Origin of the sequence: Bradyrhizobium sp. JR4.3 (assembly GCF_040547695.1) — a bacterium.
In the GTDB taxonomy this organism is placed as follows: Bacteria; Pseudomonadota; Alphaproteobacteria; order Rhizobiales; family Xanthobacteraceae; genus Bradyrhizobium; species Bradyrhizobium canariense.
On the sequence record NZ_JBEPQF010000017.1, the window covers coordinates 1 to 113,657 of the forward strand.

General features: G+C 61.9%; 105 protein-coding genes and 1 pseudogene (1 of these 106 running past the window's edge). 55 read left to right on the forward strand and 51 right to left on the reverse strand.

Translation table 11 applies throughout. The annotated features are described in order from the left end of the window. Positions 1–344 precede the first annotated feature (344 nt). Together ABIB91_RS24750 and gmd are read left to right on the forward strand one after the other, a co-directional pair. Positions 345–911, forward strand: a complete 567-nt coding sequence (locus tag ABIB91_RS24750) for a transglutaminase-like cysteine peptidase (protein WP_007595489.1) — start codon at positions 345–347, stop codon at positions 909–911. A 205-nt stretch (positions 912–1,116) separates the two neighbouring features. Continuing rightward, the gene (gmd, locus tag ABIB91_RS24755; protein ID WP_007595490.1) at positions 1,117–2,208 is read left to right on the forward strand and encodes a GDP-mannose 4,6-dehydratase; all 1,092 of its coding nucleotides are present in this window, start codon (positions 1,117–1,119) and stop codon (positions 2,206–2,208) included. Positions 2,209–2,329: 121 nt separating this feature from the next. On the opposite strand, the gene ABIB91_RS24760 is transcribed toward gmd, so the two are convergent. The 3 genes from ABIB91_RS24760 to ABIB91_RS24770 form a co-directional block, all read right to left on the reverse strand. Then, on the reverse strand, positions 2,330–3,637 hold the full coding sequence (locus ABIB91_RS24760; protein WP_354168099.1) for a WcaI family glycosyltransferase: 1,308 nt from the start codon (positions 3,635–3,637) through the stop codon (positions 2,330–2,332). 59 nt (positions 3,638–3,696) lie between these two features. Next, positions 3,697–4,671 carry a GDP-L-fucose synthase family protein gene (locus ABIB91_RS24765; RefSeq protein WP_354168101.1) on the reverse strand — a complete coding sequence of 325 codons (975 nt, stop codon included), beginning with the start codon at positions 4,669–4,671 and terminating at the stop codon, positions 3,697–3,699. Between the two features lie 762 nt (positions 4,672–5,433). Beyond that, positions 5,434–6,462 carry an ABC transporter substrate-binding protein gene (locus ABIB91_RS24770; protein ID WP_354168103.1) on the reverse strand — a complete coding sequence of 343 codons (1,029 nt, stop codon included), beginning with the start codon at positions 6,460–6,462 and terminating at the stop codon, positions 5,434–5,436. A 279-nt stretch (positions 6,463–6,741) separates the two neighbouring features. On the opposite strand from ABIB91_RS24770, the gene ABIB91_RS24775 reads away from it, so the two are divergent. The 7 genes from ABIB91_RS24775 to ABIB91_RS24805 all read left to right on the forward strand — a co-directional run bounded on the left by ABIB91_RS24775 (position 6,742) and on the right by ABIB91_RS24805 (position 14,747). Next, positions 6,742–8,184 (forward strand): undecaprenyl-phosphate glucose phosphotransferase, encoded by a 1,443-nt coding sequence (locus ABIB91_RS24775; RefSeq protein ID WP_354168105.1) that lies wholly within the window; start codon positions 6,742–6,744, stop codon positions 8,182–8,184. 42 nt (positions 8,185–8,226) lie between these two features. Beyond that, the gene (locus ABIB91_RS24780; RefSeq protein WP_354168107.1) at positions 8,227–9,285 is read left to right on the forward strand and encodes a glycosyltransferase; all 1,059 of its coding nucleotides are present in this window, start codon (positions 8,227–8,229) and stop codon (positions 9,283–9,285) included. A gap of 45 nt (positions 9,286–9,330) precedes the next feature. Next, the gene (locus ABIB91_RS24785; RefSeq protein WP_354168109.1) at positions 9,331–10,476 is read left to right on the forward strand and encodes a glycosyltransferase; all 1,146 of its coding nucleotides are present in this window, start codon (positions 9,331–9,333) and stop codon (positions 10,474–10,476) included. Between the two features lie 343 nt (positions 10,477–10,819). Continuing rightward, entirely contained in the window at positions 10,820–11,977 is a 1,158-nt protein-coding gene (locus tag ABIB91_RS24790) for a polysaccharide biosynthesis protein (protein WP_354253290.1), read from the forward strand. Between the two features lie 35 nt (positions 11,978–12,012). Continuing rightward, the gene (locus tag ABIB91_RS24795) at positions 12,013–12,675 is read left to right on the forward strand and encodes a class I SAM-dependent methyltransferase (protein ID WP_354168113.1); all 663 of its coding nucleotides are present in this window, start codon (positions 12,013–12,015) and stop codon (positions 12,673–12,675) included. 55 nt (positions 12,676–12,730) lie between these two features. Beyond that, on the forward strand, positions 12,731–13,510 hold the full coding sequence (locus tag ABIB91_RS24800; RefSeq protein ID WP_354168115.1) for a glycoside hydrolase family 16 protein: 780 nt from the start codon (positions 12,731–12,733) through the stop codon (positions 13,508–13,510). Positions 13,511–13,637: 127 nt separating this feature from the next. Next, complete coding sequence (locus tag ABIB91_RS24805; RefSeq protein ID WP_354168117.1) at positions 13,638–14,747, forward strand: O-antigen ligase family protein; 1,110 nt, start codon at positions 13,638–13,640, stop codon at positions 14,745–14,747. Here ABIB91_RS24805 and ABIB91_RS24810 read toward each other — a convergent pair. From ABIB91_RS24810 to ABIB91_RS24840, 7 genes are all read right to left on the reverse strand, one after another. Then, complete coding sequence (locus tag ABIB91_RS24810) at positions 14,731–15,447, reverse strand: O-fucosyltransferase family protein (protein WP_354168119.1); 717 nt, start codon at positions 15,445–15,447, stop codon at positions 14,731–14,733. The genes ABIB91_RS24805 and ABIB91_RS24810 overlap by 17 nt on opposite strands. A 644-nt stretch (positions 15,448–16,091) precedes the next feature. Beyond that, positions 16,092–16,694 carry a hypothetical protein gene (locus ABIB91_RS24815; RefSeq protein ID WP_354168121.1) on the reverse strand — a complete coding sequence of 201 codons (603 nt, stop codon included), beginning with the start codon at positions 16,692–16,694 and terminating at the stop codon, positions 16,092–16,094. 183 nt (positions 16,695–16,877) lie between these two features. Beyond that, a complete protein-coding gene (locus tag ABIB91_RS24820; protein ID WP_354168123.1) occupies positions 16,878–19,130 on the reverse strand; it encodes a polysaccharide biosynthesis tyrosine autokinase in 2,253 nt (750 codons plus the stop codon). 262 nt (positions 19,131–19,392) lie between these two features. Continuing rightward, on the reverse strand, positions 19,393–20,016 hold the full coding sequence (locus tag ABIB91_RS24825) for a hypothetical protein (RefSeq protein ID WP_354168125.1): 624 nt from the start codon (positions 20,014–20,016) through the stop codon (positions 19,393–19,395). Between the two features lie 138 nt (positions 20,017–20,154). Beyond that, positions 20,155–21,639 carry an O-antigen ligase family protein gene (locus ABIB91_RS24830; RefSeq protein WP_354168127.1) on the reverse strand — a complete coding sequence of 495 codons (1,485 nt, stop codon included), beginning with the start codon at positions 21,637–21,639 and terminating at the stop codon, positions 20,155–20,157. 28 nt (positions 21,640–21,667) lie between these two features. Then, the gene (locus ABIB91_RS24835; RefSeq protein ID WP_354168129.1) at positions 21,668–22,249 is read right to left on the reverse strand and encodes a hypothetical protein; all 582 of its coding nucleotides are present in this window, start codon (positions 22,247–22,249) and stop codon (positions 21,668–21,670) included. A 151-nt stretch (positions 22,250–22,400) separates the two neighbouring features. Beyond that, entirely contained in the window at positions 22,401–23,603 is a 1,203-nt protein-coding gene (locus ABIB91_RS24840) for a polysaccharide biosynthesis/export family protein (protein ID WP_354168131.1), read from the reverse strand. Between the two features lie 276 nt (positions 23,604–23,879). On the opposite strand from ABIB91_RS24840, the gene ABIB91_RS24845 reads away from it, so the two are divergent. The 3 genes from ABIB91_RS24845 (at position 23,880) to ABIB91_RS24855 (ending at position 26,197) form a co-directional block, all read left to right on the forward strand. Next, the gene (locus ABIB91_RS24845; RefSeq protein ID WP_354213131.1) at positions 23,880–24,398 is read left to right on the forward strand and encodes a hypothetical protein; all 519 of its coding nucleotides are present in this window, start codon (positions 23,880–23,882) and stop codon (positions 24,396–24,398) included. Positions 24,399–24,472: 74 nt separating this feature from the next. Beyond that, a complete protein-coding gene (locus ABIB91_RS24850; RefSeq protein WP_007595516.1) occupies positions 24,473–24,748 on the forward strand; it encodes a hypothetical protein in 276 nt (91 codons plus the stop codon). Between the two features lie 168 nt (positions 24,749–24,916). Further along, positions 24,917–26,197, forward strand: a complete 1,281-nt coding sequence (locus ABIB91_RS24855; protein ID WP_354168135.1) for a hypothetical protein — start codon at positions 24,917–24,919, stop codon at positions 26,195–26,197. A gap of 10 nt (positions 26,198–26,207) precedes the next feature. On the opposite strand, the gene ABIB91_RS24860 is transcribed toward ABIB91_RS24855, so the two are convergent. Continuing rightward, positions 26,208–26,831, reverse strand: coding sequence for a transglutaminase-like cysteine peptidase (locus ABIB91_RS24860; protein ID WP_219684220.1), 624 nt, complete (start codon positions 26,829–26,831; stop codon positions 26,208–26,210). A gap of 191 nt (positions 26,832–27,022) precedes the next feature. Here ABIB91_RS24860 and ABIB91_RS24865 point away from each other — a divergent pair, with 191 nt between their 5' ends. After that, positions 27,023–27,760, forward strand: a complete 738-nt coding sequence (locus ABIB91_RS24865) for a metallophosphoesterase family protein (protein WP_354168138.1) — start codon at positions 27,023–27,025, stop codon at positions 27,758–27,760. Between the two features lie 177 nt (positions 27,761–27,937). Further along, positions 27,938–28,483 (forward strand): hypothetical protein, encoded by a 546-nt coding sequence (locus ABIB91_RS24870; protein WP_354168140.1) that lies wholly within the window; start codon positions 27,938–27,940, stop codon positions 28,481–28,483. A 39-nt stretch (positions 28,484–28,522) separates the two neighbouring features. On the opposite strand, the gene ABIB91_RS24875 is transcribed toward ABIB91_RS24870, so the two are convergent. Then, entirely contained in the window at positions 28,523–28,918 is a 396-nt protein-coding gene (locus ABIB91_RS24875; protein ID WP_354168142.1) for a hypothetical protein, read from the reverse strand. 196 nt (positions 28,919–29,114) lie between these two features. Here ABIB91_RS24875 and ABIB91_RS24880 point away from each other — a divergent pair, with 196 nt between their 5' ends. Together ABIB91_RS24880 and ABIB91_RS24885 are read left to right on the forward strand one after the other, a co-directional pair. Beyond that, complete coding sequence (locus ABIB91_RS24880) at positions 29,115–29,507, forward strand: hypothetical protein (RefSeq protein ID WP_354168144.1); 393 nt, start codon at positions 29,115–29,117, stop codon at positions 29,505–29,507. A gap of 1,325 nt (positions 29,508–30,832) precedes the next feature. Continuing rightward, on the forward strand, positions 30,833–31,486 hold the full coding sequence (locus ABIB91_RS24885; RefSeq protein ID WP_354168146.1) for a hypothetical protein: 654 nt from the start codon (positions 30,833–30,835) through the stop codon (positions 31,484–31,486). A gap of 20 nt (positions 31,487–31,506) precedes the next feature. On the opposite strand, the gene ABIB91_RS24890 is transcribed toward ABIB91_RS24885, so the two are convergent. The 3 genes from ABIB91_RS24890 to ABIB91_RS24900 all read right to left on the reverse strand — a co-directional run bounded on the left by ABIB91_RS24890 (position 31,507) and on the right by ABIB91_RS24900 (position 32,731). Beyond that, positions 31,507–31,782, reverse strand: a complete 276-nt coding sequence (locus tag ABIB91_RS24890) for a hypothetical protein (RefSeq protein ID WP_219684228.1) — start codon at positions 31,780–31,782, stop codon at positions 31,507–31,509. 200 nt (positions 31,783–31,982) lie between these two features. After that, on the reverse strand, positions 31,983–32,399 hold the full coding sequence (locus ABIB91_RS24895; protein ID WP_007595535.1) for a hypothetical protein: 417 nt from the start codon (positions 32,397–32,399) through the stop codon (positions 31,983–31,985). A 41-nt stretch (positions 32,400–32,440) separates the two neighbouring features. Next, positions 32,441–32,731, reverse strand: a complete 291-nt coding sequence (locus ABIB91_RS24900; RefSeq protein ID WP_354168149.1) for a hypothetical protein — start codon at positions 32,729–32,731, stop codon at positions 32,441–32,443. A gap of 1,011 nt (positions 32,732–33,742) precedes the next feature. On the opposite strand from ABIB91_RS24900, the gene ABIB91_RS24905 reads away from it, so the two are divergent. The 3 genes from ABIB91_RS24905 (at position 33,743) to ABIB91_RS24915 (ending at position 36,589) form a co-directional block, all read left to right on the forward strand. After that, on the forward strand, positions 33,743–33,916 hold the full coding sequence (locus ABIB91_RS24905; RefSeq protein WP_162847250.1) for a hypothetical protein: 174 nt from the start codon (positions 33,743–33,745) through the stop codon (positions 33,914–33,916). Between the two features lie 596 nt (positions 33,917–34,512). After that, on the forward strand, positions 34,513–36,102 hold the full coding sequence (locus tag ABIB91_RS24910; protein WP_502917015.1) for an EAL domain-containing protein: 1,590 nt from the start codon (positions 34,513–34,515) through the stop codon (positions 36,100–36,102). 121 nt (positions 36,103–36,223) lie between these two features. Continuing rightward, positions 36,224–36,589 (forward strand): VanZ family protein, encoded by a 366-nt coding sequence (locus tag ABIB91_RS24915; protein ID WP_219684233.1) that lies wholly within the window; start codon positions 36,224–36,226, stop codon positions 36,587–36,589. 43 nt (positions 36,590–36,632) lie between these two features. Here the strand turns inward: ABIB91_RS24915 and ABIB91_RS24920 are convergent, their stop codons facing one another. After that, positions 36,633–37,079, reverse strand: coding sequence for a CHRD domain-containing protein (locus ABIB91_RS24920; RefSeq protein ID WP_354168154.1), 447 nt, complete (start codon positions 37,077–37,079; stop codon positions 36,633–36,635). A gap of 145 nt (positions 37,080–37,224) precedes the next feature. Continuing rightward, a complete protein-coding gene (locus ABIB91_RS24925) occupies positions 37,225–37,509 on the reverse strand; it encodes a hypothetical protein (RefSeq protein WP_354168156.1) in 285 nt (94 codons plus the stop codon). Between the two features lie 209 nt (positions 37,510–37,718). Between ABIB91_RS24925 and ABIB91_RS24930 the strand changes: the two genes are divergently transcribed. Together ABIB91_RS24930 and galE are read left to right on the forward strand one after the other, a co-directional pair. Continuing rightward, positions 37,719–37,898, forward strand: a complete 180-nt coding sequence (locus ABIB91_RS24930; RefSeq protein ID WP_354236355.1) for a hypothetical protein — start codon at positions 37,719–37,721, stop codon at positions 37,896–37,898. 6 nt (positions 37,899–37,904) lie between these two features. Continuing rightward, positions 37,905–38,897, forward strand: coding sequence for a UDP-glucose 4-epimerase GalE (gene galE, locus ABIB91_RS24935; RefSeq protein ID WP_354168160.1), 993 nt, complete (start codon positions 37,905–37,907; stop codon positions 38,895–38,897). Positions 38,898–38,937: 40 nt separating this feature from the next. On the opposite strand, the gene ABIB91_RS24940 is transcribed toward galE, so the two are convergent. Then, positions 38,938–39,396, reverse strand: coding sequence for a hypothetical protein (locus ABIB91_RS24940; RefSeq protein WP_007595548.1), 459 nt, complete (start codon positions 39,394–39,396; stop codon positions 38,938–38,940). 300 nt (positions 39,397–39,696) lie between these two features. Here ABIB91_RS24940 and ABIB91_RS24945 point away from each other — a divergent pair, with 300 nt between their 5' ends. The 3 genes from ABIB91_RS24945 (at position 39,697) to ABIB91_RS24955 (ending at position 42,818) form a co-directional block, all read left to right on the forward strand. Continuing rightward, entirely contained in the window at positions 39,697–39,822 is a 126-nt protein-coding gene (locus tag ABIB91_RS24945) for a hypothetical protein (protein ID WP_256375805.1), read from the forward strand. 155 nt (positions 39,823–39,977) lie between these two features. Further along, on the forward strand, positions 39,978–40,649 hold the full coding sequence (locus ABIB91_RS24950) for a hypothetical protein (RefSeq protein ID WP_007595550.1): 672 nt from the start codon (positions 39,978–39,980) through the stop codon (positions 40,647–40,649). An 18-nt stretch (positions 40,650–40,667) separates the two neighbouring features. Next, positions 40,668–42,818, forward strand: a complete 2,151-nt coding sequence (locus ABIB91_RS24955) for a CHASE2 domain-containing protein (RefSeq protein ID WP_354168163.1) — start codon at positions 40,668–40,670, stop codon at positions 42,816–42,818. A 34-nt stretch (positions 42,819–42,852) separates the two neighbouring features. On the opposite strand, the gene pobA is transcribed toward ABIB91_RS24955, so the two are convergent. After that, positions 42,853–44,025 carry a 4-hydroxybenzoate 3-monooxygenase gene (pobA, locus tag ABIB91_RS24960; RefSeq protein WP_007595554.1) on the reverse strand — a complete coding sequence of 391 codons (1,173 nt, stop codon included), beginning with the start codon at positions 44,023–44,025 and terminating at the stop codon, positions 42,853–42,855. Positions 44,026–44,073: 48 nt separating this feature from the next. On the opposite strand from pobA, the gene ABIB91_RS24965 reads away from it, so the two are divergent. Both ABIB91_RS24965 and ABIB91_RS24970 read left to right on the forward strand, forming a co-directional pair. Further along, positions 44,074–44,979: a helix-turn-helix domain-containing protein gene (locus tag ABIB91_RS24965; RefSeq protein WP_007595556.1), complete on the forward strand. Its 906-nt coding sequence runs from the start codon at positions 44,074–44,076 to the stop codon at positions 44,977–44,979. A gap of 361 nt (positions 44,980–45,340) precedes the next feature. Further along, positions 45,341–45,952: a LabA-like NYN domain-containing protein gene (locus tag ABIB91_RS24970; protein ID WP_007595558.1), complete on the forward strand. Its 612-nt coding sequence runs from the start codon at positions 45,341–45,343 to the stop codon at positions 45,950–45,952. Between the two features lie 18 nt (positions 45,953–45,970). Here the strand turns inward: ABIB91_RS24970 and pcaG are convergent, their stop codons facing one another. Together pcaG and pcaH are read right to left on the reverse strand one after the other, a co-directional pair. After that, positions 45,971–46,597, reverse strand: a complete 627-nt coding sequence (gene pcaG, locus ABIB91_RS24975) for a protocatechuate 3,4-dioxygenase subunit alpha (protein ID WP_007595560.1) — start codon at positions 46,595–46,597, stop codon at positions 45,971–45,973. A 4-nt stretch (positions 46,598–46,601) separates the two neighbouring features. Further along, positions 46,602–47,390, reverse strand: coding sequence for a protocatechuate 3,4-dioxygenase subunit beta (gene pcaH / locus ABIB91_RS24980; RefSeq protein WP_007595562.1), 789 nt, complete (start codon positions 47,388–47,390; stop codon positions 46,602–46,604). Positions 47,391–47,483: 93 nt separating this feature from the next. Here pcaH and ABIB91_RS24985 point away from each other — a divergent pair, with 93 nt between their 5' ends. Then, positions 47,484–48,413: a LysR family transcriptional regulator gene (locus ABIB91_RS24985; RefSeq protein WP_035993424.1), complete on the forward strand. Its 930-nt coding sequence runs from the start codon at positions 47,484–47,486 to the stop codon at positions 48,411–48,413. Positions 48,414–48,800: 387 nt separating this feature from the next. Here ABIB91_RS24985 and ABIB91_RS24990 read toward each other — a convergent pair whose 3' ends face one another. The 5 genes and pseudogenes from ABIB91_RS24990 to ABIB91_RS25010 form a co-directional block, all read right to left on the reverse strand. After that, the gene (locus tag ABIB91_RS24990) at positions 48,801–49,139 is read right to left on the reverse strand and encodes an immunity 53 family protein (protein WP_035995229.1); all 339 of its coding nucleotides are present in this window, start codon (positions 49,137–49,139) and stop codon (positions 48,801–48,803) included. A 120-nt stretch (positions 49,140–49,259) separates the two neighbouring features. Next, the gene (locus tag ABIB91_RS24995) at positions 49,260–50,906 is read right to left on the reverse strand and encodes a GMC family oxidoreductase (protein WP_007595566.1); all 1,647 of its coding nucleotides are present in this window, start codon (positions 50,904–50,906) and stop codon (positions 49,260–49,262) included. A gap of 15 nt (positions 50,907–50,921) precedes the next feature. After that, positions 50,922–51,515, reverse strand: a complete 594-nt coding sequence (locus ABIB91_RS25000; protein ID WP_354168168.1) for a GNAT family N-acetyltransferase — start codon at positions 51,513–51,515, stop codon at positions 50,922–50,924. Positions 51,516–51,656: 141 nt separating this feature from the next. Next, the gene (locus tag ABIB91_RS25005) at positions 51,657–52,583 is read right to left on the reverse strand and encodes an SMP-30/gluconolactonase/LRE family protein (protein ID WP_354168170.1); all 927 of its coding nucleotides are present in this window, start codon (positions 52,581–52,583) and stop codon (positions 51,657–51,659) included. Positions 52,584–52,717: 134 nt separating this feature from the next. Next, positions 52,718–53,546: pseudogene (locus ABIB91_RS25010) on the reverse strand (GyrI-like domain-containing protein). Between the two features lie 179 nt (positions 53,547–53,725). On the opposite strand from ABIB91_RS25010, the gene ABIB91_RS25015 reads away from it, so the two are divergent. Further along, positions 53,726–54,829 (forward strand): mandelate racemase/muconate lactonizing enzyme family protein, encoded by a 1,104-nt coding sequence (locus ABIB91_RS25015; protein WP_354168172.1) that lies wholly within the window; start codon positions 53,726–53,728, stop codon positions 54,827–54,829. 9 nt (positions 54,830–54,838) lie between these two features. On the opposite strand, the gene ABIB91_RS25020 is transcribed toward ABIB91_RS25015, so the two are convergent. Beyond that, positions 54,839–55,192 carry a hypothetical protein gene (locus tag ABIB91_RS25020; RefSeq protein WP_007595592.1) on the reverse strand — a complete coding sequence of 118 codons (354 nt, stop codon included), beginning with the start codon at positions 55,190–55,192 and terminating at the stop codon, positions 54,839–54,841. Positions 55,193–55,373: 181 nt separating this feature from the next. On the opposite strand from ABIB91_RS25020, the gene ABIB91_RS25025 reads away from it, so the two are divergent. Next, positions 55,374–55,598, forward strand: a complete 225-nt coding sequence (locus tag ABIB91_RS25025; protein WP_007595594.1) for a hypothetical protein — start codon at positions 55,374–55,376, stop codon at positions 55,596–55,598. A 278-nt stretch (positions 55,599–55,876) separates the two neighbouring features. Here the strand turns inward: ABIB91_RS25025 and ABIB91_RS25030 are convergent, their stop codons facing one another. Beyond that, positions 55,877–56,533 carry a glutathione S-transferase family protein gene (locus tag ABIB91_RS25030; protein WP_007595595.1) on the reverse strand — a complete coding sequence of 219 codons (657 nt, stop codon included), beginning with the start codon at positions 56,531–56,533 and terminating at the stop codon, positions 55,877–55,879. Between the two features lie 182 nt (positions 56,534–56,715). Here ABIB91_RS25030 and ABIB91_RS25035 point away from each other — a divergent pair, with 182 nt between their 5' ends. Beyond that, entirely contained in the window at positions 56,716–57,939 is a 1,224-nt protein-coding gene (locus ABIB91_RS25035) for a polyhydroxyalkanoate depolymerase (protein WP_354168175.1), read from the forward strand. 129 nt (positions 57,940–58,068) lie between these two features. Here ABIB91_RS25035 and ABIB91_RS25040 read toward each other — a convergent pair whose 3' ends face one another. Together ABIB91_RS25040 and ABIB91_RS25045 are read right to left on the reverse strand one after the other, a co-directional pair. Further along, positions 58,069–61,398: an adenylate/guanylate cyclase domain-containing protein gene (locus ABIB91_RS25040; protein WP_354168177.1), complete on the reverse strand. Its 3,330-nt coding sequence runs from the start codon at positions 61,396–61,398 to the stop codon at positions 58,069–58,071. Positions 61,399–61,715: 317 nt separating this feature from the next. Further along, positions 61,716–62,231, reverse strand: a complete 516-nt coding sequence (locus ABIB91_RS25045; RefSeq protein ID WP_354168179.1) for a hypothetical protein — start codon at positions 62,229–62,231, stop codon at positions 61,716–61,718. 570 nt (positions 62,232–62,801) lie between these two features. Between ABIB91_RS25045 and ABIB91_RS25050 the strand changes: the two genes are divergently transcribed. Then, complete coding sequence (locus tag ABIB91_RS25050; RefSeq protein ID WP_354168181.1) at positions 62,802–63,728, forward strand: catalase family peroxidase; 927 nt, start codon at positions 62,802–62,804, stop codon at positions 63,726–63,728. Between the two features lie 2 nt (positions 63,729–63,730). On the opposite strand, the gene ABIB91_RS25055 is transcribed toward ABIB91_RS25050, so the two are convergent. From ABIB91_RS25055 to ABIB91_RS25085, 7 genes are all read right to left on the reverse strand, one after another. Next, positions 63,731–64,657, reverse strand: a complete 927-nt coding sequence (locus tag ABIB91_RS25055) for an AraC family transcriptional regulator (RefSeq protein ID WP_354168183.1) — start codon at positions 64,655–64,657, stop codon at positions 63,731–63,733. A 270-nt stretch (positions 64,658–64,927) separates the two neighbouring features. Then, entirely contained in the window at positions 64,928–66,796 is a 1,869-nt protein-coding gene (locus ABIB91_RS25060) for an ABC transporter ATP-binding protein (protein ID WP_007595601.1), read from the reverse strand. A 9-nt stretch (positions 66,797–66,805) separates the two neighbouring features. Further along, on the reverse strand, positions 66,806–67,732 hold the full coding sequence (locus tag ABIB91_RS25065) for a 2-hydroxyacid dehydrogenase (protein ID WP_354168186.1): 927 nt from the start codon (positions 67,730–67,732) through the stop codon (positions 66,806–66,808). Between the two features lie 12 nt (positions 67,733–67,744). Then, positions 67,745–69,073, reverse strand: a complete 1,329-nt coding sequence (locus ABIB91_RS25070; RefSeq protein ID WP_354168188.1) for an NAD(P)/FAD-dependent oxidoreductase — start codon at positions 69,071–69,073, stop codon at positions 67,745–67,747. A 58-nt stretch (positions 69,074–69,131) separates the two neighbouring features. Continuing rightward, positions 69,132–70,007, reverse strand: a complete 876-nt coding sequence (locus tag ABIB91_RS25075; protein WP_354168190.1) for an ABC transporter permease — start codon at positions 70,005–70,007, stop codon at positions 69,132–69,134. 3 nt (positions 70,008–70,010) lie between these two features. Further along, positions 70,011–70,961 carry an ABC transporter permease gene (locus ABIB91_RS25080; protein ID WP_354168191.1) on the reverse strand — a complete coding sequence of 317 codons (951 nt, stop codon included), beginning with the start codon at positions 70,959–70,961 and terminating at the stop codon, positions 70,011–70,013. Between the two features lie 27 nt (positions 70,962–70,988). Next, positions 70,989–72,680 carry a peptide ABC transporter substrate-binding protein gene (locus ABIB91_RS25085; RefSeq protein ID WP_354168193.1) on the reverse strand — a complete coding sequence of 564 codons (1,692 nt, stop codon included), beginning with the start codon at positions 72,678–72,680 and terminating at the stop codon, positions 70,989–70,991. Between the two features lie 220 nt (positions 72,681–72,900). Between ABIB91_RS25085 and ABIB91_RS25090 the strand changes: the two genes are divergently transcribed. The 4 genes from ABIB91_RS25090 to ABIB91_RS25105 all read left to right on the forward strand — a co-directional run bounded on the left by ABIB91_RS25090 (position 72,901) and on the right by ABIB91_RS25105 (position 77,158). After that, positions 72,901–73,533: a cupin domain-containing protein gene (locus ABIB91_RS25090; RefSeq protein ID WP_007595614.1), complete on the forward strand. Its 633-nt coding sequence runs from the start codon at positions 72,901–72,903 to the stop codon at positions 73,531–73,533. A gap of 141 nt (positions 73,534–73,674) precedes the next feature. Then, positions 73,675–75,516 (forward strand): ATP-binding protein, encoded by a 1,842-nt coding sequence (locus ABIB91_RS25095; protein ID WP_354168196.1) that lies wholly within the window; start codon positions 73,675–73,677, stop codon positions 75,514–75,516. A gap of 77 nt (positions 75,517–75,593) precedes the next feature. Continuing rightward, positions 75,594–76,043 (forward strand): cupin domain-containing protein, encoded by a 450-nt coding sequence (locus ABIB91_RS25100; protein WP_007595617.1) that lies wholly within the window; start codon positions 75,594–75,596, stop codon positions 76,041–76,043. A gap of 41 nt (positions 76,044–76,084) precedes the next feature. Next, on the forward strand, positions 76,085–77,158 hold the full coding sequence (locus ABIB91_RS25105) for a hypothetical protein (protein WP_354168198.1): 1,074 nt from the start codon (positions 76,085–76,087) through the stop codon (positions 77,156–77,158). 129 nt (positions 77,159–77,287) lie between these two features. Here the strand turns inward: ABIB91_RS25105 and ABIB91_RS25110 are convergent, their stop codons facing one another. Beyond that, on the reverse strand, positions 77,288–78,106 hold the full coding sequence (locus tag ABIB91_RS25110; RefSeq protein WP_354168200.1) for an ABC transporter substrate-binding protein: 819 nt from the start codon (positions 78,104–78,106) through the stop codon (positions 77,288–77,290). Positions 78,107–78,361: 255 nt separating this feature from the next. Here ABIB91_RS25110 and ABIB91_RS25115 point away from each other — a divergent pair, with 255 nt between their 5' ends. Together ABIB91_RS25115 and ABIB91_RS25120 are read left to right on the forward strand one after the other, a co-directional pair. After that, positions 78,362–79,555, forward strand: a complete 1,194-nt coding sequence (locus ABIB91_RS25115) for an efflux RND transporter periplasmic adaptor subunit (protein ID WP_354168202.1) — start codon at positions 78,362–78,364, stop codon at positions 79,553–79,555. A gap of 15 nt (positions 79,556–79,570) precedes the next feature. After that, entirely contained in the window at positions 79,571–82,729 is a 3,159-nt protein-coding gene (locus tag ABIB91_RS25120) for an efflux RND transporter permease subunit (protein ID WP_354168204.1), read from the forward strand. Here the strand turns inward: ABIB91_RS25120 and ABIB91_RS25125 are convergent. Continuing rightward, on the reverse strand, positions 82,726–84,993 hold the full coding sequence (locus ABIB91_RS25125) for a cation:proton antiporter domain-containing protein (protein ID WP_354168206.1): 2,268 nt from the start codon (positions 84,991–84,993) through the stop codon (positions 82,726–82,728). The two genes, ABIB91_RS25120 and ABIB91_RS25125, sit on opposite strands and share 4 nt — an antisense overlap. A 577-nt stretch (positions 84,994–85,570) precedes the next feature. Then, complete coding sequence (locus tag ABIB91_RS25130) at positions 85,571–86,743, reverse strand: MFS transporter (protein ID WP_354168208.1); 1,173 nt, start codon at positions 86,741–86,743, stop codon at positions 85,571–85,573. A 60-nt stretch (positions 86,744–86,803) separates the two neighbouring features. Between ABIB91_RS25130 and ABIB91_RS25135 the strand changes: the two genes are divergently transcribed. Then, the gene (locus ABIB91_RS25135; RefSeq protein WP_354168210.1) at positions 86,804–87,655 is read left to right on the forward strand and encodes an AraC family transcriptional regulator; all 852 of its coding nucleotides are present in this window, start codon (positions 86,804–86,806) and stop codon (positions 87,653–87,655) included. Positions 87,656–87,835: 180 nt separating this feature from the next. Then, positions 87,836–89,188 (forward strand): malonyl-CoA decarboxylase, encoded by a 1,353-nt coding sequence (locus ABIB91_RS25140; RefSeq protein ID WP_354168212.1) that lies wholly within the window; start codon positions 87,836–87,838, stop codon positions 89,186–89,188. A 339-nt stretch (positions 89,189–89,527) separates the two neighbouring features. Here ABIB91_RS25140 and ABIB91_RS25145 read toward each other — a convergent pair whose 3' ends face one another. From ABIB91_RS25145 to ABIB91_RS25170, 6 genes are all read right to left on the reverse strand, one after another. Continuing rightward, complete coding sequence (locus ABIB91_RS25145) at positions 89,528–89,815, reverse strand: GIY-YIG nuclease family protein (protein WP_027519749.1); 288 nt, start codon at positions 89,813–89,815, stop codon at positions 89,528–89,530. A 219-nt stretch (positions 89,816–90,034) separates the two neighbouring features. Then, the gene (tarD, locus tag ABIB91_RS25150; protein ID WP_354168215.1) at positions 90,035–91,204 is read right to left on the reverse strand and encodes a D(-)-tartrate dehydratase; all 1,170 of its coding nucleotides are present in this window, start codon (positions 91,202–91,204) and stop codon (positions 90,035–90,037) included. Between the two features lie 188 nt (positions 91,205–91,392). Further along, the gene (locus tag ABIB91_RS25155) at positions 91,393–91,650 is read right to left on the reverse strand and encodes a DUF3297 family protein (RefSeq protein WP_007595651.1); all 258 of its coding nucleotides are present in this window, start codon (positions 91,648–91,650) and stop codon (positions 91,393–91,395) included. Beyond that, on the reverse strand, positions 91,647–92,123 hold the full coding sequence (locus ABIB91_RS25160; RefSeq protein ID WP_354168217.1) for a glutathione peroxidase: 477 nt from the start codon (positions 92,121–92,123) through the stop codon (positions 91,647–91,649). The genes ABIB91_RS25155 and ABIB91_RS25160 overlap by 4 nt, the downstream gene beginning before the upstream one ends. 2 nt (positions 92,124–92,125) lie before the next feature. Further along, positions 92,126–93,526, reverse strand: coding sequence for an amidase family protein (locus ABIB91_RS25165; RefSeq protein WP_354168219.1), 1,401 nt, complete (start codon positions 93,524–93,526; stop codon positions 92,126–92,128). A gap of 208 nt (positions 93,527–93,734) precedes the next feature. Next, positions 93,735–93,992, reverse strand: coding sequence for a DUF6894 family protein (locus ABIB91_RS25170; RefSeq protein WP_007595657.1), 258 nt, complete (start codon positions 93,990–93,992; stop codon positions 93,735–93,737). 249 nt (positions 93,993–94,241) lie between these two features. On the opposite strand from ABIB91_RS25170, the gene pqqA reads away from it, so the two are divergent. From pqqA to ABIB91_RS25220, 10 genes are all read left to right on the forward strand, one after another. Continuing rightward, a complete protein-coding gene (gene pqqA, locus ABIB91_RS25175; RefSeq protein WP_007595659.1) occupies positions 94,242–94,322 on the forward strand; it encodes a pyrroloquinoline quinone precursor peptide PqqA in 81 nt (26 codons plus the stop codon). A 118-nt stretch (positions 94,323–94,440) separates the two neighbouring features. After that, positions 94,441–95,370: a pyrroloquinoline quinone biosynthesis protein PqqB gene (gene pqqB, locus ABIB91_RS25180; RefSeq protein WP_354168221.1), complete on the forward strand. Its 930-nt coding sequence runs from the start codon at positions 94,441–94,443 to the stop codon at positions 95,368–95,370. 20 nt (positions 95,371–95,390) lie between these two features. Further along, the gene (gene pqqC, locus ABIB91_RS25185; RefSeq protein ID WP_502917016.1) at positions 95,391–96,158 is read left to right on the forward strand and encodes a pyrroloquinoline-quinone synthase PqqC; all 768 of its coding nucleotides are present in this window, start codon (positions 95,391–95,393) and stop codon (positions 96,156–96,158) included. Between the two features lie 10 nt (positions 96,159–96,168). Next, positions 96,169–96,480 (forward strand): pyrroloquinoline quinone biosynthesis peptide chaperone PqqD, encoded by a 312-nt coding sequence (pqqD, locus tag ABIB91_RS25190; protein ID WP_354168225.1) that lies wholly within the window; start codon positions 96,169–96,171, stop codon positions 96,478–96,480. Beyond that, a complete protein-coding gene (gene pqqE, locus ABIB91_RS25195) occupies positions 96,477–97,676 on the forward strand; it encodes a pyrroloquinoline quinone biosynthesis protein PqqE (RefSeq protein WP_354168227.1) in 1,200 nt (399 codons plus the stop codon). Before pqqD ends, pqqE begins: the two co-directional genes overlap by 4 nt. Beyond that, on the forward strand, positions 97,669–98,652 hold the full coding sequence (gene pip / locus ABIB91_RS25200; protein WP_354168229.1) for a prolyl aminopeptidase: 984 nt from the start codon (positions 97,669–97,671) through the stop codon (positions 98,650–98,652). Before pqqE ends, pip begins: the two co-directional genes overlap by 8 nt. 15 nt (positions 98,653–98,667) lie before the next feature. Then, complete coding sequence (locus tag ABIB91_RS25205) at positions 98,668–99,345, forward strand: hypothetical protein (protein WP_354168231.1); 678 nt, start codon at positions 98,668–98,670, stop codon at positions 99,343–99,345. 228 nt (positions 99,346–99,573) lie between these two features. Continuing rightward, positions 99,574–101,373 (forward strand): FAD-dependent oxidoreductase, encoded by a 1,800-nt coding sequence (locus ABIB91_RS25210; RefSeq protein ID WP_354168233.1) that lies wholly within the window; start codon positions 99,574–99,576, stop codon positions 101,371–101,373. Next, positions 101,343–103,190: a 2-oxoacid:acceptor oxidoreductase subunit alpha gene (locus ABIB91_RS25215; protein ID WP_007595684.1), complete on the forward strand. Its 1,848-nt coding sequence runs from the start codon at positions 101,343–101,345 to the stop codon at positions 103,188–103,190. Before ABIB91_RS25210 ends, ABIB91_RS25215 begins: the two co-directional genes overlap by 31 nt. Then, complete coding sequence (locus tag ABIB91_RS25220; protein WP_007595686.1) at positions 103,187–104,242, forward strand: 2-oxoacid:ferredoxin oxidoreductase subunit beta; 1,056 nt, start codon at positions 103,187–103,189, stop codon at positions 104,240–104,242. Before ABIB91_RS25215 ends, ABIB91_RS25220 begins: the two co-directional genes overlap by 4 nt. 3 nt (positions 104,243–104,245) lie before the next feature. On the opposite strand, the gene ABIB91_RS25225 is transcribed toward ABIB91_RS25220, so the two are convergent. After that, positions 104,246–104,689, reverse strand: coding sequence for a DUF4399 domain-containing protein (locus ABIB91_RS25225; RefSeq protein WP_354168236.1), 444 nt, complete (start codon positions 104,687–104,689; stop codon positions 104,246–104,248). A 17-nt stretch (positions 104,690–104,706) separates the two neighbouring features. Further along, positions 104,707–106,257: an SUMF1/EgtB/PvdO family nonheme iron enzyme gene (locus tag ABIB91_RS25230; RefSeq protein WP_354168238.1), complete on the reverse strand. Its 1,551-nt coding sequence runs from the start codon at positions 106,255–106,257 to the stop codon at positions 104,707–104,709. 304 nt (positions 106,258–106,561) lie between these two features. Between ABIB91_RS25230 and ABIB91_RS25235 the strand changes: the two genes are divergently transcribed. The 6 genes from ABIB91_RS25235 (at position 106,562) to ABIB91_RS25260 (ending at position 109,346) form a co-directional block, all read left to right on the forward strand. Further along, positions 106,562–107,182 carry a hypothetical protein gene (locus ABIB91_RS25235; RefSeq protein ID WP_354168240.1) on the forward strand — a complete coding sequence of 207 codons (621 nt, stop codon included), beginning with the start codon at positions 106,562–106,564 and terminating at the stop codon, positions 107,180–107,182. A gap of 31 nt (positions 107,183–107,213) precedes the next feature. Continuing rightward, positions 107,214–107,663 carry a DsrE family protein gene (locus ABIB91_RS25240; RefSeq protein ID WP_354168242.1) on the forward strand — a complete coding sequence of 150 codons (450 nt, stop codon included), beginning with the start codon at positions 107,214–107,216 and terminating at the stop codon, positions 107,661–107,663. Positions 107,664–107,879: 216 nt separating this feature from the next. Beyond that, entirely contained in the window at positions 107,880–108,206 is a 327-nt protein-coding gene (locus ABIB91_RS25245; RefSeq protein WP_354168244.1) for an ArsR/SmtB family transcription factor, read from the forward strand. Continuing rightward, positions 108,203–108,634 carry an SRPBCC family protein gene (locus ABIB91_RS25250; protein WP_354168246.1) on the forward strand — a complete coding sequence of 144 codons (432 nt, stop codon included), beginning with the start codon at positions 108,203–108,205 and terminating at the stop codon, positions 108,632–108,634. The genes ABIB91_RS25245 and ABIB91_RS25250 overlap by 4 nt, the downstream gene beginning before the upstream one ends. Positions 108,635–108,678: 44 nt before the next feature. Then, positions 108,679–108,897: a hypothetical protein gene (locus ABIB91_RS25255; protein WP_354168248.1), complete on the forward strand. Its 219-nt coding sequence runs from the start codon at positions 108,679–108,681 to the stop codon at positions 108,895–108,897. Positions 108,898–108,899: 2 nt separating this feature from the next. Continuing rightward, the gene (locus ABIB91_RS25260; RefSeq protein WP_354127281.1) at positions 108,900–109,346 is read left to right on the forward strand and encodes a DUF1801 domain-containing protein; all 447 of its coding nucleotides are present in this window, start codon (positions 108,900–108,902) and stop codon (positions 109,344–109,346) included. Positions 109,347–109,568: 222 nt separating this feature from the next. Here ABIB91_RS25260 and ABIB91_RS25265 read toward each other — a convergent pair whose 3' ends face one another. The 3 genes in view from ABIB91_RS25265 to ABIB91_RS25275 are tightly spaced (at most 19 nt apart) and all read right to left on the reverse strand, a layout consistent with a single transcriptional unit that may run on beyond the window. Next, entirely contained in the window at positions 109,569–111,104 is a 1,536-nt protein-coding gene (locus tag ABIB91_RS25265; protein WP_007595700.1) for a SpoVR family protein, read from the reverse strand. Next, on the reverse strand, positions 111,101–112,378 hold the full coding sequence (locus ABIB91_RS25270; protein WP_198288307.1) for a YeaH/YhbH family protein: 1,278 nt from the start codon (positions 112,376–112,378) through the stop codon (positions 111,101–111,103). Before ABIB91_RS25270 ends, ABIB91_RS25265 begins: the two co-directional genes overlap by 4 nt. A 19-nt stretch (positions 112,379–112,397) precedes the next feature. Then, positions 112,398–113,657, reverse strand: the 3' portion of a protein-coding gene (locus ABIB91_RS25275; protein ID WP_007595704.1) for a PrkA family serine protein kinase. 684 nt of this gene lie beyond the right edge of the window; the window shows 1,260 of its 1,944 coding nt (coding positions 685–1,944); the start codon falls outside the window, past its right edge; its stop codon occupies positions 112,398–112,400.

A 113,657-nucleotide genomic window follows, 5' to 3' on the forward strand; every position in this document is an offset into this window, starting at 1 on the left:
CGCCGGGCGCCAGCGTCTCTTCGATGATCCGCATCTTATCGTCGCGAGACCAGCGACGACGACGCTCAACCCCGCCCAGGACCTCTACCCGCATCCACCGACCTTAAGGCTAGCCTTAAAGCTAGATCCTCGTCGGATACCTGCAACTCAACAAGGCGGCCCACCCCGGAGGAATACTCCGAAAGCGAAATACGTTGCCTCGAAACCCACACCGCTCGCGCGATATCTGCAAGTGGCCCATAACGGCGCAGATTGAGGCATCGACTGCCTCACATTTGATATCGCGTTTTCATTATTGCGTCGCAATATACAAGGATCGTCCAGCCCATCATGAGGCCGATGCGATGATCCGACATGCTGCACGCATGCTGGTGCTGGCGTGTTGTGTTAGCAGCCGGCCCGCCTACTCCAATTTCGACACACAGGAGGTCGTCCCTCCGCTTTCGTTCACGCTGTTCTGTACAAAGTACCCTGAAGATTGCCAGGAACAGCAGGACCGTCGGATAACAGGCTTCCGCTTCCGAGGGCAGCGCTGGCGCGAGCTCAATCAAATCAATTCAATTGTCAATTCTAGCATCGCGCCCGAGAGTCTGTTGGTAAGCCGGAATGACTATGAATGGCAGATCTTTCCCTATGATGGAAACTGTGGCGATTATGCCGTTACAAAACGCCATTTGCTGCTCCAAGCGGGCTGGCCAACCTCGTCTCTCCTTTTGGCAGAAGTTGTTATTCGCAACACAGGAGAGCATCACCTCATTTTGCTCGTACGAGAAGGAAGAGTCAGTTTCGTTCTCGACAATCTGAGCGGGGCGGTCGTCCAGCTCAACGAAGCCTCGGATCAATACGTCTTCCTGCGCACGCAATCGGGTCTGAACCCTCAACTCTGGATGCGCGGTCTTGCGAGATCTTAGCTGCTCGCCTGCGGTTCGAATTCTGCCACGTTCGGGAATTCAGTCATCCCGAGAGCTTGGGGTATTAGTCCCTTAGCCGGCCCTCCGAAGTTGATACGGCTGGCTCGTTAATAATAGCGCCCAATCAGCTCAAAAATACTCTGCCGCGGGTAGCAACGGGACAGGCTATTGGGTAAGAACACGCATCCAGTCTGTGAGAATTTGCATGACCAAAAAGCGCGCATTAATTACCGGTGTTACGGGCCAGGACGGGGCCTACCTGGCCGAGCTGCTTCTAGGGAAGGGCTATGAAGTCCATGGCATCAAGCGCCGGACCTCCCTCTTCAATACCGATCGCATCGATCATCTTTATCTCGATCCACACGAGCCCGATCCGCCGTTCCGGCTGCACTACGGCGATCTGACGGACTCCTCCAGCCTCATCCGGATCGTTGCCCAGGTACAGCCTGACGAAATTTACAATCTGGCTGCGCAGAGCCATGTGGCCGTGTCGTTCGAGGAACCCGAATACACTGCGAATTCCGATGGGCTGGGGACGCTGCGGATTCTCGAAGCGATGCGCATCGTGGGGCTCGAGAAGACGGCCCGCTTTTACCAGGCATCGACTTCCGAACTATACGGACTGGTTCAGGAAATTCCGCAGAAGGAGACCACTCCTTTTTATCCGCGCTCTCCTTACGCAGTCGCCAAGCTCTACGCCTATTGGATCACGGTGAACTATCGCGAAGCGTACGGCATGTATGCTTGCAACGGCATCCTGTTCAATCACGAGTCTCCTGTTCGCGGTGAGACCTTCGTTACCCGAAAGATCACGCGAGCACTCGCGCGAATCCATTTAGGTCTTCAGGAGCGCCTGTATTTGGGCAATCTCGACGCGCTGCGCGACTGGGGCCACGCCCGCGACTACGTCGAGATGCAGTGGTTGATGCTGCAGCAGGAGAAGCCGGAGGATTTCGTCATCGCCACTGGTGTGCAGCATTCCGTGAGAGACTTCGTTAATATTGCGGCCAGCGAAGTCGGAATAAGGATTCGCTGGGAAGGCAGCGACGTCGATGAGAAGGGCTATGACGTCTCTACCGGCAAATGTATCGTCTCGGTCGACCCTCGCTATTTCCGGCCCACAGAGGTCGCAACTCTCTTGGGAGATCCCGCGAAAGCGAAGCAGAAACTCGGATGGGAGCCAACGACCTCCTTCGAGTCTCTGGTTCAGGAAATGATGAAGGAAGACCTCGAATCGGCAAAGCGCGACGAACTGATCAAGCAGCACGGATTCAGATACTTTCCGCGTCACGAGTGATCCTGAGTTAGATCAGCCGTCACCGCGAGCGGGCCGGAGGTAAGCGCTCATCGCGACGCTCACCTTTGGCTGCTCTTGTTCGTCAGCAGACGTCATTTCTCCGCAGTCGAGGCCAGACGCCTCAGGGCAACCGAACCGCATCCTCCACTGGAAGTCCAATGTTGTCGTTAGCGCTTGTCGGTCCGATTCCCATCGCCCCTGTCGACTTGCGCTCGTCCGCCATGACTTCCGACCACCGACGAACAATTGTTTGTCGGTCCCACCGATCAAGGGCTCGCTTTCTTCCTTCCTCCCCGTAATGTTCGCGGAGGGCGGATGCCTCACTAAGCTGGCAAATTGCGGCTTGAAGAGCGGACGAATCTCCAGGTGGAGTCACAAGGCCCGCGCCGATGACTTCCGCCGCAAGCCCCGTACCCTCTTCGGCCATGGCGATGACTGGCCGAGCGGACGCAAAGATCGCGCCAAGCTTGGAAGGCAACACCAGATCGGCCGCCTCCGCCTTCTGCGGAATCAGGTGGAAATCGGCAGTTGCCAACAACTCGTTGAAGCTTTCCTTGGGCTGAAGCCCGAAAAAGTGGATGTTGGAATGCCCGGCGGCCAATTGCTCGAGCCTCGTCTTATCTGGTCCGTCGCCGGCAAGAATAAACCGAATATGTGGATGGCTTTGCTCCAACCCGATCGCGGCCTCGATCACGAATTCAAGCCCTTGCTTTCTCGACATCGTTCCGGAGTAGAGCGCAACGATGTCAGTCTCGCCAAGCTTGAGCTGCTCGCGATATTTCGTCATCCGCGAGGCGGGGCAGATCGCCCGGGTATCAATCCAATTTCTGACCTCAACTGCTTTATCGAAGTCCACGCCTTTGAGGATCAGGCGATCCATCATCGGCTGAGAGATGGTCGAAACATGATCGAAGGATTTGAGGATCGCTGCTTCAGTTCTAAGCATCCATTTGCGCAAGGAACCATTGCGCAGCAGACCAAGATCGAACGCTGCATCGACCTCGAAATCCTGAATGTGGAGCCACGATTTCGCGCCGACGCGACGAGCGACGAACGAGACGAAGGCAGCGGACATCAGAGACGGGGCTACCGCGATCATGACGTCTGGTCGCCAGGAGAGCGCATTCGCGAGGGCCGGCACTGCGCTCGAGAGTGCGAAGGAGGCATGATGGATAAGTCGCTTCGCCCCTGACGGATGTTCAGGCACATAGATCGGCGTACGCGTGACCCGAACGCCATCGATATGCCTCGTTCTAAAGTAAGAACTACTGAAGCGGTGCGGAATCTTCCAGGCGGGATAATACGGCGGAGCCGTGATCACCCTGACCTCGTGACCTTCGGCGACGAGGCTTTCGCAGAGCTCGCTATTGTATTTAGCCACTCCGATCAGATCGGGGGCATAATTGATGCCGACCAAAAGAACCCGCATAAAGGCGCAATCCAAGTAAGTTTTCAGAGATTAAAACTATTGCAGCAGAATAGCTGAGCTCAGCTGGTGGCGCTAACCTCCAAATGACGACCGTAGCCTTTTAGAAAATCCGCATACGCAGCAGCGAGACCGGCGCGCAGAGACGTATTTGGCTGCCAACCAAGCGCCCGCACCCGCGAGCTATCGAGCAGCTTACGCGGCGTGCCGTCCGGCTTGGACGTATCGAAGACCAGCTTGCCCCGATAGCCCACCACGTCTGCAACCGTTGCCGCAAAATCTCCAATCGATAATTCGTCGCCGCTACCGACATTGATCGGCAGGTCGCTTGAATAATTCTTCAGAAGGAAGATACAGGCGTCGGCGAAATCTTCGACATTGAGAAACTCGCGGAGCGGCGTCCCCGTGCCCCAGACAGTCACGGTCGGCGCTTGCGCGAGCTTTGCTTCATGGAAGCGGCGAATCAGTGCGGCTGGTACGTGACTGTGATCGGGATGATAGTTGTCGCCGCGGCCGTACAAATTGGTGGGCATCGCCGAAATGTAATCGTCCCCGTATTGGCGACGATAGGCCTGGCACATCTTGAGACCGGCGATTTTCGCGATGGCGTACCATTCGTTGGTCGGCTCAAGCGGTCCGGTCAGCAATTCGCTCTCAGCTATCGGCTGTTTGGCACGCTTGGGATAAATGCAAGACGAGCCCAGAAACAACAGGCGCTGAACGCCGATGGCGTGGCTTGCGCGGATCACGTTGAGTTCGATAGCGAGATTCTCGCAGAGAAAGTCGACGGGAAAGCTGCTGTTCGCAGCGATCCCCCCGACTTTCGCGGCAGCGTGCACCACCGCGTCAGGACGGTTGGATTCCAGCCACCGCAGCGTCGGCTCCTCCTTGGTCAGGTCCAACTCGCGGCGATCGGCAGAAAGCACTGTACAATTTTCTGAAGCAAGACGCCGCACGACGGCAGAACCGACCATGCCTCGATGACCGGCGACGAAGATCCGCTTGCCCGAAAGGTCGTAGGTTGAAGTCCCCGTCATCCGTTACCCCTACTCGGTCTTCCGATTGCGAAAGCCGAAAGCTCAGCCCTTTCGCGTGCCACGGAGTGCCGGCAGCCGGGCTCGTGCGCGCTCCCAATTGCTAACACAATCTTCACTGTTGAGCAGCCTGCTCAGGCGGGCCAGGCTATTAATGGTGAACTGCAACAGGGTGCGTAAACTTAAAGCAGGCCATTGGCAGTAAAACAGGCGGAGCAGCCGCGCGAGCCGCACGGCTGCCTTCTCGACTAAACATCAGCTAGTCCAGCTGGCGCGGGATCAGTAAGCGCGTCGGAGGACGGGCCCCTCGGGCGCGCAGACGCGGTCCAAATACCAGCCATACGGGGTCTCGACCCGAACCAGCGGACAGTGACGCGACGGCACATAACGGTACGGGTAAGGCTGTGCCCAAAAGGTAACCGGCGTTACCTGAGCGGCGCCCGTGAGCAGCGCCGCGCTTGCGGACATCTGCATGCCGGCATTTGCACTGCTCGCTGCCCCCAAGGAAGCGGCCAATGCCAAAAGACTGACCCGCGCAAACGATTTGAACATCATAAAGCTCCTTTGCCCCAACGGAACTCAGCAGTGAAGCCACTCAGCCCCTCGCGGGACCGTTCGGCAGCACTTGAGATCCATCTATCAACCCTAGAAATCGCCCCGAAATAGCTGGGTCAGACTACCAAGGCTCGACGGAGGAACGCAACCGCTCCGAGGCATCGGATTCAAGCTTGGAGCAATATGCTGCAGAACTGTGGCTTCTCGGCCCTAGTTCTCGCCGTTCCAGGCGCCCGGAGCGCCAAGGTCCGGCGAGCGACGGTAAACATCGCGAAGGAATTGATAGTTGACTGCTTGGGCGAGCGGTACCTCCTCCTCGCCCAGCTTCGCGAATATCAGAATGTCCCGAAGGGTCCTCCAGCGGCTTTCATCATAGTCGGCAATCCGCCCGCCGGTCGGCAAGATGAGGCTGCGCTGCTGCTGCAACTCGGCTTTCAGGCGATCCGAGATCAGCCTTTCGGGAGCGAAGCTGGCGAGAACAGGCACGCTCCGTGCATAATCGCTATAAGCGAACTGCCAGCCTCGGATAAGGCCTTGGAGCACGTCGGTGATCACGGATGGACGATCATGAACAAGATCGTTGCTGGCGAAATAGACGAGCCCCGGGACATGGATGCCATAGTCCTGCGGCTTTATCATATTCAGCCGGACGTAACCCGCACTGGACGGGCTTGGCTGGTCATCGATGGCGGCAATGATGGCGTCGACCTCGCCGGCGCGGAGCGCATCGAAGCTGTCGCGATCAGCGACCTTTGTCACCTGGCTGCGAGGCAGGCCCAACTGCGCCATCATCGCATCGAAGATCACGTCTCCTTCGCTCGCTCTGCGGTAACCGACGCGCTTGCCAACCAGGTCGGGGGGCCGGCGCAAGCCGGACCCTTCCAGGGTAAAGATCGCAATCGAGGTGTCGAGGAAGCTTGCAGCGAACGCCGTTACGGGGACGCCGCGCCAGACGGCCAGCAGAAACTTTTGGCCGCTGGTCACGCCGATGGCATGTTCGCGTGCGATCGTTTCAACAAAGTTCGGGTCGTCCGATTGGGGCCGCAGCGCAATCCGGGAAGCGAAAAAGCCCTGCTTGAACGCGATCATTTCGCCGGCGAAACGCGCCGCGTAGGGGCCGTCGAGGAGCAGACTTGCCACAGCCGCGGGGTTCGCCTCCTGCCGCAGCGGCAACGAATCCGGGCGCAGCACGATCAGGGCCAAGCCCAGCAGGGCAACGGTCGCAAGGCCAATCGCCACATACCGGCTGAACCTTCGCCTGGATCGCCGCCGGGACCGGGTCTGAGGCACTGAAGGCTTCCTAACAGGCTGTGCAATTAACATATCGGGTGAGGGCAAATGCGCTACAATCAATCCATTGGGGTAAGGTTACTTTTTCCTTCGCCTTGTTTTAATTGCGATTCTGCCCGATAGCACGGTGTATTCGGATAGTGAATTGATCGTAAGTGAGCTTTTAGCGCGATGACAATTCTATCACCACGATCGGCCTCGGTGCCTGATTCTGTTGCGGAAATTCGTGTGCTCGAGCAAGGTCCGCCGGCACCTCAAGGTTTAGCCTGGAGCTTTCTTCGTCCTCTGGTGGTCGAACGTCTGGTGATGGTCGGCGACGCCGTGCTGGTGGTGCTGAGCGGCATCGGCTGCGCGGTCGCCTATCATCTCTACACCCAATCGGCGCTCGGCAAGGCCAATGTCTATGCCGCGGCGAGCGTCCTGGTCGCCATCAACTTCATCCTGCTGACCACGGTTCAGCACGGTTATCGGCTCAAGAACATCACCAGCCTGTCGCGCGCATTCCGCACCACGGTGACGACGTGGACCGGGCTGTTCGGCGCGCTGCTGGCGATCGCCTTCACCATGAAGGTCAGCGAGGAGTTTTCCCGCGGCACCACGCTCTCGTTCTACCTGGTCGGCCTCACGGTGCTGCTGGCCTGGAAGCTGGCGGCTGGGCGCTGGACCGCCAGGGCGCTTGCGACCGGCGCGTTCGCCAACAGCCGCGCGGTGATGATCGCCGAATTCGGGCTGCCGGCGGCCTCCAACACCATGAAGGACCTCGCCCAGCATGGCTATCGCCTGATGCGGATCATGGAGATCCGCTCCGCCGACCTCGCCTCGCCGCTGCTGCTGTCGGCGATCGCGCCGCGCTTTGACGAGCTGATCGCCTATGCGCGCGAGAACCGGGTCGAGCACATCTTCCTGCTGATGAACTGGAGCCGGCAGCACGCGATCGACAGCATCCTGGACGCGCTGAAGATCCTGCCCGTTCCCGTGCATCTGGTGCCCGATGCCCACGCCGCCCGCTTCCTGCGCTATCCGCTGCAATCGACCGGCAACACCTTCACCGCGGAGCTGCGCCGCGCCCCGCTGTCGCGGAACGAACGCGCGCTCAAGCGCACGCTCGACCTTGCCGGAACGGCCCTGGCGCTGATCGTGTTCGCCCCCGTGATGCTGGTGACCGCCGCGCTGATCAAGGCGACCTCGAAGGGGCCGGTGTTCTTCCGCCAGACCCGCAACGGCTTCAACGGCCGCGCCTTCAAGATCTACAAGTTCCGCACCATGCGCGTGCTCGAGGACGGCCCGAAGATCGTGCAGGCGCAGAAGAACGACCCGCGCGTGACGGCCATCGGCAAATGGCTGCGCAAGACCTCGATCGACGAGCTGCCGCAGCTCTTTAACGTGCTCAAGGGCGACATGTCGCTGGTCGGCCCCCGCCCGCACGCGGCCGCCCACAACACCGAATATGAGCAGATCATCGGCAACTACGCCTACCGCCACCACGTCAAGCCCGGCATCACCGGCTGGGCCCAGGTTAATGGTTACCGCGGAGAAACCCGCGCGCTCGAAATGATGGAGAAGCGCGTGGAGTATGACCTGTGGTACATCAATAACTGGAGCGTGTGGCTGGATGTAAAGATACTGATACGAACGGCGCTCGTCACGGTTGGGCGCCCTACAGCCTACTAGGCAGATGGTTCGTCATCTTTGCTTCGTGCTACCACGACTGAAATGAACAACCCTGACCACGAGCTGATGTCGAACGTTCCCTGCATTATGTCTAATAACTTTAGCTATGTCAGAAACCCGGGAGGGGTCGCTGATGTTGCTGAAAACTTATCCGCGTGCCTTCAAGAGATTGTTCCAAACTTTTCGGAGACCTCGCCGCGTAATTCGAGAGCAACTGCGGCAACGTTGCGCCGATTTGCCTCCGAAGTACTGCTGGAAGCACAATACTGGCGACGCGACGCCATTCTCTTTTTCCCAAATTATTTCGCGCTGCCTCTCCCCGGCTCACGGACACGCGATGTTGTACTCGTGCACGATCTCCAATTCAAAAGCTATCCTGAATTCCACTCGCCCTTGAGGCGCGCGATCCTTGAATTTGCGCATCGTGTAGCCCGACGCCGAGCAGCAGGCGTAGTTTTCATCAGTCGAACGACCGAAGCCGATTTCCTAAAACACTACGGCGCCCCTCATCTATACAAGACGATCCTCAACCCGGTTGACGTTCAAGGCGCCAAAAGCACCTCATCTCGTCGAGAGATTGAATCACCGTATGCAATTGCGAACTTCCACTCATACCCGCACAAAAACGTTCGCAAAGTGTTCGAGCTTTTCAACCAGGTCTCTCGCAGCTTCCCTGAACTAAAGCTCGTGGTAACTGGAAATCATCGAGAAGCCGAGACCATCCTGCAGGGCGCAGGCACCCCCGAAGAATCGGTCGTTTTCACCGGCTTCATCGAGAAGGAGCGCGTATTGAATCTTTCACGTCACGCCGAATTTTTTATGTCTGCTTCGCTGTTCGAGGGGTTTAACATGTCTGCTGCGGAAGCCGCTAAGCTTCGGCGCCCCGTCTTGCTTTCAGATATTCCTGTACATCGCGAACTCTTCTCCGATTACGCCCACCTCTTTGATCTAGGTTCTCCTGCATTGGATTTACCGAGATTCCGAGCATACCTTGACAGCTTCCCTTCGCGTCCGGCATGGACTTTCGCCGAGGACACAGAACCTAGCGCCGTTGCGAAGCAATATCGCGACTTCTTCCTCGAGATTGCCCGCGCTCGTTAGCGCCACATTCGATAGGTTCGCAGCACATATAGGCTAGCCACGAGAATGAAATTCACCATTTGGCACAACATCCTTTGGTCTCGTTACAAGGCGGTCGTTTTCTCTGCTGTGAATAACGTGGCGCAGGCACGCGGCATCCATGTCAATTTCTATCAAATCGCGGAAACCGAGCGAAACAGAGTCGGACTGTCTCCAGTTGATCGGTCCTGGCATCAGTACCCTTTTAAGCTGCTGTTTCCCGGCGCCTATTCTGACTTGCCGAAGTTAAGTCTCTTCTGGAGTCTGGCAAGGGAAGCTTGGAACGACGACTCGAACGTCACCATACTCTGCGGATATGAGCGCCCAGAGATTTGGCTGCAAGCAATGATCTTGAAACTTCGCGGAAAACAATTTGCGTTGTTCTGTGATTCCACCCTGTACGATCACGAGCAAACCTTTTTTAAGGGAGTAGCCAAGCGGATAATTTTCAACTTGGCCGACGGGATTTTTTGTTATGGCATACGCGCGGTAGAATACGTTGGTTACTATGGCGTCCCGAGCACCCGAAGCTTCGTGAGATGCCAGGCAGCAGCTCTGCCGAAAACTTATCTTGCGGAAGAGGCGTTTAAGCAACGCCTCGAGAAAGCACCCAGAAGCAGCGAGCCTCCGCGCTTCTTGTATGTTGGCCGTTTTTCTCCCGAAAAGTCTCTCGAGCATCTGGTACAAGCTTTTAAGCAAGTGCTTGCTTCGTGGCCCGGGGCAAAGCTGGTGCTCGTAGGCAAGGGACCGTCTGAACAGGGCTTGCGAGCCATCGTCTCTGATCTAGGGATCAACGATGACGTAATCTTTACCGGTGCCAAATACGACTCTGATCTTTTCGAAGAATATTCTAAAGCCACCTGCTTTGTTCTTCCCAGTCATAGCGAACCTTGGGGCCTCGTTGTCAACGAAGCTCTCAGCTATGCCTGTCCGGTAATAGTGAGCTATCGTTGCGGCTGTGTACCCGAATTGGTCGCGGAGGGAAAAACAGGGTTTTCGTTTGAATGGGGAAATCTACAGGAATTGGTAGATAGGATGAACGTTGCGCCGACTGCGTTCTCTGATGTCACCATGACAGCGCGTGCCTGCCTCCATCAGATACAATCCTTCACCCCGGAAAATGCCGCAAAAGCCATTCTTGATGGATGCGCAATACTGCATAGCCAAAGGTGACGGGTCCATCCGACTTGCTAGCTTGCCATTGAGCGCCTCAAAAGAAACTGCAGTGACAGTGGTCTATGACGACCATCTTTAGCTGCACACCGAACCCTAACGAACGGCGCAGATCGTGCAGAACCTAAACGAAACTCGTCCTCGCACGCGCATCCTTAGAGGTATCGGAGCAAACCTTTTTACTCATGTTACGATCGCAGTTGTTCAGCTCCTTACCGTTCCAATTTTAGCCTCTCAATGGGGCGTTTCCGCATATGGATGGTGGGTCCTAGTATCGACTATACCTGCTTACCTCGCGCTTGGCGATTTTGGTTTTGCATCGGCTGCCGCTACCGAAATGACTATGAAGGTTGCTAACGGCGATCATGTCGGCGCAACTAAAACTTACCGTAGTGCGTGGGTCGTCGTGACCGGTCTATCTTGCGCATTTTTGCTCGCCTGCAATTCCGTCGCGCTTTTTCTACCGGCGCGATATTTTGAGAATGGACTGCTTAGCGCGACCGGCGGACACATCGTGGTCGTCTGCTTGATCGTCCAGTCTGTTTTGATATTGCAGAGCAGCATATCTCTCGCGGGCTTTCGCTGCTGTGGCATGTACGCGTTTGGAACCATGATGCAAGCTTGGATCATGCTAGCTGAAGGCCTAGCCATCATTGCATGCGCCGCTGCTGGCGGCTCACCACTTCATGCTGCCATCTCCTCTCTCCTCTGTCGGCTCGCTGGCGCGCTTGCGCTGCACATCTCTCTGCGCAGAAAAGTCCCGTGGTTAAGCTTGGGCTTCGATCCCGTGTCCTTCTCTGATATCCGTCGCTTAGGCCATCCTTCTCTTGGCATTATCGCCCTTTCGGCGGCACAGGCCACCTTCTTGCAAGGGATGACGATCGTCGTGGGAATCGCCTTGTCGAGTTCAAGCGCCGCCGTGTTTTCAGCTGTGAGGACAGTGACGAGGATCGGCGTGCAATCCACGTCGCTCCTTCACCGCGCAGTCTCACCAGAGTTCTCGATTGTGTCGGCACGCGGCGATCGCAAAGCTAAAGCAAAACTCGTCGCAATCACGTTGTTGCTGAGCATTGGTTCCCTACTGATCCTGGCCTCAGCGCTTCTCATTTCAGGGCCAAAGCTGGTAGAACTCTGGAGTGGCAACACAATGCATCCACCCTTTTCTTTGGTTATGATTATGACGGGAGTAATGCTTGTCCATGGGATATGGATTCCCTTGGCGAACTATTTGGTAGCCGTGAATCGGCATGCAGATTTTTCTTATCTCTATCTCGGCCTCTCGCTTGCCGCTGTTCTAGTAGCCTACCCACTTACACTCGTATTGGGAGAGGCTGGCGCCGCGGTTTCCTTGTTGGGGCTTGACCTAATTATGGCGGCGATCGTTCTTACTTTGACGTTCATGCGTCTGTGCAAACCGCACGAATTGCGAATTGCCTTCAGCTCGACCTTTCGAACAATAGGCGACAACCTCTGTATCAATCCATTCCGCTGCAATAAGTAACTTTTAGTCCGAAGAAAAGAGATCGAGGTACCTGTATGTCATACGTCCAATACGGTTGTGGATACTCAGCCCCAGAGGGTTGGTTGAATTTCGACTGGTCTCCCACGATTCGACTCGCTCGCTTGCCGGCGATTGGACGTTTTGTGCAAAGACTAAAGGGAAATGAACTACAGTTTCCTTCCGGTATTGAGATCGGGGATATTGTTCGAGGCCTCCCGATCGGAGACCAAACGGCTTCCGGAGTGTACGCATCTCATGTTCTGGAGCACTTGAGCCGGTCTGACGTGGAAACGGCACTTCGAAATACCTATCGCATGCTTAGGCCGGGCGGTATCTTCCGCCTCATCGTTCCAGACCTTGAATCTCGAGCCCGACTTTATCTGAGCAAATTGGATTCAGGTACCAATGACGCCAACGATTGGTTTATGACCGCAGCACATCTCGGTCTCTTCAAAGGCCCAAGCACAATTACGGAGAAAGTAAGCCGCACTTTTGGAGGCAGCTTACATCTTTGGATGTGGGATTTTCCTTCAATGCAAGAGCAACTCCGCCGCGCGGGGTTCGTTAAGATCCGCCGATGCAACTATGGGGATAGTGAGGATGCAATGTTTTCACGCGTGGAAGATCCGACCAGATTTGTAGACCCTAAGCATCAGACCGAGGAACTTGCCCTCGAAGCTAGGCGCCCCCAAGAATGAGTACCCATTCTAGCGGCAGCAACCGGACGGGGCATGTATCATGCGACCGGTTCTGATGATCGCACCGAAGAGCACCAGGATCCCCTTTCTTCTCTTCGTCAGCCTACTTACGATTCTTGCTGTTGTCCCATGCCGAGCAGGCAATGATACGCACCTGCCTCAGGAAGTTCTGTCAGCCGGATATACCTCCAACGTCTTCTACGATGATTTTCATCAGATTGATCTTGAGAGAAAGGGATCGAGTTTCAGCACTTGGTATAATGGATTGTGGTATGAGGAAAAGAGCTCCCTTGACCGGATCGTGGTGAAGGATGGCGTTCTATCCTTGATCACCCCTTCCAACTTCCGTCACACGTCGATAGCGACTGTGCCAAAAGAAGCTGGAGGAATCACGTTCAAGCACGGGTTCTTTGAAGCAAGGATGCGCTTTGCCGAGAATGACGTGGACTGGTCTGCATTCTGGCTAATGAGTCGTCCCCATTCCCTTGACACAGACAACGGCCACTGGTGCGAGATCGACATCTTCGAACACTTTGGCGCTGGAAGATACGTTGGAGCTATTCACGATTGGACGAGGCAAAAGCATACTTTCAACAAAAACGCCAATCACTGGTTCAGCAAACCAGTTAAATTTTCAGAGTGGCACAATTACGGGTTGTTGTGGACCGCGCAAAAGCTTACGTGGTTTCTAGATGGAGACCCTTTGTTTGAGACCGAGTCTTCAGACATTTGCGAACAGCAAGATATGTTTCTCGTGCTAAGTTCACAAAGACACACGGACGGCCCGGAACAGCGATTAGACGTTGACTGGGTGCGGGTGTTCGAAAGGCAATAACAAGTCTTTATTGATGATTACAGGCATTAGGCTCCAAGCCACCCGATCCACTCCAAGGCTTCGCGAGGGCCTCCACGGTAGCTCCTTTGAGTTTTGGGGGTTTCTCGTCGGAGCGATCGATGGGCTTGTGTTTGTTTCGTACATTTTCGAAATAGATCAGACGGTTTATTATAGTGCGACGGTAGCTCTCAAAATAGCTCTGTTTCTTTTGCGACGTGAAAAGCTGACAGAGGCATCAAGGGCTGTTCTGCCATTCATTTACATTTTGATTCTCTCCGAAATCGCTTCTTCTCTTTGGAACGATGTCTCTGCCTTATCCAGTGCAAGAATCCTCGTATTTTCAGTAAATCTCTTTGTTACGTTGAATTTTTTGGGGACGCCGTATTGGCGAGGTTTAGTCTTTGTCAGTGTGATCGACGCAACTGTGTACTTGGTTTTTTACCAAACGGGCCGGTTGGTGGACTTCTATGGCCGGACGCTCTTTTTCTCAGCCTCTCATCCTAATCTGGGATCTGAACTATTTTTTAGCGCTGCTTTCGGAGCTCTACTTATCCGCATGCCGAAGGTTTCGTTCGCATTGACGCCCCTGTTCTTTGCGCCCACCTTCCTGATGCAGGGACGGGCAGCAGAGCTAGGGATTTTGGCTGTCGCGTGCATCTTGTTTTGGCATGCGTCGCGAAATCTCTCCCCCTTAACGCGTCTTCTGCTGATCCTTACGACACTCATCGCCGGGGGCGCATTACTGTTCACGCTGGACGTGTCAGATCTAGCAAACAAAGTCCTTCTCCTGGATAATCAGTACCGAGGAGAGAATACTAACGCCTCTGGACGAAATCTATACTGGGCGAGCGCCTTTGAGGCTTGGGCGACAAATCCGCTATTCGGAGCTGGATCCGACTTTCCAGCCCGTTTAGGAATGCTTCAACCACACAATTTCTTTCTATACCCAATCGCATATTATGGGCTCATGGGCCTCATAGTACTCTTCATTCTGTTGTCAAAGTTTGCCTACGTTGCAGTTTTCGGTCGGGCCCTTTATCTGGTGCCTTTCGTTCCAATGTTGGCCTTCAATGATCGCTTTGTAAATTTAAATACATATCCTGCGATCATGTTTCTGTTTCTTTTTCACGAATTCGCACGCGCAAAAAAGGCGCGCCAGCATCTGACCACCTCCCTTCCCGGCACAGCAAAGAACTACTCTAGGCGAGAGTCCCTCGACTTCAAAAACTCTCCGTGATGATTTGTCTTTCCGGGAACGATATCGACTGATCTATTAGTTTGTTCAGAGTTGCGACTTTGAGAGCGGGATTGAAGATTTTCGCCCACGCAGACATGTAAGAAACAGTCCTGATGCAGAAACGGGCCTTACCCAACAGAAGCATGTTCGCCAACGCCTCTGTTGCTTTCAAGTCGGCATTGATGTCTGAAAAGTGTCTAGGAACTCCGATAGGCGCAGCCTCCGAAAGCTGGAAAGAGAAAAATCGCATCTCCGGGAATTGAGGCCTAATGTATTGCTCAAATTCAGCGCTGTCGGTCGCCAAAAATATATGGCGAACATCACCGCTCAGAGCTTTGAGTCCCTTCAATTTTTGCGCAACACTTTCGAAGGACGCGGAGCTCGCTTCAAGCTTCTTGTCCGTCCCGCGGTAGTGGATAGACACGTCGAACTGAGTGATCTTTTCACGCTGCAAGAAGTCATCCACGACTTTCTCAATCTTTGGGTTGAACTGGTAGTATTTGAAGAAGGTGCGATGTGCCTCTTCGATGCTAAGGTGGTTTGGAACATCAAATCCACCGTAGCTAAGCTCGTTGCGCACACAAAGATATGTCAAATCCCCCGGGACCGAGCACAATTGGACGGGAATGAAATGCTTGGAAAACCAGCAGTCATCTTCCTGTTCGGCATAGAGAGAATGAGTCGAGCGAACCACAGGCATGAGGTTTCGTCCGTCAGCATAGCTAATTAACTTCACAATATGCGTAAGGATTCCGCCCATACCTATCCGGCCGGCCACGTCAAAAGCGAAGAATCCACCGTTTCTGGATTGGCCAAGTCGATCGAGGGGGTAGAAGGGGACCTCAATAGCCGCCCTCACGAACCTTGAATGACGAATACGAATAAGGGATTCGTGGACACGGCTTGTCAAGGGATTCGAATACAGCGCTGTTCGCGTTAGCATTTTCGCTAATCCGGATCACTTCTGAGTAATGGTATAACGAAAGCTTCGAACACCCGTCATGGTGCCGATAAGAAGATCCGTTCTAGCGTAGCTTGAAAGGGTCGCTTCTGCACATCTGTCCGAGCCTACGTAGCAAACCTTCGCCTTTATCACCTTTGCACAATTATTCTTTAGACTGACTATATGATCGATAAGTTCTTGATTGACCGCGTGAGCCCGCGCGATTGCCTCGACATCCAGACAAGGTCTGCCAAGCGCATCACGCACGGCCACGGAACGGGACTGGTCCGCAGGCCCTTGGATGGTCAATCGTCCCTGAGAGCGAGCGGATGTTTCAGCAGAGACCGGTTGTAGCAGCACGCAAAACACGAAAGCAGCAGCTCTCCAATCTAAATTCTTGATCAACGTAGTAGCCTTTCGTCAATTTTTACCCCAGGAACACTGACTTTTAGGCCGTCGTTCCATAGCCTCCTTGCGAAGGCTTCTCTAGAAACTAAGCTCGCATCAGCCAGTGCGGCAAGAAGCTGATCACTTTGTTGCCATCCAACACTAACTAAATTGACCGCTGCACTCTCTATAAAATCGGCATCGACCATCTGCACGAATTCGGCCACAACTTTTGTCTGCCCTTCGCCAGGCAAGCTTCTGAACGCCGCGAGCGCAAGCTTGTTACGCCGAAGGGCAATCCAACCTTCTAAGGGGCCAGTAGCGTAGGATTGGCGAAGAAAACGAAGTGCGCTGGAATCGAAGCCGCTACGCTCGTTATGCAAGGAGTAGAGCATAAACCAGAGGAACGGATCGAAAGGATTGTGCGCAAGCGACGATCTTAGAACTTCATCAGCAGCAACACCCTCTTGGTTCGCCTGATCGGCCGTTTTTGCAGCCGCCCCCATTTCAACGATCGACAGATGAAACAACGCTTTAGACCGTAACCAATCACTGCGAGGAAGGACAAACTCGGAACTGTTGTTGAGCGACGTTTCCACATCGCGAAGCGTGCTCATTCTAAAGCGCTCACCAGCAATGAATCTCGATGCGAAGCCCGTGGTTAGGGACGCAGACCATAACTGTGGTAAACACGAAATAGACCAAAGAAACGCGACGAATCCCAGTAGCAGAAGTGGGGCGCGTGGGACCGCATTGAACTGCTTGGGTCGCAAGCTGCTCATGATATGAGGACTTGCGCGCTATTCCACGTATCCATATCGCGCGTAGTACTTTTGGTAATAATAGCGACCATGGTAGGATTCGTAACGAGCAAGGAGCTTGGTATCGGCTTTATTCAAAACAACGCCTAATAGTTTGTCCTGTATCTCTGGAGCGCCCCTCAGATTGTGGCGCACAACATCTATCTTCGTCTTGCCCCACTCCACCACGAAAACGAAGGAATCGACGAAGGACGAGGTGACGCGCACGTCCACCACCGGCGCCATCGGCGGCATGTCGATAACGACGTAATCATACTTCGAGCGCAGCAGCGCCACGAGGTCGCGCATCGGCTTAGATGCCAGCACTTCGTTCGTGTGAAGCAGCTTCGAAGTTGTGCCAGCGGGCAAGACAGCGAGCTTGGTCTGTGGATCGATGCTGACGACGTCTTCGAGCGGCGCCTTAAGGGCTACGACATCGACAAGACCTGCTTGCGCGTCCGGCCGTAGTGCGCGGGACAAAGAAGGATTGCGCAAATCGGCATCAACCAGGATCACACGCGCCCCGCTATGAGCGATAAGCTGCGCGAGGTTGGTCGAGAGCGTACTCTTGCCCTCGTTAGGCAACGTCGAGGTTACAGCCAGCACGCGATTTTCGCGGACGATGGAGTTGAGGTCGACTGCCACCTTCAGCGAGCGCACTGCCTCGGAGAAGCGGGACAACGGATGGTCGACGACGTAACGGAGCAAATCCGGCTCAGGGTTGCTCTTTCCGCGGCCGAGCTTGCCAGAACGGGCGACGGATGCAACCGCGCCGAGCGCCGGCAGGATGGCGACGCAGTTGGCGCCGAGCTGCTCCTCGACCTGACTGGTCGTGCGGAACACGTTATCGGACAACTCCCGCGCTATGGCAGCACCAAAGCTAAGCAATAGGCCGCCGAGCAACGCAGTGCCGAGGATGATTAGAGATTTCGGCGCGCTCTTGACTAGGGGTGTAGTCGCCGCGCTGATCACGCGCGCCTCGGTGATCGGGAAAGATTGCTGCTGCACGCTCTCCATGTAGCGCTGCAGGAAATTGTCATACATCGCCTGGTAGGATTGCGCGGTGCTGTCGAGTTCGCGCAGCTGGATCTGCGCCTGGTTGGTGAGCTGCGATTCCGAGACAACGTTGGCAAGACTCGACTTGATGGCCTCCTCACGAGTCTGGGCGATATCGTAATCGCTCTTGTAGGATTCCTGGATGCGTCTGAGCTCGTCAATAATGTTCTTTTTGATCTCGGCCATCTGGCGTCGGAGATTTACCGCGGCCAAGTGATCCGAGCCATATTTCATCGCCCAGATCGATTCCTTGGAGGCCATGTCGACATATTGGCCGCGCAGCTTGACGATGGTGTCGTTCTTCAGCGCGTCGGCGACGTTGGCGTCCGGAATCTCCTGCTTGAGGATGTCGTTGATGCGGTCCATCCGCGCCTTGGCCTCGGCCGTGGCCGCATGTGCCATCACCAGCTGGCTGTTCACCTCGGCGAGCTGCTGCTCGTTCATCAGCCGGCCGCCGCTGTCGACGATGTTGTTGGCGATCTTGAAATCCACCACGGCTTTCTGCGCGGCGGAGGCCTGCGTGCGTAACTCCTTGATGCGGTCCTGAAGCCATACGCTGGCGCGACGGGTGGCCTGGTATTTCGCCTCGAGCTGATCGACGATATAGGAATCAGCGATGGCGTTGGCGATGCGCGCCGCCTTTTGCGGATCGCGCGAGGTGAAGCCGATCTCCATCACATAGGTGAGGCCGAGACGCTTAACGGTGCGGTTGTTCGCGAAACGCTCCAGTGCCTTGCGCGTCAGTTCGAATTCGGATGACGCGTGGCCGGCGGAGAACAGGCCGGTGACGGAGCCTATGACGGCGCCTAAGAGGCCGCCGCCGCTTCCGGTGAATTCGGGGTCCTCGGTGAGGTGCAGGTCGCGGATCACCGCGAGACTGATGTTTTCGGATTTCAGGATCTCGACCTGGGTCTCCACCGTCGCGGAATCGACCGCGATGTCGCCAAGCATCGATTGCTGCTGGAACAGCTGCACCTTGCGGGTGTCGATCACCATCGAAGCGGTCGAGGTGAATTGCGGCGCGGCGGTGAAGAGATAGAGCAGCGCCAGGATCACGCAGGCCGACACGATCGCGATGATGGTCGGGAACTGGCGCCTGATAATGTCGAGGTAGGAGGTCAGCGTCTGGGACGGAGAACCGTCAGCCTCAGCGAAATCACGGTTGATCTCCGAGGTCGGCTTGTTCACCTGCAACATCCGGCAATTCCTAAAATGGATCGATTGTGTTTAAGGATTGGTGGTCTGCCAACAGCTCCGGGGCATCTCGAAGCGAACGTGATCTGCAAAACCCGCGCCGGGGGGAAGCCTAGCACAATGCCGGCTGCAATTGAACGTTGTTGATGCGGCGCACCCGGCCGCCGGGCCGGGATCTTGTGGGAAGCTTAACGGCAAAAACAAAGCGGCGCCTGCTGGCGCCGCTGCCGTGATTTTTGTTGGGCCGGCCGCAGGGCTGGTCCCGTCAGCGGGGGCTGACGTTTCCGCCCGCGTTGGTCGTTCCCGTGACGCCATTGCTCGCGTTCGGGTTGACCTGCGTCGCGTAGTGCAGGCCACCGAACGTGCCGAGGGTGCCGCCCTGTCCGCCGTTCGCAAAACCGCCCGCTCCCGTGGGACCGCCCGCGCCGGAGCCGCCGCCGCCTGCGCCACCGCCGGCCGCCGCGATTGCGACGTCGCCGGTTGCGGCCTGGTAGGCTGCGATCACGTCGGGGTTGTTGGTGCCGGCGATCGCCGCCTGGATCTCATTGGCGAAAGCCTGGTCGGCTACCGCAGCCATGCGGGCGAGCTGGGCCAGGCCGGCGGTGATTGCGCGGATCTGGTCCTTGGTGGTCGCGGGGTCCTTGAGAAGCGCGATCAGCGCCGGCACCGTGGTCGGATCAGACGCGCCGAGGTCGCGCACGCGCGAGATCAGCTGCGCACCGGCTGGATATTGCGTCAACAGCGCGCCTGGTGTCGCCTTGAACTCGGAAATGACCGTGGCCGGCAGCTGGCGCTGCGGCGGATAGACGGCGGCGCTTGCGGCGCTCGAAATCGTCGCGGCAAGGGCCGCGGCCGCAGCCATGCGAAGCGCAATCTTGATAACACTCATAATAAAACCTCCAAAAAACGTCTGCCCACTTTACGTCTCGGCCCGGGCAAGTGGCTGTGTCGTGCGGGAACCTAGCGAAAGAGTAAACCGCTGTCCACTTATTCTAAAGACTTCGTAAACGGCGCAACTGCTTCAAAACTAGACAGTTTTGTGAAGCTCGCGGGCGCGGCGCAGGCCGCGCGCAGGCTGCGTCCGGCGCCCCTTCTCGTCCAGTGCGGCGACCGCCTCGCCTTGCGCCCGCGCTGCCTCTCGGATGCGGAACGATTGCGCCAGGCCGGCGCCGAAAAGCGCAAAGAACGGAATGGAATAGCCGGGGATTTGGAGCGTGAAGTCCAGGCAGGAATGCAGCAGCGACAGGCTCGCGGTCGCCGCTGCCGCCAGCGGGATGATGGCGTCGCGCCGCCGGGCGAACACGCCGCGGCCCAGGATAACGAACATGACTGCCCATGCGGCCGCCACCAAAAGCGCCATGGGGATGCCGACGTCGGAGGCGAGCTCCAGCGGCGTGGAATGGGCGATATCCCAGATTCCGCGAATCGAGATGTTGGGGCTGCGGTAGGGCGGGAAGGCCCATTGGAAGGTGCCCATGCCGGTCCCGAACCAGGGGTTGTCGGCGATGATACGAAGCGTGGATTTCCAGGCCTCGATGCGGCCCTCGTCGACCAGGCCCTGGCTGTCGAACCGGCTGGAGACGCGGCCGCCGAGCAGCTGCATCAGGCCGAGCGCCACCACCACGCCGGAGCCGAGCGAGATCCAGATTCCGGTCCGCGGCGGCAGGTCCTTGCGCAGGAACACCGTGAAGGAGGCGATCATCGCGAGCAGCGACAGGCTGACGCCGGCGCGCGACCCGGTCATGAACATCGCCATCAGGCAAATCAACAGCGCTCCGAGATGCGGCAGGATCTGGCGTGGCGGGATCTCGGCCACGTCGCGCGACACGCGCTTCCACTCGATGTGCCGCTCGGGCAAGCGCCGGCGGACATCCGCCAGGATCAAGAGCATCCAGATCACCGCGCAGGACCCAAAATAGGCGGCGGCCGTGTTGCGGTTGATGAAGGTGCCGGTGACGCTGCCCATATAGGCCGTCTTGTCCCGCCACAGGATCATGGTGGGCTCGATCAGGAACGAAGCGACGCCATAAAGCGCGTAAAGGCTCCCGGAGACGGCGATGACCCAAAGCAGACGTCGGGCGCGCTCACGCTCGGCACCGACGGTGATGCCGAGGAGGATTGCCAGAATGTTGGCGAGCGGCGCGCCCAATGCGAAGAACGCCTCGTTCTTGACGATGGACGCCGACGGCGCAATCGGCACGCCGAGGAGGTCGGACGCCTGCTTCCAGATCGGATTGAACGGCGCGATCCAGGGATGATCGGACAGCTGCTCATGCAGCACGAAGGCGTATCCGGCCACGATCACCCCGATGCCCGCGATCATCCAGAAATGGGGCCGCCGCAAGTCGCGCGCGGGCGCCACGATCAAGGCGAGGCCCAGGCACAGGCACCAGAACGCGATCGAGAGGTCGTTGGTCGAGCCGAACGGGAACGGGGCGCCGGCGGCGACGAAGAACAGGATGAAGGTCGCAGGCCAGCTCCACGACCAACGTATATGGGGAAGAAGGCGCATCGTCAGTTAGCCGACCTCGGCTCTAGCTCTAGAGGAAGCAATCGATCGGATAGATCTTCAGATCCACGTTCAAGCGGCTGATCCGGGTCTGCGCCCGGAAGCCGTAGAATAGCCCAACGTTATCACTCCCCGAATCGAGTTTTATTCCAGGTGTTAATTCGTCGGGCGGGACCAGAAGGCCGATGTGACGGTTGATACCGGAAATCTCAACCCGCCCCTCCCCTTCGCCAAAGCGCCCCCGAAGTTGGGTGACCGTCACTTTCGGCAGGCCGCGCCGCTGATGGCAGACGTCCTCCTCCCACAATTTGGTCTGCTGGACCAGCGGCTTGTCAGTTTTGTCAGGGACAACAGCATCCGGGAAGGATGGATGCAGCATCCCGAAGAAGCGACTCTCTTTGGCGTTCGCCGACAATCGGACGGTGAATGAAACTTCGCCCTTAGCACCCCGGAGGCGCTGAAAGATCGGCGCATCGGGCTCGGCTGAGACCACCACGTCGATCCGGTGGCGGACTCCGAACTCCGCAGCCGCGCCGGCAGCCTGTTCGAGCAGAACAGGGCCCGCGATGATGAGCGTTAGAGAACGCCAGAATGCTTGCCGTCGAAAGAGCATGAAGCCTCGCAACCGCGCGGGGGTGACCGATCACCGGCGAACCTTGCTCGGTGGTGCCTTGATCCAAACTCGAACAGCACCCGCCTCGATCGCTAAACGAAAATGGCACCGGGACAAAGCCCCGGTGCCATTCGCTTCGAGCCGCCGATCGTTAAGGCGCCAACTTGACGTTGTTGCGGAAGATCAGAGCGTCGTTGGCGAGGTTCACGGCATCGCTGCCGGTCGCCATGATCACCCGCAGGTAGGTCAGGAACTTGGCCACTTCGACGTTGGTCGAGTTCGAGACGTAGATGATGTCCTGATTCTTCATCATGACCTTGGTGGCGAGGAAGAACCCGCCCGGATCGCGGAAGTTGACGTTGAAGATGACCGGGATCGTCTCGGTGGTGTACTTGCTGACGTCGATGCCAAGCTGAGCAGCGACCTCACGCGGCTCGCGGCGATAGAGGTACACGGCCGCCGGATTGGCCTGGCCGTCGAGAAGACCACCGGACTTGCCGACGGCCTCGCCGAGATTGATGCGCCAAGCGTCGAAGTTGAACTCGCCACTCTGGCCGCTGGCGCCGAACGCCAGGAACTTCTGCTGCTCGCGATAGACGTAGATGCTGTCGTCCGGGCGAACGTAAATGTTGTTCTCGGGCGTCATGACCAGGTTCTCGAACGGCACCGTCGCTCGCTTGCCGGCACGCTCCAGCATGACCCAGGTCTCAAAGCCCTGACCCTTGATGCCGCCAGCGCGGGTGATCGCGTCAAGCACCTTGTCCTTCGCACCCGCGGCGCTCGCCGGATAGCGCGCCGGCGCGTTGACTTCACCCAACACGCTGATGAGCTGCGTCCGCTGCGAGGACATCGCAACCACAACCTGCGGCTCGATGGCGCGGTTGGAGATCTTTTCAACAATTGCGCGCTGGATTTGGACCGACGTAAGGCCCGCGGCCTTGACCTGACCGGCATAGGGCACGGTGATGTAGCCGTCATTGTCGACCGATTGATCGGGAATGGTCACGAAGTTGCCGGGCCTGACGCCGGCTTCCGCCGGGATGAAGAGACCACCTGCCGCGGCTTCGAAGATGGTAACCGCAACAACGTCGCCAATCCCGAACACGATGCTGGCCGGCGGCCGCTTGTCCGTGAACGCACCCGCAAGACCCTTGGGCTCATGGCTGTGCAGTATGTTGACCGTGGCCGGATTGAGCGGCACCAGCTCATAGGCCGGCGCATTCTCGGTCTGGATCTTGTTGTTGACGTCATCTGTTAACGGGCCGGAGCCTGGATTGGTCGAGCACGCCCCGAGCGCCAACGCGACCGCCAGAAACGCCGGCTTGAATACATATGTCTTGGCAAAGGAATGCATGAATCGCCCCGATCGTCCCGAATTACCTCAAAGTGGTACGGTCTAGCGGGCAGCGCGACAAGAGTTCCAGGCTGAAACCGATGGTTAACGGCGCAATGAGTCCGCCGGTGTTGCGCCTGCGCCACTACTTCGGAACCTCGCTAACCCTTTGTGACTGTTTGTTGTAATTCGTGTGCCCGCTCAGCAGGCAAACGCTCAACCGAAGGGCGCGGCGTTCTCATCCCCGCGTGTCTCTGCTAATGCTCCGCTGTCTCATGAGGAGTTCCGGCGTTGCTCTTGTCGCTTCTTTCCCTTGCCCTGACAGGACGGTTGCTCGCCGGACCTGGATACGAACCCCCGGAGCGCCCCTTCGTTGAGATCGCAGCCTCCTCCTCGATTTGGAAATTCACCCGCACCCAAGGCCCCAAAGAGGGCGAGAGCTTCGCTTCCATCTCCAAAACAGCCGAGACGATGCAGTCCGCCCCGGAGTTCGCTGGCCTGATCGTCCGCTGCGCTCCCAAAGGCAAGATCGACGTCTTGGTGGCCTTGATCCGCCCCTTCCCGCCACGGAGCCACCCGCGAGTAACGATCTCCTCAACCGGCGGCGGTACCCAGACGTTCGAGGCCAGCATGGCCGCCGCGGGCGCGGCGGTGCTCTTGCCAGACGAAGTTTCGGCCTTAGCCGCCGGTAAGTGGCAGACGATGCCCTCGCTTTCCGTGGTGGTGAAGGAAAGCGACAGCGAAATCAAAGGCGTGGTGGCCCTGAGCGGGCTGCGGGAAGCCTATAATTCTCTGGCGGCAAGTTGCGGCCAATAGACAAAATTTAGCCATATGACTTAAGGGTCTTTTTAGGGTGCGGAACCTAAGGTCCGGAGCACGGAGTGTTTCGGATGACCGAGCTTTTGATCTTCAGCTTTCTGGTAGGCGCAGTTCTGGGCCAACGCTTTCGCGTCCTGGTGCTGCTGCCGCTGACCTTCGTCATGCTGCTCGCCGCGATCCCGGTCGGCTGGATCGCCAATCTGGGCTTCCTTGACGGCCTGAAGGGCGTAGTGCTCGCGGCCATCGCGCTCCAGGCCGGTTATCTTTTTGGCTCGGCCGCCCGCTTTGCTCTCGCCGCCGGTCGTGCCGCCCGCGTGTTTGCCCGTCCGCTCAAGACGGCCCGCTGACCTCTTTGGCGGATCAAGAGTCCCGTCTGATCCCGCAGGCGACGCTTCGTTGATGTGGGGTTGGGTCGCGTTGGATTGGAGCGGCGTCGGCTGCAGAGCTCTGTTTGAAAACTTGTCTCCGGCTTGTATGGTGACCTGACCCTTTCAGGATTCCTTCCAGGCGCACGTTTGTCCTTCGCTTATTTTGCCCTCATCGTTTGCCTTGTTTCTGCATCCGCTCTCGACATTGCCGGCGCCAAATTCGGCGTACAGCTCGGGATGACGGCTACGGCCCTGGGGCTATTGGCAGCAGTCTTCAGCGCACGAAAGGCCGACTACGAGCACTATTTGCGTGCCACGGTCTGGGGCCGCTGGGTCCTGATCGGCATTCCCCTTTGCGTCGCAACCCAGCTGGCGCCGCTGTGGCTGAGTTGGGCGCATCCGATCTGGGTGAGCAGCCACGATGCTCTCGGTGGCCTGTCGCTTGGGCCAGTGACGGCGGATCTCGGCCTCACCCTGAATGCGCTGTTTCAAGCCCTCGCAGCGATCTCGTTGCTCAGCGTGACAATCGTCGTGGTCCGTGATCGCAGCCGTGCCGAACTGGTGCTATTTGTGCTGAGCGGGGTAACAGCGGTGTCGGCTCTGACCCTGGATTTGCGTCCACTGTCGCCCGCCCTTGCAACCGCCGTTCCTTCCGACCTGGCGACAACGATGGCCGGTCTTGGCGTCATGCTTAATCTGGCCGTCATGCAGCTGGCCGCCGAGCGGGCCGAAACGCGCCACTCGCTCGTTCAGTCGGTGACCATCGGCCTTTGCGGCCTCGTGGGCGCTCTAACCAGCGCAGTTGCGGTTTTTGGCTTGTCCGGGACGAACAGCGCGATCGCCGCGGCCTTTGGCCTCGTGTTGATCTTGCTGATCCTTGTCATTCGAAGGATCGACCTATCGCCGTTGGCCGCAGGCGCGCTGTCCTTAGCCGCGCTGGTCGGAGCGATGATTGTCCTGAGCTTCCTGTTCGAAAAGAATGCGGGGCCGATTCTTTTGCGGCTTGTCCCGGATGTGGGGGCCGAAACCAGAGCCGCGCTGGAGCGCATGTTGGCCGACACCAGGTGGTTCGGTGCGGGCGCAGGCACCTTTTCTGCCGTCGGCAGGATCTACCAAAGCGATGCCGGCGCGGCTTTGATGGCACCCTCGACGGCTTTAGCCATCTTCGCGGATACCGGATGGGTCGGTTTTTCCGCCGCGCTGCTGGCGGGCATGATGACTTTGGGACGCTTATTTTTGGGGGCTTTGCAGCGCGGCCGCGACTCGTTCTTCCCTGCGGCGGCCGCGGCCTGCCTTGTCTTCGCGTTGGTTGAGAGCTTCGCTGGTTCGGGACTGCTGCATCCGGCAGCAATCCTTTGTTTGTCAACGATCGTGGGACTCGGATTGTCCCAAAGCGTCACCCAGTCCTCACGCGGCACGGCTCATTAGTCGCTCATCGTTAGACGTCGCGATCAGCCAGTGACGCCCAGTAGGTCGGGTTCTTGGGCATTTGGATGCGGACCCACCGGTAGGACTTCTTCGACCACGGCAGGATGTGCCCGGTGAGATTATCCAGCACGAGATCGCCGGAGAACGTGCGCACCACGACCACGAGATGATGCTCACCCCAGGTCGTCACGACCTCGCTGAGCAACACCGATCGCGCCGGGAAGCCCTTGGCGATCAGATCGTGGCGTTTTGTCACGGCATAGTCGTTGCAGTCGCCGCTGGCGGGATGCAGCAGCCACTTCTCGCCACGCAGCCCTTCCAAGTTGGGCTCGGGCCGGATCGCGCTGTTGACCCGCCGATTGACCTCCTGAAGCTGGGCCATGCGCTCGGCCGTGAGCTTGAGACGTCCGCCCCTGAACACGATTTGCTGCGGCCGCGGCTTACACTCGCCCTCGTACTTCAGGCAAAAGATCGTGAATGCCATCGGCGCCAAGGTCGGCTGGTCGAACTTGATGTACTGGATGGCGCCGCGCAACGCCGACGGCGCACCAACGAAGGCGGCCTCGGCCTTGTGTTGAGCCGCCCCAGCCAATACAGCGGCGGCAATCGCCAGGAACTTTAAAGTCTTGCGCATGTCGCGCTCCCCATTCTTGTTGGGGAAACGCTACGCGAGACGTCTTGAAATCCGGCTCAAAAGCCGAGCAAGCCTTTAATCAAAACCGCCGCGCCTTCGTCAGAAACAATTAAGAATACCGACGCGTAACTTGTTCTGCTATGAGCGATCATGCCCTCTATTCATGATGCCAGACCCGATTCGACCAGCTGATGGGCCTTTCCAAACGCTTTCGTAACAACGTCAAGCCTCGGCTCCCCGACGGCGTGAGGATCTATGCCATCGGTGATGTGCATGGACGCGCCGACCTGCTTCAGTCGCTCTTAACCGTCATCGACGCCGACCTTGCCCGCTCCGCCCCCAAACGAGCAATTCAGGTCTTTCTAGGCGACTATGTCGACCGGGGCCCGGACTCGCGCGCTGTGATTGATCTCCTGATCGAGCGATCGAAGTCCCATGAGACAGTGTGCCTCAAAGGCAATCACGAGGTGTTCCTGCTTGAGGTCCTCAAGGACCCGGCACGGCTGGAGGAATGGCGCCGCTACGGAGGCCTGCTAACCCTCGTTTCCTACGGCATCAACCCGACGATGAATCCGACGCCGGAGCAGCAGATTGAATTGATCGAAGGATTAAGGCGCGCGCTCCCGCCGGAGCATCTTTCGTTTCTTCAGCAGCTCCGCCCGTCCTTCGCGTGTGGCGACTTCTTCTTTGTTCACGCCGGCGTCAAGCCGGGCGTAGCCCTGGAACGTCAGAAGGAGGAGGACCTGCTCTGGATCCGCGAGGAATTCCTCGAGTCAGAGAGACGCTTCGGCAAATATGTCGTCCACGGCCATACCCCGGTCAGCGTCCCGGATATCCGCTCGAACCGGATCAATATCGACACCGGCGCTTACGCGACCGGCAACTTGACCTTGCTCACGATCCAGGGCGATAGTCTGCTCGCAATTTAGGACTTTTGCAGAGTTGCTGGCCGACTCCCGCGCCCTTCCACGCGGACATCGAAATTCACCATGAGCCGCATGATCTTGCTTCGCATCATTGGCGCCTGCATCGCAGTGATGTTGCTGCTTTATGCAGGATTGGGGTTTTACGGCGATCTCACGCGGTCGAACTTTAGGGCGAGCGATTTGTTCTCGGGCGAGTTTCCGCCCGAGAAGGTCAACGTAGCTGCTTCGGGCGTTCTGGCGCCCCTTTCATTCGACGGCGACTTGCTGGCGAATTATGCGGCCGCCAAAGCCGCAGACTTTCTTCACCATCCCGCAGCCGATGCCAACAACAGGGCCACCGAGAACAAGGCGGCCCAAGACGTCGTTGTTGCGGCCCTGAAAGTATCGCCCATCCGGCCTGCGCTTTGGCTCACGCTCGGCACGCTGAAGGCGCAGGCGGGTGAGCTGGCGACGCCTGCAGTGAAAATGTCTTACCTGGCCGGCGCGGTGCCGATCGCCGTCGCATTCGCACGGCTCCAAACCGTCACATCGAACGCGGCAGCAGCCGACGAAGAGATCAAGCTGCTGGCGCAATCGGACGTCCGCGCGGCGCTTGCCAACCGCTCTCGCTACGAGCAGCTCCTGATCGCTGCCTACCTGCAGGCCACGCCGCAAGGCAAGTCGCTGCTCCTGGAGACTACCCAGGGGACCGATCCGAAGTTCAATCAGATTTTGCGGCGGTACTGACGTTCGAGCGCGACTTAGCCTGCTGGCTTGCCGTCAATATCAACGCGTCGCTTTTGGCGCGATCGGCACGAAATCCTGCTCGCGGCGCGGTTGATCCGGTCGCCCGTGGTAGACGAACATGCCCTTCTTGGTCGAGACGATGTCGCCGCGCTGCAGGCTGTCATCGTTGAGGAGACGTTCGGTCGCGACAAGATCCGGATCCTCCGGGACCGGTTTATAGAGCTCGGGATGATCCCGCCGCTCGCGCGAGAGCTCTTTGGATCTTCGCCGTGCATCTTCGATACGCTGACGCCACTCGTCACGGCTGACTTCCGGCTCGCTTGGTGGGAGATAGTCGTTGACCGAGGGCTCCGGCTCGGTCTGGGCAAAACACGAGGGCGGATTGGCGAGACCGAAGCCGATCGCACCGGCAACGGTCAGGACCGCTCCCGACAACGGCCCAAGCCGCCTTGCATGAGCTAGTGAGGTGTGGGGTCGCGCGGTTCGCACGCTGTAACTCCAGGGCAGAGCAACAAGAACGAGCAAGGGCCGGAAACTTCTCGTCTACTCCATTCAATGTATACGTTTGCCGATTGCACGAAAGCCAAATCGCGGGCAAGCTTTGTGCTTTAGCGCGCGAGGGTATTGACCAGTGGTCCGCAACATTACTTTCCTGGTTCTGGCGATCTTTTTGGGGACTCACTTTGCAGCGGCAGGCCAGATCGAATACCCGCAAGTGATCCATACGCAATACGAAGCTGTCGATCAGAAGGCCGGCGGTCACTTCGTGCTGTGGTCAGAGCGGGAAAAGATCTTCTATGGCCTCGACCAGAAGCTTTTCCCGGGAGCTCGGTTTGTCGACATCACCCAGGTAACCCCAAGCGTGGGTTCGATCACGCTGACCTATGTCGAGGTGCGGACCGTCAGCAGCACGACCTCGGATTATTTGTACCTGGCAGGAAATGTCCGCTTTCGCGTCAGTGGAATGGCGCTCAAATCCAGCAACTTCCCCAGCGGCGGCGGAATGACACCCAACGCACAGTAGCCAGACTAGCGCCTGCTCGACCCGCTGCCCCGCGTTCTGTTGCCATAATAGGGACGTGCGCGCCCTCCGCTGGCCAGAGGTGGCTGAATCTGGCTCGGAATATTCCGCGTAGCCGTGCTCGGCGAGGGCTGCGAGGGATTGACGATGATGACATTTCGGTTGGGCGTCGACGGATCATTGACACCCTGGGCCAAAGCGCTTGGGAGCCAGATGCTTGGGCCCAACGTACTTGCTGTTACAAAAAGCGCGACCGCGGTCAGGACTAATCGTTTCATGAGATGTCTCCCGAGCAAGAACATCGGGAGGCGATCACCGTTCCTTCACGCTTGCTTGGGCGTCATTGCCGAGGCACGGCGATCAGCTTGCCATCTCTCCAGACCCCCTGAGCCGCCATCCCGCTCGGCAGCTTGCCCGGCGCCAGGTTCCGGATGGCAGTGGGTCGGGAGGCGCTCTGGGCCGTTTGGGTTTTCTTCGTAGGGGTGGTCACGATGCTGGTGCTCGTCAAATTGGCTTTGTCCTTGGTCCCTTGTGCAAAAGAAGGTTGCACCAGGAGAGCCACAAACGTGAGTGCTATGAAACCGTCGCGCATGATCAAAATACCGGAAAGAGGAGCTCGTCGAACTGTCACAGCTTTCTGCCCAAAAGCAAGCCCCCGAAGCTGTCGACAAGGGCTCTTGCATGATTGGCGATCGGAGCGGCTTTCGTAGCAATGGGACTAGCGAAACAGCCTGTTCCGGGTTACTTGATCGGTCTTGATGACCGACCCTAGCGACACCGCCGCCGGCGCGCCAAATACGCACGCGATCAAGGCCGGGTTTGTGCGCCTCCTGTCCGGGCGGATTCGCGATATATCCGGCGACCCACGGCAGGTCCGCGAAATCGTATACGAGCTTGCCCGGATCAAGCTTCTGGAACAATGCACCCATGGCGACGCACGGGAGTCCCGCGAGCTCCAGCAAGTGCTCGAACGCGCCATTCGGGACGTTGAGCTATCATTTGAACGCAGCGAGCGCGACGCGCTGTCCAAAGCGCCGGACTCGGCTCTAGACGTCGCTTCGCATCCCTCGCCACCCGATCCCCCGGCTCCTCAGGTCGTTCCCCATCTGGCGCCCGTTCCGCCTTCGCCGCCCGTCCCGACGGCGGCGGAAACCAGGCGCGGTTCTGTCGCGCGGCCCAGACCGCTCGACCCATCTCGGCGAAGCCGCATCCTCAACTCCCTCATCCGATTAGCCGCCATCCTGGTCATCATTGCCGGCGCCAGCGCGGCGGTTACTTATTGGCCGCGGTTGAGGACGCAATCCCTCGCATTGTGGCAGTCCGCGACGTTGTCCAAGCGCACCTCGACAAGCCCCGAGCCTCAGCCCACCATGGCTGTGACTCCATCGGGCGGTGAGAGTGTCGAACGGACACCGGATCAACCGAAGGAGCCGACGCCGGCTGCGCAACCCTCGATGCCGTTGCCAACAGCGTTTGGCGTCTACGCCTTGAGCGAGGGCCAGCTCCAGGAGCTCAAGCCGGTCCCCGGAAAGATTCCAGACCGTCGTGTCGCGATCTCAGCGGCAATCACCACGCCCAGCGCGACGACCCTGACAAGCGGAGATGTCAGCTTCATTGTGTTCAGGCCCGACGGTGGCGTCGATGCAACCGGGACCGAGGTTCGGGTGGTCGCAAAAGTCTCCCGAGCGATGGGCGTCGATGCAACCGGCAAAGCGGCCATGGTCACTGCCGGCGACACCTGGGTCATCCGCAGCATGTCGTACCCTTACAAAGTAGGTCCGGTCGAGGATCAGCCGAGAATGCTATCGCTGCAGCCAGAGCAGGACGGCTTTACGCTTTCGCCGGGTCGCTACGTCGTGATCGTCAAAGGTATGGGCTATGACTTCACGGTCGCCGGGACGCCGACTGATCCCAACCAATGCGTCGAACGCATCAATGCAACGAACGGCGCGTTCTACTCACCTTGCCCGCCACGACGCTAAGGTGGCGCGACGCGGTTCGTTTATTTTTTGGCCTTCGCGTCTTTAGGCGCATCTGCCGGCGCATCATCGACCTTGCCGTTGTTCGCGACGCATTTGCTCAAATATTCGCGCCGCTCCTTGACAGTCCCCGCGCTGCCCGCAGCGGGATTGCCGATTTGCTTGGGCGGAAAGGCCTTGGCCAAAGCTGCGTCGCATGCACGCGCGACTTCTACCGTGACGGCCGAAGCCGTGACTGGTGCGCCAATGGCCAAAACAAATGCCAATCCCATCGACCTTTGCAAATTTCTGGAGATCACGTGGCTCGCTCCTTCAATCCGTCCGAGAACAGGACGGGACCATATCAAAACCGGCAGAAGAGCCAACGGCAAAGCGGCGCCCGAATTGTCCCGTGGCAAAGCTGTTCAGCGAGAGATTATGCTTCTCGGACCGAGATATCCATCGTGTCTGGACCTGCTGCTTTTCACCAGACGGCAGATGCCGAGCCAAAGCCTCGATCCTAGCTATTGAGCTGCGGCGGCTTCAGGTTCGGAAAGCGCGTGAGCATCGCGGTCCTGATAAATCTCAAGTGAGTGATGGTGTTTGCCAATTCCTTGAGCCGCCGCTGGCCGTTGGAGATGTCGGCGGCAAAGAGATCTTGATGATGGCTGTCGATCGGCTCCCGTTCGAGATATTCATCGGTGCCGTTTCCGAAGGTGACGGATGCACGCGCAAGTGCGTCATCAACGCGTCGTCCGAGGCCGACCTGCTCCCTCTCTGCATCGCGCAATGCCGCATCGATCGCGACCATGACGGCATCGATTCGAACGCGGTCCGTCTCCGCATCGCGCTCGACGGTACGGGCCTTGAAGCCCTTGTCCTCACGGCGGGAGCTGAGAAAGTTGTGTGCGCGCGCTCTCAGGAACAGCTGAAACATTTGGGCCATCCCACGTTCGAGATTTGGACCGCTAACATCGGTCAGACATAGTTAACAAAGCTTGAACCTTGTGGCCGCTCCGCCTGGCTTTGTACGATCCACGCCCGCCAGGCTCCTTCGTGTTTGGAATAGAGCTCACGCCATCGAGCTTCGTCCGCCGCGGCGGCTCCGTCGCTCAGACCGATTTCGGCCGCGATTTCAACCGTCTCTCCCGATGTCACATCCAGCGCTTCGAACTCGGCCGTTTCCGGAAGCGACAGCCCTATCAGCACCCATTTCCCTTGCGCATCAACGAAATACCTTCGGGGCGCGTTGTGCCTTGGATCAGTCATTCGAATGAGCCTCGTCCATGATCCAGGGACCTGGACAATCTTTCAGATGTCGATCATAGGCGCGAACGAAAACGATCAAAATAAGGATGCAAATTGTCGCGCCCAGCAATGCAATCAGATACGTCATTTACGCCTACCCTAACGCGGGCCCCTGAAAAATCGGGGCGGCTAAACATTCGTCGTGAATCAATGTGTTCTAGGTGACGTTGGCTAAGCTCTCAAGAGTTGCGACAAGTTAACCTAACCGCACATGGTTATTTCGATCACGCCGCGCACATCGTCCGGCAAACAGGCCACGCGCGAGAGTCCACCATCACGACGGCGACCGACTTCGTCCCGCTCCTGTTGCCGCGGGAGTATAGGGCGCGTAGAGACGATATCTTGCCGATCGCTTGCGCGAGCGCCACGCCCTCGCACCATAGCCGCAAGCAAAACCGCCGGCGAAGATCGAACCCAAAACCACAATTGCCAACATTTGAACGTCCCATTTTTCCGGCGCGTTCCTCCCATTGCATTTCATCTTGTCGTTGTGACGACTTCAAGATCGGCGCCGCTGAAAGTTTTGTCAGGCGATGATGAAGTTTGTGCAAGAGCTGATCGAAGTTTGGTCGTCGCCCGACGGCCGGGGACCCGGAAAGACCAAAACGTCTCACTGTTGAAGTTAAATCCGGCCGGATGTTAATCCGAGTTCACGCCGACGGCCCCAGTCGATGCAGCCTTCAGAATCGCCGGTCGATAAGTTCGGCTTCGAACCACTCAAAACGCGGCGACGGCCGCTGCTGATCAGCATTGAAATCTCCGTGATAATACGGAGCCACGAAGTCCGGATTAGACGCGTTAAGGTTGAGCGGTTAGCTTAATCCGCGTTGTTTGTTGCGAAGTCTCACCGATCGCTTATCCCATCGTCTCACCGGGCTCCCCCAAGCTCGGCCCCACCCAAGCAAAGCCGTCGAGCGACATGGGTCCGCTTGGCGGCTTTGTCTTTGTCTCGACGAGAGGATGATTTCGGTTATGGCGCGCAAGCCCTGGTCGTTCAAGGAAGACCGCCGGCTGATGGAGTTGGCCAAGTCTTCGGCTTCATTGGAGGAGGCGGCGAAACAGCTCGGACGATCGCCCGATGCGATCAAGCGCATGGCCTTGCGCCTTGGTCTTTCGTTGAAAACGAAGGCGAGGAAAAAGGCCTAGGCGTGCGGCGGTGTTTCGCCAACGACGTCATGGATGACCGCGGGCGCGCGATCTCCGATTCTGACGAAGAACGAATGCGACGTGTTGCTGATCGGACTGGAGCCAGGACTCAAGCCAAGGTGAGACCACCGTCCGCTCGAAAGCCTCGAATCCAGCTGCATGAAATAAATGCGCTCTAACCCTGTTCGCCAGGGAACCGAACCAGCGCGCTCGCGTTGACCTCAACTGCATCGCGAGGTCTGGCCGTGGCACATCTTGCCATTTCCGTCGTTCTGGTCTGGTTAGCTATCAATATCGCCTTCGTGGTTTTGCGCTTGCGAGCCACCCGGCCACAGCATGGTGGCAGCACCCGGCAGACTTCCATCGCGCCCTACAATCCCGCACCCGCTTCCCTCCGCCATCGAATGGGCCGCCAGAACTTGGGAGCGGAAGGTTAAGAGGCATTTTTCGATAGGGCCCCCGGTCCGGGGCAGACGGGTTTCTCGCCTGCCCACCCCCCAAAGGCCGGTTCCACATGCCTCGTCCCGCCATTAAACCCTATCTTAGCGCGTCCTGACTAGGATGGGCCGACGCTTCCCTCTGTTCCGCCGGGCCGAATGAGATTGCAGCGACCGACTTTCGCATTTGCGGCGCTCGTGCTCGCGAGCATGGCCGCGTTCGGCGTGGCCGGCCATTTTGCGGCGACTTCGTTCATTCGATACCAGCAGACCCATCAGCTCGACGAATTGACGGAAGTCGTTCTGCGTCGCGCCGAATTTGCGGTCGATTTTGCCGGCGCGAGCCTGGGCGAACTCGCGCGGCGCGATCTTGCCGATTGCGGGCCCGCGACGCTGCAGGCGATCCGGCTCCACGTCTACCAGCGTTCCGCAATCAAGGATGTGCGCCTCGTCAACCCTGATGGCTCGGTGATCTGTTCGGCCTATTCCGAAACGCTCGAATTCGACAAGGGATGGATCGACCGCCGCGATATGCTTCCCTCGCACGACAAGAGCCTCTCGCTCTTCCGTGTTGAGCAATTCGGCGGGGATGCTCTGGGCGTACTCAAAGACGTCAACGGCAATGCCGCACTGGTCGCCATTCTTGGCGTCAACGCCAGCCTGTTCGACATCATGCCCGCCGAGTTGCGCGCCCATAGCGAAGTGATCCTCGCCTTGAGCAACGGCGAGAAACTTGGCGAATTCCTGCTCGATCCCGACAAAGCCTTGCAGGCCCCGATCGATCTCGACAAAAATTCCGCTCGATTCCCTCTCCATGCGACCATCCGCCTCGAACGCGGCATCCTCTCGACGTGGAACAGCGAGGCCTACTGGCCGGCGTTGGCCGTAGCGTTTGCAATCGGCGCGCTTTTCGGCGGGCTTTTGGCGCGGAGCCGCCGCATGGAAGGGCCCGTCGCCGATCTCGATCGCGGGCTGGCCGCGAACGAATTCAAGCCGTACTACCAGCCAATCTTCGAGCTCAAGACCGGTCGGATCCGGGGCTGCGAGGTATTGGCTCGGTGGCTACTCAAAGACGGATCGGTCGTGCCTCCGATGAACTTCATCCCGCTCGCGGAATCCAGCGGCCGCATCGAGGTCATGACCTGGCAGATCCTGCGATCGGCGCTATCGGATCTGCAACCGTTGCTGAAAGCGAACAAGGATTTTAAGCTCTCCCTCAACGTCGTGCCAAAGCATCTCTTGAGTGCAGGCTTCATTGAAACGCTCCGCCGCACAGTCATGGCGGCGCACGTCTCCGCGCGCCAGATCGTCATCGAGGTGACCGAGCGCGACGAGCTCGACGATCTCGCACGCGCCGCAGCTGTCGTCAGCGAACTCAGGGACTACGGGTTTCGCGTCGCCATTGATGATGTCGGCGTCGGTCATAGCGGGCTATCTCGGCTCAAGGGCCTGGGCGCCAATACAATCAAGATCGACAAATTTTTCGTCGACACGATCACCGTGGACGCATCGACTGCCACGATCGTAGAGATGCTGGTCGCACTTGCGAAGGACCTCCAAATGATGGTGGTCGCGGAAGGCATCGAGACGGAAGAGCAGGTCCAGGCGCTTATTTCATCCGGCGTAGAGGAGGGGCAGGGCTATCTGGTCTCCGCCCCACTGCCCTTCCCGCGATTCAGCGAGTTGGTCGAGTCACGCTGCTTGCCGCAGAGCGCTAAATTGCCGACCGACGCGGTGTTGGTGGCCTGACTGGATTGAGCCGTTAACCCGAGACGGCAAGACGCTCCGCACCGGGCGCCCTGCTCAATCAGCCTTAACGATACTCTCATCTTTCAACGCGGCCCGGCTCCCATCCAGCTATGGTCGTCCAATGCGCCGCAACCACCTTATCGCAGCCGCTGGAATCTGCTTCGCGCTCATCGTCTATGCCACGCTTGCGAGACTGGCGGGGAGACCCGTACTTATCGGTCATCACGAGGCTTATTGGGTCGTCGTGATCGAACGCTTCAGCGCCTACGGGTTGCTGGGATTTCTCTTGTCCTTCCTGTTGCCCGGTCGGCTCACCCTCGCCTGCTCGCTTGTCGTGGCCGTCGCGATGGGGCTCGAAATCCTGCAAGCAATGACGCCCGATCGTGATCCGGGTTTCCTGGACGTGCTGCAAAAAGCAGCAGGCGGGACCGTCGGGGTCCTCCTCGCTCAAACAATCCTGGCCTTCTTACCGAGGCCTCCCTCCTGAGCAGATGCATGGCCTGCACGTCTGCATTGGGAAGCTGCCGTCGCTATTTCGTCATTTGTCCGCGTAGTTCACCGCCCGGGTTCGCGGCCGTATGAATGTTCGCGTACCATTTCCCGGCCAGCAGATCCGCAGCCTGAGCTTCGGTGAGCGTTGCGCTCCCCTGAATCGGACTTTGCACCGTCTTGAACGGCAGCACGATGCCGGCGTTCTTGCCGGGCTCCACGGGGCCATGGAAATGTGCCCCCATGACTGCCCCGGTCAAGCCGGAAAAGCTGACCGTATAGGTGAGGGTCTTCGCCTCGGTATCGTAGGTCGCCTCGGCCTTGCCTGTTCCGGGCGAGTTGTTCGGAGGCACTTCATTGCTGCCTTTTAAATCGGCCTGCAACTTCACAAGCTCTGCGTTTGCCGTTGCGGCTGTCATGATGATCAGCCCGCCCAGCATCGCCGCTCCCAACAGTGTCGCGTAGCCTCGATCGCTGTCGTTCCTCATGGCATCCTCCTGCAGGCTCTGCGGCCCGCTGCGGTTAACCCGGCCTGCAATGGAAATTCCGGATGGAGATTTATGCCTGATTCGGAACAATTATCGCGAGAATCTCGGCTCCTCGCGCCCGGAGCGTGATCGATGCGTGCGCGGGCTAAGCCGACCGGCGCCGGCCCTGGAACTGGTTCGGCGACAGGAGTTCTGCCATCTGCCGATGGGTGGCCTGGAGCGCCTCGATGGCGCCGTCCAGATCAAAACCGGCGTCCCGGACAGATGCGAAAAATTTAGCCGTCAGCGCCAGATCGAGCTTAACGCGGGTTGCGCCATCGCGGCTTTTGCGGCGGTCAAGTGACAAATGGATGGCCCGCACTCTGGCCTCGGCAGGCGTGCAGCCACTAAGCCCGGCGAGTTCGTCATAAGTCATCCAGATCTGTGCCATGTTTCCGTCACTCCTTTACTCGGCATCAGCTTATTTTTCGTGCTTAAAGCTTCGGTTGCCGCGATGCGCGCGCCCACCGTTTCGCAGCGATAGAGTCAATGCGAGCTAAACGAAGAAGGACGATCGTGCCGAGCCCCCGGTGGGTTGCATACAGCGAAGATCGATCTATGCTCACCGGATCGATCAACTGTCGAACTGAGGCAATCACATTGGGACAGATCACTTCGGAAGCCCTCTCCTTGAGTGATGTCCTGTCCCATGGCGCCACTCGACATGTCCCCGCCTTCGGCAAGCGTTTCGAATGGTTGACGCTTGCGGTGCTCGTGCTGTGTGCCGATTTGGTGCTGGCCACGGGCGCATCGATGATCGTTGATTTCACCTCGAGGTAAGCTGACATGACCGACCGACCGACTGTCCTCATTACGGGAGGCGCGGGCTATATCGGCTCGCATGCCTGCCGCGCCCTGACCGCGGCCGGCTATCAGCCCGTCGTTTATGACAATCTGTCGACAGGTCATCGCGGCTTCGTCGCCGGCCCGCTGGTAACGGGCGATCTGCTCGACGGCGCCACGCTGGCGCGCGCCTTCGCCGAGCACAAAATCACGGCGGTCATGCATTTCGCGGCGGCGAGCCTCGTCGGCGAGTCCATGACCGACCCGCAAAAGTACTACGTCAACAATGTGCAGGGCACGCTGTCGCTATTGCAGGCGATGCGCAATGCGGGTTGCCATCGTATCGTGTTCTCCTCGACCGGCGCCGTCTACGGCAATGCCGATTCCAAGGAACTGCCGGAAGACTTCCCCTGCGCGCCGATCAACCCCTATGGCGCATCGAAGTGGATGATCGAGCGCATGCTCGCCGATTACCGCGCCGCTTACGGCTTCGGCGCGTTCTGCCTGCGCTATTTCAATGCCAGCGGCGCCGATCCTGCCGGCGGCATCGGCGAATTGCGTGACAATGAAACCCATCTCATTCCGCGCGCCATGATGGCGTTACAGGGCCATGTCGATTTTGCCGTGTTCGGTGAGGACTACGACACGCCCGATGGCACCGCGATCCGCGACTACATCCATGTCACCGATCTCGCCGCAGCGCATGTCGCGGCGCTGAAGCTGCTGGAACAAGGGCATGCCGGCGGGAGCTTCAATCTGGGCACCGGCTCCGGCTTTTCGGTGCGGGAAATTCTGACTGCCATCAGGCAGGAGACCGGGCGCGAGGTGCCCCACACCGTCAAACCGCGCCGCGCCGGCGATCCCACCTATCTGGTCGCCGATCCCTCCGCAGCGCGAAAAGTGCTGAATTTCGTGCCGCGACATTCGGATCTGCCGACCGTGATCCGCACCGCCTGGGCCTGGCACCAGAGGGCTCATCCGCTTAAGCAGCCCTGACGACATCGTCGAAGTCGATCAGGCGGGATGAGACGTGGCCTTATGGTCTATTCCGTTCTGAGCCGAGCGATCCCGGCGCAAACGGATGGCGCGATCGCGAGCGGCCGTCGAGCCCCTTGGGCAGCTTGTCTGCGTTGAGCTTCACGACCGCACCTCTGGCCTCAACGGCGGGCACCTCGTCCTGGCTGTAGATCAGCGTCGCCTCGAAGGTCACATCGGGCGCCTGCTCGGCCGTTCCGGAACAAGTCGCCATCGCGCCGCTGCACACGCCCGAGAGCTTGACCTCGACTTCGTCGAGCCCGAACACGGTCGGCGGCCCCTCGGCATGTCGCCGCGTGGTCAGAACCGCCGTGAAGCGCTGCTCGTCGATTCGGTAAGAGCCGCCATACGTGAAGAAGCTGTCGCTGCCGGAGATTCGTCCCTCCGCCAGATGCACGACGCCCGTGCCCTGACCGCGCGGGGTCCTGAACCAGGCCGCATATTTGCCGTCTCTCAGCATGAAAACATCCACCGTAAAACTCAAACGTATTTGCAACCAACTCTGGGGCGCGACAATGACCCGCGCGGGGAGCATTCCGCCACGGTTAACGCCCTGCAAAGCGAGCCAGTCAAATTGCTGCCGACGCGCAGCGACGCGGGCGGGCGCACGCTCCCCCGTGCAGCGGGCAAGAAAGATGGAGCTCGTTGCATACCGCGCTAAAAACGATCGGCGTGCCGACCTCGTTTGGCAGCACGCATATAACCGCTATCAACTCCAGCCAGCTCGTGACAGCTAGCCTTCCTGTCGCGCTGGGAGGAAGTGGTCGAGATCGCCGACGGTCAGCAGGCGACGCCGTATCAGAAGACCGAGGCCACGCTCGCGCCCATTATTGATATAGAGAGTGCAGCGGAGGGCTACCCGGTCGAGGCCGTCCCAGCCGAATGAAATTATCCATCCGGTCGCCGGTTTGAACCTCTTCCTGATAGAGTGCACCAATAGCTGAGAGTGATTCCGGTCACACTTACCTGGGCGTTTCGCTGCTAAGCATCGGGCCTGGACGGGGACCGGGCAAGTATCGGTCGAATTGGATGAGAATTCCCATGAAAAGCCTGATCGGCGCTGTTGTCGGCGCGTGCTGTCTTGCTGCCCCCGCTTTGGCGGAGACCCCGGCCGCCATCGTCGAGGAGGTGCAAGGCAAGGTCGACGGTGTCGCGTTCATGGATTATGTGGCGCCGGGCAAGATCATCAAGCTGGGGCCCAAGGCAACCATTACGCTCAGCTATCTCAAATCGTGCCAGCGCGAGACCATCAGCGAAGGCGTCGTCATGGTCGGCACCGAGCAGAGCACCGTGCAACTCGGCGAGGTCAAGCGTGAAAAGGTGCCCTGCGATACCAACGCGGCAAAACTATCGGAGCGCGAGGCGAACCAGAGTGCCGCGACGACCTTCCGCACCATGCGGTCGGACGCCAAGGGCAACGCTCCGGCCAAGCTGCCGACGCTCTACGGCGTCGCGCCGTTGGTGCAGGCCAAGAGCGGCAGCACCCTGGTGATCGAACGTACCGATGGCAAGGAGCCCACGATCAGCGTTCCCCTCAAGAGCGAGACGATGGTCGGAGGCAAGTTCTATGACTTCGCCAAGGCCGGGAAGTCGCTGACGCCGGGCGGCAGCTATCTCGCCATCCTCGGCACCAAGCGTTACGCCTTCCAGGTCGATCCCAGCGCCACGTCGTCGCCAACGCCGATCGTCGGGCGCCTGCTGCGGCTCGAATAGGCAGCTAGCGGCGGGGCGATGCGGCGGATCGGCAGACGGGACATCGTTGCAGCGATCCTGATTGCGCTTCTTGCAGGCGCCGTCGTGACGTCTCCACCGTTGCAGACGCTGCAGGGCCTGTCGCTCGATATCCTCACGGCACTGCGCAGCAAGTTCGTCGGCGACCAACGCGATCCCGCGACATCCCCGGTCGTCGTCGTGGCCATCGACGGCGAGACCTACGACACTCCGCCGTTCAAGGGATCGCCAACGCAGACCTGGACGCGCGAGATCGGCCGGGTTCTCGGCAGCATCGACGACGGCGGCGCCCGGGCGATCGGCTTCGACGTCATCTTCCCGAGCTCGATCGAGCAGTCTGAGATTCCCTTCGGCGACGCGTCGCTGGGCACGCGACTCAAGGGATTCGATCGGGACTATCTCATCGCCCTGCGGAAGCTTTCCGACAGCGGCAAGCTGGTGCTCGGCGAGATCCTGAGCAACGACCATCAGGAAAGGCCCGACCGCGCGCAGCAATTGGTGGTGAGAAACAATATCCGCGCCCTCAACGTCCATACCGACACCGACGACGTGATCCGGCGGATGCCGCTGAGCTTCTCGATCGACGGCAAGCCGGTCCCCGCGATGGCGGTCGAGCTCGCCGCGCGCGCGCTCGCTGTAAAGCCCGAGATTGCACCGTCCGGAGCGACCGAATTGTCCGGTTATGCAATTCCGAGTGCGGTACCGAATACACTGGCGCTCAATTTTCGAGGACTGGGCCGCGACATTCCGACTTTCTCCTTCGCCGATCTGCGAGCCTGCGTCGAAAAAGGCGACCGCGATTTCTTCCGTCGCGCCTTCGGCGGCAAAGTCGTGCTGCTCGGCACCGCCCTGAATTTCGATGATCGCAAGCTCACCTCGATGCGACTGTCCGGCGGATATGACGGAACGCCGGGTCCACGATGCGCCCAGCCTGCCCCGGCGAGCACCGTACAAAAGGCCCGCAGCGACATCGCCGGTGTCTTCGTTCATGCCAACGCGGTGCGAAATCTGATCGAACGCGATGCGGTGACCGAGCTCGGCTTTCCACTGCGGAGCATTCTCACCATCGTGTTCGCAGCGATCGTGGCCTGCGCGGCCTGCGTGCTCGCACCGGGTGCCGCACTGATCGCCTGGTTTGGCCTCACCGCCGTATACGCCGCTGTGGCCGTCGGTGCATTCGTCCATGCCTTGGCGCTGCCGCTGACCGAGCCGGCACTCGCAAGCCTTGCCGCACTCGCGATGATGATCGGCTACCGTTTCGTGCTGGCCGATCGTGACGAGCGTTTCCTGCGCAAGAGCTTTGCGTTCTATCTCGCCCCCGAAGTGATCGAGACGATGGTGGCCTCCGGCAAGATGCCGGCGCTCGGCGGCGAAATGCGCAACGTCACGATGTTCTTCTCCGACCTGAGCGGCTTCTCCTCCATCGCCGAGACGATGACGCCGGGCGAACTGGTGACGCTGATGAACGAATATCTGTCGGCCATGACCGACATCATCGAGAGCCATGGCGGCTATGTCGACAAATATATCGGCGATTCCATCGTCGCCATGTTCGGTGCGCCCGCCGACGATCCCGCGCATGCGCGCCACGCCGTCCATGCCGCGCTGAAATGTCACGCAAAGCTGGCGGAGCTTAATGCCGCCAGCGCCGCTTTCGCCGGCCGCGGCCTGTCGCACCGCATCGGGCTCAACAGCGGCGAGGCCGTGGTCGGCAATATCGGCTCCCGCCGCCGCTTCAACTACACCGTGATGAGCGACACCGTGAACGTCGCCTCGCGGCTCGAAGGCGCCAACAAATATTATGGCACCACCATCATGGCCTCAGAAACGACTGTCGCGCAGACAGGCAATACTTTCACCTGGCGCGAGCTCGACGCCATCAAAGTGATAGGACGCGGCGAGGCGATCAAAGTGTTCGAGCCCCTCGCGGAGAAGGGCACGGAGAGTGCCGGGCAGGCGAAGATTGCCGCCGCGTATGCGGAAGGGCTGGCGTGCTGGCGGGCAAGGGAGTTTGCGAAGGCGGCTGATGCGTTCGGGCGAACGGCGGAAATGGATCCGGCGTCAGCGCTTTTTGACAAGCGCGCGACTGCGCTCGCTACAAATCCACCGGGGTCGGATTGGACTCCGGTGAACATCCTAGAAGGAAAGTAGCGCAGCGTCGCACCGCTTTCGGGTTCACTCCACGCTAGAACGGCAACCCCACATAATTCTCCGCCAGCAGACGCTGCGCCGTCTCGGACGACAGCAGATACTCCAGCTCCGTCTGCTGAAGCCTGTTTTCATACTCGGAACGGTCGGGGAAGCGATGCAGCAGCATCGTCATCCACCACGAGAAGCGTTGCGCCTTCCAGATCCGCGCCAGTGCGTTGGCGGAATAGCCCTGAAGCCCGGAATCATCGTCGTTCTGATAGTGCGCGAGCATGGCGTGGTAGAGATAATAGATGTCGGAGGCAGCGCTGTTCAGCCCGCGCGCGCCCGTCGGCGGCACGATGTGGGCGGCATCGCCGGCGAGAAACAGGCGGCCGTAGCTCATCGGCTCGGCGACGAAGCTGCGCAACGGCGCGATGCTCTTTTCGATGGACGGTCCCGTGATCAGGCGGCCGCCGACCTCGTCCGGCAGACGACGCTTCAGCTCGGCCCAGAACGCATCGTCGCTCCAGTCCTCCACCTTGTCGGTGAGCGGCACCTGGACGTAGTAGCGGCTCAGCACTTGCGACCGCAAGGAACACAACGCGAAGCCGCGCTCATGCTTCACATAGATCAGCTCCGGCGACACCGGTTTCGTACGCGACAGCACGCCGAGCCAGCCGAACGGATAGATCTTCTCGTATTCCCGCAGCACGTCCTTCGGGATCGACTTGCGACTGACGCCGTGAAAGCCGTCGGCGCCGACGATATAATCGCAATCGACTCGGACGGTCTCGCCATTCGAACGATAGGTCACGTAAGGCCGGTCGGAGGTCAGGTCATGCGGCGTCACGTCCTCGGCATTGTGCACGACGTTGCCGCCGAGGCGGTCGCGCGCCTCGTAGAGGTCGCGCGTCAGCTCGGTCTGGCCGTAGACCAGCACCGAATTGCCGTCGGAATGCTTGTGGAGGTCGATCTGGGAGAGCACCCCATCATGGGCGATCTCGAATCCCTTGTGGATCTCACCCTCGCGGTCCATCCGCTCGCCGCACTGAGCCTCGCGCATCAGCCTGGCGAAGCCGTGTTCGAGCACGCCGGCACGGATCCGGGCAAGCACGTGGTCGCGGCTGGATTTTTCCAGCACGACCGTGTCGATACCCTTGAGGTGCAGGAGCTGGGACAACAGCAGCCCGGACGGCCCGCCGCCGATGATACAGACCTGAACTTTCATTTTTGCGTCCTCCTCGGCACTTTCTTGCAGATTCAGCGCCGCTGACCGATGGAGGCTTTCGTCTTTGTCTTGTACTATTCGAACATGAGACGCGCAGCCCCCGCCCCGGCGATCCGGGTCTACAATTTGTTCGGCGAGTCCGGCGATCTGCCCGATGTCGTGCATTGCGAGACGATTGCCTCGCGCTCGGTGCTGCACGACTGGACGCTGGCCGTGCACCGCCATGCCCGGCTGCACCAGGTGCTGCTGATCGAGCGCGGCGGCGGCGAAGCCACGCTCGACGGGCGCGTGGTGCAGCTGAAGCCGATGCAGATCGTCAACGTGCCTGTCGGCCACGTCCATGGCTTCCGTTTCGTGCCTGATACCCAGGGCTGGGTGCTGACCATCGCCGCGGAAATATTGGACGAAGCGCTGCTCGCCTCTGAAGGCCTGCGAAGTGCCTTGTCGCGCTCGGCCGTGATACGCGGCACGCCGCAGATCCGGACCACCATGAAGCAGATCTTTGCCGAACACGCCGCGCGCGATTTCGGCCGAGCGCATGTGCTGCGTGCACTGTCGGCGGCGATGATCGGGCTGGTGGCCCGCGCGCTCACTGGCGAGAGCGGTGGCAACGGCACGGCTGAAAGCGGACTATTCCGCCGCTTTGAGGCGCTGCTGGAACAGCATCATCTGGAACGCTGGAGCGTCGCGGACTATGCGGGCGCGCTGTCGATCACGCCGACCCATCTCAACCGGGTGACGCGGGCCGCAACTGGCGACACCGCCTCGCACCTGATCCTCAACCGGCTGATCCGCGAGGCGCGGCGCAACCTCGTCTATACCAATTTGCCGGTCTCGACGATCGCCTATGCGCTTGGCTTCGAGGACCCCGCCTATTTCAGCCGGGTCTATGCCGCCGCCACGGGCGTGTCGCCGCGCGCCTTTCGCGCGCAGCTCCACGGCGAGGAAGGCTGACACATCGGCCGATCGATCAGGCGCGCCTGTGGTCGAAGGCCACGCTGGGAACCGCAATGGCCTTTGTTGCCAGCGCTGCCACTTAACCTTCGTATATGGGGCCCTATCCTTTGGATAGGCGCCCTTTACCTCAGTACAATTGAGTAGGGAATGCGCGCGCCTTAGCCTGGCTGCATTCGGCGCCCTGGCGCCGGTGGGCATTGTATCCTCCCTAACCTGGGCGCAAGACGGCCGCCCCTGTCCGGTCGTCTGCGCTGCTTTTTCGGCAAGCCATCGGTGGCTTCAATGTTTTTCCGGCCGACACACCGCCCCCGGCGGTTGGACCGGCCACCTTTCGCGTACAACTGGAGATTTGTGCATAATGTCTTCGATTGAGAAGATCGCACTCTTTATCGATGGCTCCAATCTCCATGCCACCTCCAAGGCGCTCGGCTTCGACATCGACTACAGGCGACTGCTCGGCGAATTCCAAAGCCGAGGTGCGCTGTTGCGGGCCTTCTACTACACGACCGTCGTCGAGGATCAGGAGTATTCGTCAATCCGTCCGTTGATCGATTGGCTCGACTATAACGGATACACCGTCGTCACGAAACTCACGAAGGAATTCGTCGACGCCATCACCGGCCGCCGCAAGGTGAAGGGCAGCATGGATGTCGACCTCGCCGTAAATGCGATGGAACTCGCCGAGCACGTCGATCAGATCGTGTTGTTCTCGGGCGATGGGAATTTTCGTTCGCTGGTGGAAGCCCTGCAACGCCTCGGTGTCCGCGTGACGGTCGTCTCCACACTCTCCACTCAGCCAGCCATGGTCGCCGACGAGCTGCGCCGACAGGCGGACATATTCATCGATTTGGCAGAACTGCAACCAAAAGTGGGGCGCGATCCGGCCAATCGGCCGGGATCGCGCGAGATGCGTCAGTCACCGCAATTCCGCGCGCGCGTAGCGATCGATCGCGGCGACCAGGTGGAGTGAACCTTCGGGCGGCGGCTCTCACACGTCGAAGAACACCGTCTCTTCCGGCCCCTGCAAATTGATCGTGAAGGCATACACGATCTTGCCGCCACGCTCGCTGCGCTTTGCGATCAGCGTCGAACGTCGCATCGGCTGTTCGATCAGGCTGAGCACGGGGTCGGCGGCGTTGGCGGCCTCTTCGTCCGAAAAATAGAGGCGCGTGTTGAGACCGATGTTGATACCGCGCGCGACGGTCCAGACATTGATGTGCGGCGCGCCTTTGCGGCCGGTCTTGTCGATGATCGCGCCCGGCTTGATGGTCTCGAAGGTGACGAGACCGCTCTCGAAGTCGGAGCCGGCGCGACCCCAGCCGCGAAATTCCTCGTCAAGCGGGCCGGTCGACCGATCGGCCGGATGGTTGTAGCGGCCGGCCGCGTTCGCCTGCCAGATCTCCAGCAGCACGTCACGCAGCGGCGTGCCGCTGCCGTCGATCACCTTGCCCTCCAGCGTGATGCGTTCGCCTTGCGTGTTCGGCGTCACCAGCACATTGGAGAAGTTCTTCTCGAAAATGTCGAATCCGGCCATGGCCGGGATCAACCCGATATGCACGTAGGGCCCGGCCGTCTGCGAGGCGGTTTCCTTGAGGTAGTTGAGCGGCTGCGGCATGGACCTAGTTCCCTGCGGTGCGATTTTCAAAGTAAGTGGAGCGCCGGCCGCGCAAGACGATGTCGAAGCGGTAGGCGAGCGAGTCGAACGGGGTCGATGCATTGAGGTCGAGCGGCGCGACCAGGCGCTCCAGCGCATCCTTGTCCGGGATCGTCGTCAGGATCGGGCAGGCCGGGATCAGGGGATCGCCCTCAAAGTACATCTGGGTGATCAGACGCTGTGCGAAGCCCGAGCCGAACACCGAGAAGTGGATGTGAGCGGGACGCCAGCTGTTGACGTAGTTGCGCCACGGATAGGGCCCCGGCTTCACCGTGCGGAAATAATAATAGCCGGTGTCGTCGGTCAGCGCGCGACCGCAACCGCCGAAATTCGGATCGATCGGCGCCAGATACGTGTCCTTCTTGTGCCGGTAGCGGCCGCCGGCATTGGCCTGCCAGAACTCGACCAGCGTGTCCGGCACGCCGCGGCCCGTCTCGTCCAGCACGCGGCCGTGGACGATGATGCGCTCGCCGACGGGATCGCCGTCCTTGGCGTAGTTGCGGATCAAATCATTGTCGAGCGGGCCGAGGTCGTTGTGACCGAATACCGGCCCCGTGATCTCCGAGACCGAGGTCTCAAGCGACAGCAGCGCCTGGCGCGGCGAGCGCAGCACCGAGGATTTGTAGCCTGGCGCGTGCGCCGGCGGATGCATGGAACGGTCGCGCTGGAAGAAGCCACCGTCACCGAGCGGAGGCGTGAACGGCTCGGGGCGGTTGAGGCGGGGATCCCGCAAGGCTGGCGCCTGGGCATGCATCGGCGTTGTCTCTCCCTCTGGCGCCCGTTGGGGCGCACGATTTATCGGGAGATGATGGCGCGAGCTATTCTCAAGATAAATAGATCGATTATAATGAATTCCATGAAAAAAATCGATCATTTGGCGCTCGATGGCCACGCGCTGGAGCTGTTCCTGGCGGTGCTGGAAGAGGGCTCGGTGACGGCGGCCGCAACGCGGCTCGGCCTGACGCAATCCGCGGTCAGCCACGCCCTCAACAAGCTGCGGCGGATCGTCGGCGATCCGCTGTTTGCCAAATCCGGCCGCGGCATTGTGGCCACGGCGCACGCCCAGGCGCTCGCGGCAAAGGCGCGAGCACTGATCGACGAGATGCGGAGCTTTGCCGGCGGCGTCACGTTCGAGCCGGCGAGCGCGCAGCTTTCGCTGACAATCGCCGCGAACGACTTCCAGCGCGACCTGCTGCTGCCGCGGTTCTTCGATCATGTCGCCGCGCAAGTGAGGAGCCTGAACCTGCGCGTGATCCCCTCGCAGTCGCCGTCGCCAGCGATGCTTCGGGAAAACCGCTGCGACCTGCTGATCACGCCGCTGCCGCCGTCCGGCATCGACATCGTGCAGAAGCGCCTGCTGCAAGACCATTACGTTTGTTACTACGACCCCAAAGCGCGTGCCGCGCCGGCTACGCGCGGCGCCTATCTCGCGGCGCGTCACATCACGGTGGTCTACACTGACAATGAGCGCCTCGACTTCGATCGTCGGCTTGCAGCCAACGGCTTCCACCGCGACATCGCGATCTCCGTGCCGAGCTTCTCCGGCGTGCCGTCCTTCCTGCGTGGCTCGCAAATGCTGGCGAGCATGCCGAGCCTGCTGGCGCCCGGCGTGATGCACGGCTTCGCGCAGGTGCGGATACCGCTGGCCTCGCGCACGCGAACCCTGGCCGAGCTGCCGATGTTCATGGTCTGGCACCAGCGCTATCAGAAAGATCCGGCCCACCGCTGGCTCAGGAACCAGCTCGAGATCATCGCGGCGACGGCCGCGGGCCGCTGAACGCGCCGGCTGTGACGCATAAGCCACACCCAAGTCCTGTGTGATTCCGCAAGGAAAACGCCGCCTTGCGCGCGAACCAGCAGTTGCACGAAGAAAATACGGGCTGAAATCGTAAAATTGAAGCACAGTGCAACCTACGGGTCGTCCTGGCGAAAGCCAGGGCCATACCGCGTGACCTTTCGATAAGAATCCCCCCGCGGTGACAGACTGGATTGCTTCGCTGCGCGCTGCGCTCGCAATGACGGAGCAAGGGCGAGCATCGCCTTCTCCAACTCGCATTTCAAATCGCATCCTCGCGGCGCATCCGCCCGAGCTATGCTCTCTCCATCACCTCCTTCAAACAAAGCGGGTGCAGGGAAGGCCGGGTACCGGCTTGGACCATCCGGTCTACCTTGCGAGCTTTTCGATCTGCTCCGCCGAGCGCGTTTCAGCCCCGCGCAAGAAGATCGAAATGACTTCGCCGAGCCTGTCAGGAGGACAGGCCCCCGCGAACACATCGTCCTTCACGCGACAATGAAAAAACTTCCGATGATCGCTTGATTGAGGCTCGGCAACTTCTTCGAAAGTCCGGCCGGACAAATATGTATCCCTTAGCTCCACCTTGAAATTCCAGCCGGGATTATCCAACGTCTCGATCGTTATACCGTAGGTATGCTCCCAATCTCCATTGCATTGAGCCGCATACCAGCGCTCCAGTCGTTCAAGCACGTCGCCTACGTCTTGCATCGGATTTCTGTCCGTTGGATGATCAGCTTGTAGGGTGGGTCAGCGTCAGCGTAGCCCACCTCCTTTGTCTCCGCGTCGAGAGGCGTGGTGGGTTACGCTTCGCTAACCCACCCTACAAGGTCACGCCACCGCCGCATCCGGCACGCGCGCGGCTTCCATCGGCTGCTTGCCGCGGATGAGGTCTGAGGCGCGGTCGGCGATCATCATGGTGGAGGCATTGAGGTTGGCCGAGATCATGCGCGGCATCACGGAGGCGTCGATGACGCGGAGACCTTGCACCCCGTGAACGCGGAGCTGGTCGTCGACCACCGCCCAGGTCGAATCCGCCGGGCCCATGCGGCAGGTGCAGCCGGGGTGGAAGGTGGTGGTGCCGCGCTCGGTGGCTGCGGCCAGGAATTCGTCGTCAGTGTTGATGTTGGGACCCGGGAAATCCTCGTAGGCGTAATAGGGCGACAGCGGCGCGCTCTTCAAAAGCCTGCGCGCAAGCTTCATGCCGCCGACGATGACGCGGCGGTCGAGCTCGGCGTCGAGATAGTTGGTTTGGATGATCGGCGGCGCGAACGGATCAGACGAACGGATGCGGACATATCCGCGGCTCTCGGGGCGCTGCTGCCAGGAGGCCACCGTCATGCCGGGCTCGTCCTCGAGCTGGCCCTGCACGCCTTCCTTGTAGCTCGCCGGTGTGAAGGTGAGCTGGAGATCGGACGAATCCGCACTCTCGCCGGAGTGCCAGAAGCAATAGACCATGGTCGGCGACAGCGACAGCAGGCCGCCGCGCGTGGTAGCCCATTTCAGCGCTTCGACCCAGAGCGACAGACCACGGCGGAGCTCGTTGATAGTCCTGATGTCTTTGACGCGCGCGACCGTGCGCGGCGCGTAGTGATCTTGCAGGCCCTCGCCGACCGGAAGCGCGTGACGCACGGCGATGCCGTGGGCCTGCAACAGATCCGGTGAGCCGATGCCGGACAACTGCAACAGCTGCGGTGAATTATAGGTGCCGCCGGACAGGATCACTTCCTTGTTGGCGCGGACCTCGACCGGCGTGCCGCCAGAGCCGCCCTTCATGTAGCGCACGCCGACGGCGCGCTTGCCTTCGAAGATGATCTCGGTCGCGTGCGCGTGGGTGTGGACGTGCACGTTCGGCCGCTTCATCGCGGGCTTGAGGAAGGCGGTGGCGCCGGAGACGCGCAAGCCCTTATCGATGGTGCGCTGGCAATAAGAGACGCCTTCCTGCTTCGCGCCGTTGTAGTCGGGGTTGCGTGGAATGCCGAGGCTCACCGCGCCTTCCATGAAGGCTTCGCAAAGCGGATCGCGCCAGTTCATGGTGGTAACGGTGAGATTGCCGTCGCGGCCGCGGTAAACGTCCTCGCCCTCGCCGACGCGCTTCTCCAGCCGCCGGAAGTAGGGCAGCACGTCGGCATAGCCCCAGCCGCGATTGCCCATCTGCGCCCAGGTGTCGAAATCCATGCGCTGGCCGCGATTGTAGATATGGCCGTTGATCGAGGACGAACCGCCGAGCGTCTTGCCGCGCGGCGCGTAGATGCTGCGCCCGCCGGTCCAGGGCCCGACCTCCTGCTGGTAGGCCCAGTTGATGCTCTTCATATGGAAGGTCTTGATGAAGCCTGCCGGCAGATGGATGTAGGGATGCCAGTCGCTCGGGCCCGCCTCGAGCACGCAGACGCTGGTGTTGGGGTCTTCGCTCAGCCGGCTGGTGAGCACGCAACCGGCGGAGCCCGCGCCGATAATCACATAATCAAATCTGTCCATGGTGCCTCGGCCGCTCTAGCGCGGCTTGTCGTTGAGTTGATAATTCAAATGCATTCGCACGGTCGGCCATTCGGCCGCGGTGATGCTGTAGACCACGGTGTCGCGCAGCGTGCCGTTGGGCGCGACCTGGTGGCTGCGCAGGATGCCGTCCTGCTTGGCGCCCAGGCGCTCGATGGCGCGGCGGCTCTGGTGATTGAAGAAGTGAGTGCGGAATTCCACCGCAATGCAGTCCAGGGTTTCGAAGGCGTGGGTGAGCAGCAGCAGCTTGCACTGCGTGTTGAGCGGGCCGCGCTGCGCGCTCTTGCCATACCAGGTCGAACCGATCTCAACGCGGCGGTTGGCGGCATCGATGTTCATGTAGGTCGTCATGCCCACGATCTTGCCGCTGCCATCTAACACGGTGAAGGGGAGCATCGAGCCCGCGGCCTGAAGACCGAGCCGGCGGTCGATTTCCTTGCCCATGTTGTCCGGCGTCGGAATCGCGGTGTACCAGAGGGTGGAGAGCTCGCCGTCCTTCACGGCCTCGATCAGCCCCTCGCGGTGCTGATGCGACAGCGGCTCCAGACCGGCATGCTGTCCGCGCAGGGTGATGGGATCAGGCCAGGGCATTGCTATCGGTCCTCGTGGTTGTCGTTCCGGGGCGGCTCGAAGAGCCGAACTATGGTGCGCAATTGCGCACCTGAGAATCTCGAGATCCCGGGTTCTATGCTCCGCATAGCCCCGGGATGACAATCGCGTTTTACGCGATTGTCACTTGTTCAGGAAATTCAACGGCAAACCGCCGCGCGGCCAGTCCATGGCGATCAGCTCGCCCTTGCCTGAGAGCGTGATGCAGGCGGTCTTCAGCTCGGGGCCGCCGAAGGCGATATTGGTGGTGACGCGGTCGCCGGTCGGGACCTGCTCGACCAAGGTACCATCGGGCGCGATCACCGAGATGCAGCCGGAGACGAGGGTGGCGACGCAGACATTGCCATTCGCTTCGACCGCCAGCGAGTCGAACATCTGGTAGCCTCCGAGGCCGCAGATCGGTTTTCCGCGTTCACCACGATAGATCACGTCGCGCGGCTTCAGCGTGCCGGGCGCGGAGAGCTCGTAGGCCCAGAGCCGGCCCGTCGGCGTCTCCGCGATGTAGACGGTGGCCTCGTCCGGCGACAGGCCGATGCCGTTCGCCGGCAACACGCCATGAACGACCTCGACGATCTCCTTCATGCCGGGCTTGAGATAATACATGCCGCCGACGTCCATCTCGCGCGCGCGGCGCTTGCCGAGATCGGAGAACCAGAGGCCGCCCTGCTTGTCGAACACCAAATCGTTCGGCCCGCGCAGATCGTGCTCGCCGCAACGCGTCACGACGGTTTCGATCTTGCCGGATCGGAGATCGACGCGCTGGATCGAGCCGCCGAGGTAATCGTCGGGCTGCGGACCCGGCATGATCATGTTGCGGGTCGGGATCCAGGAAAAGCCGCCATTGTTGCAGATGTAGATCTTGCCGTCGGGGCCGAGGGCTGCGCCGTTCGGGCCGCCCGGAATCTTCGCGACGATCTCCTTGCGCCCGTCGGGATGGATGCGGGTCAGGCGCTGGCCGCGGATTTCCACCAGCACGACCGAGCCGTCCGGCATCACGACCGGCCCTTCGGGAAATTCGAGGTCGGTGGCGAGAACGCGGACGTTGGACATGTGGGACCCTCCCGGCTGCTTGTTATGACTTGCACGGGATGTCCGGCACGGGCCCCACACGCAAGATTGCCTGCGGTTATGACAAAGTCGCCGGGGCTTGCCAAGCAAGCGGGATGGTATGCCAGCGTTGCGCGCTAATCTCGCACGGGTATACAAATCTCCAGGCCGCCATTGCCGGTGGCGGGATCGAATTTCTCGTCGTAGCGTTCGAAGTTCGGCGCATCGGCAGCCTTCAGGCCGGAGGCCGGCAGCCACTGATTCCAGATCGCGTTGACGGTACGCCTGATCGAGGCGACGTGGTCTGCGTGGGTGAACACCGCATAGCGCTGCTCGGGGATACGGATACGGCCGAAACCGCGCGGCAGCTCGGAGAAATCGGCGACCTCGACGCCGGCGATGTAGTCGAAATTGCCGGCATCGTCGCCGTTGCAGCAGACGCCATAGGCGACCGGTCCAACACGCGCGGGAATGTCGGCGACCTCCTGGTGGAAGCGCTGCCACAGTCCAGGAATGGCCGCGCCGTTGTCGCAGGAAATGCGCTCGATGATGCCAGCGACGAGGAAGGCCCTTGTGGTTTCGAAGCGCGGGGCGCTTGTCTGCGATGGTTGAGTCCATGAGGATCGGCTCCTGAAGCTTGAGATGGCCGGTGCATTGCGCGGCCCGCACCGCTTCGGGCGTGGTGCCGAACTGGTCGCGGAACGCGCGGGTGAATGCTTCGTGCGAGCCGTAATCCGCCTCCAGCGCCAGCGACAGGATGTCCGGCGCGCCGTTCGCAAGACTGCGCGCCGCTTCGCTCAGCCGCCGCGCGCGCACGTACCGCATCACCGGCAGGCCGGTAGCCGCGGCAAACGCGCGCACGATGTGGAACCGCGACACGCCCGATATCGCAGCGATCTCGTCGAGCGTCATCGGCTCGGCCAGATGGCTCTCGACATACCAGAGCGCGCGCTGGGCTGGGTTCATGGCGTTTCTCTCGTTCGAAGCGCGACCATGATGCACGGAAGTCCGCGGGTTTCGCTTGATCGGCGTTGCGGTCCCGCAGGAGGATAACGCCGGACCAGCCTCTGGCAACGTCCGGGCGTTCATGGCTACACTCGGGTTGTTCTTGAAACCGCTCATAAGAAAGCAGGAGGAACCGTGTCATGAAGATCACCGATGTGCGGCCGCACCATATCCGCATCCCCTATGACGCCGGTGTCGCGAGCTTCCGTCAGGGCGCCTCCGCCATCACCGCCCTCGACATGGTGATCGTCGAGGTCACCACCGACGCCGGGTTGACGGGCTGGGGCGATGCCTTTGCTTATGTCTGCCCCCGCACCACGCGCAGTGCCGTCGAGGAAATGATCGCACCGCAGGCCCGCGGGCTGGAGGTTCCCGATGCCGCCGGCATTCCCGCGGTCATGGAGCAGATCCAGCGTAACCTGCATCTGTTCGGGCGTTACGGCATCACCATGTTCGCGATCTCCGGGCTCGACATCGCGCTGTGGGACCTCGCCGCCAAGATCAAGGACGTGCCGCTGCACCGCCTGCTCGGCGGCACCAGGCGCCCGGCCATTCCGGCCTATGCGAGCCTGTTGCGGATCGGCTCGCCCGACAATATCGCCGCCGAATGCAAGAAGGCGCTCGCGCTCGGCTACGGCGCCATCAAGCTGCACGAGGCCACGGCGCCGGCGGTGTTTGCCGCCCGCGCGGCGATCGGGCCCGGCATTCCGCTGATGGTGGACATGAACTGCCCGCTATCAGGCGAAGAGGCGATCGCGTTCGCCAGCACATGCCGGGACGCGCAGCCGATGTTCCTGGAGGAGCCGGTCTGGCCGCCGGAGGATTTTGCGGCGCTCGCCGAAGTCCGCAGCAAGGGCGGGCTCGGCGTCGCCGCCGGCGAGAACGCCTGCACGGAATATCAATTTCGCCAGATGATGGATGCGGGCGCGGTCAGCCACGCCCAGCCGTCCGTGATCAAGGTCGGCGGCATCACGGAATTTCTCAAGGTTGCAGCGCTCGCAGATCGGGTCGGCGTCAAGGTCGTTCCGCACTCCCCGTATTTCGGCCCCGGCCTGCTGGCGACCTTGCATCTCCTGGCGGGGCGCGACGACGGGTTCGTCGAGATGTTTTACCTGAAGCGCGAGGCCTGCCTCTGGGGCGGCCGCGCCGATGTCGATGCCACCGGCCATGTCGCGGTGCCGACCGGACCTGGGCTCGGCTATGAGCCCGACCGCAGCGTGATGGAGCGATATCGCGTCGCCTGAGCGCGGCGGCTATTTCGCCGCATCCTTTGGCGGCGGCGCATCCTGTTTCTTCTTCACATCCTCGGCGGTCTTCGCCTGCGCGGCCTGGAGATCGCCGAGCGTCTTCTGCAAACCGGCCACGGTCGTCTTCAACGCATCGATCTGGCGAGCCGCGGCGTCCAGCTTCTGCTGGTGATCGAGGTTCAGCTTGGTGATCGTCTTCTGGAGGAAGTCGACATTGCTCTGGAGGCAGCTGGTGCGGCGCTCCATGGTCTTCTCGACGGTGCAGATCTCGATGCCGGGCACGTCCTGCGCGCGGACCGACACAATCGCCAGCGTGGCGAGTACCATCGCGAAACAAGCGCCGGTGCTTCGAAGCAGCATGCAGGTTCCTCATCAAATCAATCACGGCAATGTGCGCTTTTTGCACGCAGCCTGTCGAGGCTACCACACTCGCACCGCATTCTCGCGTTGAGCTTGCGGCTGTTCCCTCGGACGGGGAGCGATGATCTGCACGCGGAGGAAATGGGCGCTCCTTTCGCGGCTTTGTTTAGGGGAGTTTTTGATGGCAACGCGCGACAGACGACTGGCGGAATTCGACGGCGCCGGAGAACCGCCGCCTGGCCTTGCAGTCGAAGTGCTGTGCGAGGACCACAGCGGGACTTATCAGCTGCCGTTCGCCTGCCGCTATGTCGAGGGACGCTGGCAGAACCACACGGCTGGTGTCGCAGTCGAAGCTACCGTTATCGGCTGGCGCGTCCCGCGCATGAAGCATTCGGGCGTGGCCTGAGCACTGATTTCTGTCTCAAAATGCAACGGGGCCGCGTCCCGTCTTAACCTTCGGAACGCGGCCCGAACGAATCACGTCCGAATCAGCCGCAGGGCCCCGTACGCGCCTGTTCACGGCTAGATGTCGCAACTGGCCACCAGGCGCACACAATATCTGCGCAGCGCCTGAGCAGGGCCAGCCGGCCACCGGCGTCAAAAGTTAACGGCTTCAATGACATGACGGCTGGGTGCGGCGGTTGGATGCTCGCTCCCAAAACAGGCAGATGGCAGCCGGCCTGCCTAATATTCGACCTCGAGCTCCTCGATCTCGGCCGGCTCATCCCTTGCCGCCGCGATCCATTCCTTCATCTCCGGCATGGCCATGATGGTATCGGCATAGGCCTGCAGTTGCGGCTCGAGCTTGACGTTATAGGTCACGAAGCGCGTCACTACCGGTGCGTACATCGCGTCAGCCATGGTGCGGGTCTCGCCAAACAAGAAGGGCCCGCCCGATTTGTCCAGGCAGTCGCGCCAGATCGCCCAGACGCGATCGATGTCGGCCTGCGCGCGCGACCAGATCTTGAAGCCGGGGAAGTGCCCCTTCAAATTGACCGGCAGCGAGGCGCGCAAGGTGGTGAAGCCGGAATGGATTTCGCCGCAGATCGAGCGGCAATGCGCGCGCTGGACGCGATCCGCGGGCAACAGCCCTGCATTCGGCATCGCCTCGTTGAGATATTCGCCGATCGCCAGCGTATCCCAGACGACCGCGCCGTCGTGCCGCAGGCACGGCACCAGGATCGACGACGACAACAGCAGGATTTCGGCGCGCGCCGACGCGTCGTCCGGCGCGGTGACGATCTCCTCGAAATCGAGCCCGGAAAATTTCGTCAGCAGCCAGCCACGCAGCGACCAGGACGAATAGTTCTTGCTGCTGATGGTCAGTGTCGCCTTCGCCATGTGGCCTTCCCTCACGCCTGTGACTCACGCCTAAGACATGCACCCCGCCCGGACTGCGGGAGTGCGCAGCGCCTGTGCTTCCCGCAAAAAGAGCAGCAAGCGACGTGCCAATCTTGAGGGCGGCCCATCCCGGGTTTGGCTCCGATATTGCATAGCAGCACGGGACAGGTGGGCGTTTCAGTATGATGTCGATGTATTATCAGGCCTTTCAGAACCAAATGGACCTGACGGCGCCGTGGCGGTCGGGCGCTTCGTCCGCGCTCAAATTCCTCAATCTGGTGCCGCAGGGCTTGTCGGATCAGGTCGTCGGCCGGCTGTCGGCCGCGCTGGAGCTGATCTCCCGCTCCACCCTCACCTATCACCGTCCCGCCTACGGCATCGACAGCGTCATGGTCGGCAATCGCGAGGTCGCCGTGACCGAGGAGATCGCTTACGCGACCCCGTTCGGCTCGCTGCTGCGTTTCAAGAAGGAGGGCGTGGGCGAGCAGCCGCGCATGCTGCTGGTGGCGCCGATGTCCGGCCATTTCGCGACGCTGCTGCGCGGCACCGTGAAGACGCTGCTCCAGGACCACGACGTCTACATCACCGACTGGCACAATCCGCGCGACATTCCCCGCAGCGAGGGCCGTTTCGGGCTCGACGACTACACCGAGCATCTCATCGACTTCCTCGGCCAATTGGGCCCGCGCCCGCATATGGTCGCGATCTGCCAGCCCTCGGTCTCGGCGCTCGCGGCCGCCGCGATCGTGTGCGAGGGCAACCATCCTTCGCGGCCGGCGACGCTGACGCTGATGGCCGGCCCGATCGACACGCGCATCCAGCCGACCAGGGTCAACGAATTCGCCAAGAGCAGGCCAATCGACTGGTTCGAGCAGAACCTGATCAACTACGTGCCGATGCAGTGCCGCGGTGCCTTGCGGAAAGTCTATCCCGGCTTCGTGCAGCTCACCGCCTTCGTTTCGATGAATCTCGAGCGCCACATCAAGCAGCATATCGATCTCGCCGATCACATCGCCAAGGGCGAGAAGGAGAAGGCGGCCAGCATCAAGACCTTCTACGACGAATATTTCGCCGTGATGGATCTGCCCGCGGAATTCTACATCGAGACCGTGCGCGACGTGTTCCAGGAGCATCTTCTGCCCCAGGGCAAGCTGATGCATCGGGGACGTCCGGTGGACACCAAGGCCGTCAGCCGCATGGGGCTGATGACGGTCGAGGGCGAGAAGGACGACATCTGCTCGATCGGCCAGACGCTGGCCGCGCAAGACCTCTGCACCGGCGTGCGCGCCTACCGCCGCGTTCACCACATGCAGGCCGGCGTCGGCCATTATGGCGTGTTCTCGGGCAAGCGCTGGAACAACGAGATCTACCCGCTGCTGCGGGATTTTGTGCACGTGAATTCGTAACCCGTCAGCCCCTGGCCCGTACGTCACGAGCGAACTTCAACGCGCATTGCAGTGAGGCGACCGGAGATGCTGGGGCAGGATCTCGACGCCTCTCCTGACCAAACGGCCAGCTAGAGAAACCGCACGTGCCTAATGCACTTGCTTGAGCAGCTCTCTGGCTTCAACGACTTCGGGAAGATTGCGCTCCGCATCGAATTCAGCGAGCACAGGAGCGAGCACCTCGGATACCGCGCCCGCTCGGCCATTTGTCTTGTGCAGGCGTGCAAGTCCAAGGGCGCTGCGCAGCTCGAAAGTCTTCACCTGTTGGTGCCGTGCGATTACCAGCGCTCGGTTTAGCGCATTTTCGGCACTGGCTAGGTCCGAAGGATCATGACGCAACAAAAGCTCCCCGTAGACGCGATGCAGCTCGGCATCAAGCCAATGCTGACCGGATTGCCCCGCCCATGCGATCAATCCGCTCAAGATTTCGAGCCCGTTTTCGAGTCGGCCCGACTCTGCATCCGCCATCGCGACATGCATCCCCCAAAACGGCTCACAGAGGTAGCAGTCATTCTCGTGCAGCAAGGTCCAGCCGCGACGCATTTCCGTTAGCCCGGCCATTCCGTCGCCGGCACGCCACTTGGCCAGGCCATTCAGGTAGGTGCCGGCGGCCACATACAGCGGCATCGTGTGGTCGCGAGCGAGACCGAGCGCCAGGATCGTCTCTGTTTGCTGCAACATGCCCCCGCATAGTCCGTCGAACACAGCTCGATGAACAAGCGCATTGGCCTGAGAAAGCGCCCGTTTTTCTCCGGAAGCACTTATCGCTTCCACGGCGAGGCGACGTGCGCGAGCGATCCTGCCAAGCGGCCAAAGCACCAGGGCAAGAAACCTCATGATCACGAATGGGAGATCCAGTGCCGAGCCCCTAAACGTCGCGGGATCCGGCTCGTCACCATAGATCTCTAGTGCCTTCTCAAGATGTACTCTCGCGTTCAAGTAGTCGCCCCCGAACCAGCAGGTAACCCCGCCCGTCCAATGTGCAACGACGGCGGCCACCGGTGAGTCCGGTCGCCGTTCAGCGGCGTTCACGATGGCATCCACCAGCGCCCGCATCGGCGCGAGTTCGCCGTGTGTCAGGCAGGCATTGAAGAGACCCGAATGGACTGGCGCAAGTTCAACCGGATCATTGATGTCGGCTGCGAACTGTCGGGCGCGCGTCCATGCGGCTACCGTTTCGGGAGCGCTGTGCCCGAGGCTGCCCCGTAATGCACGGCCATATGCGATTTGAAGATGTAGCCTACTCATCATCCGGTCGTGCTCATCGGGCAGCTCATCGGCGACGGCAATCGCCTTGCCGAGATGTGCAATCGCCTCGGAATAGGCGGAGCGTTTCAGCGCCTGCAGGCCCGCCTTGCGCCACCATTCGAGGGCGACCTCGTTCAGCCCCGCCTCAGTGAAGTGGTGTGCCAGAACTTCCGGCTCAGTCTCGGCGACGACTGGAAACTTCTCGCGCAGGACATCGCCGATGCGCTTGTGAAGCACCTGCCGTTTGCTCTTGAGCAGGCTCTCGTAGGCCGCTTCCTGAACGAGAGCGTGCTTGAAACTATAGTTTGCTTCGGGCGGAGCCCCGCGACGCACCAGCAGTTCGGCCTCTTCGAGTTGCGCTAGCGCAGCGCTCAGCGTCAGATCATCGCGTCCCGCCACATATCTCAGCAGCGCGTATGAGAAGTCGCGACCGATGGCGGCGCCTATCTGCGCCAACTCCTTGACCGGGGCCAGCCGGTCAAGCCGCGCCATCAGCGAATCCTGCAGCGTCGCGGGAATAGCGAGCGGCGGGAGCGGATTATCGAGGCGATAGCGCCCGGCATCTTCGACGAGTAGCCCGGACTCCAGCACCATCTTGGTCAATTCCTCGACGAATAGTGGGATGCCATCCGTCCTATCGATGATCTGCTTCATCATCTCGCGTGGCAGCTGGCGACCAACGGCTACCTGTTCGACCAGCGCGCGCGAGTCCTGCCGATCGAGTCGGTCGAGCCGCAACAGACTAACGTTGGCAAGGCCCGACCAGGAGGGCTCGAACTCTGGCCGGGATGTCATGAGCACGAGTATCGGCAGGCCTCTGATCCGATCGACCGCGAGATCGAACAGTTCAAGTGTCGTGGCATCGGCCCAATGCATATCCTCGCAGATAATCAGCAGGGGTTGCTCTCGCGCCAACCCCTCAAGTTGATCCAGAAGGGCGGCAAATGTCTGTCGCCGCTGCTGCGCCGGGCTCAAACTCAGCGGCGGACAATGGTCGTCGGTGGGAATCGAAAGGAGAGCCGCAATGAGCGGTGTCGCTTGGGCGACCTGCTGTGTTCCAAGCGCCAGCATTGCCTCGAGCTTGTCGAGCTTTTGCCCAGGCGTGTCGTGCGACCTGATGCCGGCGGCGCGCTCGAGCTGCGCGACAAAGGGATGGAGCGCACTGTTGATATGGTAGGGCGAACACTGATATCGCACCCGGCGGTGAGCCCCCAACGAGGGGCTTTCGGACAGCGTTGCGACAATGCGCGACTTGCCGATGCCCGCTTCGCCAGAAATCAATACCATCTGCCCCTGCCCCTGCCATGCCAGCCGCTGGCGCGAGAGAGTGAACTCGATCTCGTCCCTGCGGCCGACAAAACCGATCGAGCGTACCGCGCGGACCGCCTCGAAGCGACTCTCGGATGCGATCGCTCCCTCCACCGCCCAGACTGCGATGGGTTCGGCTATGCCCTTGACCTCACGGCGGCCGAGATTGCGAAACGTGAAGAGATCACCAAGCAGCCGGCGCGTCGACGAAGCAACGACGACCGCTCCCGGTTCCGCCAGGCTCTGGAGCCGAGCTGCAAGGTTTGGTGTGTCGCCGACGGTTGCCTGTTCCTCTGACGCATCTCCGCTGATGAGGTCACCGACCACCACAAGCCCTGTCGCAATTGCGATGCGCAGTTCAACCCGTTCGTCGGCGCCTGTTTTCAGCTGCCCAATTGCGGAGATAGTGTCGAGACCCGCTCGCACTGCGCGCTCCGCATCATCCTCGTGGGCGCGAGGATAGCCGAAATAGACGAGTATTCCGTCGCCGACGAACCTGGCTATCCTGCCGTCATAAGCCGCAACGACGCTCGCGCAGGCGGCGCGGTAGGCCCGGATCACTTCCCACATATCCTCGGGATCGAGACGCGCCGAGAGCGCGGTCGAGCCGACCAGATCGCAAAACATAACGGTGAGGTGGCGCCGCTCGGCGTCCTGAGGAGGCGTCGGCGATGCGATCAACGCGGCTGGATCGAGGTCGGCAATAGCACGCAGCATTTTGCGGCGATGGCCTAGCAGGACTCCGAGCTTATCAAAGTCCTCGTCCATCAGTTCGGGGAGGATGCCCACGTCGATTGCATTCTGGGCAAAACGCTCTGCGTATTGCCCAAGCCCCAGTTTGTCGAGCCATTCCGCAATCTGCATTGGCTCCACCGATCGTGTGGTTGGCGGTTAGCAGGATTTTGGACCACGGCGCGGGGACGATATCCCAACATCGCCATGATGGCACGTCTTGTTTGTTGTGCGATAATTTAGGTTACTCAGTACCGACACGGCTTCCCAGCCGGGTCGCCGCCCGATGCGAACGACTGCGCTACCCAACATCGTCTTCACGCAGCGTTGCACGACAGAGGTTGCGATGAGGGATCACGACTCACTCGGGACCTGAAGCCGAATCCAACGCTGCGGCTTGTGCTCTCGTCATGACGCCAAGCAGACGTTATTGGGTGAGCACAATTCCTTCATTGCTTGTCCATGCGTGCTTCGTAGTTGCGAGCCATCGTGCCCGCCGCGACTTGGAGCGAAGAACCAACCACCCAACAGCCGGCAACAAAGGCTATCAGCCCATTGGCTGGGTTATGATCAAGGACAAGGATGCTGACGGACAGAGTTGCGGCAATCGCGGCGCCGAACGTTCCGGCCGCACTCATGATCTCAGCCGGCTCGGAACCAATCCACTCTTCCGAGGTGCTCGAAATCGACTTCCGCGCGACACTGCGAGACAAATCAATTCCGACGTAATAGCTAAGAGCTCCGTAGAGCATCGTTATCAGCACGATCCAGCCGCTTTCAAACAGTCCGCCTTTCTCACGCAACAGGGCCGCACCCACATAGAGGCCGCAAGAGGCCCCAACGGCTGCGAGCCCAATTCTTTCAAGAAGATGGGCCGACCTGATCAGACCGGAACGAGCGATCCGAAGATTGCCGGAGCCCCTCGTTAGGGAAAATGCGCTGGAAATTGCATCACTAATTTTCATTGGGGGTCTCCTTCTTAGGTAAGTAGCGGCCTACCGGCCGACCCCGAATAGAGGCAGCCTCGTGGACGCGTTTTGCGATTGCCTTGATTCCAACTTCTGAAAAATCTGTGCTGAGTGATGGGGCTGGCTTGCTCGTGAGCAAGACGAGAGCCAATCCAAAGCTGCGAGCACGCGGCTACGCAGGCATTGCATCTCACCCGTGCCTGTCAGTTAAATCCGGGTGCGGCAATTTCTTGCGGGAGTGATAGCTCGAAAAGAGAGTGGTGAAATATGAGACGGTTCACATAACGCGGTTCCCCGTTGCTCTATCCGATCACAATTTCCGGAGGACAAGTCTGCATCGTCGCGAGACCCGGGAGCGCGGGAGCTGAAAGAGCCATCAGTAAACAAGTTGTCCCGCGTCTCGCCGACATCAGATCTATCCACTCATAGCATGTTTTGCCCACGTGAATTCCCGAAGCGCGAGCAAGCAATCAGCAGGATCGGACAAGGCAGCGCGGCTTTGGGAAAGACGCCGGCGCTGCACCAGACCTAAAACCTGGCCATGCCGCTCGCGCCGGAGGCCAAGCCATGTCCGAACTTCCCACCCCCGCTGCAACACCCGCCGCGGTCGTCGATGCATTGAAGGCGGTCGCAGGCAATCCGCCGAAGGTGCGCGCGAGCTTCGCCAAGGGTCGATGTGTGCGCGGGACCTATGCCCCGTCCGATCGCGCGGCAGAGATCACGCGATCGCTGAGCTTCACCAAGCCGTCGCGGGTGCTCGCGCGCTTCTCCGTCGGCGGCGGCAATCCCGGGGTGACCGACACCAACAATCTCGTCCTGCGCGGCTTCAGCTTCAGGCTTGGCGACGACGCCCATCGCTCGGACATCCTGACGGAAACCGCTCCGGTGCATTTTGCACGGACGCTCGACCAGATGCTCGCCTTCCTCGAGGCGCGCATCCCGGGCGCGGACGGCAAGCCTGACATCGAGAAGGTCCGGGCCTTTTCCGCGGCCAATCCTGAAACACTGAACCAGGCGAATTACGTCGCGGCACGCCGGCTGCCCGGCAGCTTTGCCGGCACGACTTATTGGGGCGTGCACGCCTTTCCCGCGACGAACGCCAAGGGTGAAACCCGCTTCATCAAGTTCAAGGTCGCGCCTGTGGGCGGTGACGTCACCTTGAGCGAGGACGAAGCGAGGGCGAAGTCGGCTGATTTCCTGCATGACGATCTCGCGCGGAGGATCGCAGCCGGCGATGTCCGCTTCAACGTGATGGCCTTGCTCGACCGTCCCGGCGATCCCACCATGGACGTGACCCTGCGATGGCCGGACGAGGACAAGCGTGAGCAGGTGCGGCTAGGGACGATCGTCATCACCAGCCTCGAGGCCAACGAGGCCTGCGACGGCTCCATCTTCAATCCTGCCAATCTTGCCGACGGCATCGGCCATCCGCCGGACGAGATCTTTGCGGCGCGCCGCACGGCCTACACGATCTCGCTGGCGAAGCGCCGGTAAATTCAAGCCTTGTCCCGTCCGCCATCCGTTTCGCGGCGCCACGCGCCCGGACTGACACCGACGATGGACGAGAACACCCGCGTGAAATGGCTCTGATTGGCAAATCCGGCCGAGATGGCAATCTCGGACAACGGCAGGTCGCGGACTGTCATAAGTTGCTTGGCCGCCTTCACGCGCTGCTGAAGCAGCCATTGATGCGGCGGCAGGCCGGTGGAAATCCGGAATGCGCGTGAGAAGTGGCTGACTGACAGACCAAGCTCGGTCGCGATCAGCTGCAGCGCGATCTTGCCCGAGAGATCGGAATCGAGCCGGTCACACGCACGTTTCACCTGCCATGGCGCGAGACCGCCGCGGCTCGGTTCTGCGGCTGGCTTCAGCCCACCATAGGTCTGGGCGACATGGGCGGTGAGCGCAAGCATCATGTGATCGACGAAAAGCTGGTTGGTCTCGTCGGGCCGGCACAGTCCTTGCCGCAAGGAGGCACCGACATGTCGAACGACCTCGTCGTCATGACCGACACCTGGCTCGTAGCTGAGCTCGCCAACGCGCGGCCCGCCCGGTTGCCTGGCAATGCCGTTGAGCGCCGAGCGCGGCAAATAGAAGAAGAGCGAGTGAAACGGCTTGTCGATCACATAGCGCGGGTCGCGCTTGAGGTCGTACAGATAGGTCGCACCTGCGCGAACATCCGCCTTGGTGACACAGCGGCCCTCCTCCCAGCATTCGCAATCCGGATAGTCGCGGAGTTTCAGGCTGAGGAGATAGGCATCTTCCGCAGCCAGGGAACCGGAAATATCCGGCGTCGGATCGTCGTTGCGAACCTCGGTGACCGCGAGCTCGGCGCTGTGCAGCGAACGCGTGATCAGGACCGGTGCTTGCTCGGAGCGAAGGCCCTGCCCGAGCCTCTGCCCGTAGACGCCTGCTTGTGTCATTCTAGTAAATCCATCCGTAAAGGCACGCCTTCGCCGGCCTTCCCGAGATCCGCGCATTATCGGAGATCGACGGCCAACGGTCCAGCTGCAGCGCATAGCACGAAGCTGGCGCGGCCGGCCGTCGCACCGGGTCGCGACGCGATGATTTCATTGTGATTTCAGCGTGATGTCACAGGCCCGGCAGGGCGAAGGACACAACCGTTGACCTGCCCGGCAGATCGCTGCGCGACCTCATCGTGCATTTTGGAAAGGATTTGCGGCCTGCGCACGTCAGTTGGACCATTCCTCGCCCCAGACCTGGACGACGTGGCCCGGCGACACCTCGCGATATTGGCGCACGGGCGGCTGGTAATCGGGCGAGCGCACCGGGCTTCTGATCTCGTCGTTCGCTACCTGGCGCCTGGTGCCGCGGCGCGCTGGATCGGGCACCGGCACGGCCGCCATCAGCTTCTTCGTATAGGGATGCTGCGGATTGCCGAACAGGGCCGCGCGCGGGCCGGTCTCGACGATCTCGCCGAGATACATCACCGCGACGCGATGGCTCATGCGCTCGACCACAGCGATATCATGGGAAATGAAGAGATAGGCAAGTCCCATGCTGGCCTGAAGATCGAGCATCAGATTGACGACCTGCGCCTTAACCGAAACATCGAGTGCCGAAACCGCTTCGTCCGCGACGATCAGCTTCGGTCCGAGCGCGAGCGCGCGGGCAATGCAGATGCGCTGGCGCTGGCCACCGGAGAATTCGTGCGGAAAGCGTGGGGCCATGTCGGCGGTGAGACCAACGCGAACGAGCAGGTCGGCGACCTTCTCCCGCGCCTGCGACGCCGTGGCGAGCCCGTTGGCGAGCAATGGGGCCGCAATCGCCGTTCCCACCGACATGCGCGGGTTGAGACTCGCGAACGGATCCTGGAACACGATCTGCATCTGCTTGCGAAAGTCACGCAAGGTGCGGGCATTCATCGCCAGCACATCCTGCCCGTCGACCAGAACGGTGCCGCTGTCGGGCTCCGTCAGCTTGAGAATGGAGCGGCCCGTCGTCGACTTGCCGCAGCCGGATTCGCCGACCAGCGCCAGCGTCTCCCCGGCGCGCAAGGAGAAGGAGATGTTCTCGACCGCATGGACGCGGCCCGAGACCTTGCCGAACAGGCCCGAGCGGATTGGAAAGCGCGTCGTGAGGTTGGAGACCTCGAGCAGCGGTCGCTCGGCAATCGAGACCGTATCGGGCGTCTCCGCCGGCTCGTCCGAGGTTCCCGCTTGCTTGTCCACGATCGGAAAACGCATCGGCCGCGTCCGCCCATCCATCGAGCCGAGGCGCGGCACGGACGCGAGCAGTGACCTCGTATAGGGATGCGAAGGGGCTGCGAAGATGCGCGAGGTATGGTCGGTTTCCACCGCCTGGCCGCCATACATCACCACGGTGCGGTCCGCGATCTCGGCAACCACGCCCATGTCGTGGGTGATGAAGAGGATCGACATCTCCTCTTCCTGCTGAAGCTCCTTCAGAAGCTCCAGGATCTGGGCCTGGATCGTGACGTCGAGCGCCGTGGTCGGCTCATCCGCGATCAGCAGCCTCGGCTTGCAGGCCAGCGCCATCGCGATCATCACGCGCTGGCGCATGCCGCCGGAGAAGCGATGCGGATGCTCGTGGAAGCGCGATTTCGCCGCGGGGATGCGAACACGATCGAGCAGGCGGATGGTCTCGACCTCCGCCGCCGCACGCGACAGACCGCGGTGCTGGATCAGCGCTTCCGCAATCTGGAAGCCGATGGTCAGCACCGGATTGAGGCTCGTCATCGGCTCCTGGAAGATCATGGCGACTTCGTTGCCGCGAACGTCCTTCATGCTCGCTTCGGCCAGCGTCAGCAGGTCGCGGCCGGCAAGCCGGACGCTGCCTTCGACGCGGCCGTTCTCCTTCGGAATGAGCCGCATGATCGAGAGCGCGGTGACGCTCTTGCCCGAACCGGACTCGCCGACGATCGCCACGGTTTCCCGCGAGGCAATATCGAACGACACGTCGCGGACGACGGGACTCCATTGCCGTTCGCGCATGAAGGACGTCGTCAGGCCGGAGACCGACAGCACCGGCGACGTCGCGTTGGCAGCGACGTGGTCAGGTATCCTTGCGCCGCTGCTCATGCCAGTGTCCTAATAGCCACGACTACGATCGACACGCCCCGGCAATTCTTCACCGCGGCGGTGGCGCGCGATCACATCCAGCACGAAATCGACCGCCGTATCCGGCGTGGTCATGCTGGCATTGTGCGGCGTGACCAGGATGCGCGGATGGCTCCAGAAAGGGTGACCCGCAGGCAGCGGCTCCGGCTCGGCGACATCGAGGACGGCACCCGACAACGCGCCGCTGTCGAGCGCCGCGAGAAAGTCGGCTTCGACCAGATGCGGGCCACGCCCGACGTTGACGAGCGACGCGCCGCGCGGCAGGCGCGCGAACAGATCCGCGTTCAGGATACCGCGGGTCTCATCGGTCAAAGGCAACAGGCAGACGAGAATGTCGGTCTGCACAAGGAAATCCGGCAACGTCTCCATGCCTGCGTAACAGGCGACGCCCTCGATCTCGCGCGGCGAGCGATTCCAGCCGAGAAGTGGAAAATCGAAAGCTCTGAGCCGTTCGAGCACGGCCTGGCCGAGTTGGCCAAGGCCCATCACGCCGACGCGCCGACGTTTGGCCGGCGTGATCCGGATCTCGCGCCAGACCTGTTCCTTCCGCTGGGCAATGAAGGGCAGGAGGTCGCGATGCAGCGCGAGCACCGCCATGGTGACGTATTCGACCATCGTCTCGGCAATGCCCGGCTCCAGCATGCGCACCAGCGGAATGTGCGGCGGAACTTTTGACGCGTCGAACTGGTCGACGCCCGCACCGACCGAGAAGACGAGCTCGAGATTTGGGAAAGTCGTCGCGATGTCGTCCGGCGGCACCCACGCCACGAGATAGCGGACGTCGGCGGGATCGCCGATGTCGGGCCAGAGCCGGAACGGCATATCGGGCGCGCGCTCGGCGAAGAAGCGCGCCCACTCCTCGCCGCGAACCATGTTGGCCTTGTAGAGAACCGTCATGCCGCAAGGCCCTCAGAACGGGCTGACCGGCGCGAGCCGGCGGCCGTCAATCAGGCGCTTGTGGCTATAGGCCGCGGGATCGACCAGCGGCGTCGCGCCCGTCACGATGTCGGCGGCGAGCTTGCCGGCCGCAGGACCGATGCCGAAGCCGTGGCCGGAGAAGCCGGTGGCGAGGAAGAAGCCGGGCATGGCGTCGACCGGCGAGATGACCGGGATGGTATCCGGCGTGCAGTCGATCGTGCCGCCCCAGGCTTCCGCGATCTCGATGTCCTTCAATTCAGGATTCGACTTGATCAGCGAAGCCAGCGCGGCATTGACCAGCGACATGTCAGGCGCGGGATCGCGCACGCGCTCGGTCTCGAACGGCGACGGCTTGTCCAAGCTCCAACTGGTGCCCCGCGTGAGCTGGTCGAAGAAGGATTTGCCGAATGACAGTTTCAACCCGTTCTTGCGATGCAGATAGGTCGGCCAGAAGGTTCGCGCGTAGCGGAACAGATCGGGCGACAGTTCGACCGTGCCGCGGTTGCGCAGCGCCAGCGTAAAGCCGCCGTCGAGGCGGCGGCGGATGCAATAGAAATCGGTGCCGAGCGCACCGGAGGTAATCTCCGGCCCGGGCGTGGTCCGGCACGCGGTCGCATTGACAAGGCCGATCGGCAGCTCGATGCCGTGGCGGCGGCAGAATAGCGACGACCAGGCGCCGCCGGACAGCAGCACCGATTGCGTGCGAATGGTGCCCTTCTCGGTGACGACGGCGCTCACCCGTCCGCCTTGCGTCTCCAACCCACGCGCGGCGCAGCCCTGATGAATGGTGACGCCGTGTTTTCGCGCGGCGGTCGCAAGCGCAGGCACCGCCATCGAGGGCTCGGCGCGCCCGTCGCTTGGCGTGTGCAGGCCGCCGACCCATTTTTCGGCGTTGCCGGGCAGACGCTCGGCGACCTCCGCCGGCGTCAGGACGGTCGAGTGGACCTGCATCTCGCGCGCCGTTGCGGCCCATCGCTCCCAGCTGGCGAGCTCGTCCTTGCTCTTGGTCAGGAACAGCACGCCGGTGCGGCGGAAACCGGCATCGACACCGGCATCGTTCTGCATGTCTTCCCACAGCCGCAGCGCCTCGCGGGCCAGCGGGATCTCCTCACGCGCACGGCCCTGCTGGCGGCACCAGCCCCAATTGCGGCTCGACTGCTCGCTGCCGACATGGCCCTTCTCGACCAGGGCGACGGAGAGACCCTTCTTCGCGAGATGATAGGCCGCGGAGACGCCGATGACGCCGCCGCCAATGACGACGACGTCCACCTGCGCCGGCAGGCGTTCATCGCTGTTTATACGGGTGAGCGGCGGGGACATGGGGCACTCCAGATATTCAGTTCGATCGGAGCAAGCTTGCTCATCGCTAGTTTGCAGATCATGGGATGTTCATTCGCGGATCGAGCGCGTCGCGCAGGCCGTCGCCGAGAAAGTTGAAGCTCGTCACCGCCAGCGTGATGGCGAGGCCCGGCGCAATCGCAAGCCAGGGCGCGCTGGTAAGATAGATCTGCGCGTTGTTGAGCATGTTGCCGAGGCTCGCGGCCGGCGGCTGGATGCCATAACCGAGATAGCTGAGATAGGATTCCAGCAGGATCGACTTGGCGACGTTCAGCGTCGCCGCCACCACGATGGGCGCGATCGCATTGGGCACCAGTTCGCGGAACATGATCCGCAGGTTCGACGAGCCGAACGCGAGTGCAGCTACCGCAAACTCGCGTTCCCGCAGCGAGCGCACCTGGGCCTCGACGACGCGGGCCACCCACATCCAGGCAGTTGCCGCGATCAGCACGGTGGTGGTGACGAAGCCGGGCTCGATGAGCGCCGCGAGCGCAAGCAGCAGGAAGATGGTCGGAAAGCAGAGCATGGCATCGACCAGCCGCATCAGCACCGCGCCGACCACGCCGCCAAAGAAGCCGGCGAAGGCGCCGACGACGATGCCCACCGCCATCGCCATCACCATCGCGACGAAGCCGATCGACAGCGAGACGCGCGCACCCATCATCAGCCGCGCCAGCACGTCGCGGCCGAGCTCGTCGGTGCCGAGGATGTGCGCGCCGGAGAACGGCGGCGCGAACCGCTTCATGATATCGATATAGGTGTCGTCGAACGGCAGCAGATAGGGACCAAAGGCCGAGCCGAGGACGAGCACCAGAATGATCACGGCGCCCGCGAGCGCGAGCCGGTGCCGGCGGAAGCGCCGCCAGGCGGCATGGCCCGGCGCGAGCTGAACGGTCGAGAGGGCTGCGCTCGTCATCGCCTAGCCCACCCGTATCCTGGGATCGACGACGGCATAGAGGATGTCGGCGAGCAGCGAGCCGATCAGCACCATGATCGCCGAGAACATCAAAATGCCCATCACCACGGGGTAGTCGCGATAGCCGATGGAATCGAGAAACAGGCGCCCCATGCCGGGCCAGGTGAACACAGTTTCGGCCACCAGCGCGCCGCCGAGCAGCGTCGGAAACTGAAGGCCGGCAACGGTGATCATCGGCAGCAGGGCGTTGCGCAGCGCATGCACGGTGAGAATGCGCCATTCCGGCATGCCCTTGGCGCGCGCGGTGCGAATGTAGTCCTGGTTGATGACCTCGAGCATCGAGGAACGCATGAAGCGGCCCCACATCGCGGTCTCGACCAGCGCCAGCACCAGGGCCGGCGCGATCAGATGATGCAGAAGGTCGAGGAAGGAGCCGTCGCCGACGGTCTCGCGGTTGCCGGCCGGCAGCCAGCCGAGCTTCACGGAGAAGATGTAAATCGTGACGAGTCCGAACCAGAAGGTCGGGATCGACAGCGCGATCATGGCGCCGACGGTCGCGAGCGAATCGAACAGCGAATAGCGGCGCAGCGCGCCGAGCACACCGATCCAGCAGCCGAGCAGGACCGCGATGATGGTCGCCGTCACCATCAGCTCCAGCGTGGCGCCGAGATGCGACGAGATCACCGACAGCACCGCCTCGCCGTCGCGATACGAGTGGCCCCAATCCCCCCTCAGCATCCGGCCGAACCAGTCGAGATACTGGATCGGCAGCGAACGATCGAGGCCAAGCTGCCTGGTGACGCGATCGAGATCCTCCTGCGTCATCTGCGCGGAGGCCGCGAATTGCGAGAGCGGACCGCCGGGCGCCAGATGCAGAATGGCGAAGCCGATCGCGGACACGATCACCAGCAACATGATCGCCTGCGCCAGGCGATTGGCGACGTAACGGGCCATCTCAGGCGATCTCGCGCACCTGAACCATCAGGCCCAATACCATTCGCGGATGTTCCAGCAGTTGATCGACATGTTGACGTTGGGACGGAAACCCTGGAGGCCTTCCTTCACGCCTTCGGCGATGAAGCCCTGGAATAGCGGCAGGATCGCGAGGTCGTCCCGGATCAGCTTTTGCAGATTGCCATAGGTCGTCTTGCGCTGCGCCAGATCGAATTGCTTGGCGCCTTCGGCGAGCAAGCGATCGGCCTCCGGGTTGCGATACTGATAGGTGTTGTAGCCGCGGCCACCCTTGGCAGGAATGGCGCCGGAGCCGAAGCGGGGCGTCACGTCGGGGTCGCTGCCGAGCATGAAATTCACCCCCACGATCACCGAATTGAATTTCGATTGCTGCCAGAAGTCGCCCCAGATCACCGCGGCCGGCATGTTGTTCACGCGCATCGCGGCACCGATCGCGCGCCAGTCCTGGATCAGCAATTGCTGGGTCTGCTCGCGCACCGCATTGCCCGACGTCGTTGAATTGGTGAATTCGAGCTTGACGCCGCCCTTCTCGCGCACCCCGCCAGAGCCACGCACCCAGCCGGCCGCATCGAGCAGCGTGTTGGCCTTGGCCGGATCGTATTTGTGCTGCGGCAGCCCCTGCTGGAATGACCAGGCCTGCTGCGGCACGAAGCTTTCAGTCTGCGTCGGCAAGCCGTAGTTCAGCGCGTCGATGATCGCTTGCTTATTAATCGCGAGATAAAGCGCCTCGCGCACGGTGCGGTCCGCCAACGCGCCGAACTCCAGATTGGGAGCGATGTGCTCCACCGACGACGTCGAGGAGACGAAGATCTTGCGCCCCTTCAGCGTCTTCGCCTCCTGCACGAAGTTCGGCAAAATGCCTTGCAGGCCGGTGTAGTCGACCTGCCCGGTGCGGAACTGGGTGTAGAGCACGGTCAGGTCGGGAATATACTTGAACACCACGCGTTCGACGTACGGGCCCTTGCCGTGATAGCCGGTATGGGCATTCAGCTGAATGTGGTCGCCGGGCACGCGCTCGCCCCAGCGGAACGGTCCGGTGCCGACGGGCGCATTGTGGAACGGCGAGGCGTTCGGATCTGTCACCTTCTCCAGGATGTGCTTGGGCACGATGAAGGTCAGCGATCCCAGGATCGACATGTAGGGCGAATAGGGAGCTTCCATGCGCCAGTGAACCTCGTCGGGCGCGACGACCTTGATGTCCTTCACGAGACTATGGCCGACGCGGCTGCGCGCGCGGAAATCGGGATTGTTGATCAGCTCGAGCGAGAACTTCACGTCCTCGGCCGTGAACGCCGTGCCGTCGTGCCATTTCACGTCGCTGCGGAGCTTGATCTTCCAGGTCAGGCCGTCGGCCGACAGGCCGCCATTCTCGATGGTCGGGACTTCGCGGGCGAGGTCGGGAACGAACTTGCCGTCGGGATCGATGAACCAGAGCGGCGAGAACACCTGCCACCAGATGCCCTGATCGACTTCGATGCCCGGCATCAGGGGATGAAAGACCGTCGGCTCCTGCGACAGCGCCGCGATCACCTGCCCGCGCGGCTTGTCCGGCGGATTGGTCGGGCGTTCGGTCTGCGCAAATGCGTGGCCCGAAAGCGTCCATCCCGCCGCGGCGCCCGCGCCGAGCTGAAAGATCTGACGGCGGTTCGGATTGCCGAGATGCAGTGCCCCAACGCCGAACTTCCCGGTGTCGTCCGCCATGACCACTCTCCGTTTTCGCACGCGGCACCGTCTCCCGCGCTCCCGAGATCCCCGGCAAAAGGACAGGAGTGGGCTTTAGTGCTTCTAAATTTTTCTATCAAAAGTTCATCACGACTAAATACAGCTGTCAATCGGATTGCTAGGATGCGCGACCTTTTCACTCCGACTGAAGCTCCAGACCGCCATTGTCCGGGGCTGAGATGATGTATGGGAGAGCGACATGGATGGTCGCGGCGAGATCAACGATCCGAAGGACGCACCGGCGATAGAGGCCGACGATGCGGTCGACCAGCGCCTCGGCGAGACCGTGCGGCTGCTGCGCCAGCGTGCGGGCCTGTCGATCCAGGACGTCGCCAACAAGACCGGCCTCTCCAACGGCATGATCAGCCAGCTCGAACGCGCGCGTGCCATGCCGTCGATCCGCACGTTGCGCCTGCTCAGCATCGCGCTCGACGTTCCGATCTCCTATTTCTTCGAGACCACCGATCCCGCCGACGTGCAGCGCTACATCGTGCGCAAGAACAGCCGGCGCCTGCTGCGGCTCACCGCCAGCGGCGTGGTCAAGGAAGCGCTAACCCCGGCAGACAAAGGCCAGCTCGAACTCTACGAGCTCACGCTCAATCCCGGCGCCTCGTCCGGCACCGACTTCCTGCAGCACACCGGCGAGAAGGCGGGCTATATCCTCTCGGGCAGCCTGCGGCTGTGGCTCGACAACCAGGCCCATCTGCTCGAGGCCGGTGACAGCTTTCGCTTTCCGAGCATCGTGCCGCACATGTTCGACAACCCGACCCAGCAGACGGCACGCGTGATCTGGGTGACGACGCTGCGCCAGACCGATTCGCCGGCAGGTTGAAGCGCCGCCAACCCGGCACCACCGCAAATTGCCCCTCGACGCCGCCGCGCGGAATCTGTAGCTCACATCTGTAGCTCACGTGGAGCCGGTCATTGACAGGGCGGACACGAGGGTCTGCGACTGACGCGTTGGTGTGAGACCATGAAACTCAGGGGGCTTCTGACACTCGCGATGGCCGCGCAGGTCATCGTGACCGCGGCGGCTCTCCTCGTCTCCTATGCCGCGATCGGCACCGGGTTCGGCATTGCCCAGATCGTCGCGCTGCTCGCAAGCGGCGCCATTGCGGCCCTGCTGGCTCGTCTGTGCACGCGCGCGATCGAAACGGCGCAGGACAAACGCGCCGCCGCGCAACTGACCGAGCAGGCGCGGGCCAGCGCACAGCTGACGCAAGCCGTCATCAAGACCGCGCTCGATGCCTTCGTCCAGACCGACCAGAACGGCATCGTGCTGGAATGGAGCATTCAGGCCGAGGCCCTGACCGGATGGACGCGCAAGGAGGCGCTCGGCACCGACGTCGTCAACCTCCTCATCGCCGAGCCGCTGCGCGACGGCTTCAGGCAACGCATGATGCGGCTGCTGCCGGAATTGTCGGATACGCCGATCGGCATCCGGTTCGAAGCGACCCTGCTGCACCGAAACGGCGATGACATCCTGATCGAGGCGTCCAGCACGGCGCTCCACCTCGGGGGACGCACCCTCATCAACAATTTCGTCAAGGACGTCACGCGGAAGCGCGCCGCCGAGGAGCAGCTGGTCCAGGCCCAGAAGATGGAGGCTGTCGGCCAGCTCACCGGCGGCATCGCGCACGAATTCAACAACATGCTCACCGTGATCACGGGCACGATCGAGATCCTCGCCGACGCAGTGAAGGACAATCCGCCGCTCGCCACCATCACCAAGCTGATCAGCGACGCCGCCGACCGCGGCGCCGCGCTGACGTCGAGCCTGTTGTCCTTTGCCCGCAAGCAGGCGCTCAAGCCGGCCGAGAGCGACATCAACGAACTGCTCGAAGAGCTCGCAAAGCTGCTGCTGGCAACCTTCGACAAAAAGATCGAGATCGTGACCCGGCTCGACGGCAACGTCTGGCTCGCCCTGGTCGATCGCGGCCAATTGAGCTCGGCGCTTCTCAACCTCGCAATCAACGCCCGCGACGCGATGCTGGATGGCGGCAGACTGACGTTGACGACGCGCAACGTCGTGTTCGGCGTCCGCGAGGCGGTGGCGGTCGGGGCCGGCTATGCCGGCGACTATGTCGAGATCGAGATCGCCGACACCGGCACCGGCATTCCGCCGGCCATTCTGGAGCGAATCTTCGATCCCTTCTTCTCGACCAAGGACGTCGGCAAGGGCACGGGGCTCGGGCTCAGCATGGTGTTCGGATTCATCAAGCAGTCCGGCGGCGGCATCAAGGTCGCTTCCGAGGAAGGACGCGGCACGACTTTCACGATCTACCTGCCGAAGGCGGAGGCGAGCACGCTTCGCCCCACCGGCTATGACGAGCGCAAGGTCGTGGGTGGGACGGAAACCATTCTTTGTGTCGAGGACGACCGCGACGTCCGCCAGTACGTCACGGTCCAGCTCGAAAGCCTCGGCTACAAGGTCATCCCGGCCGCCAATGCGGCCGAGGCGCTCGCCATCGCCGCCGAAGGAACGCCCTTCGACCTGCTTTTCACCGACATCGTGATGGCCGGCAGCTTGAATGGACGAGAGCTCGCCGACGAGATGGTGGCTGCGCGCCCCTCGCTGCGGGTGCTATTCACGTCGGGCTACGCCTACGACGCCCCGCATGCGCAGGGGCGCGCCACCAAGGGCGCGCCGCTTCTGACAAAGCCCTACCGCAAGGCCGAGCTCGCGCGCATGCTGCGCCGCTCTCTCGACACCGCCGTCGACGACGCGGGCGATCCGATCCCGACGCCCTATTCCGTGCAGGCCGATCTCGAAGGCTTTCTGCGCAGGCAGGCCGCTGAACGCGACAGGTGGTAGGGCGCGTCTTGCGCATGGACAGCGCATGGCTGCTGCGCAACACTCCGTCTCGGTTACAATCCCATTGGAGGCGAGCCATGACTGCACTCGAAAAGGGCATCACCGCGAACGGTACGGGCTATGGCGGCAAGACCTGGAACATCCTCGGCCAGGTCTACTTCCCGAAGGCCGTCACCGAGTCCACTTTCGCGTTCGAGACCAACAGCGATCCTGGCCAGTTCGTGCCGGTGCACATCCATCCGACCCAGGACGAATTCATCCTGGTGCAGGAAGGCACGCTCGACCTCAAGCTCGACGGCAAATGGGTCAAGGCCCATGCCGGCGATCTCGTGCGTCTGCCGCGCGGCATCCCGCACGGCTATTTCAACAAATCCGACAAACCGGCCCGCGCGTTGTTCTGGGTCTCGCCGATGCAGAAGCTGGAGGCGCTGTTCAATCAGCTCCATGACCTGACTGACCCGGCCGAGGTCGTGCGCATCTCGGCGCTGCACGAGGTCGACTTCCTGCCGCCCGAAGCCAACGACTAGGCTACGATCCCCCGACCGACGAATCGTTGGGGGAACCGGCCATGACTGCACGACGTCAACTCCTCGCCATCATCGCGGCGCTTGGACTGCTCCTTACGACGTTCGTTCCGAGCCAGGCGCAAACGCTCACGGCCAGGCAAGCGGAAGCGGTTGCGACCTACGAGCGTGCGCTCGGCGATTTCAAGGCAATCCTGGCCGAGCGGCGGCGCCAGATCGAGGCGAAGCAGCCGCTGCCGAACCTGCCGGGCCAAGCGCTGTATCTGGCACGCGTCGCCGTGATCAGTGCTTACAAGGATCTCACCGACGCCATGCCGTCCCGGATCGGCAGGCCCAACAAATTCGAAATTCCTCCAGCCTATTTCGACGCCGATATCGAACCGTTGATCGACGAATACTCAATACTGTTCGACATCATGGAAGCGCCGCCGGCGGGCGCGCAGAACTCGGCGACGCCGTTCAAGGACGTGGTCGATCTCGCGGTCGCGATCGCACGCGCGAAGGGGCTGGCGCCTGACCACGCCGAGGCCGCGGGCCGGATCAGCCTCGGGCTGTTCTTCGCCGAAACCAACGGCAAGCAGAACGTCCGCAACGGACGCTCGAACACCTATATGGGCAGCTTCCAGACCGGCCCGTCCGAGGACCGCAACGGCCGCAGGAAATGGGAAGCCATCAAGGGCGAGATCGCGGCGGCCGATCCCGGGTTGAGTGCGCGCGACGACAAGGAGGAGGCGCGGGCCAGCGGTACCGATCATCGCTTCAATCACTGGACCAACGTACGCGATGGCCTGATGAACGCGCATGCGGATGTTTTCCGGGAGATCCCGGGAATCGTGAAGACGCTGCCCGACCGGATCGAGCAGATGAAGCTGTTCGAGCTGATCCAGATCGTTCCTACGCCGACACGGTCGGCGCTCAAGTCCGGCGATCTCCTGAACTACAGGGTGTCCAGTCCGACGATCATGAAGCACCTGCGCAACAACAGCATCTTCGCATTCGGACAGGCCGACCGGGCGCGCACCTCGGCAAGCTTCCGCGAGATCCTTGGCGCAATGTGGCTGTTCAAGCGGAAATTCGAGAAGGCGATGGCGAAGTATGCGGAGATCAAGCCGCGCTGAGGTCGCGGTTTGCGGCGGGACATCAAACCCTCATGGTGAGGAGCCCGCCAAAGCGGGCATCTCGAACCATGCAGGCCGAGCATGATCGGCAGCCTCCTAGCTGTTCATATCCGATCGCACTGGCCTGTCCTACTCGGTGCGGATCGGAGTGTCCTTCAGGCCGTTGTTGTCATACGCCTTGCGCAAGGTGCCGTTCGTCACCGCCTCGTTCATGAACTTGGCGGCGAAGGTCAGCGCTTGGGGATGGCCGAGCGGGACGGCGACCGCGGTGACGGTCTTCTTGAAGGTCTCGTCGAGCACTCGCGTGCCCGGAATCTTCTGCGCCATCTTGTTGAGCTGGTCGCGCGACAGCGCGAAGGCGTCGATCTCGCCGCTCTTCAGGAGGCTGAAGATTTCGTCATAGGTCTGGTAGCCCGTGACCTTCGCATTCTTCAGATGGGCAACCGCGCCGCGCATGGTGGTGGTGGCGTTGACGGCCGCGACCTTGATGCCCACCTGGTCGAGCGTGGCGAAATTGGTGACGTTCGAGCCTGATTTGACGATGTAGGTGGCATCCGCGACCTCGTAGATCGGACCGAACGTCATCCTGCTCTCGCGCTCGGGATCCTTGGGGAGCCAGGTGACGTCCCAAGCACCTTTTTCAAGAGTGCCTTTCGATGCGGCATCGGTGATCTGGCCGGAATTCTGGTGCACGACATATTCGACGGGCACGCCGAGCTGGGCGGCCATCTCCTTGCCGAGATCGACCGGAACGCCGGCATAGCCGGCTTCGGTTTTGGTGGACCAGAACGCGCCGCCCGCCGGGCTGATCGCGATCGCGACCCGCAGCCTGCCGGTCGGCGCGATCTCGTCCTTCAGGCCATCGGCTAGCGCGGGCATGGCAACCGCCGCGGCGAGAACGAGGCCGGCAAGGACCGATTTAAGCACCGACTGGAGAGGCGTGGGCATGTCATGATCTCCCGACCTTTTCTTCTTTTATTCTTCTCTTTTTTGTCCCGACCGCTTCGCGCGCCGTCGCTCAGCCTGTGACATAATTCTGGTCGATCGTGCGCGCGATGAAAAGCGGTTTGTGACGGCAAAGCTGCCAAAGGCCACAGCGCAGTCTGCGGTGCAAGGCCGACGACTGCCATGGCTATGGTGTTCCACGTCCGGGCATTTGTTGATAGCCTCCCGCCCCGACAGACAGCAACCGGGGGCCACCGAATGACCTGCGCGAATCCCGCATCTCCCGCACGAAGCAACGGAGCGTGGAGACATGTCGGGCGGGCACTGGCCGCCGCGATGGCCGTGGCCGCACTCACCGGCTGCGAGGACAAGAACAGTTTCGTCGCCCCGCCCCCGCCCAAGGTGGACGTGGCTACGCCCGTACAGCGCCCGGTGACGCGGTATGTCGAGGCCACCGGCAACACCGCGCCGGTCAAGAATGTCGATCTCGTCGCGCGCGTGCAGGGATTCCTGCAATCGATCGACTACCAGGACGGCGCGTTCGTCAAGCAGGGCACCCAGCTGTTCACGATCGAGCCCGAAACCTACAAGCTCAAGCTCGACCAGGCGCAGGCGGCCGAGGCCGGCGCGCAGGCCTCGCTCCGGCAGGCGGAAGCCGACTTCAAGCGGCAGAGCGATCTCGTGCAGCGGCAAGCGGTCTCGCAAGCGACTTTGGACAGCTCGACCTCGAACCGCGACAACGCACAGGCCAGCCTCCAGCAGGCCCAGGCCAACACCCGCCTCGCCGAAGTCAACTACGGCTACACCAAGGTGAGCGCACCATTCGACGGCGTCGTCAGCGCGCATATGGTCTCGATCGGCGAACTCGTCGGGGTCTCCTCGCCCACTCAACTCGCCTCCATCGTCGCGATGGATCCGATCTATGTGAACTTCACAGTCAACGAGCAGGACGTGCTGCGCATCCGTGCCGAGGCCGCCCGCCGGGGGCTCACCGCCGCCGACATGAAGCAATTCCCGATTCAAGTCGGTTTGCAGACCGAGGCAGGCTATCCGCATGAGGGCAAGCTCGACTATGTCGCCCCGACCCTCACCCAGTCGACCGGCACGCTCGCGGTGCGCGGTCTCGTGCCCAACGACAAGCGGGTGCTGCTGCCCGGCTATTTCGTCCGCGTCCGCGTGCCCTTCACCCAGGAGAAGGACGCCCTGCTCGTGCCCGACACCGCGCTCGGCAGCGACCAGGGCGGCCGCTATCTCCTCGTCGTCAACGGCGACAACGTCGTCGAGCAGCGCAAGGTGCAGATCGGCCCCGTCGACAACGGCCTGCGCGTGATCGAGAGCGGGTTGAAGCCGGACGACCGCGTGGTGACCGCAGGGCTGCTGCGGGTGATTCCGGGCCAGAAGATCGACCCTCAGATGACGAAGATCGAGCAGCCGCAGGCGTCTGCCAAGTAAGTAGGAGCGCCTGCCATGATCTCAAAATTCTTCATCGAGCGGCCGGTCCTCTCGAACGTCATCGCGCTGTTGATGATCCTGATCGGCGGCGTCGCGCTGTTCAACCTCGCGATCGCGCAATATCCCGACGTGGTGCCGCCGACGGTGCAGGTCACGACCCGCTATCCCGGCGCCAGCGCCAAGACCGTGATCGACACCGTGGCACTGCCGATCGAGCAGCAGGTCAACGGCGTCGAGGACATGCTCTATATGCAGTCCTACAGCGGCTCCGACGGCACCTATACGTTGACCGTGACGTTCAAGATCGGCACCGACCTCAACTTCGCGCAGGTGCTGGTGCAGAACCGCGTCTCCAGCGCGCTGTCGCAACTGCCCCAGTCCGTGCAGAACCAGGGCGTCACTGTCCAGAAGAAATCGACCTCGATCCTGCTATTCGTGACGCTGACCTCGCCCGACAAGACGTTCGACAGCCTTTATTTGAGCAACTACGCCACCATCAACCTCCGCGACGAACTCTCGCGCCTGCCTGGCGTCGGCAACGTCACCGTGTTCGGCGCCGGTCAGTATTCGATGCGGGTGTGGCTCGATCCGAACAAGCTGCAGGTCCGTGGCCTGGTGCCGCAGGACGTCATCCAGGCGATCCAGCAGCAGAGCCAGCAGGTCTCGGCCGGCCAGGTCGGTGCGCCGCCGACGCCGCCGGGCCAGGCGTTTCAGTACACCCTCAACGTCAACGGCAGGCTCGACGACGCCACCGAGTTTGAGAACATCATCGTCAAATCGGGCACCAGCGGCGACGTCACGCGGGTGCGCGACGTCGGCTGGGTCGAGCTCGGCGCGCAGACCTACAGCCAGATCTTCTCGCTAAACAAGCAGCCGGCCACCGGCATCGGCGTGTTCCAGTCGCCAGGCGCCAATGCACTCCAGGTCGAGCAGGCCGTCGAGAAGAAGATGGCGGAGCTTGCGAAGGCGTTCCCGCAGGGCATGAAGTACGACACGCCGTTCGACACCACCAAATTCGTGCAGGCCTCGGTGCACGAGGTCTACATGACGCTGATCGAGGCCGGCCTGCTGGTGCTGGTCGTGATCCTGGTGTTCCTGCAGGACTGGCGCGCGATGCTGGTGCCGGCCACCACGGTGCCGGTGACCATCATCGGCGCCTTCGCCGCCATGGCGGCGCTCGGCTTCACCATCAACATGTCGACGCTGTTCGCGATCGTCCTCGCGATCGGCATCGTCGTCGACGACGCCATCGTCGTGGTGGAAGGCGCGGCCCACAACATCGAGCAGGGCATGAACGGCCACGACGCCGCGATCAAAGCAATGGACCAGTTGTTCGCGCCGATCGTCGGCATCACGCTGGTGTTGATCTCGGTGTTTTTGCCGGCGTCGTTCCTCGCCGGGCTCACCGGCCGCATCTATTCGCAATTCGCGCTGGTGATCGCGGCGACCGCGCTTCTGTCCGCCATCAACGCGGCGACGCTGAAGCCGACGCAATGTGCGCTCTGGCTGCGGCCGACAGTGCCGCCCGAGCAGCGCAACTTCTTTTATCGCGGCTTCAACGCGGTCTATAACCGCGTCGAGCGCGGCTACATCCGACTGATCGGCGTGCTGTGCAGGAACAGCACGATCTCGGTCGCGATCGCACTGGTGCTGATCGTGATCGGCGGCTATGGCCTGTCCCGCGTGCCGACCGGCTTCCTGCCGATCGAGGACCAGGGCTATCTGATCGCCGCCGTGCAACTCCCTGACGGTGCCGCGCTGGAGCGGACCCAGAAGGTGCTCGACAGAGCGAGCGAGCTGATCAAGGACACGCCCGGAGTCCAGCAGGTCATCACCATCGCCGGCATCTCCGCGCTCGACAACAGCGCCACCCTTGCCAACGCCGGCGTCGCCTACATCATCCTGAAGGACTGGGACGCGCGCAAAGGACCGGGCGAGGATCTGCGCTCGCTGGTCTACGGGCTGAACGACAAGCTCGCGGTCATCATGGAGGCGCGCACGCTGGTGCTGCCGCCGCCGCCGATCCAGGGCATCGGCAACGCGGCCGGCTTCTCGATGCAGGTCGAGCTGCGCGACGGCAACAGCGATTTCGCCAAGCTCCAGGCCATCACGGGCGCGATGGTCAGCAATGGCCAGAGCCAGAGCGCGCTGCAGCGCGTGCAGTCCTCGTTCCGCTCCTCGGTGCCGCAATTCAACGTCGAGATCGACCGGATCAAGACCCAGACGCTGCACGTCACGACGGACCAGGTGTTCGCGGCGCTGTCGACCTATCTCGGCTCGTCCTATGTCAACCAGTTCAACAAGTTCGGCCGCGTGTTCCAGGTCTACACCCAAGCCGATCCCGCCTTCCGCGTCACCGAGCGCGATATCGCCAACATGATGGTGCGCAATTCGAACGGCGACATGATCCCGATCGGCACGGTCGCCACGATCACGCCGGCCACCGGCCCCTCGCTGATCAGCCTCTACAATCTCTATCCGTCCTCGACCGTGATCGGCCTGCCGGCGCAGGGCTATTCCTCCGGCCAGTCGCTGAAGCTGATGGAGGAGATCGCGGACAAGACGCTGCCGCCGGGCACCGGCTTCGAATGGACCGCGATGTCCTATCAGGAGAAGGCCGTCTCCAACCAGATCTACTGGGTGTTCGGGCTCGCCATGCTGCTGGTCTATCTCGTGCTCGCCGGCCAGTACGAGAGCTGGTACGCGCCGATCTCGGTGATCCTGGCGGTGCCGCTGTCGTTGCTCGGCCCCATGCTGATCCTCAATGCCCTGAAGATCGACAACAACCTCTATTGCCAGATCGGCCTGATCCTGCTGATTGCGCTGTCGGCCAAGAACGCCATCCTGATCGTCGAGGTCGGGCTCGAGCTGCACGGCCGCGACGGCAAGCCGGTGCTGGAATCCGCCATCGAAGCTGCGCGCGCCCGCTTCCGCCCGATCTTGATGACGTCGTTCGCCTTCATCCTCGGGGTGGTGCCGCTGGTGATCGCGACCGGCGCCGGCGCCAGCGCGCGCAAGTCGATCGGCATCACCGTGTTCTCGGGCATGCTGGCTTCGACCTGCCTTGCGGTGCTGTTCGTGCCGGCGTTCTTCGTGGTGGTGCAGCGCTTCGAGAACTGGCGTGCGTCGAAGAAGATTCCGAAGGCGGTGGCAGTGGCCGAGGTGAAGTCCTAGGCTTGCTCCGCAGCCACCTGCCGCGCCTCGCCGCTCGAGACCAGGAGCACCGAAACCTTTGCCTGCCTGAGCACGGCGTCGGCGACGCCGCCGAAGGAGAGGTGATCGGCCTGGATGCGGTCGACGCCCATCACCACGAGATCGACGTCGGTGGTCTCGATCTCGCGCAGGATCGCCGCTTCCGGCGCCCGATTCGCGCGCAAGGTCGTGGTGATGTCGACCTCGTAGCGGGCGGCGAGATCGCTGGCGTCCTTCAGGATGCCGGCCTCGTGGCTCAGACCCCGAGAGGCGCCGCGCTGCGCGCCCTTGTCCCGCGTCGTCGCGACATAGATCACCCGGAGCGAGCCTGATCCCGCCTGCGCCAGCGCGACCGCGACCTCGGCGCCGCGCTTGGAGACGCCGCTGCCGGAGACCGGAACGAGGATGTTGAGCGCCTCGGGCATCGGCTGCTTCAGGTGCTTGCCCTTGGCCGCCACGATCGCGAGCGGTCCTTCGAACTTCGCTGCGATGTCCTCGATCTTCCGATCGAAGCGATCCTTGGCGGCAGCAACCTTGTCGACGCCGATGACCAGGAGGTCGAAGCCCTTGCGCGCTTCGTCGGCGATGGACGCGCCGAGCTCCGCACGCCTTGCCCGGGTGACGACATCGACGCTGCCGGAATCGCCATCGCCATGGGCCGAGACGGTCTCGGCGGCCTTCTTCACCACCGCCTCGTGGCTTTCCGCCTCGCCGCTCTCCTTCTCCTGCTCCTTGGCGCGCTTGCCGACGTGCAGCACCGTGATCGGCAGACCGCGCATGCCGGCGATCAGGCCGGCAATGTGGGCGGCGAAGGTGGCGTTGACACTTTCGTCCACTGCCAGCAAAGGACGTTCGAGATTGGCGACGAAGCCGCGCCTCTCGAACTCTTCGCGCTCCAGGCGCTCCTGCTCCTCCTTGTTCATCGGCAGCTTCGCCAGCGCCGCGCGCAGCATCGGCGGCATCGCCATCGTGGTCACGATCGCCATGGTCACGATCATCGTGAACAGGTTCTGGCTGAGCACGCCGATCGAAAGACCGATGGTGGCGATGATCACCTCGGTCGAGCCGCGCGCGTTCATCCCGCTTGCGAGGGCCAGCGACTCCCGTGTGTTCAGCCCGCCCACGGTTCCGCCGACGAAGGCGCCGCCGAACTTGCCGACACTGGCGATCACGACCAGCAGGCCGGTGAGCATCAGCAGATGGGGATCGCGCAGCACCGTGAGGTCGGCGCTCAAGCCGGCCAGACCGAAGAACACCGGCATGAAGAAGCTGGATATCAACCCGCGCAGGCGCTCGTCGATCTGCCGCGTCAGGATCGGGGACTCGCCGACCAGAATGCCGGCGACAAAGGCGCCGAGCACGGTGTGAACGCCGATCAGATGCGTGATCAGCGCCATGGCGCACATCATCAGCAGGATCACCGTGATGACCGGCGCGGTGCTGACGAGATTGTCGTTGGCCCAGCGGATGAGCTGGAACGCGAGGCGGCGGCCGATGGTGAAGCTGATGGCGAGGAAGGCGAGCGTGCCGAGCACGGCTTTCGCCACCGAGGCGATATCCAGCGTGCCGTGCGACGCCAGGCTGAAGATGACGGCGATGATGATCCAGCCGATGGTGTCGTCGATGACGGCGGTGGCGACGATGATCTGGCCGACATTGCGGCGCATGAAGTTCATCTCGCGCACCACCACCGCGACGATCTTCACCGAGGAAATCGACAGCGCCGTGCCCATGAACAGCGACGCCACCAGGCGGGCTTGCGGATTCGGCAACAGCGTGTCCGGCAGGAACTCGCCGAGCGCGAAGCCGCAGGCGAAGGGCACGAGGATGCCGGCGATCGAGATCGCGATCGCGGCCTTGCCGACCTTCCTGACCAGCTTGAGGTCGGTCTCCATGCCGGTCAGCAGCAACAGCAGCAGGATGCCGAACTGGGCGATGCCGTCGATCATCGCTTTCTGCTCGGGCGTCTTGGGGAAGATCGCGTGCTGCGCGTCAGGCCAGACCCAACCGAACAGCGAGGGACCGAGCAGGATGCCGGCGAGCAATTCGCCGATCACCGAGGGCTGGCCGAGGCGCTGCATGATCTCGCCGAGACCGCGGCCGACCGCGATCAACAGCACGATTTGGGCCACCAGCAGGAATTCCGACGGACCGGCCGATTTGCCGCCCTCGGCACTGGCCGCAACTGTGGTGAGGACAAGCGCCGCGGGGACAAGGCCGACCGGTCGGAGCAGGCTCCACTGCATGCAAGAATTTTCCCCCTTCATCTGCCCCGGCGAGGTGCCGGGATGACGGGGATAGAACCCGCGGCAGGCAACCGGAGTTCCTTGAGTTCGCGGCCGGGTAAGGGGACAACACCAAAAAACGCGAAAACAACCCCATGCACAGTAGGGATGAGGTTGAAAAGACTGAAGAAAAATTTTGTCTCTGCGAAACTCAAATTTCGTCTTTGCCGAAAATCACTTGCTCCGTCGGGCAAAACACTGGCATGATGGCATCATCGGCAGACTAAGCGAGCCGCCGCCACATCCCCGTCATTGCGAGCGCAGCGACTTGTCCGCCGAAGCTTAGCGAAGGCGGAAGCAATCCAGAATCCCTCCCTGGAAAGATTCTGGATTGCTTCGTCGCTGCGCTCCTCGCAATGACGGCGTGGAAAGAGCTGATGTTACGCCCCCTCGTGCCCCGGACGCAGCGCAGCGCCACTTCGGCGGTGCGCTGCAGAGCCGGGGCCCATGCGGCACGGGAATTCGCAGCCTCTGGGTCCCGGCTCTGCGCCGCAACGCTCGCGCGTTGCAGCTTGTCCGGAACACGAGACTATTGCCCTCACACCGCGTGCGGTGTCCTGATCTCGCGCGGCAGAATGATCGCGGCTGCGATCGCGAGCAGGCAGAGTGCGGCGAAGGCATGCAGCATGGTGACGAAGCCGCCCTGCTCGTAGAGCCAGGCGACCAGGCCGACCGAGGCGCCGGCCGCGGTGAAGCCGATGAAGTAGCGCACGGCATAGGCGCGCGAGCGCCATTCCTCGCTGGTGTATTTGCCGACCATGGCGTCGTTGACCGTGACCTGCCCGAACGCGCCCATGACGATGCCGATCGAGACCAGGATCAGCGGCAGATTGGACAGGCTCGCGGCCAGATACAGGAACGGCGCCAGCATGAAGGACAGCGGCAGCGCCACGGTCTTCAGCGAATAGCGGTCGAGCAGCCGGCCGATCGTGTACTGCGTCATCGCACCGAACACGTAGACGCAGGCGGCGATGACGCCGAGCAGCGCCGGGCTCTTGGTGAGATCGGCAAGCCGCTCGGCGAACAGCTTTGGCAGCGCCACGGTGACGGCGTTGAACGTGGTGGAGATCGCGATCACCACGATCAGCAGCGACAGGATCACGCGCCACATGTCCTGCTTGGCGACCCGCGCCTGCGCTGCCGCCTGCTTCGAGCCCTTGCGGTCCTCGTGCACGACCATCATCGCAAAGGCGATACCGATCAGGATGGTGACGATGCCCGGGACGATGAAGGCGAAGCGCCAGCCGAGGTACTGGCCGATCACGCCTGTGACCAGCGCTGACGATGCGACCCCGAGATTGCCCCAGACGCCGTTGATGCCCATCTCGCGGCCGAGCCTGTCAGCGTAGGACACGATCATGGCGGTGCCGACGGGATGATAGATCGAGGCAAAAATGCCGATCGCGAACAGCGCCGCGCCAAGCTCAGCCTGCGTCTGCACGAAGCCGACCGAGATCATGGAGGCGCCGATGCCGACGAAAAAGATCAGCATCATGTGGCGACGGCTCCAGCGGTCGCCGAGCCAGCCGGTGAGCAGCGAGCCCGCGCCGAAGGCGACGAAGCCCGGCGTCGCATAAGGCAAGAGTTCCGAATAGGCCATGCCGAGCGCCGGCCCCATGATGATCACCGCGGCCGCGAAAATCAGCATCGCGTAATGGTCGATGAAATGGCCCGCGTTGACGAAACTGATCACCCGGCTGGGGCTGTTCATTCCGAATCCTCTCCTGCTCCGAAATGAGTTATATGTCGGGCGAGTGACGGGATGCCGCCAATGACTGTCGTCGAGACGCCAATCCTCCGGGCGGTCCGGAGCAATCATCGCTCGCCCGCGGGCGTGCATCTGGTCGCGCGCGACTACCCCAAGGGCATGCGGATCGATCCGCATATGCACCGCGAGGCACAGCTGATCTATGCCGCCAGGGGCACCATGCAGGTGACGACGCCCGGGGGGCGCTGGCTGGTGCCGCCGGACCGCGCGGTCTGGGTCCCCGCCGGGCTCCAGCACGCCATCGATCTGCTCGCCGACATCGAGATGCGCACGCTGTATTTCGACCTCGCCTGGCTGAAGCGCGAGCAGCGCCATGAGGGACTGACCAAGGAATTCGTGGTGCGGGTGTCGCCGCTGCTGAACCAGGCGATCCTCGCGCTGTTCGACGCGCGCAATACCGAGGAGCGGACCGATCTGCTGGTGCGCCTGGTGATGCTGGAACTGGTTCAGGCCGAGGATTCCGCAACCTTCGTGCCGCTGCCGCACGAGCCGCGCTGCCGGCGCGCGGCCATGATCGTGCTCGACGATCCCACCGCCCTGCACGACATCGGCACGCTGGCGCGCGAGGTCGGAACCTCCGCGCGCACGCTGTCGCGGCTGTTTTCGACCAAGACGCAGCTGAGCTTCAAGAGCTGGTGCCAGCGCGCAAGAATCGCGGCGGCGATCCAGCGGCTGTCGACCGATGCAAACGTGTCGGTGAAGCAGCTCGCGACCCAGCTCGGCTATGCCAGCGTGCCGGCGTTTTCGGCGGCGTTCCGCCAGGTGACGGGGCGGACGCCGACGGAGTTTGTCACACATTCGGTGTCATCGCCCGGCTTGACCGGGCGATCCAGTACTCTGGGACGGCGCGGCTAGAACCGAAAAGCTGCGGCGTACTGGATGCCCCGGTCAAGCCGGAGCATGACAGCTTTCTTTGGGTTTTCGAACCGCCCGCCCCCGCTAAACTTGCCAAAATCCCCCGCTTGATTGTGATCGGCTTCCGCCCAAATCCCGTGTAAGATTCCCGCACCGCACAAACCTGACACGAAAGCCCCGATGGCCAACGCTTTCTTCTCCGACCTGCTCACCACCATCTCCGAGCGTGGCCGCACTCTGCTTCGCCGCGGGGATTCTGCCGACACCAAGCAGGACGCCGATGGGCTCATCGAGCTCTGCGGCGCGCTGCTGTCGGGCCGGGGCGAAGCTTCGGGCACCGCCATGGCGCGTGAGGTGCTCGACATCTACCAGGACCTGGATGCGGCGGGACGTCGCGCCTTTTTCGAAGCACTGGTGCGCGATTTCGGCCCGGATCGGGAACGCCTGTCCAAGGCGATCGAGACATGGCGCGCCAAGCCGGCCGACGAGGATGCCAGCGCCTTGCACTTCGCCTCCGAGCCGCGCCGGCAGGAGCTGATCCGCCGCCTCAACCGCGCGCCCGGCGGCACCGGCGATCTCGTCAAGATGCGCGCCGACCTGCTCGACATGATGAACGGGCACGCCGATCTCGCCGCACTCGATCGCGACGTCTCGCATCTTCTCTCGTCATGGTTCAACAGGGGGTTTCTCGTGCTGCGCAGGATCGACTGGTCGACCCCGGCCAACATCCTCGAAAAGATCATCCGTTATGAAGCCGTACACGAGATCAGCGACTGGGACGATCTGCGCCGCCGCATCGATCCGGTCGACCGTCGCTGCTACGCCTTCTTCCATCCCGCGATGGTCGACGAGCCCCTGATCTTCGTCGAGGTGGCGCTGACGGAGACGATCCCCGGCGCGATCGCGCCGCTGCTCGCGGTCGATCGCCCCTCCGTCCCGATCGAGCGCGCCCGCACCGCCGTGTTCTACTCGATCTCCAACACCCAGCGCGGTCTCGGCGGCATCTCCTTCGGCAGCTTCCTGATCAAGCAGGTGGTGGAGGAGCTGCGCCGCGAATTGCCCAAGCTCGACAATTTCGTGACGCTGTCGCCGGTGCCGGGCTTCATGCCATGGGTGAAGCAGGACAAGGATTTGCCGCTGTCGGACGAGGACCGCGAGATCCTGAAGCGCCTCGACGATCCCAAATGGTTCGAGAACCCCGAGACCACGACACTGCTACGTGGCGTGATCGAACCCCTCGCGGCGCACTACTTCCTCAAGGCACGCACGCCGAAAGGCAAGCTGATCGATTCCGTCGCGCGCTTCCATCTCGGCAACGGCGCCCGCCTCGAGCGCATCAATTGGTTAGGCGATCTCTCGCCCAAGGGGGTGCGCGAGTCCGCCGGCGTGATGGTCAACTATCTCTACCGCCTCGACGACATCGAGAAGAACCACGAAGCCTACGCCAATGACGGCGAGGTCGTGGCCTCGAGCGCGGTGAAGAAGCTGCTGAAGGGCGAAGGGCGGCGGCTGCTGGACATGCGGCTGTCGTAGAGACATTCGGCTCACGGCACATCGTCAAGGCGAACCCAGCCGACGACGCTCTCTCCGCCGTCATTGCGAGGAGCTCTGCGACGAAGCAATCCAGACTGCCTCCGCGGAAAGATTCTGGATTGTTTCGCTGCGCTCGCAATGACGGAGATTGTGGCGACACCTCGCGCAATCCCAGCAATTCGCCCGCAGCAGGCGAAGCGCCCGTCGAAGCGCTCCCCTCTCGCCACCGTCATTGCGAGGAGCCCTTGCGACGAAGCAATCCAGACTGCTCCCGTGGAAATACTCTGGATTGCTTCGCTGCGCTCGCAATGACGGGGTGTGTGGTGACACCTGGTGCAATCAGATTAGCGTCTCGTACAAATCCATCCAATCCGGATTGACGCTCTCGATCAGCGCAAGCTTCTTTTCCCGGCTGCCGGCCTTGATCTGCTTCTCGCGTGTGATCGCGTCGGTCATCGTCGCATGCAGCTCGTACCAGACGAGAAGCTTGCAGCCATACTTTGACGAGAACCCCTTCACCAAGCCCTCGCGGTGCTCGAACGCGCGGCGCGGTGGATTGGACGTGACGCCTGTATAGATCGTCCCGTTGCGGCGATTGGCGAACATGTACACGCAAGGCTGCTTCATGATCGTGCTCATCTGAGGAGAGCTTTCATGATATCCAAGAGATGATTGCGAGACTTTCGCCGACATCGTCACTGCGAGGAGCTCGCGACAAAATTGCAAAGCAATTTGCGCTGATGCGACGAAGCAATCCAGACTGCCTCCGTGGAAACACTCTGGATTGCTTCGCTGCGCTCGCAATGACGGAGTGTGTGGCGCGGCCGTCGCGCCCCTCGCGTTGCGCTACTCCGCCAGCGCCTTCATCTCCTTGTAGAGATCCGACTTGCCTTCGAAGCCGATGCCTGACAGCTCCGGCATGGTGATGTGGCCGTTCTCGACGCGGACGCCGTCGGGGAAGCCGCCGTAGGGCTGGAACAGATCGGGATAGCTCTCGTTGCCGCCGAGGCCTAAGCCGGCTGCGATGTTGAGCGACATCTGGTGGCCGCCGTGGGGGATGCAGCGGCTCGGCGACCAGCCATGAGTTTTCAGCACCTCCAGCGTGCGCTGGTATTCGCACAGGCCGTAGGACAACGCGCAGTCGAATTGCAGCCAGTCGCGGTCGGGCCGCATGCCGCCGTAGCGGATCAAATTGCGGGCGTCCTGGTGGCTGAACAGGTTTTCGCCCGTTGCCATCGGTCCCGGATAGAATTCGGCGAGGGCTGCCTGCAGCGCGTAGTCGAGGGGGTCGCCGACTTCCTCGTACCAGAACAAGGGATAATCCCGCAGCATCTTGGCGTAGGCGATTCCGGTCTCGAGATCGAAGCGGCCGTTGGCGTCGACGGCGAGCTGCGCGTCCTTGCCGATCTCTTTCAGCACCGCCTCGATGCGGGCGCGGTCGTCCTCGATATCGGCGCCGCCGATCTTCATCTTCACGACGTTGTAGCCGCGATCGAGATAGCCGCGCATCTCGCCGCGCAGCATCGAGAGGTCCTTGCCCGGATAATAATAGCCGCCGGCGGCGTAGACGAACACGCGCGGATTGGCTTTGACGCCGTGACGCTCAGCCAGCAGGCGGAAAAGCGGTTTCCCTGCGATCTTCGCTACCGCATCCCACACCGCCATGTCGATGGTGCCGACCGCGACGGAGCGCTCGCCGTGGCCGCCCGGCTTCTCGTTGGTCATCATCGCACCCCAGACCTTGTCGGGGTCGAGATTGTCGCCGGCCGCATTCAGCAGCGATTTCGGATCGGCCTCCAGGATGCGCGAGGCAAAGCGCTCGCGGATCAGGCCGCCCTGCCCGTAGCGGCCGTTGGAGTTGAAGCCGTAGCCGACGACGCGCTTGCCGTCGCGCACGACGTCGGTGACGACGGCAACCAGGCTCGTCGTCATCTTGGTGAAATCGATATAGGCGTTGCGGATCGGCGAAGAGATCGGTTTCGTGATCTCGCGGACGTCGACGATGCGGACGGACATGGGGTTTGGCCTTTCACTTTCGTCATTGCGAACGAAGCTATCCGGCAGACCCTCACCCTGAGGAGCCTGCGAAGCAGGCGTCTCGAAGGGCGAGGCCACTGGCCGGGCCTTCATCCTTCGAGACGCGCGTTCCGCGCTCCTCAGGATGAGGGACTAAGAGTTGAGCTCACTCCTCGCAGTGCCAGTACTTACTTCTTATCCCTGAAATACGGCTCGACCGGGCCGTGCACCTTGATCGTCAGCGGGTTGCCGTGGCGGTCCTTGGCGTTGCCGGCGGTGACGCGGACCCAGCCTTCGCTGATGCAGTACTCCTCGACATTGGTCTTCTCGACGCCCTTGAAGCGGATGCCGACGTCGCGCGCCAAAATGTCCGCGTTGTAATAGGGGCTGCTCGGATCGACCGAGAGGCGGTCCGGAAATTCGTCGCTCATGATTGTCTCGCTCATAACAGGGTCTCGATTTGCTGCCGTAATCCTTCGGGCCGCGCGGTCGGCGCATAGCGCGAAACCACCTTGCCGGCGCGATCCACCAGGAATTTGGTGAAATTCCATTTGATGGAGGCGCCCAGCAGGCCGGATTGCTGGCGTTTCAGGTACTCATACAACGGATGCGCATTGCTGCCGTTGACGTCGATCTTCTCGAACAGGGGAAAGGTGACGTCGTAGTTGGTCGAGCAGAACGCCTGGATCTCGCTCGCCGGCCCAGGCTCCTGCGCACCGAACTGGTTGCAGGGAAAGCCGAGCACCGAGAAGCCGCGCGGATTGAGATCGCGATGCAGATCCTCCAGCCCGCGATATTGCGGCGTGAAGCCGCATTTGCTCGCGGTGTTGACGATCAGCAGCACCTGTCCCTCGAAGCGGCGCATGGGCACTTCTTCGCCGAGAAGCGAGTTGGCCTTGAAGTCGTAGATCACGGCCATCGCTAACCCACGGGATCGATCGGCGACGGCGGCACGCCGCCCGCCTCGATCGCCTCGCCTGCGAGCAGACAGAGATCCTCGCGATAGCGGCCGGACACGATGTGCACGCCGACCGGCGCCTTGCCGACGAGGCCGGTGGAGACCACGAGGCCCGGCAGGCCCATGAAGGGAGTGGCGATCTGCGGCAGTTGCGCTTCCCAGACCCGCTTAAAGGATTCCTCGTCCTTGCGGTCGAGATGATCCGGGAACGGCAGCTCGCCGGAGACCGGTGTCAGCAGCACGGCATAGGTCTCGAAGAACAGCATCCAGTCGCGGGTCAGCGTGGCGCGGCGGGTCAATGCCTTGGCGTAATTCGCCTGGTCCATCGGCGTGACCCTGGCGCGGTTGCCGCGCAGGCACGCCAGCGCACCGGGATCGCCCTCACGCTCGGCCATCTCGAGCTGCGCCTCATAGCCGTCGCCGAGCCAGAGCTTGATCTGCCACTCGACCGCTTCGCGCATCGGCGGCGTGTTCTCGATCACATCGACCGTCCAGCCCGCACGCTCCAGGCGCTTGCCGGCATCGGTCACGGCTGCCTTCACCTCCGGTGTGGTCGCAAGGCCGTCCGGATTGAGACACAGCGCGGCGCGCTTCGGCCGCGCGGGGCCTTCCAGCGGCGCGGGCACGAACCAGGGATCGCGGATGTCGCGGGCCGACATGGCCGCGAGCGAAATCCTGATGTCGTTGACGGTGCGCGCCAGCGGCCCCGACACCGCCATGATCTGCGGCCCGATCGGACGCTCCGGCAGGGCCGGATTGAAGGCGGGGATGCGGCCGAGCGTCGGGCGCAGGCCATGCACGCCGCAGGCATAGGCGGGATAGCGGATCGAGCCCGCAATGTCGGTGCCATGGGCGATATGGCCGATGCCGGCCGCGACCGCCGAACCGGCGCCGCCGGACGAGCCGCCCGGCGTGAGCGAGGCATCGCGGGGGTTCTTGGTGTCGCCATGGACCAGATTGGTGGTGAACCAGCGATAGGAGAAGGCCGGGCAATTGGTGCGCCCAAGCAGAACGGCGCCGGCTTTGCGGAAATTGGCGACCACCGGATTGTCCTCGCGCGCGATCAGGTCGCGCTGGAGCTTGAGGCCGTTGGTGGTGGCAAAGCCCTCCTGGTCGACATTGGCCTTGATGGTGACGGGCACGCCGGCGAGAGGGCCTGGGTCCTCGCCCCTGGCGATGGCGGCATCGACGGCGTCGGCCTGCTTGAGCACGTCCTCGGGCCGGTGGTCGATCACGGCGTTGAGCTGGGGATTGACGGCGTCGAGCCGGGCGAGGCCGGCCTGCGCGGCCTGCCTGGCGGAGACCTTTTTGGTTTTGACGAGGGTGGCGAGGTCGGCGGCCGACAGGCGCCAGAGATCTTGCATGGCTTGCTCCGTTTAACCGGCGTCTTTTAGCCCCGGGAACGCGGCAAAGCCATGCGGATTTCGCAGGGGCGAAGGGCGAGAGCCGGGTGACGCCTCATTCGCCGTCATTGCGAGCGAAGCGAAGCAATCCAGAGTGCCTCCGCGGAAGCAGTCTGGATTGCTTCGCCGCAAGGGCTCCTCGCAATGACGGGGAAAGAGCGGCGGACCTCTAATGCCGGGTGGCGGACTGGTCCGGGATGTCCAGCAATGCCTCGGTGAAGGGGAATTCGAGCACGATCTCGCCTTCGCGGTCGGTAACTTCGATCACGGCCTCAAGCAGGGCCGGCTGGGTGCCTTCCGATCTCAGCACCTCCAGAATCATCTGGCGGGCAACCTCCCAGGCACGGTCGGGATTGCGCAGATCCTCTCCCTCAGGATCCACGATCAGTTCGTTGCCGATACGGGTGTTGAAGAAATATCTGGGCATCACGAAGTTCCAGTTGGGTCGCCTGTACCGGATTGAAAGCTGCACTGCACTCACAACTGCTTTATCAGGACAGGGTTCGCGACCGAATGCGCCGAGCGCAGGGCCGCATCACCAGAAAGTACTGTTCCCCACGCTTTTTTCGCGGCGCAATATGCCCGTCCTCGGGAAAATTTCACTGGCGAACTTTTGTGCTCGCAGTAACTTAGCCTCGGGCGGATACGTCCGAAATCTCGAAAATGGAGAGCCGAAATGGCCTGGAAAGCCCCGAAGATCGTCGAAGTGCCCTGTGGCATGGAAATCAACATGTATGTGAGCGCTACCCGCAAGTAAGCGGTTGGTGAGTTCGCGTTCTGCGCAGGTGGATCTTTCGGTCACGATGCATGTCCGGAAGACAGGATTTGTGTTGGCGTGAGGTCCACCTCGCGACATTGCCTCCAGGAGACGGATCATGCTTCGCGTCGTCGTCCTGGGCGCCGCAGCCGGCGGCGGAGTGCCGCAATGGAATTGCGGCTGCGAGGGCTGCCGGACGGCCCGTGATAACGGCCAAGAGCTGCAACGGACCCAAGCCTCGGTCGCCTTCACTGGCGACGGCGAGCACTGGTTCTTGATCAACGCCTCCCCCGACCTCCGCCAGCAATTGAATGCGACGCCACAGCTGCATCCGAAGGCAGGCGCGCTGCGCCATACGCCGATCGCAGGCGTGATCCTGACCAACAGCGAAGTGGACGCGGTGGCAGGCCTGCTGTCGATGCGCGAGGGCTCGCCCTTCGCGGTCTATGCGCATGAGAAGGTGCTGGCGATCCTGAAGGCCAACAGCATCTTCAACGTGCTGAACGAGAAGAACGTGCAGCGCCTGCCGGTCGGCATCAACGAGCCGTTCGAGCCGCGGCTGCCGGACGGGGCGCGCTCAGGACTTGAGGTGCGGCCCTTCGCGGTCTCGGGCAAATCGGCCTGGTACCTGGAAGGCAAGGCGCATCCGGGCGGCGACACCGGCGAGGGCGATACGCTGGGGCTGAAGATCACCGACAAAGCGACCGGCAAATGCTTCTATTTCATCGCCGCCTGCGCCGAGGTCACCGACGCGCTCAAGGCCGAGATCGACGGCGCTTCGCTGGTGTTCTTCGACGGCACGGTGTGGCAGGACGACGAGATGATCAAGGCTGGGCTCGGCCACAAGACCGGCAAGAGCATGGGCCACGTCGCGATGTCCGGTGACCACGGCGCCATCGCGCGGCTTGCCGACCTCACACTCGACAGGAAGATATTTCTGCATATCAATAACTCGAACCCGGCACTGCTGCCCGCATCCCCCGAGCGCAAGGCCGCTGAAGCGGCGGGCTGGCAGATACCCGCTGACGGAACGGAGATCGTGCTGTGAATGCCGCGTCACTGACTGGAATGACCGCGCTCTCGATCGGCAAGGACATCAGGCTCACTAGCGCCGAGGAGCTGGAGGCGACGCTGCGCCATATCGGTGCGACGCGCTATCACAGCCTGCATCCGTTCCATAGACTGCTGCACGGCGGCAAGCTGAACAAGGGCCAGGTCCAGGCCTGGGCCCTGAACCGCTACTATTATCAGAGCACCATCCCGATCAAGGACGCGGTGGTGATCTCGCGCTTCCGCGACCGCGCCACGCGCGTGGAATGGCGCCACCGCATCGAGGACCATGACGGCGATATCGGCTCCGAAGGCGGGATCGAGCGCTGGCTGAAGCTGACCGACGGCCTCGGGCTGGACACGGCTTATGTGGAATCGACCGAGGGCATCCTGCCCGCGACGCGCTTCGCGGTCGAAGCCTATGTCCACTATTGCCGCGAGAAGTCGCCGCTGGAGGCAATCGCCTCCTCGCTCACCGAATTGTTCGCGCCGAACCTGCACGAGGAGCGCATTGCCGGCATGCTGGAGCACTATGACTTCGTCAATCCTGACACCATGAGCTACTTCAAGCGCCGCCTGGCACAGGCGCCGCGCGACGCCGGGTTTGCGCTCGACTATGTCAAGGCGCACGCCACCACGCCCGAGCAACGCGCGTCGGTCTGCAACGCGCTGATCTTCAAGACCAACGTGCTATGGGTGCAGCTCGACGCGCTCCAACACGCCTATGTCGAGGGCCACATTCCGCCGGGCGCGTTCGTGCCCCAAGAACACCAAAAAGCGAGCTGAGGAACAACCGATGGCCGGGCCGCGTCACATCAGCGTCAGCGAGACCAGCCGGCCGGTGCTGCCGCGGCACGCCAAGCTGAAATATGACGAGACGCGAAAAGTCTGGGTGATCCTGGCGCCCGAACGCGTGCTGGCGCCGGACGAGATCGCGGTCGAGGTCTTGCAGCTCTGCGACGGCGAGCGCAATGTCGGCGACATGTCCGACCAGCTCGCGGCAAAATACGCCGCGCCGCGAGAGGCGATCCTGGCCGACGTCATCGTCATGCTGCAGGATCTCGCCGACAAGGGCTTTCTCACGGAGGCCCGGGAGAAGACGTCATGAGCGATGTGCTCGGCAATCCCACCATTCCGCCCGACGCCAGTGACAGCCTCGCGGTGCTGGAGAAGAGCCGCTCGACGGCGGAGACGTTCGGCATTCCGCTCGCCGTGCTGCTCGAGATCACCCACCGCTGCCCGCTGCAATGTCCCTATTGCTCCAACCCGGTCGAGCTCGACCGCTCGGGCAAGGAGCTGACCACCGAGGAATGGAAGAAAGTCCTGAGCGAGCTCGCCGAGATCGGCGTGCTCCAGGTGCATTTCTCCGGCGGCGAACCGACCGCGCGCAAGGATCTGGTCGAACTGGTCAAGCATGCCAGCGACGTCGGCCTCTACACCAACCTCATCACCTCGGCCGTGCTGCTGACGCGCGAGCGGCTGAGCGAGCTGGCCGATGCCGGGCTCTGCCACGTGCAGATCAGCTTCCAGGGCGTTGAAGAAGCCCTCGCCGATCGCGTCGGCGGTTACAAAAACGGGCATCGCAAGAAGCTCGAAGTGGCAAAATGGACGCGCGATCTCGATTTGCCGCTCACCGTGAACGCGGTGATGCACCGGCAGAACCTGCACCAGCTGCCTGATATCATCCAGATGTCGATCGATCTCGACGCCGACCGGCTCGAGGTCGCCAATGTCCAATATTACGGCTGGGCGCTGAGGAACCGCGCCGCGCTGATGCCGACGGTGGCGCAGCTCGACGAGTGCACCCGTATCGTCGAGGACGCGCGCGAGCGGCTGAAGGGCCGGCTGACGATCGACTATGTCGTGCCCGATTACTACGCGCTGCGGCCGAAGAAGTGCATGGGCGGCTGGGGCCGGCAGTTCTTCAACATTTCGCCGGCCGGCAAGGTGCTGCCCTGCCACGCCGCCGAGAGCATCACCGGGCTGGACTTCGAATCCGTGCGCTCCAACCATTCGATCGCATGGATCTGGCAGAACTCGGAGGCCTTCAACCGCTATCGCGGCACCGGCTGGATGAAGGAACCGTGCAAGAGTTGCGAATTCCGCGAGATCGATTTCGGCGGCTGCCGCTGCCAGGCCTTTGCGCTGACCGGTGACGCCGCCAACACCGATCCGGCCTGTGCGCTGTCGCCGCTGCACGAGACCATCTTCAAGCAGGCCGAGCGCGAGGCCGAGGGCGACACCAACCGCTTCATCTACCGCAATTTCGCCGGCGGCACTCTGGAATCCGGGAACGATGCCTGACGCCGACGCGGCCAGCTCAGTCAAGCGCACCGATCCCTTTGCGCCGCTGACCTCCGAAACGCTCGACGTCGGCGACGGCCACGAGCTCTATGTCGAGAGCGTCGGCCGCACCGACGGAATCCCCGCGGTCTACCTGCATGGCGGCCCCGGCAGCGGCTGCCAGCCCGACCACCGCCGGCTGTTTGATCCCGACCGTTTCCATACCGTGCTGTTCGACCAGCGCGGCTGCGGCCGCAGCCGGCCGAAGGGATCGCGCCAGCACAACACCACGCAGCATCTGATCGCGGACATGGAAAAAATCCGCGAGAAATTCGGGGTCGCGCGCTGGATGGTGGTCGGCGGATCCTGGGGCGCGACGCTGGCGCTGGCTTATGCGCAGGCGCATCCCGAGCGCGTTTCCGGGATTGCGCTCCGCGCGACGTTTCTCGGCACGCGTGCTGAAGTCGAGATCGCCTTCACCTCGCGCCTGTCGCAATTCTACCCCGCGCTCTACGAGGATTTTCTGAGCGTGCTGCCGCTCGAGGAGCGCGCGCGGCCGGTGGAAGCCTATTATCGCCGCATCCTCGATCCCGATCCGGCCGTGCATGGCCCGGCCTCGCGCGCCTGGTACGATACCGAGCGCGCCTTGTCCGAGCACAAGGCGGCAAAGACCCGGCTGGACCTGGCGTCGCTGAACGTCTGGCGCACATTGCCGGCGACACCGTTCATGGAGGCGCATTATTTCATTCACGACAGCTTCATGACGGAGAACCAGTTGTTGCGGAACGCCGGCAAGCTCGACGGCATTCCCGGCATCATCGTCCAAGGCCGCTACGATCTGTTGTGCCCTCCCGAGACATCCGAGCGGCTAGCGAAAGCGTGGCCGGGTTCCGAGATTCGCATCGTGGAAGAAGCCGGCCATTCGCTCTATGATACCGGCGTGCGAGACGCGGTCATGAAGTCGATCGCGGATATCGCTTCGAAGATTTCTCGATAGCGGGACAACAAGAAAATGCCACTCGCTGGAAAAAGCATGCTGCTGACGTCGATGAATATCGACGTTTCAGATGAAGCCGATTTCAATCGATGGTACGATCGCGAGCATCTGGAAGAGCGCGTTGCGATCGAGGGTTTTCTGGAGGCGCGGCGCTATGTCGCGCACGCTGCCAATCCCAAATACCTCTCGCTGTATTCGACCGCGACGCTCGACGTGCTCGACAGTCCCGCCTACCGGGCGCGGCTCGCCAATCAGACCGAATGGTCGCGGCGCAGCATGGCGCATTTCAAGGACATGCTGCGCGTGGTCGCCCGCATCACGATCAGCAACGGCACCGGCCGAGGCGCGGCGCTCGGCCTCGTGCGGCTGCGGCCGACGCCGGACAATGCGGCCGCGTGGCGTGACGCACTGCAAGAACGGCTGGCGCCTGAAAAACACGACGGCATCATCTCCATGCATCTGCTCGAAAGCGAGCCGGAATTGTCGGGCGCGACCGCGGACATTCCGGCAGTGCGCAACGAAGGCGCACGCGACTGGTTCGTGCTGATCGACGGCACGCATGTCGGCGCGGTCTCGGCCGTGATCGCCGCGCGCTTCACCGGCCCTGCCGCCTCGCCATTCCCGCTTCCCGTGTCGGTCGGCACCTACAGCCTGATGTGGGACCTCGCGAAGAGCGACATCGCGCGCAACTAAGACGCATCGCAATATGTTGCACCGCCGCATACTGCGCGCGGCAATTAATGATGTGCGCGCTGGGCTCCCATGAAAGCCGGTGATCACCCAAATTTGCCGTTGTACTTCGGAGCGGTTCTAATAAGCTAACCCAATGACGTCATTCAGAAACCAGATCGCCGCGCGTTAGCGTTCGCCAAGCTCAAGAAAAGGCCGCCGGGTCTTTGAGCCTGCGCGGACAGGGTAGGAATGAAACCGACCGACATTGCGGCCCCCGACTACTTTCACAAAGTGGTCGATTGCCAATGGGCCTGTCCTGCGCACACCCCCGTTCCCGAATACATCCGACTGATCGCTCAAGGCCGCTACAGCGACGCCTATATGATCAACTGGAAATCGAACGTGTTTCCCGGAATTCTGGGACGCACCTGCGATCGTCCATGCGAGCCGGCGTGCCGCCGCGGACGCGTCGAGGAGACCCCGGTCGCGATCTGCCGCCTGAAGCGCGTCGCCGCCGACTTCAAGGACGACATCACCCAACGCCTGCCGCGGCCCTCGGCCAAGAACGGCAAGCGCGTCGCCTTCGTCGGTGGCGGTCCCGCTTCGCTGACGGTTGCGCGCGATCTCGCACCGCTCGGCTATCACTGCACGGTGTTCGACGGCGATCCACGAGCCGGCGGCATGATGCGCTCGCAGATCCCGAAATTTCGCCTGCCGGATTCAGTCATCGACGAGGAGACCGGCTACATCCTGGGTCTCGGCGTTGACTTCAAGGGCGGCCACCGCATCGAAAGCATGAAGGCGCTGCTCGCGGAGAAGTATGACGCGATCTTCGTCGGCTCCGGCGCACCGCGCGGACGCGAGCTCGACATCCCCGGACGCAAGGAAGCAGCCGCCAACGTCCATATCGGCATCGACTGGCTGTCCTCGGTCTCGTTCGGCCATACCGACAAGATCGGCAAGCGCGTCATCGTGCTCGGCGGCGGCAACACCGCGATGGATTGCTGCCGCACCGCGCGTCGCCTCGGCGGCGAAGAGGTGAAGGTCGTCGTGCGCTCCGGCTTCGAGGAAATGAAGGCCTCGCCCTGGGAGAAGGAAGACGCGCTCCACGAAGACATCCCGATCCTCAACTTCCTCGTGCCCACAGCCTTCGTCCACGACAACGGCAAGCTCACCGGCATCACCTTCCAGAAGGTGAAGGCCGAATACGACGCCAAGGGCCGCCGCAACCTCGTGCCCTCGGGCGAGCCGGACCAAACCATCGAATGCGACGACGTGCTGGTCGCGGTCGGCCAGGAGAACGCCTTTCCCTGGATCGAGCAGGACTGCGGGATCAAGTTCGACAAATGGCACATGCCCAAGGTCGATCCGCAAACCTTCGTCTCGACCAACCCGAAAGTATTCTTCGGCGGCGACGCCGCGTTCGGGCCGAAGAATATCATCTGGGCGGTGGCGCAGGGCCATGATGCCGCGCTGTCGATCCACAAGATGCTCTCGGGCGAGGACGTCACCGAGCGTCCATTGCCGGAGGTGCACATCTCCTCGCAGAAGATGGGCATCCACGAATGGAGCTATGACAACGACATCTCCAACGACAAGCGCTACAAGGTGCCGCATCGCGACAAGGTGATCGCGCTGAAGGACATCCGCACGGAGGTCGAGCTCGGCTACGACGTCAAGCTGGCGCTGGGCGAGGCCGAGCGCTGCCTGAACTGCGACGTCCAGACCGTGTTCTCGACCTCGCTCTGCATCGAGTGCGACGCCTGCGTCGACATCTGTCCGATGGACTGCATCACCTTTACCGACAATGGCGAGGAAGGCGATCTCCGTCAGCGCCTGAAAGCGCCCTCGCTGCATCCGGACCAGGATCTCTATGTCTCGAGCGACCTCAAGACCGGGCGCGTGATGATCAAGGACGAGGATGTCTGCCTGCATTGCGGGCTGTGTGCCGAGCGCTGTCCCACCGGCGCCTGGGACATGCAGAAATATTTGATCGAGATGACTCACGCAGGTTCAGCATGTCCGACAAAAAGCCGATCAGCAGCGTAAACGACTTCGTCGTCCGCTTCGCCAACGTCAACGGATCGGGCTCGGCCAGCGCCAACGAGATGTTTGCGCGCGCGATTCTGCGCCATGGCGTTCCGGTGAGCCCTCGTAACATCTTCCCCTCCAACATCCAGGGCCTGCCGACCTGGTACGAGGTGCGGGTGACCGAACAGGGCCATCTCGGCGCCCGCGGCGGCGTCGACATGATGGTGGCGATGAACCCGCAGACCTGGGACAAGGACGTCGCCGGCATCGAGCCCGGCGGCTATCTGTTCTACGATTCCACCAAGCCGATGCCGTCGACCAAATTCCGCGACGACATCACCGTGATCGGGGTCCCCCTGACCGCGATCACCAACTCGACCTATACCGATCCGCGCCAGCGCCAGCTGTTCAAGAACATCATCTATCTCGGGGCGCTCTCGGCGCTGCTCGACATGGATCCGAAGCTGATCGAGCAGCTGATCGGCGAGCAGTACAAGGGCAAGGAGAAGCTGCTCTCGTCCAACGTCCACGCGCTGCATCTCGGCCGCGACTGGGCGCTGCAAAACCTGAAATGTCCGACCGGGCTGCGGGTGAAGAAGTCCGACAAGGTCGGCGACCGCATCTTCATCGAGGGCAACAGCGCCGCCGCGCTCGGCGCCGTCTATGGCGGCGCCACGGTGTGCGCCTGGTATCCGATCACGCCGTCCTCGTCCGTGGCCGAGGCTTTCACCGCCCACTGCAAGAAGTACCGGCACGATCCGGAAACCGGCAAGGCGAAATACGCCATCGTGCAGGGCGAGGACGAGCTCGCTTCGATCGGCATCGTGATCGGCGCCTCCTGGAACGGCGCGCGCGCCTTCACCGCAACCTCCGGCCCCGGCATCTCGCTGATGACCGAGTTCATCGGCCTGTCATATTTCGCCGAAATCCCGGCCGTGATCATGAACATCCAGCGCGCCGGTCCCTCGACCGGCATGCCGACCCGGACCCAGCAATGCGACATCATCGCCTGCGCCTATGCTTCGCATGGCGACACCAAGCATGTGCTGCTGTTCCCTGAGGATCCCGCCGAGGCGTTCGAGTTCGCGGCCGCGGCCTTCGATCTCGCCGAGCGGCTCCAGACCACCATCTTCCTGATGCTCGACCTCGACATCGGCATGAACCACCGGCTCTGCCGTCCCTTGAAGTGGGACGACGCCAAGCAATATGACCGCGGCAAGGTGATGACTTCGGAGATGCTGGAGGAAGGCCGCGACTTCGGCCGCTATCTCGACGTCGACGGCGACGGCATTCCCTACCGAACCTATCCCGGCACGCATCCGACCAAGGGCTCATATTTTACCCGCGGCACGTCGCGCGACCGCTATGCGCGTTACTCCGAAGAAGGCTCGGTCTACGCCGACAACATGCAGCGGCTGATGCGCAAGTTCGAGACCGCGCAGGATTTGGTGCCGCGGCCGCTTCAGGCTAATGCGGAACGGCCGACCAAATACGGCGTGATCTATTTCGGTTCGACTACGCCGGCGATGGACGAGGCGATCGGATTGTTGGAGGCACGAGGCCATCAGCTCGATCGCCTGCGCATCCGCGCCTTCCCGTTCCACTCCAGCGTGGCGAGCTTCCTCGCGGAGCACGATTTCGTCTACGTGGTCGAGCAGAACCGCGACAGCCAGCTGCGCCAGCTCATCGTCAACGAAAACGGCATCGACCCGGTGCGGCTGGTGCCGATCGTGCACTACGACGGCTCGCCGATCACCGCCCGCTTCATCGCAAAAGCCATCGGCGACCACCAGGATCACCTCAAGGTGACCCCGCTCCGCAAGGCCGTGTCATGACCTACATTGCAAAGCCGAAATTCCACCATCCCGGGCTGAAGAAGAACGAGCTCGGCTACACCCATCGCGACTACGAAGGCAAGATCTCGACGCTGTGCGCCGGCTGTGGCCATGACTCGATCACGGCCTCGATCATCGAGGCCTGCTATGAGCTTTCGATCGAGCCGCACCGGGTTGCGAAGATCTCGGGCATCGGCTGCTCGTCGAAGACGCCGGACTACTTCCTCGGCAATTCGCACGGCTTCAACTCCGTGCACGGCCGCATGCCCAGCGTCCTGACCGGCGCCAATCTCGCCAATCGCGACCTGATCTATCTCGGTGTCTCCGGCGACGGCGATTCCGCCTCGATCGGCTTCGGCCAGTTCGCCCATTCGATCCGGCGCGGGGTGAACATGACCTATATCGTCGAGAACAACGGCGTCTACGGCCTGACCAAGGGCCAGTTCTCGGCGACCGCCGACCGCGGCTCGAAGTCCAAGAAGGGCGTCACCAACACCGACAACGCCATCGACCTCGTCGCCATCGCGCTGCAGTTGGGGGCGACTTTCGTCGCGCGCTCGTTCTCCGGCGACAAGACCCAGCTCGTGCCGCTGATCGCGGCCGCGATCCGCCACAAGGGCGCGTCGTTCATCGACGTCATCAGCCCCTGCATCGCCTTCAACAATCACGCCGGCTCGACCAAGAGCTTCGACTATGTTCGCGAGCACAATGACGCGGTGAACCGGCTCGACGTGCTGGTCGGCCGCGATCCGATTGCGGTGGATTACGCACCGGGCACGGTGCAAATGGTCGAGCAGCATGACGGCAGCAGGATCGCGCTGCGCAAGATCGATGCCGACTACGATCCGCACGACCGGCTCGGCGCCCAGACCTTCCTGCAAAAGCACGCCGCAAAGGGACAGATCGTCACGGGGCTGCTCTACGTCGATCCCGACGCGGAAGATCTGCACGAGCATCTCAACACGGTCGAGACGCCGCTCAACACGCTGGAAGCGGACACGCTCTGCCCGGGCTCGGCGATGCTGGACAAGTTCAACGCCAGCCTGCGGTGATCGCTACCGCGCCGCAGCCGGCTGCCGGACGCGTATGGTGATCTTCTCCGACACGATGGGCGGCTCGAACGGATAGTGCTTGGCATCGCCCAGCACGAGTTGGAGCGTATGCGTCCCGGGCGGAAGCTCGAGAAGCGTTTCGGTCTGCCCTGCCCCGAAATGCAGATGCGACTTGTCCTGCAGGATCGGCTCCTTGGGATCGATGGGGTCGTTGACGTCGATCAGCAAATGATGATGACCGGCGTTCTGATACTCGTCGCCGGCATGGGTCACTCCCATGTTGCGCAAGCCGAACCGGACCCAGAATCCGCCGCGGACCTTCTGCCCGTCATGCGGGGTGATGAAATAGAGCTTGGCGTCCTTGGGCGCTGCCTTGCCCTGCGAAAAGGCCCCCCCCGGGAGCAATGCGAGCGCCGCCGCCAGCGCGACGCAACGAAGGATCTGCATCAAACCAACTCCTCCACTTAAGGGCTGAGCGCCACGCGGAATCCGTGCGTCGGATAACGAACGTTGGTGTCGTAGCCATCGCGGTTGGACGGCCGCACATATCTCGAATCGTTCTTCCAGGAGCCCGAGCGCAGGACATGAGCGCTGCAGTCCCCGCTGCTCCATGCCGAGCCGTCGCCGGGCGCGCCCTGATAGGTCTTGTGCCAGCAGTCCTCGACCCATTGATCGACACCGCCGCCCATGTCGTGGAGCCCGAACGGATTAGGCCTGAAGCTGCCGACCTTCGCCGGCTGCTCGGCCGCGAGATCACCGCAATCCTTGCAACCGGCCATGCCCGGCTGCAGCTTGTCGCCCCACCAATATTTGGTCTGCGTTCCGCCCCGCGCGGCATATTCCCATTCGGCTTCGCTCGGAAGCCGATAAGTCTTCTTCGTCGCCTGAGCGAGATAGGCCGCATATTGCTGCGCGTCGGTCCAGCTCGCATTGCTGACCGGCGCATCGTCCTTGCCGATCGCCGTGAAGCCGCACGCCTTTGCAGCAGCGCACTCGTTCCATTCCTGCACGGTTACCGGATATTTTCCGATCGAGAACGGCTTGACCGTCACCTGATGGACAGGACGCTCGGTCGGGTCGTCATTGCTTCCCATCGCAAAGCTGCCGCCGCGAATGGCGACCATCTCGGGTTCGCGGACGGGAATGGCCGATTGACTTGCCGATTGACTCGGCGCGGGAGCGGGCGACGGAGATGACGAAGCCGACGAGGGAGAAGGCTGCGGCGTCTGCGGCGCTGCTTCGCGCGACGGAGGCTGCGGGCTCGGTGATGCGGCAGGCGAAGCGGTGGGAGAAGCGGTGGGCCCGGTGGCCTGCTCGCTCACCCTGCCCGGTGTCTGAGCCAGCAGATACCACAGCACACCGGCGGCAATCACCGACAGCGTGATACCCAGGAGAAAGATCAGAGTATTCTCGCGCCGCCCCCGCGTCCTGCCGACCGCGTCTGCATCCGGCAGCACTTTATAGACGCGCACGGGATCGGTGATGTTCTTGACCTTACGGTCCCCGAGCGACTCGTAACCGCACACGACCTTGTGCTTGATCTGCTCGTAGATCGCGCCGGAGATAAAGACCTGGCCTGGCTCGGCGATGCCCTCGATGCGCGTGGCGATGTTGACGCCGTCGCCGTAGACGTCGTCCGGCTCCACGATGACATCACCGAGATTGACGCCAATCCGGTACTCGATCCGGGTGTCCTTCGGAAGCGAGGCGTTGCGGCCGATGAGATTCTGCTGGATGACGATGCTGCATCGGACGGCCTCGACCGGACTGTCGAAAATCGCGATGAAGCCATCGCCCGTCGTCTTCACCAGACTTCCATTGTGCTCGACGATGCTGGGCTGGATGAGATCCCGCTCGATCCGCTTGACGCGGACGTGCGTGCCCTCCTCGTCGGCCTGCATCAGGCGGCTGTAGGAAGCGATGTCACCGACAATGATGGCCGCGAGGCGACGAGGCATAGGGCCGTGCGAAGGCGGCTCGTCATTCCCGGATCTGAAGTTGCGAATTTCGCCCATTGCGGGGACTCCACAAACTTACAAAGGCAGACCCCAACCTACGACTGCCAAAGGCGATCGTCTGTGAAGGCTATCACATCGACGAAATCGGGCAATGTCCGTGGGGATCGCAGGAGTCGATTTCCGAAAGGCGAAGGCGTTACATCGAATGAACCTTTATGACCCCACCGATGACTAACGCCCCGCGTGGAACTAATCACCTCGCTCCGCCCTGCGATGCTCGTGTCATTGATGTGCGAACCATGAACGCGTCGCACCGGGTTCGCGTCTAAAGTACAGCTCAGTTGCTGCACGCGAGGCCATCATGAAGTTTTTTCTCGTTGCTGCCGTCTTCCTCGCCGCCTTCGCCGGCGCGGCCCACGCCGAGGAGGCCGACGATATCCGTGAGGCCAGCAAGGCCGAAGCCGAGACCTTCAACGCGCGCATGTATGCCGGCGCACCCGCCAATAAGGCCTATGCCTGCTTCGTGCGGCGCTACGATGCCGAGCACCTGGCGCGTCATCCGAAGCAGAAGGTCGCCGCGATGAAGCTGCTGATCTCGGCGGAGATGGACACCGAAGACAAGCAGCTCCACAATTCCTTCCGCCTCGGTTTTAAGTATCGTCACCGCTCGGGCGACTTCGATTCCAGCGGCTCCTGTCATCACACCGTGTTCACCAAGGACGGCACCGAAATCCGCCTCGGCTGCGGCGTCGACTGCGAGGGCGGCGGCATCGGCGTCGCGCTCGCAAACGACGACAAATCGGCGATCGTGCGGCTGGCGCGGGTCAGGGTTTGGCAGAACAACAAGCCGGATGAGGATGCCGAACTGTCACTGGTCGCCGGCGCCGACGACGGGATTTTCCGCCTGGATCGAACGGACAATAAGGAATGCGCCTCGCTCGTGACCGACCGCAAGGAACTCGCCGCGCTCCGCCACAAATGATATGCGTCCGGCGCAATCGAGGGAGATCGTCATGAACCGCCGGAACATGTTGTGGAGCGCCGTCTCAGGCCTGGGCGCGGCGCTTGGCGCCTCCAGCGCAAAGGCCGCGACGGACGCCGGCACGGGCAACAAGCTGAAGGTGGTCTATCATCTGAGCGATGCCGAGAAGGTCAATTTCGTCCTCGGCAACATCCAGAACCACATCGAGGGCGTCGGCGGCCCCGAGCATGTGACGATCGCGCTGGTGATCCACGGGCCGGCGCTGAAGGCGTTTCACTCGGCGCAGGCCAACCCTGACATCAGCAAGCGCGTCGGCGATTTCTCCAAGGATGGCGTCGAGCTTGCCGCCTGCGGCAACACGATGAAGGCGCAGAACGTCACCCTCGCGGATCTCTTGCCGGGCTTCGTCAGCGCGGAGAAGGGCGGCGTGGTCCGTTTGGCCGAGCTCCAGTCGCAGGGTTATCTCTATCTGCGGCCGTAGGGGCGCGGGAGGCGCCGCTACATTGTCCGTCATTGCGAGCGCAGCGAAGCAATCCAGTCCCTCCACGGAGGCAGACTGGATTGCTTCGTCGCAAGGGCTCCTCGCAATGACGGCGGAGCGGGTTGCGCGAGCGAGGACCACACGCTCGCAACGCGCTTGACTTACCCATAACCATGCGGTTATGAATATACCCATAACTTACAGGTTATGGATTACATGCCCGCCGCCGCTCACGACCTTCTGTTCAGGACGCTCGCCGACCCCACCCGTCGGGCGATCTTCGAGCGATTGTGCCGCGAGGGCGAACAGACGGTCGGGGCCCTGACGGCACTGTCGGGCGTGTCCCAGCCGGCGGTCTCAAAACATCTCGGTGCGCTGAAGCAGGCTGGCCTGGTGCGCGACCGGCATCAAGGGCGGCAGACGCATTACAGCGCACAGCCCGGCGCGCTCAATCCGCTGATCGACTGGACCAGCCAGATGGCCGGGTTCTGGCAGAACCGGCTCGATGCGCTCGACGATCTCCTAACGAGGATGGACCAATGAACGAATCCGCGACCGAAATCCGATCTGTCGTCGTCGAGCGCGAATTTGCCTTTCCAGCAGAGCGGATCTGGCGCGCGCTGACGCAGCCACATCTGATCGAGGAATGGCTGATGAAGAACGACTTCAAGCCGAGCGTGGGCCATCGCTTCAACCTTCGCGGCGAGTGGGGCGGCGTGCTGGACTGCGAGGTCCTCACCATCGAGCCGCAGAAGACGCTCGCCTACACCTGGAATTTCTCGCATGACGACGCGGCGTTCGATCTCAAGAGCGTCGTGACCTTCACGCTGACGCCGGCGGGCGCGGGCACGCATCTGCGCGTCGAGCAAGCGGGCTTCAGCCCGACGCAGAAGCAGGCTTTTGGCGGCGCGCATGCCGGCTGGAAGCAGTTTCTCGCCAAGTTGGACGAACTGCTGGCAAGGGCAGACTAGCTCGGCCGCCGGCCTTCATTCGATCATCTCAAGAGGAGGTTTCATTGACCGGAAATATGTGGATTCGGCAGATCCATCGCTGGCTGTCGATCGCTTTCACGCTTGCCGTCATCGCCAACATCGTCGCCCTGACGCTGCAAGTCCAGGCGACGTGGATCGGCTTGCTCGCCTTCGTCCCATTGATCCCGTTGCTTGCGACCGGGCTCTACATGTTCGCGCTGCCATATCTCGGCCGCGGCCGCGGCGCCCGACAAGAGGCGTGAGCATGAAGAAGGCCGTGACCGCGAAAACCAGCAGCGCGATGAAGACGAATGGCGCTTCGCCATCCAGGATGATCGACGGCAGGATCAAGGAGCTCGGCGACTGGCGCGGCGACATGCTCGGGCGAATCCGCGGCCTGATCAAGGAGGCCGACCCTGATGTCGTCGAGGAATGGAAGTGGCGCGGCGTTCCGGTGTGGGAGCACGACGGCATCATCTGCACCGGCGAGACCTACAAGGCCGTGGTGAAGATGACCTTTGCCAAGGGCGCCGCGCTGGACGATCCCGCCGGCCTGTTCAACTCGAGCCTCGACGGCAACGTGCGCCGCGCGATCGATATTCGCGAAGGCGACAAGATCAACGAGAAGGCGTTGAAGGCGCTGATCCGCGCGGCAGTGGAGCTGAATGCGTCGAAAGCCAAGAAGAAGCCGGCGAAGAAGCGATCGACTTAGAGCACGATTGATTCACGTTGATCGCTTTAGCAGCCGCGGACTGGCTGCAACCTCTCCCGCTTGCGGGAGAGGTCGGCGCGTAGCCGGGTGAGGGCTCTATCCTCTGGGGGAATCCCGCTGCGGAGACACCCTCTCCCCACCCCTCCAAGCGGGGGAGGGAGCGCACCTCCCTGGCAGAAGCCACAAGGCTAATCTCGTCGCGCTCCGGAAGCTGCCCCGCCCTCAGGCCACCGCGGAGATCGGGCGCGGGCTCACGACGTATTCGCGCAGCACCTTGTCGTTGGAATCGACCTCGATCAGTGCGACGTCGTAGGTCCAGAGATCGGCCAGATGCTGGAGCACGCGCTTGGCGTCGGTCTCGTTGAGCTGCGCGCCCTTGATGACATGGTGATGCAGGATCAGCCGCCGGTCGCCGGAGAGATCGACGTCGACCACCTCGATATTCGCGTCGATGTAGCCGACATCGTGCTGCCGTGCCAGCTCGCGCCGGACGCGGCGGAAGCCGCGCTCGTCGTGAATGGCGTCGACCCGGATGCCGGCGCGCTCCTCGGGATCGTCATGCAGGTGGAACATGCGGAGATGCCGCATCAGCTTCGGACTCAGGAATTGGGCGATGAAACTCTCGTCGCGGTAGTTGGCCCACACGTCGCGCAGCACGCCCATCACGTCGTTCTTGCCGGCGATGTCCGGGAACCACTCGCGGTCCTCGTCTTCCGGCCTGGTGACGATGCGCTCGATGTCCTGCATCATGGCGAAGCCGAGCGCATAGGGATTGAAGCCGGAAAAGCGCTGGTCGTCGAATTCGGGCTGGAACACGACGTTGGTGTGCGACTGCAGGAATTCGAGAAAATTGCCGTCGCTGATGCGGCCCTGCTGATGCAGCTTGGTCATGATGCGATAGTGGACGTAGGTCGCCGTCCCCTCGTTCATCACCTTGGTCTGGCTCTGCGGATAAAAATACTGCGCGATGTGGCGGACGATGCGCAACAGCTCGCGCTGCCATGGCGCCAGCCGGGGCGCGCTCTTCTCGAGGAAGTACAGCAGGTTTTCCTGCGGCAGGCCGAGCAGCTTGCGGCGCCGTTCGACGCTGAGCGCGGACCGGGTCTTGCTCTTTCCCGCCGGCACGGTGCGCCAGAGGTCGTTGAAGACCTCCTCCTCATGCTGGCGGCGGCGCCCTGCCCGCTTCTCTTCGGCGCGGAGATCGAGCTTCTTCTTGCCGGGATAGCGGTCGATCCCATGCGACATCAGCGCATGCGCGGCATCGAGGGTGCGCTCGACCTCGACGCGGCCGTAGCGATCCTCGCATTGCATGACGTAGTTCTTGGCGAAATCCAGATAGTCCAGGATGCCGTCGGCGTCGGTCCACTGCTTGAAAAGATAGTTGTTCTTGAAGAAGTGGTTGTGGCCGAAGGCGGCGTGCGCGATCACCAGGGTCTGCATCGTCGCCGTGTTCTCCTCCATCAGGTAGGAGATGCAAGGCGAGGAGTTGATCACGATCTCATAGGCAAGTCCCATCAGGCCCTTGCGGTATGAGGCCTCGTGATACGCAAAGTGCTTTCCGAATGACCAGTGCTTGTAGAACAGCGGCATGCCGACCGACGAATAGGCGTCCAGCATCTGCTCGGCGGTGATGACTTCGATCTGGTTCGGATAGACGTCGAGCCCGAGATCTTTCGTCGCCACCTCCTCGCAGGCATCCGTGATGCGCTGCAAGGTGTGAAAATCCCAATCGGCGCCTTCGAACAAGCGTTCTGTCATGGAGCGGCTTTCTCCTGGGCAGTGTCGCGGCGCTGAAACAGATCGTGGAACACCGGAAAAATCTCGCTGCGCTCGCTGACCTTGCGCATCGAGAGCGGTGCGCCGCTGTTGCGCAGGCGCTCGTAGAGAGTCCAGAGCGAGGAGTCGGACAGATCGAAAGCGCTGCCGCCGGACTCGCCGACCTCGAGATAGGCAAAGAACTGGCAGACCGGCAGGATCTTGTCGGTCAGCAGCATGCCCGCGAGCTCGCCGTCGGAATAGGAATTGTCGCCGTCGGAGGCTTGGGCGGCGTAGATATTCCAGTCCGACGGGCTGAAGCGTTCGCGCACGATCTCGTGCATCGCCTGCAGCGCGCTGGAGACCAGCGTGCCGCCGGAAGCCGGGCCGTAGAAGAAGGTCTGCTCGTCCACCTCCTCGGCGCGATCGGTGTGGCGGATGAAGACGATGTCGACATGCTTGTAGCGGCGCTTCAGGAACACGTAGAGCAGCATGTAGAAGCGCTTGGCGAGATCCTTCATGTGCTCGGACATCGAGCCCGACACGTCCATCAGGCAGAACATCACGGCCTGGGCAACGGGCTTGGGCACCGTCTCGAAGCGGCGGTAGCGGATATCGAGCGGATCGATGAAGGGAATGCGCTTGGACTTCGCCTTCAGTTTTTCGAGCTGGGCCATCAGCACCAGACGCTCGTCCTCGTCCGCGCAGGCGGCGATGGCGGCTTCCAGCTCTTCGATCTCCTCCTTGCTGGGACGCTTGAGCGCGATACGGCGCGCCAGTGCGCGCCGAACCGTCCGGCTCACCGAGATGTTGGATGGCGAGCCCGACGTGGTGTAGCCGGCGCGCTGGATGCCCTCGCTCTCGGTGTGCGCGATCTTGCGCTTGGCAAGGTCGGGCAATTCGAGATCGTCGAGAAAGAGATCGACGAATTCGTCGCGGCTGAGCACGAAACGGAAGGCGTCCTCGCTGTCGCCTTCGCCCGGTCCGGAATCCTTGGCGCTGCCCTGGCCCGAGCGCTGGAGGTAGTCGCCCTCGATGAACTTCTTGTTCCCGGGCAACACCATGTCGCGCGTTCCGCCGTCGCGGCGGAAACGCGGCTCATGCATGCCGTCGAGCGGAATGGTGACCTCGCCACCCTCCAGGACGTCCTTGATGTCGCGTTCCTGCGAGGTCTTCTTGACGGCGCCCTGCACCAGGGATTTGGCCCGACGCAAGAACCGCTGCCGGTTCTCGAGACTCTTGCCGCCTGGATTCAGGCGCCTGTCAATAATGTGAATCGGCACTTTTCCATCCGCCTCAACCGGCCTGCTTCACGCGCATGTACCATTCGACGAGCCGGCGAACCTGACGCTCGGTGTAGCCGCGCTCCACCATGCGTGCGACGAACTCGCCGTGCTTCTTCTCCGTCTCGCCGTCCTTCTTCGACCCGAAGGAGATGACCGGAAGCAGGTCCTCGACCTGGGAGAATATCCGCTTTTCGATCACATCGCGAATCTTCTCGTAGGAGATCCAGGTCGGATTCTTGCCGCCGTTCTGGGCGCGCGACCGTAACGAGAATTTGACCACCTCGTTGCGGAAATCCTTCGGATTGGCGATGCCCGCCGGCTTCTCGATCTTGGTCAGCTCCTGGTTCAAAAGCTCGCGATCCAACAGCTGGCCGGTGTCGGCGTCCTTGAAATCCTGGTCCTCGATCCAGGCATCGGCGTAGTCGACGTAGCGGTCGAACAGGTTCTGGCCGTAATCCGAGTAGGATTCGAGATAAGCCTTCTGGATCTCGTTGCCGATGAACTCGGCATAACGCGGTGCAAGGTCCGCCTTGATGAATTCGAGGTAGCGCTTCTCGACTTCCTCGGGCAGCTGCTCGCGCTTGATCGATTGCTCCAGCGCGTACATCAGATGCACGGCGTCGGCGGCGACTTCCTGCGGATCGTGGTTGAAGGTCGCAGCCAGGATCTTGAAGGCAAAGCGGGTGGAAACACCGTCCATGCCCTCGTCGACACCGGCGGCATCGCGATATTCCTGGACGCTGCGCGCCTTCGGATCGGTCTCCTTCAGGCTCTCGCCGTCGTAGACCCTCATCTTGGCGTAGGTCGTGGAATTTTCGTGCTTGCGCAGGCGCGACATCACCGAGAACCGCGCCAGCGTTTCCAGCGTCGCGGGCGCGCAAGGCGCGGCCGCGAGCTCGGAGCCCTGGATCAGCTTCTCGTAGATCTTCTGCTCCTCCGTGATCCGCAGGCAGTACGGCACCTTGATCACGCAGATGCGGTCGATGAAGGCCTCGTTGTTCTTGTTGGCCTTGAAGCTCGACCACTCGGCTTCGTTGGAGTGCGCGAGGATGACGCCGGTGAACGGAATCGCGCCGATGTTCTCGGTGCCGATGTAGTTGCCTTCCTGCGTCGCGGTGAGCAGCGGATGCAGCATCTTGATCGGCGCCTTGAACATCTCGACGAACTCGAGCACGCCCTGGTTGGCGCGGTTGAGGCCGCCGGAATAGCTGTAAGCGTCGGGATCGTTCTGCGCATAGGTTTCGAGCTTGCGGATGTCGACCTTGCCGAC

Coding starts and splice junctions, on each gene's coding strand:
- ABIB91_RS24750 (WP_007595489.1), top strand. CDS start 345: ATGATCCGACATGCTGCACGCATGCTGGTGCTGGCGTGTTGTGTTAGC.
- gmd (WP_007595490.1), top strand. CDS start 1,117: ATGACCAAAAAGCGCGCATTAATTACCGGTGTTACGGGCCAGGACGGG.
- ABIB91_RS24760 (WP_354168099.1), bottom strand. CDS start 3,637: ATGCGGGTTCTTTTGGTCGGCATCAATTATGCCCCCGATCTGATCGGA.
- ABIB91_RS24765 (WP_354168101.1), bottom strand. CDS start 4,671: ATGACGGGGACTTCAACCTACGACCTTTCGGGCAAGCGGATCTTCGTC.
- ABIB91_RS24780 (WP_354168107.1), top strand. CDS start 8,227: ATGAACAACCCTGACCACGAGCTGATGTCGAACGTTCCCTGCATTATG.
- ABIB91_RS24785 (WP_354168109.1), top strand. CDS start 9,331: ATGAAATTCACCATTTGGCACAACATCCTTTGGTCTCGTTACAAGGCG.
- ABIB91_RS24790 (WP_354253290.1), top strand. CDS start 10,820: ATGAAGGTTGCTAACGGCGATCATGTCGGCGCAACTAAAACTTACCGT.
- ABIB91_RS24795 (WP_354168113.1), top strand. CDS start 12,013: ATGTCATACGTCCAATACGGTTGTGGATACTCAGCCCCAGAGGGTTGG.
- ABIB91_RS24800 (WP_354168115.1), top strand. CDS start 12,731: ATGATCGCACCGAAGAGCACCAGGATCCCCTTTCTTCTCTTCGTCAGC.
- ABIB91_RS24810 (WP_354168119.1), bottom strand. CDS start 15,447: ATGCCTGTGGTTCGCTCGACTCATTCTCTCTATGCCGAACAGGAAGAT.
- ABIB91_RS24815 (WP_354168121.1), bottom strand. CDS start 16,694: ATGAGCACGCTTCGCGATGTGGAAACGTCGCTCAACAACAGTTCCGAG.
- ABIB91_RS24820 (WP_354168123.1), bottom strand. CDS start 19,130: ATGTTGCAGGTGAACAAGCCGACCTCGGAGATCAACCGTGATTTCGCT.
- ABIB91_RS24825 (WP_354168125.1), bottom strand. CDS start 20,016: ATGAGTGTTATCAAGATTGCGCTTCGCATGGCTGCGGCCGCGGCCCTT.
- ABIB91_RS24830 (WP_354168127.1), bottom strand. CDS start 21,639: ATGCGCCTTCTTCCCCATATACGTTGGTCGTGGAGCTGGCCTGCGACC.
- ABIB91_RS24835 (WP_354168129.1), bottom strand. CDS start 22,249: ATGCTCTTTCGACGGCAAGCATTCTGGCGTTCTCTAACGCTCATCATC.
- ABIB91_RS24840 (WP_354168131.1), bottom strand. CDS start 23,603: ATGCATTCCTTTGCCAAGACATATGTATTCAAGCCGGCGTTTCTGGCG.
- ABIB91_RS24850 (WP_007595516.1), top strand. CDS start 24,473: ATGACCGAGCTTTTGATCTTCAGCTTTCTGGTAGGCGCAGTTCTGGGC.
- ABIB91_RS24860 (WP_219684220.1), bottom strand. CDS start 26,831: ATGCGCAAGACTTTAAAGTTCCTGGCGATTGCCGCCGCTGTATTGGCT.
- ABIB91_RS24865 (WP_354168138.1), top strand. CDS start 27,023: ATGGGCCTTTCCAAACGCTTTCGTAACAACGTCAAGCCTCGGCTCCCC.
- ABIB91_RS24895 (WP_007595535.1), bottom strand. CDS start 32,399: ATGTTTCAGCTGTTCCTGAGAGCGCGCGCACACAACTTTCTCAGCTCC.
- ABIB91_RS24900 (WP_354168149.1), bottom strand. CDS start 32,731: ATGACTGATCCAAGGCACAACGCGCCCCGAAGGTATTTCGTTGATGCG.
- ABIB91_RS24905 (WP_162847250.1), top strand. CDS start 33,743: ATGGCGCGCAAGCCCTGGTCGTTCAAGGAAGACCGCCGGCTGATGGAG.
- ABIB91_RS24910 (WP_502917015.1), top strand. CDS start 34,513: ATGAGATTGCAGCGACCGACTTTCGCATTTGCGGCGCTCGTGCTCGCG.
- ABIB91_RS24915 (WP_219684233.1), top strand. CDS start 36,224: ATGCGCCGCAACCACCTTATCGCAGCCGCTGGAATCTGCTTCGCGCTC.
- ABIB91_RS24920 (WP_354168154.1), bottom strand. CDS start 37,079: ATGAGGAACGACAGCGATCGAGGCTACGCGACACTGTTGGGAGCGGCG.
- ABIB91_RS24925 (WP_354168156.1), bottom strand. CDS start 37,509: ATGGCACAGATCTGGATGACTTATGACGAACTCGCCGGGCTTAGTGGC.
- galE (WP_354168160.1), top strand. CDS start 37,905: ATGACCGACCGACCGACTGTCCTCATTACGGGAGGCGCGGGCTATATC.
- ABIB91_RS24940 (WP_007595548.1), bottom strand. CDS start 39,396: ATGCTGAGAGACGGCAAATATGCGGCCTGGTTCAGGACCCCGCGCGGT.
- ABIB91_RS24950 (WP_007595550.1), top strand. CDS start 39,978: ATGAAAAGCCTGATCGGCGCTGTTGTCGGCGCGTGCTGTCTTGCTGCC.
- ABIB91_RS24955 (WP_354168163.1), top strand. CDS start 40,668: ATGCGGCGGATCGGCAGACGGGACATCGTTGCAGCGATCCTGATTGCG.
- pobA (WP_007595554.1), bottom strand. CDS start 44,025: ATGAAAGTTCAGGTCTGTATCATCGGCGGCGGGCCGTCCGGGCTGCTG.
- ABIB91_RS24965 (WP_007595556.1), top strand. CDS start 44,074: ATGGAGGCTTTCGTCTTTGTCTTGTACTATTCGAACATGAGACGCGCA.
- ABIB91_RS24970 (WP_007595558.1), top strand. CDS start 45,341: ATGTCTTCGATTGAGAAGATCGCACTCTTTATCGATGGCTCCAATCTC.
- pcaG (WP_007595560.1), bottom strand. CDS start 46,597: ATGCCGCAGCCGCTCAACTACCTCAAGGAAACCGCCTCGCAGACGGCC.
- pcaH (WP_007595562.1), bottom strand. CDS start 47,390: ATGCATGCCCAGGCGCCAGCCTTGCGGGATCCCCGCCTCAACCGCCCC.
- ABIB91_RS24985 (WP_035993424.1), top strand. CDS start 47,484: ATGAATTCCATGAAAAAAATCGATCATTTGGCGCTCGATGGCCACGCG.
- ABIB91_RS24990 (WP_035995229.1), bottom strand. CDS start 49,139: ATGCAAGACGTAGGCGACGTGCTTGAACGACTGGAGCGCTGGTATGCG.
- ABIB91_RS24995 (WP_007595566.1), bottom strand. CDS start 50,906: ATGGACAGATTTGATTATGTGATTATCGGCGCGGGCTCCGCCGGTTGC.
- ABIB91_RS25000 (WP_354168168.1), bottom strand. CDS start 51,515: ATGCCCTGGCCTGATCCCATCACCCTGCGCGGACAGCATGCCGGTCTG.
- ABIB91_RS25005 (WP_354168170.1), bottom strand. CDS start 52,583: ATGTCCAACGTCCGCGTTCTCGCCACCGACCTCGAATTTCCCGAAGGG.
- ABIB91_RS25015 (WP_354168172.1), top strand. CDS start 53,726: ATGAAGATCACCGATGTGCGGCCGCACCATATCCGCATCCCCTATGAC.
- ABIB91_RS25020 (WP_007595592.1), bottom strand. CDS start 55,192: ATGCTGCTTCGAAGCACCGGCGCTTGTTTCGCGATGGTACTCGCCACG.
- ABIB91_RS25025 (WP_007595594.1), top strand. CDS start 55,374: ATGGCAACGCGCGACAGACGACTGGCGGAATTCGACGGCGCCGGAGAA.
- ABIB91_RS25030 (WP_007595595.1), bottom strand. CDS start 56,533: ATGGCGAAGGCGACACTGACCATCAGCAGCAAGAACTATTCGTCCTGG.
- ABIB91_RS25035 (WP_354168175.1), top strand. CDS start 56,716: ATGATGTCGATGTATTATCAGGCCTTTCAGAACCAAATGGACCTGACG.
- ABIB91_RS25040 (WP_354168177.1), bottom strand. CDS start 61,398: ATGCAGATTGCGGAATGGCTCGACAAACTGGGGCTTGGGCAATACGCA.
- ABIB91_RS25045 (WP_354168179.1), bottom strand. CDS start 62,231: ATGAAAATTAGTGATGCAATTTCCAGCGCATTTTCCCTAACGAGGGGC.
- ABIB91_RS25050 (WP_354168181.1), top strand. CDS start 62,802: ATGTCCGAACTTCCCACCCCCGCTGCAACACCCGCCGCGGTCGTCGAT.
- ABIB91_RS25055 (WP_354168183.1), bottom strand. CDS start 64,657: ATGACACAAGCAGGCGTCTACGGGCAGAGGCTCGGGCAGGGCCTTCGC.
- ABIB91_RS25060 (WP_007595601.1), bottom strand. CDS start 66,796: ATGAGCAGCGGCGCAAGGATACCTGACCACGTCGCTGCCAACGCGACG.
- ABIB91_RS25065 (WP_354168186.1), bottom strand. CDS start 67,732: ATGACGGTTCTCTACAAGGCCAACATGGTTCGCGGCGAGGAGTGGGCG.
- ABIB91_RS25070 (WP_354168188.1), bottom strand. CDS start 69,073: ATGTCCCCGCCGCTCACCCGTATAAACAGCGATGAACGCCTGCCGGCG.
- ABIB91_RS25075 (WP_354168190.1), bottom strand. CDS start 70,007: ATGACGAGCGCAGCCCTCTCGACCGTTCAGCTCGCGCCGGGCCATGCC.
- ABIB91_RS25080 (WP_354168191.1), bottom strand. CDS start 70,961: ATGGCCCGTTACGTCGCCAATCGCCTGGCGCAGGCGATCATGTTGCTG.
- ABIB91_RS25085 (WP_354168193.1), bottom strand. CDS start 72,680: ATGGCGGACGACACCGGGAAGTTCGGCGTTGGGGCACTGCATCTCGGC.
- ABIB91_RS25090 (WP_007595614.1), top strand. CDS start 72,901: ATGGATGGTCGCGGCGAGATCAACGATCCGAAGGACGCACCGGCGATA.
- ABIB91_RS25095 (WP_354168196.1), top strand. CDS start 73,675: ATGAAACTCAGGGGGCTTCTGACACTCGCGATGGCCGCGCAGGTCATC.
- ABIB91_RS25100 (WP_007595617.1), top strand. CDS start 75,594: ATGACTGCACTCGAAAAGGGCATCACCGCGAACGGTACGGGCTATGGC.
- ABIB91_RS25105 (WP_354168198.1), top strand. CDS start 76,085: ATGACTGCACGACGTCAACTCCTCGCCATCATCGCGGCGCTTGGACTG.
- ABIB91_RS25110 (WP_354168200.1), bottom strand. CDS start 78,106: ATGCCCACGCCTCTCCAGTCGGTGCTTAAATCGGTCCTTGCCGGCCTC.
- ABIB91_RS25115 (WP_354168202.1), top strand. CDS start 78,362: ATGACCTGCGCGAATCCCGCATCTCCCGCACGAAGCAACGGAGCGTGG.
- ABIB91_RS25120 (WP_354168204.1), top strand. CDS start 79,571: ATGATCTCAAAATTCTTCATCGAGCGGCCGGTCCTCTCGAACGTCATC.
- ABIB91_RS25125 (WP_354168206.1), bottom strand. CDS start 84,993: ATGCAGTGGAGCCTGCTCCGACCGGTCGGCCTTGTCCCCGCGGCGCTT.
- ABIB91_RS25130 (WP_354168208.1), bottom strand. CDS start 86,743: ATGAACAGCCCCAGCCGGGTGATCAGTTTCGTCAACGCGGGCCATTTC.
- ABIB91_RS25135 (WP_354168210.1), top strand. CDS start 86,804: ATGACTGTCGTCGAGACGCCAATCCTCCGGGCGGTCCGGAGCAATCAT.
- ABIB91_RS25140 (WP_354168212.1), top strand. CDS start 87,836: ATGGCCAACGCTTTCTTCTCCGACCTGCTCACCACCATCTCCGAGCGT.
- ABIB91_RS25145 (WP_027519749.1), bottom strand. CDS start 89,815: ATGAAGCAGCCTTGCGTGTACATGTTCGCCAATCGCCGCAACGGGACG.
- tarD (WP_354168215.1), bottom strand. CDS start 91,204: ATGTCCGTCCGCATCGTCGACGTCCGCGAGATCACGAAACCGATCTCT.
- ABIB91_RS25155 (WP_007595651.1), bottom strand. CDS start 91,650: ATGAGCGAGACAATCATGAGCGACGAATTTCCGGACCGCCTCTCGGTC.
- ABIB91_RS25160 (WP_354168217.1), bottom strand. CDS start 92,123: ATGGCCGTGATCTACGACTTCAAGGCCAACTCGCTTCTCGGCGAAGAA.
- ABIB91_RS25165 (WP_354168219.1), bottom strand. CDS start 93,526: ATGCAAGATCTCTGGCGCCTGTCGGCCGCCGACCTCGCCACCCTCGTC.
- ABIB91_RS25170 (WP_007595657.1), bottom strand. CDS start 93,992: ATGCCCAGATATTTCTTCAACACCCGTATCGGCAACGAACTGATCGTG.
- pqqA (WP_007595659.1), top strand. CDS start 94,242: ATGGCCTGGAAAGCCCCGAAGATCGTCGAAGTGCCCTGTGGCATGGAA.
- pqqB (WP_354168221.1), top strand. CDS start 94,441: ATGCTTCGCGTCGTCGTCCTGGGCGCCGCAGCCGGCGGCGGAGTGCCG.
- pqqC (WP_502917016.1), top strand. CDS start 95,391: ATGACCGCGCTCTCGATCGGCAAGGACATCAGGCTCACTAGCGCCGAG.
- pqqD (WP_354168225.1), top strand. CDS start 96,169: ATGGCCGGGCCGCGTCACATCAGCGTCAGCGAGACCAGCCGGCCGGTG.
- pqqE (WP_354168227.1), top strand. CDS start 96,477: ATGAGCGATGTGCTCGGCAATCCCACCATTCCGCCCGACGCCAGTGAC.
- pip (WP_354168229.1), top strand. CDS start 97,669: ATGCCTGACGCCGACGCGGCCAGCTCAGTCAAGCGCACCGATCCCTTT.
- ABIB91_RS25205 (WP_354168231.1), top strand. CDS start 98,668: ATGCCACTCGCTGGAAAAAGCATGCTGCTGACGTCGATGAATATCGAC.
- ABIB91_RS25210 (WP_354168233.1), top strand. CDS start 99,574: ATGAAACCGACCGACATTGCGGCCCCCGACTACTTTCACAAAGTGGTC.
- ABIB91_RS25215 (WP_007595684.1), top strand. CDS start 101,343: ATGTCCGACAAAAAGCCGATCAGCAGCGTAAACGACTTCGTCGTCCGC.
- ABIB91_RS25220 (WP_007595686.1), top strand. CDS start 103,187: ATGACCTACATTGCAAAGCCGAAATTCCACCATCCCGGGCTGAAGAAG.
- ABIB91_RS25225 (WP_354168236.1), bottom strand. CDS start 104,689: ATGCAGATCCTTCGTTGCGTCGCGCTGGCGGCGGCGCTCGCATTGCTC.
- ABIB91_RS25230 (WP_354168238.1), bottom strand. CDS start 106,257: ATGGGCGAAATTCGCAACTTCAGATCCGGGAATGACGAGCCGCCTTCG.
- ABIB91_RS25235 (WP_354168240.1), top strand. CDS start 106,562: ATGAAGTTTTTTCTCGTTGCTGCCGTCTTCCTCGCCGCCTTCGCCGGC.
- ABIB91_RS25240 (WP_354168242.1), top strand. CDS start 107,214: ATGAACCGCCGGAACATGTTGTGGAGCGCCGTCTCAGGCCTGGGCGCG.
- ABIB91_RS25245 (WP_354168244.1), top strand. CDS start 107,880: ATGCCCGCCGCCGCTCACGACCTTCTGTTCAGGACGCTCGCCGACCCC.
- ABIB91_RS25250 (WP_354168246.1), top strand. CDS start 108,203: ATGAACGAATCCGCGACCGAAATCCGATCTGTCGTCGTCGAGCGCGAA.
- ABIB91_RS25260 (WP_354127281.1), top strand. CDS start 108,900: ATGAAGAAGGCCGTGACCGCGAAAACCAGCAGCGCGATGAAGACGAAT.
- ABIB91_RS25265 (WP_007595700.1), bottom strand. CDS start 111,104: ATGACAGAACGCTTGTTCGAAGGCGCCGATTGGGATTTTCACACCTTG.